This is a genomic window from Enterobacter cloacae, assembly GCF_011078175.1.
Classification (GTDB): Bacteria; Pseudomonadota; Gammaproteobacteria; order Enterobacterales; family Enterobacteriaceae; genus Enterobacter; species Enterobacter cloacae_Q.
In genome coordinates this window covers 57498-169443 of the sequence record NZ_JAALCJ010000001.1, presented here as the reverse complement: position 1 = coordinate 169443, position 111946 = coordinate 57498, and the positions used below count along the sequence as shown (strand labels likewise).

The window sequence follows — 111946 nt, the reverse complement described above, 5'->3', positions numbered from 1 at the left end:
TTACCGGGCCCAAAGAGTTGGCCTGAGCCGGTATCCACCAGAATTTTGTGGCCGGGGATGGCGATATAGAACGCGTTGATCGACGCTTCCACCGGGTTGGCCTGGAAATTTTTTGCCAGTAACGCATCGGTATTTTCCGCCGTCGTCCGGCGCAACAGGGCGTGCAGATCCTGCGGCACGCTGCCGTCCGTAAAGGCGGTGACAATCGTATCGCCAACCTGAACGCTATAGCCGCCAGCCTGCTGTTTCACCACGTGCTGGGGAACGCTGGCCACAGCATGGATCGCGGGAAAAAAAAGAACAGAACCGGTAAACAGGGTTGATATAGCAAGTTTTTTCACAGTAAACATGATGGGCTCCTCAATAGTAAGTTCATCATAGTTCAACTGCGATTATTGAGAACCGCCGGGGAGTGAATGTGACCTATCCACGAAATGGATAGGTCTGAGAAAAGCTTTTACAGAACGCCGGTACCGCCGTCGGAGCACCACACTTGTCCGGAGGCGTATGAGCAGGCATCGGACGCAAAGAGCACATACAGCGGTGCGATTTCAACCGGCTGGCCCGGTCTGCCCAAGGGAGTATCTTCCCCGAACTTCTGAACCTTGGACTGAGGCTGACCGCCGCTGGACTGAAGAGGCGTCCAGTACGGACCCGGCGCGACAGCGTTCACACGAATGCCGCGCGGCCCCAGCTGCTGCGCCAGAGACTTGGTAAAGGCCACGTTACAGGCTTTGGTCTGCGCATAGTCAACCAGGATCGCGCTAGGTTTAAAGGCCTGAACCGAGGTGGTGTTGATGATGACGGCGCCTTCCTGCAAATGGCGCAGCGCTGCTTTAGTGATCCAGAAGGGCGCATAGACGTTGGTCTTAAACGTCGCGTCAAAATCAGCGGTAGTGAGATCGTCGATCGATTCGCAGAACTGCTGGCGCCCGGCGTTATTCACCAGAATATCCAGACCACCCAGTTCGGCGACGGCTTTTTCCACTAGCGTATCGCAGAACGACTCCACGCGAATGTCGCCGGGAATGGCGACCGCTTTACGGCCTTCGGCCTGAATCAGCGCAATGACCGATGCGGCATCGGATTCTTCTTCCGGCAGATAGCCGATTGCGACATCTGCCCCTTCACGGGCATAGGCGATGGCGACCGCGCGACCAATACCGGAATCACCGCCGGTGATCAGCGCTTTTTTTCCTGCCAGTTTTCCCGACCCGATATAACTTGTTTCACCATGATCCGGTATTGGCTTCATTTCCGATGCCAGCCCGGGGGCCCTTTGCGGTTGTTCAGCAAACGGTGGACGAGGGTAATGCAGCGTGTGATTATTTCCTGTAGACATACCGGCCTCCTTAATAGTGAATTCCAAGATTAGTCGTTAATTAAACGTAAGCGCGCAAAATTGACAAATTCAGACAAATCTATCTTCCGGTAGCGGATATAAAATATTTTTTCAAGCCAGCATGTAATACCAGAAAAGCGCAACTTCATCTTTTTCCGGCAGTGCCTGGTAAAGATAGCGATCGTACCCACCCAGAATAAATCCATAGTGACGATAGAACAGACAGGCTGAGACATTGACGTTCTGCGTCTCCAGCCGTAATCCGGGCGCATTGAGGCTTCGCGCCCAGACGTGGGTGGCGGACATCAGCTTATGCGCCGCGCCCGTTCGGCGTTTTGAGCGCACTACGGCAATATAATCCACCGAAATAAATTTATTCCAGTTGCAGGACGCGGTAATAAAACCGGCGATTTCACCGTCATCCGTTTCGGCGATAAGAAATATTGAATCCGGATTAACGCAATGATTTTCCAGCGTCTGGAGATCCAGTTCATAGGTTTTAAGATAAGGCTCGCTCAGCGCCTCGATATGCAAATCGCCATTAAGAAATGGCTCTCTGGCAATCTCATCAACCGTGAAAGAAAAATCACAACATTCAAGACGGGCGAGGTCGCTGCTTAATCCTTTTCGAATATGCATAGTATTCCTTAAGTGGACGTTATAAATAGATAATAGACGAAGCGGCATACCCTGCTGGCATAACACTCTGTAGATCCTGGTCTAAGCTTGTATTTCGTTCCGCGTAAAATGTGGTCATTCGAGGACAATGAATGGAATTCAGAACATGTCGCTGGCACTGGGGTGCTGAGTTTATTTCCGATGACGTGGTACGTTTTCGCGTCTGGGCTGAAGGGCAGAAAGATCTCACGTTGCGTTTAACCGATACCGACATTCCCATGGCGGCGGTGGGCGACGGCTGGTTTCAAATTGACGTGCCCGGCGTCAGGCACGGTACGACATATCAGTTTGTTTTACAGGATGGGATGGCGGTGCCGGATCCGGCCTCGCGCGCGCAGCAGTCTGACGTCAACGGCCCGTCGGTGGTGATCGACCCGCGTCGTAGCCTGCCCACGCAGCGGAGATGGCAAGGACGACCGTGGGAAGAGACGGTGATCTACGAGCTGCATATCGGCACCTTCACGCAGGAAGGCACCTTCAGGGCGGCCATCGATAAGCTGCCTTATCTGGCCGAACTGGGTATTACGCAGCTGGAAGTGATGCCCGTGTCCCAGTTCGGGGGGGCGCGCGGATGGGGGTATGACGGCGTACTGCTGTATGCCCCGCACTCGGCTTATGGTACACCGGATGATTTTCATGCCTTCATCGATGCCGCTCACGCGCTCGGGCTTTCCGTGGTGCTGGATATTGTACTCAACCATTTTGGGCCGGAAGGCAACTACCTGCCGTTACTCTCGCCGGCGTTTTTCCATCAGGATCGTATGACCCCGTGGGGCAACGGTATCGCCTATGAGGTTGACGCGGTCCGGCAATACATTGCCGAGGCGCCGTTATTCTGGCTGTCTGAGTATCATCTTGACGGTCTGCGCTTCGACGCCATCGACCAGATCCATGACGACGCAGAGACCCACATTCTTCCCCACATTGCGGAACGGATCCGCGACGCGTTTCCGGATCGGCATATCCATCTCACCACCGAAGACAGTCGCAACGTCATTTTCCTGCATCCGCGCGACGAACATGGTCAGACGCCGCTTTTCACCGCCGAATGGAATGATGATTTTCACAACGCCGCGCATGTTTTCGCGACCGGTGAATCTCACGCCTATTATCAGGATTTTGCCTTTGAGCCGGAGAAAAAGCTTGCGCGGGCGCTGGCCGAAGGCTTTGTCTACCAGGGGGAAATCTCGCTTCAGACCGGAAAATCGCGCGGGGTAGAGTGTCGCGAGCAGCCGCCGCAGTTTTTTGTCGATTTTATTCAGAACCACGATCAGGTCGGCAATCGTGCCCAGGGTGAGAGGCTCATCTCTCTGGCTGGCGCGGATAAAACGCGGGTGCTGTTCGCGGCGCTGCTCCTGTCGCCCCATATTCCGCTGCTGTTTATGGGTGAAGAGTATGGCGAAACACATCCGTTCCTCTTTTTTACCGACTTCCACGGCGACCTGGCGAAAGCGGTGCGGGAAGGGCGCGCGAAAGAGTTTACCGGCCATGCCGGGCACGATGAAACCGTACCGGATCCCAATGACGTAAATACCTTTATGCGGTCGAAGCTTGACTGGAACAAGGCAGACACGGAGGAAGGCAGGGCGTGGCTGCACGATACGCGCGAACTGATTGCGCTGCGTCAGCGCTATGTCGTCCCGTTGCTGAAGCAGCACGGCGCGGTTGAGGGTAACGTCCTGCAAACGGCGCTCGGCATGGTTGCCGTGAGCTGGCGTTTTCCGTCCGGCACGCTGTCGCTGGCGCTGAATATCGGTAAAAAGCCGCTCACCTTGCCGGACCTGCCCGGAAAAACGATCTTTAGCTGGCCGGAGGCAGTCGAAAACCTGCCGCCGAACAGCATTGTTGTTCGCTTTGCTGATGGAGAAGCAGCGCTATGATCCCTTCCTCTACTTACCGAATTCAGTTTCGCAACGGCATGACCTTCGATCGCGTGGTGGACCTGATTCCGTATATGAAAGACCTCGGTATCAGCCATCTTTACGCGTCGCCTGTTTTCACCGCAACCACGGATTCCACCCACGGCTATGACGTGACCGACCCCAACGAAATTGACCCGGCGATTGGCGGGCGGGAAGGGTTTGACCGCATGGCGGCGGCGCTTAAACAGGCGGGGATGGGGCTGATTCTGGATATCGTTCCTAACCATATGTCGACCTCGCTGGAAAACCGCTGGTGGCGCGATGTTATCGAACACGGCCGGCAGAGCCGCTATGCGGCATATTTTGATATCGACTGGTCCCGACCGCTGACGTTGCCGTTTCTTGGCGACACCTTTGAAGCCGAGCTGGAGCGGGGGGCTATCACCTTAAAACGTGACAGTGTCACCAACGGCGCGGCGCTGGTTTACTATGATACCGCCTATCCGCTTAATCCCGGCACGTATGACGAAGGCAAGAGCATCACTGAGATCCACGAGGCGCAAAGCTGGCGGCTAATGTCCTGGCGGGAAGCGCCGAAACAGCTTTCATGGCGGCGCTTTTTTGAAATCACCGGGCTGGTGGGCGTGCGGGTAGAGGATGAGGCGGTATTCGCAGACACGCACCGCCTGATCCTTGAGCTTGTCCACGCCGGGATAGTCGACGGCCTGCGCATTGATCATGTGGACGGGCTTGCCGATCCGCTGGGCTATTTGCAGCGCCTGCGTGCGGCGACCGGGCCGGATTGCTACATCACGGTAGAGAAGATCCTCGCCAAAGGGGAACAGCTTCCTCCGGAATGGCCGGTCTCGGGTACCACGGGCTATGAGTTCATTGCCTCGCTGGCAGAAGTACTGGTTGATGATACCCACCTCTCGCGGCTGGAGACGCTCTACGACGAGACGCTGGGTACAACCGTGGACAGGCAGGCGGAACTTCGCAAAGCCAAAGGGCTGATGACCGATCGTAACTTTGAAGGTGAATTTACAACGCTGCTCAAAATAGCCAGCGAGCTGGCCGGGCATAACGGCGCAGAAGTGGAGCATGAAGATATCCGCCATGCCCTGCGCGAGCTGCTTATCGCGTTTCCGGTGTATCGCACCTACGGCACCGGGGAGGGACTGACGCCACCGGATGTGGCGCTGCTCAGCCGCGTGGTCGCCAGCGTCAACGCCTCTGAACCGGCCCTGAGCCTGATCGTGCGTATTCTTACCGGCGATCTGCCGGAGGATGACCGCGCGCTGGCCTCGCTTTTCCGCACCCGTTTTCAGCAGTTGACCGGGCCGCTGATGGCGAAATCGGTAGAGGATACGCTGTTCTTCCGCCATAACCTGGAGCTGGCCCTGAACGAAGTCGGTGCCGACCCGACGCCGCGCGCATTTTCACTCTCCCGTTTTCACCAGGAAATGCGCATTCGACTTGCCCGCCAGCCCGATGCGCTGCTGGGGACTTCCACCCACGACACCAAACGCGGCGAGGATGCGCGAGCACGTCTGTATACGCTGACGGAAGCGCCAGATCTGTGGGGAGAGAACCTGGCACGCTGGCGGCAGATGAACCAGACGCAGGTCCGATTCCTCAACGACGGCACCGCGCCGAACGCCGCCGATACCTGGATGATTTTCCAGGCGCTGGCGGGCGTCTGGCCAGCCACGCTGTCGCCTGACGATCGCGACGGGCTTACGTCACTGGAAGAACGTTTCCTCGGGTTTATTGAGAAAGCCCTACGCGAGGCCAAGCAGCGTACCGACTGGATCGACAGCAATGAAGGGTACGAGAGCGTGGTGCTGGACTACGTGCGCCATCTGCTTTCCCCGGATAACACCCTGTTCCTGCGTGATTTCAGCGCCGCACTCCAGCCGTTTATTCGGGCTGGGTTAATGAACAGCCTGAGCCAGACGGTGATCAAGCTGACTGCGCCAGGCGTACCGGACATCTACCAGGGCAGCGAAGGGCTTAACTTCAGCCTGGTCGACCCGGATAACCGCCGCGAACCGGATTTCACCGCGCTGGCGGAAAACCTCAGCGTAGCGGATGGCACCCTTTTTAACGATGCGCAACGCTGGCGTGACGGCAGCGTGAAGCAGTACGTCACCGCCACGCTGTTACGGCTTCGACCGCATTACCCTGCGCTTTTCCGCTACGGCGACTGGCTGCCGCTGAAGGTGACCGGCGAGCGGGAGGAGAATCTGATTGTTTATGCCCGCATAAAAGATGACGAGGCGCTGATCGTCGCCGTGCCGCGCCTGGTGTTTGACGTCACCGACAATGCAATGCTGTGGGCCAATACTACCGTGGCTATCCCCCAGGAGCTGGCCGGGAAGCACTACCGGGATCTGTTTACTGGTGAGCGTCGCCGTCTGCCAGAGACGCTGGATTTAACGTCTGAAAAGGGATGTTTGTTGGTTCTGCTTACCTGCGAATAATCGAGGAGAACAAAAATGCCAAAGGATACAACGTTTGAAATTCGGGCCGGTCATGGCCAGCAGTTGGGCGCAAATTATGACGGGAAAGGGGTGAACTTCGCCCTGTTTTCCGCCCACGCGGAGCGGGTGGAGCTGTGTCTGTTTGACCCTTCGGGAAAAACAGAAATCGCCCGCCTGGAACTGCCGGAATATACCCATGAGGTCTGGCATGGCTATGTGCCGGATCTGGAACCGGGGGCGCTGTATGGCTACCGTGTTTATGGCCCTTACGATCCGGAGAACGGTCACCGCTTTAATCCCAATAAGCTGCTTATCGATCCCTATGCCCGTGAACTGGTGGGTGACATTGAGTGGAACGATGCCCACTTCGGCTATGAGCTGGGACACGACGAGCTGGATCTCAGCTTTGATACGCGAGACAGCGCGCCGTTTACGCCCAAATGTAAGGTCATCGACCCCAATGCCGTTGACTGGCAAGACTCCCGCCGGCCCGATATCCCATGGCCGCATACCGTGGTCTATGAGAGCCACGTAAAAGGCTTTACCCAGCTTAACCCGGCTATTCCGCCTGAACTGCGCGGTACGTTTGAGGGGATGGGGCATAAAGCCTCGGTGGAGTACATCAAAAGCCTCGGCATTACCTCGGTCGAGCTGCTGCCGGTTCACTGGTTCCCGGACGATCAGCACCTGCTCGATCGCGGCCTGAAAAACTTCTGGGGCTATAATTCGCTCGGCTTCTTTGCGCCAGCGTCCCGCTATTACGGCCCGGCGGGGATCCAGGGTTTCCGCGACATGGTACGTGCCTATCATGACGCGGGCATCGAGGTGATCCTCGACGTGGTCTATAACCACACGGCGGAGGGCAACGAGCTAGGGCCAACCCTGTCGTTTAAGGGGATAGATAACTTCTGTTATTACCGCACCATGCCGGATCAGCATCGGTATTACATCAACGACACCGGCACCGGGAATACCGTTAACACGTCGCACCCGCGCGTGTTGCAGATGGTCATGGACTCCCTGCGCTACTGGGCAGAATCGATGCAGATTGACGGTTTCCGCTTTGACCTCGGGACCATTCTCGGACGTGAGCCGGAAGGATTCGATCCGCGCGGCGGCTTCTTTGATGCCGTAACCCAGGATCCGGTGCTGTCGAAGCTGAAGCTCATCGGTGAGCCGTGGGATATCGGGCCCGGCGGGTATCAGGTGGGCGGCTTCCCGCCAGGCTGGGGGGAGTGGAACGACAAATACCGCGACACGGTACGCGAATACTGGAAGGGGGATAACGTCTCTAACGATTTTGCCGCTCGTCTGTTAGGGTCCGGGGATTTGTACGATCTCCGCGGGCGTCGTCCGTGGGCCAGCGTCAATTTTATCACCGCGCATGACGGCTTTACGCTCAACGACCTGGTGTCGTACAACGAGAAACATAACGCCGATAACGGGGAAGATAATAACGACGGACATAACGATAACCGGTCGTATAACTACGGCGAAGAGGGGCCGACGGAGAACCCGGATATCATTGCCACCCGCGAGCGGCAAAAGCGCAACTTCCTCACCACGCTCTTTTTCTCCCACGGCACGCCGATGCTGCTGGCAGGTGATGAGTTTGGCCGGACGCAAAAGGGCAATAATAACGGCTATTGTCAGGACAGCGAGATCTCATGGGTAAACTGGGAAGGGCTCTCTGAAAACGACGAGAAGCTGCGCGACTTTACCCGTAGGTTGATTGCCCTGCGCGCGAAGCAACCGCTTCTGCGACGTGAAAACTGGCGCGACGGGCTTGAGATCCGCTGGTTTAACGCCGGCGGCGGACCGCAGCAGTCGGAACAGTGGGATGAGGGATCCACCCTTGGTCTCGCCATCAGCCGTTCCGATCTTGTGCAGGAAGAGGGCGTCTGGCACGACGTGCTGATGTTGTTTAATCCGTTTGAAGGCACGGTGCCATTCCAGATCCCGCAGTTTGGCGAAGGGGGCTGGGTGCTGGAACTCTCGACGGCGGATGATGCCCCCACAGGGGAGATCATCACAGAATCCATCGATTATGAACTGGCCGGGCGGAGTATGACACTTTTCCGCCGTCCTTAAAGCGAGGCCGCCGCGCGTGCGGCGGTATCATACAGGGAGGAGATCGCGCGGAGTAACTGCGCGGTCTCACCAATCGACGTTCCCGGAATGCCGCTTTCCGCGTGAATGTTGATCAGGCAGGCTTCCCGCACCTCACGGTACTTCATGCACAGCGCTTTTCCCTCCTCCGTGGTAGAGAAAAAGAGCTCCTTTCCGGCTTTCTCGCTGGTGACATATCCCGCCTTGACCAGCTTCTTCAACGCATACGTGACCACATGCGTATCTTCCACGTTCAGCACAAAACAGATGTCGGCCAGCTTTTTCTTGCGGTTGCGGTGGTTCACGTGGTGCAGAAGAGAAACGTCAAAGGCCCCCATGTCCGGTTCACCCGCTGCGGTCATGCAGCGCACCATCCATTTGTTAAACGCATTGCTGGTCATGATCAGCGCATATTCCAGCTCCGACAGTTCGGCACACCGCTCCGAGACGAGATGGCGGGAAGAGACGATACGCCCGTCCGCAATATCATCGTGGTTTAACGCGCTCGTCTTTTTCTTTTCCGTCATAACGATCTTCCCCCGAAATGTAAACCCGTCGATAAAATAAGAACATTTTATTGATAAATTGTTTACATGTTTTTGACGTTCAGATATAGCTTTTTAGTGCAGGTTCTGTGGAGCCTGACGCAAAACACAACATCGCGCGCCGTAATGCACCGGCTTCGCTCTGCTGCGAAGTATAAAAAATAGCCGTCGGCGCGCAACGCTCACTTTGGATAGGGTAACGTTTATGGACAGTTCTACACTGTTGCCACTTATCGGGATTCCGGTGGTGGTTATTGGTTTTGCACTGCGTTTCAACCCGCTGCTGGTTGTCGTGGTGGCGGGGCTGGCGACGGGCCTGCTGGTTGGCATGGATTTCGGTATGCTGCTGGAAACCTTTGGCGAAAAGTTCGTGAATAGCCGATCGCTTGCCACCTTCATTCTGATCCTGCCGGTGATTGGCCTGCTGGAATATTACGGGCTAAAAGAGCGCGCCCAGGCCTGGGTTGCGAAGATCGCCAGCGCCACCTCGGCGCGTATCCTGATGCTCTACTTTGTTGCCCGCGAAGGGACGGCTGCGCTGGGCCTGATGTCGCTTGGCGGCCATGCGCAAACGGTGCGTCCGCTGCTGGCGCCGATGGCGGAAGGGGCGGCCCTGAATGAATACGGCGAACTGCCGCAGACTATCCGCGACAAAATCAAAGCCCACGCCGCCGCGTGTGACAATATCGCGGTTTTCTTTGGGGAAGATATCTTTATCGCCTTTGGCGCGGTACTGCTGATTGATGCGTTCCTGAAAGAGAACGGGATCGAGGGGATCGAACCGCTGCATATCGGCCTGTGGGCTATTCCGACCGCCATTGCGGCACTGATCATCCATATGACGCGCCTGCTGCGCCTCGACGCCAGCATTCGTCGCGACGTGATGGCCTGGAAAGCAGAGCAGGGCACGCAGGAGATCGCACCATGATGACCCTCATTACCATTAACCGCGTGTACTACCTGATCGGCTTCGTCGTGATGCTGCTGGTTGTGATGACCCTTCGCGACCGCGCTAACCCGAAACGCTATACCACGGCGCTGTTCTGGTTTCTGTTCGGCGGGATCTTCCTGTTTGGCGATCTGATGGTGCAGGAGCTGGGTAAGTCGCTGGCGTATCGCATTATTGGCGGCGCCGTTATCGTGATTGCGCTGCTGGCCGGTTTCGGTCTGGTCGGGAAGGGGCATTATAAAATGTCCACCGACGAGGAACGTGTTGACTCGTCGAACCGGCTGAAAAACTGGCTGTTTTTACCGGCACTGATGATCCCCGTGGTCACGGTCATCGGGACGCTGTTTCTGAAAGGCGTGTCGATTGGCGGCGTTTATCTGCTCGACCAGAAACAGCTTACGCTGGCGGCGCTGTGCGTGGCCTGCGTGGCGGCTATCCTCACCGGCTGGTGGCTGACAAAAGGTACGCCGCTGCATGCGGTGCGTCAGTCGCGTCGGCTGGTCGATACCATTGGCTGGGCGGTGATCCTGCCGCAGATGCTCGCCATGCTCGGCGGGGTGTTTGTGGTGGCGAATACCGGCGAATCGGTACAAAAGGTGGTCAGCCTGTTTGTTAACCCGGACAGCCGCTTCATGCTGGTGGTCATTTACTGCGTGGGGATGGCGCTGTTTACCATGATCATGGGTAACGCCTTCGCAGCCTTCCCGGTGTTAAGCGCCGGTATCGCTCTGCCATTCCTGATTAACGTCCATCACGGTAACCCGGCGCCGCTGCTGGCTATCGGCATGTACGCTGGCTATTGCGGCACGCTGATGACGCCGATGGCCGCCAACTTCAACATTGTGCCCGCCGCGCTGCTGGAGCTAAAAGACAAATATCAGGTTATCAAGATCCAGATCCCGACCGCGTTAACCCTGCTGGTGGTGAACGTGTTCTTAATGTATTTCCTCGTGTTTCGCTAAGGAGCTGCAATGGAATTAACGCAACATCAGGCTGACGCCTTTGCAAGAATGCCGTTGACCTATTTACGTCAGGAATACCCGAACCACATTATGCATCTGCTCAACGATGACGGCGACGTTCTGCCGCCTCGCGAGCTGCACCCGATCTTTTACGGCTGTTTTGACTGGCACTCTGCGGTTCACGGCTACTGGCTGCTGCTGCGCTGTCTGCGTCTTTGGCCCGAACTGCCGTGCCGGGAAGAGATCATCACTCTGTTCGAAGAACACCTGACCGACGAGAAGGTGGCGAAGGAACTGGCCTATTTTACCGCGCCGTTCCGCGCGTCGTTTGAGCGGCCTTATGGCTACGGCTGGCTGCTGGCGTTGGCGCAGGAGCTGAAGCAATCGTCACTGCCGCAGGCGGAGCGCTGGTACCAGACGCTGCAACCGTTAACGCGGGATATTCGCCAGCGGCTGGTAGATTACCTCAGCAAGCTTACCTATCCCATTCGCGTCGGCACGCACTACAACACGGCGTTTGCGCTCGCGCTGGGGCTGGATTATGCCCGGGCGGTGACGGATGACGGGCTTGAACAGGCGATCCTGGACGCGGCGACGCGCTTTTATCATACGGACACGCAATATCCGGCGCATTATGAGCCGGGCGGCGACGAGTATATCTCCGGGGCGCTGACCGAGGCCCTGCTGATGAGTAAAGTGGTGGAGAATTTCCCGGCCTGGTTCGATGCGTTTCTGCCTGAGGTGGGTGCCGTTTCTGCGCTGATGAACCCGGCTGAGGTAAGCGACCGCACCGACCCGAAAATCGCGCACCTGGACGGGCTTAACCTCAGCCGCGCCTGGTGCATGAAGCACATAGCCCGCGCCTTGCCGGAAGATCATTCCGCCCGACAGGCATTGCGCGATGCCGTTGCGCGCCATCTTTCGGCAAGCGTGGAACATGTTGTCGGCAGCCACTACAGCGGCGGCCACTGGCTGGCGAGTTTTGCGCTGCTGGCGCTGGAGTAGCGCTTAGTTATATTTTCGCACTCATCCTGTTTCGGCAGGATGAGTGATTTTACGCAACCGGCTCGCGCTGACGGCGACCGCTACCGCAGAAGCTGCGGCGGCGATCCACAGCGCAACATGAATTGACCTGTCATCTGCGGCCAGCAGAACGCCCACGGCGGCGGCGCCCAGACACTGTCCGAACGTGCGCATAATGGATAAAACACCGGATGCATAGCTCGCATGCTCACGAATAACGTTTGAGAGCATTTCCCGGTTATTGGGACTCTGAAAGCAGCCAAACCCCATTCCGCACACCAGACTTCGCAGGCAGATATCCCACATTGCAGGGCGGGCGGGTAACGTCGCCAGCAGGATTAAACCGACGACAAAAATCACCAGCCCAAGGGTGGATATCGCCGGGGCTGAAATCGTGTCCGCCCACCGGCCTGCATGCGGCGCAATCAGTACGATCCCTAACGGCCACGGCGTAAACAGCAGGGCCGACACCACCGGACAGTAGCCGTATTCGCTCTGAAACAGGAAGGGCAGCGCAATAAAGGTGATCCCCTGGCTGACAAAAGCAATCATCGACGTGAAGGCTGCGAGGGTAAAACGTTCATTTTTAAACATCGTCGGCGGCAGTAAGGGGTTATCCGTGCGGCGGATCTGCCAGATAAAAGCCATGCCGCTCAGCGCAGCGAGCATTGTCCAGTAAAGGCTACCGAGATGATAAGTCGCGTCCTGGAGGCTGTTCGCCGCCATGATCGTCGAACCCAGCAGCAGCGCCGACAATATGGCGCCCGGGGTGTCGAAAGGCGCTGGCTTTCGAACCGCATCCCGCGGCAGCGCTTTGACAGCCAGCAGTAAGGCGAGGGTGCCGAGGGTGCCGGGAACAACGTTAATCGCAAACAGCCATTGCCAGCTCAGGGAATGAAGGATCGTCCCGCCCAAAACCGGCCCGATAGCGGAGCTGGAGGCAATGAGCAGGGCGTGCAACCCCAGAATGCGGCCAAGCAATCGCCCGGGAAATACGGACCGCAGGATTGCGGGGGCAATACTCAGCGTCGCCGCGCCGCCGATCCCCTGAAGCACGCGCATGCCAATAAGTACTTCGGACGTATTCGCCAGCGCGCAACCCAGCGATGTCAGGGTAAAGGTCGTCAGGCCTGCCAGAAATACGGGGCGGTAACCCAGGCGGGCCGCCAGCGCCGCGAATATCGCCAGCGACATCGCGGCCGACAGCAGGTACCCGTTGGCGAACCAGACGGCAATACTGGCAGGTACCTGCATCACCTGAGCCATAGAGGGCAGGGCAATGTTAATCATGGTGCCATCAAACACGCCCATTAAGGTGGTGGTCATTATTGCGGCCAATACCCGCGCGCGCGCCGGGCCAGGCAGTCCTTCGTCGTCGGGGTGACTGGAAAAGAGCGTCATCATGTTGTCCTCTGAAAAGAGTGTATGGATGACAGAACTATAAAGATGGCTTTTACAGGGCGGAAGGCGCACCATTTGCACTTTATCGTTGCATGAAACGCCTTATATGAAGGTGCAGGGAGGAAGGGTAATGTCCGATCCCGATTTTAATTTGCTGGTAGCACTCGACATATTACTGAGTGAAGCGAGTGTCGCAGGTGCCGCACGTCGGCTGAACCTCAGCACCTCGGCCATGAGCCGGACATTAAGCAGGTTACGCGACGTCACAGGCGACCCGATCCTGGTGCGCGCCGGGCGTAGCATGGTACTGACCCCGTGGGCCGAAGCGACTCGGGATCGCGCCAGGCGTGCAGTGCACGAGGCGAGGGCGGTATTGCAGCCCTCAACTGAAACATTCAGCGCGCGAAGTCTGGCGCGTCTTTTTACCATCAGGGCAAACGATGGTTTTGTGGTGGCGTTTGGGCCTGCGCTCATAGCGGCGGTTGCCGACGCCGCGCCGGACGTCTGTATACGCTTCGCGCCTAAGCCGGAAAAAACGTCGCGCTATCTTCGTGAAGGGCTGGTTGATCTGGAGATTGGCGTCCAGAGCAATATGGGGCCTGAAATACGGCTGCAACGACTGTTTGAGGATCGGTTTGTGGGCGTCGTGCGTAAGGGGCACCCGCTGGCTAAGCAGGCAAAAATAAGCGTGAAGGATTATGTCGCCTGGGGCCATGTGGTAGCGTCACCCGAGGGCGCGTTGCACGGTTCCGTTGACGATGCGCTGGCCGAACTGGGAACAAAACGTAAAATCGCGAGCGTCGTACCGGGATTTCCGACGGCGCTGTCCGTGGCGCTGGCATCGGAGCTTATCGCCATGATACCCGCGCTCTATATACTCAATCAGCAGGTAACGGACCAGGTACACGTTTTCGAGCTGCCGTTCAAAAGCCGTCGTATTACGGTATCACAGATGTGGCACCCAAGAATGGAACGCGACCCCGCTCACCGCTGGCTGAGAGAGCAAATTCTTACGATATGCGGTGTGGAGAGGTCAGACAGGATTAAGGGATCTGTATAGCGATTGCTATACGCACCGCGTATGCTATGATTGTAAAGCAATTGCTATACATGAGGTATTCCCATGAAATCAGATGTTCAACTCAATCTCAGAGCCAAAGAATCCCAGCGGGCGCTTATCGACGCCGCCGCAGAGATCCTCCATAAATCACGTACAGACTTCATTCTGGAGATGGCCTGTCAGGCAGCCGAGAATGTGATCCTCGATCGACGTGTATTCAATTTTAACGATGAGCAGTATGCAGAGTTCATTGACATGCTCGATGCCCCGATCGCGGGCGATCCTGCCATAGAAAAACTGCTGGCAAGGAAACCGCAGTGGGACGTGTAACAGCACCAGAGCCCTTATCCAGCGTCCATCAACTGGCGGAGTTCGTCAGTGGAGAGGCCGTGCTTGACGAATGGCTAAAACAAAGAGGTCTGAAAAACCAGGCGCTCGGCGCAGCCCGAACGTTTGTCGTTTGTAAAACGGGCACGAAGCAGGTCGCGGGATTTTACTCACTGGCTACCGGCAGCGTTAACCATACGCAAGCGACAGGTAATCTGCGGCGTAACATGCCGGATCCCATTCCCGTGATTATACTTGCCCGTCTGGCTGTGGATGTCTCGTTACGCGGAAACGGGCTGGGAGCCGATTTACTCCACGATGCGGTTTTACGCTGTTATCGGGTAGCTGAGAATATCGGGGTGCGGGCGATCATGGTTCATGCACTCACTGAGGAAGCCAAAGCGTTTTATATCCACCATGGTTTTAAAACATCGCAGACTCAGGAACGGACACTGTTTCTCAGGCTTCCTCAGTAGAAAGGGAAGGGATGAATGCGATGGGCTTATCTGATGAGGGATAGGCTTTATAATATCTCATTTAACATAATATACATTATGCGCACTAAGATTGATTATAAACAAAACCAGCCGTTTCGGGTTCATCCTTGTTCTGCTCATTAAGTGCATTATGCCCATCGGTTTTATGCCTTAACGCTCATAACTGTCGTTACAGTCTTGCGTGTTCTCTACGGCAGTCACCTGCACATCCTGAAAGCGCAGCCCATCCACACCGGAAATTTTCCCGAACTCTGACGCGTCTATCAAAATCCCCTCCAGCGTTAACCCGGCCACAGGACGTTCCGGATACCCCTCAATGAAAAATGCCCGCGAGAAGCATTTGTTATCTGAGCGACGCGCCGTCATATTTTTAATCGTCAGTCCGGTAACCGCAGTAAGACCGGCTTCGCCTTCAACACCTTTGGCCAGCTTGTGCCAGTGTTCTGGTTTATCAGATAAATTGCTCTGTTCGCCATAGCTATACTGCGGAAACCAGTTCAGCTGGATCAGCACCGGAAAACGTACGTCCGTAAGACGTAAATTTTGGACGGTGATATCGCGAATAAATCCGCCCCGGTTGCGGGCCGACTTAATGCGAAACCCGACGCCCGTACCGTTAAACGCATTATCTTCTATCAGGACGCGTTCAATGCCGCCTGAGGTTTCGCTCCCCAGCGTGATCCCGGACCCTTTATTCAGCGTACAACCGCGAATCACTATATCCCGGGCGGTACGTGCTTTTTGCGCCGCTTCGCGTCCTCGTCCTGATTTGATGCAGATATTGTCGTCATTGCAGGAAACAATGCAGCGTTCAACCCGCACCTGTTCACATGAATCGATATCAATCCCGTCGGTGCTCGGCCCCGCGGAATTGCTGATTTGCACGCCCTCAACCGCAATATGGCGCGAATAACAGAGGTGCATGTTCCAGAATCCGGACTCCCGACTGGTAAAATCACGCAGCAGAATGCTCTGGCTTTCAAAGACCAGGATATTGCGCGGGCGCTGACAGTCGTAATCAACCACCCAGCGCAATCCTCTGGCGCTATAATCGCCGACCATGCCGCTGCGCTCGTCATCTCCCCAAAAGCGTTGCCACCAAATGGCACCCTGCCCGTCTATCGTACCCGTACCGGTAATATTGACGTTTTCACACTCGATGATATTGATAATGCCTGCCGGCCAGCGCATATCAATGCCGGCTATCCGGGTGTTTATCAACGGATAATCAGCCAGATCCTGGCTTCCCACGAGATGTGCGCCAGCGTCCAGGCGAAGCGAAACATCGTTTTTCAGGAACAGTGCGCCGGTCAGAAAACGGCCGGGCGGAATAACAATGACATCGTTCTGTTGAGCGCTATTTATGGCCTGCTGAATGGCAGACGTTGACAGGCGTTGCGCGGTTGGGTCCGCGCCGTACGCCAGAATGGAGATCGCTTTCATGGCTTGTCCTTAAACAGATGAAAGCCTTAGTCTAGAAATCCGCGTGATGGATAACCTTTGTCTGTTTGACAGCCACGCGGTCAGGCTGGCAAAAAAGCGGATATTTACTGGCTTACGATCACCGCAACGCCCTTTTCTTTCATAGCGCTCACCCAGCGTTCATCCGTTGTATCTTCAACAACCAGCGTATTCATCAGCGACAGGTCTCCAATCACGAACGCCGAGGCCGTGTTGATCTTTTCCGGTGAGGCCAGTACCACCGTTTCCGCCGCTCTGCCGGAAAATGCGCGTTTGATGCACGCTTCTTCGTAATCTCCGGTGGTCAGCCCGGCCTCAGGATGAACGCCGGTGACACCCATGAAGAACAGATCTGCCTGAATATTGTTGATACCTTCAATAGCGGCCGCGCCTACCGTGACGATGGAGTGTTTATACAAACGACCACCAATCAGGATCACCTCTATACACGGATGGTCGACCAGACCCAATGCGATACCCGGACTGTGCGTCACCACGGTTATCCGTAAATCGGGTGGCAAGAAGGTAATCAGTTCGGAGGTAGTCGTCCCGCCATCGATGATCACCACCTGCCCCGGTGAAATGAGCTGCGCGCCTCGCCGTGCCACGCGTTTTTTTGCATCCATTTTAACGGACTGACGCTCGGCGAAAGGCGCAATCGCTGATGATGCTGGCAGTGCGCCGCCGTGAACACGCTGCAAACGCCCTTCTGCCGCCAGTTCACGTAAATCCCGGCGGATAGTGTCCTCAGACACCGAGAAAAAGAGGCTGAGCGCAGTAGACTGGACCTGGCCTTCCGCCTCCAGTTTTTCCAGAATCAACTGTTTGCGCTGACTTGTGAGCATTCTTCATTCCTGATATTGCACGATATTACTTGTATTTGCACGAAAGTGCTGTTTATGATGTTTACTCTACGAGAGGAGAGCCAAACGTGCAATTAAAACGTGCAGATATACGCATCATCAACAGCGAAACGTTGTCCGACAACTGGTATAACCTGAAAAAATACACTTTTGAACTCCAGCGCCGGGATGGCGACTGGCAGCGGCAAGAGCGTGAAGTATATGACCGCGGGAATGGCGCGACGATCCTGCTCTATAATCGCGACAGCAAAACCGTCATTCTGACGCGTCAGTTCCGTTTCCCGGTGTTTATCAATGGTCACGAGGAGGATCTTATTGAGGCGGCCGCCGGGTTGCTCGATAACCTTGACCCGGAAAGCCGGATTAAAGCCGAAGCGGAAGAAGAAACCGGGTTTAAGGTGACGCGCGTAGAGAAAATTTTTGAGGCCTATATGAGCCCGGGCTCGGTTACCGAGAAACTCTACTTCTATCTGGCGGAATATCAACCGCAGGATCGGACCAGCGCGGGCGGCGGCGTTAAAGCAGAGGGGGAAGATATCGACGTGCTGGAAATGACGCTGGACGACGCGCTTAGGGGCATTGAGAATGGCCAGATTGTCGACGGAAAAACTATTATGCTGCTGTATCACCTGGCCCTGAAAGGCATTTTATAATCCCACAATTAGCCAGATACCTGCTCCGGCGCAGGTATTTGCCTGTGCTATTCTTGCTGAACACCTCAACATGGAGATGCGAAAATGGCCGACTGGGATCCCTCACTTTATCTACAGTACAGCGCAGAACGCACACGTCCCGCCGCTGAGTTACTTGCCCGGGTGCCGCTTGCTGACATAACCTCTGCCGTGGATTTGGGCTGCGGGCCAGGCAATAGTACCGCGCTGCTGAAACAACGCTGGCCTTCAGCGCAGATCGCCGGCGTGGATAACTCCCCGGCCATGCTGGAGGAAGCCCGACAGGCCCTGCCAGACTGCCACTTTATTGAGGCGGATATCCGTCACTACAAACCTGACCAGCCTCTTAGCCTGATCTACGCTAACGCCTCACTGCAATGGATCCCGGACCATTACCACCTTCTGCCACACCTGATTTCATTGCTCCAGTTAAACGGCGTGCTGGCGGTGCAAATGCCTGACAACTGGCTTGAGCCGACGCACGCCCTTATGCGTGAAGTTGCCTGGGAACAGGGCTACCCCGATCGTGGCCGCGAGCCATTGCCGGGTATCCATGCCTACTACGATATTCTGACGGAAGCGGGATGCGACGTGGATATCTGGCGCACCACCTATTTCCATCAGATGAGCTCTCATCAGGCGATGATTGACTGGGTCAGCGCGACAGGGTTACGACCGTGGTTACAGGAACTTAGCGAGAGCGAGCAGAAAAACTATTTGAAACGCTATCTTGAGCTGCTGAAAGAGCAGTATCCGCTCCAGGAAAACGGGCAGATACTGCTGGCTTTTCCGCGCCTGTTTATGGTGGCTCAGCGGGTCCCGTAAGCCGGATCAGGAACGCGCTTCCTTGAGCAACTGCTGAATGACGGCCTCCTGCTTGTCGTAGTGACCTTCGCCAAACGCGGTGTATCGCAGTTGCCCTTTCGCATCGAAATAGTAATGTGCTGGCCAGTACTGATTTCCGAACGCGCTCCAGATTTTATAGTTATTATCCGTCACTACGCGGTACGGCAGCCGCCATTTGTTGACCGCGTTTTTCACCGATGATAACGGCTTTTCCCAGGGGTATTCCGGGGTGTGGACGCCAATCACCACCAGACCTTGTGACTCATATTTCTTCGCCCAGTCACGCACGTGCGGAAGCGTGTGCTGGCAGTTGATACAGTCCCAGGTCCAGAAATCGATAAGCACAACTTTACCGCGCAGGGACTCAGACGTGACAGGGTCACCGTTTACCCACCCCGTACCGCCGCTTAATGAGGGTAGCTGGCTGCTCGGCGCCGCGTCAGCGACCGGTTGCAGTTTCAACTGCGTGGAAGTTGGTTGCGTAAGACTCAACAGGGCCTTTTCCAGCTGGTCGGTAAGCCCGTTGGCACCTTTAAGTGCCGAGGTCATCCCGCTGGCGTTGAACGCAACGGCAGCTAACATCATCACTCCCGCTCCCTGACGCAAACGCGCCATCAATGCGGATTTGGCTCTCAGGGGGGTTATCAGCTTACGGCCCCCCGCGACAAGCAGCCCCAGCATCAACGCGCACCCACTGCCGTAAGCGGCTAACAGCGCTCCGGTTGCGATGGCCGAGTGGCCCGCAATATTAATGCTGAAGATCGCCCCGAGAATCGGTCCGGCACAGGGGGACCACAGAAGTCCAACGGCCAGCCCTGCCAGAAAAGCCGAAACCAGGCCGCGTCGATGCATGCTGTGGGTGTTGAGAACGTTTCCCGCGCTGACCGCCGGGCGGGCAATGCGCTGAGCGAACTGCGGAAATATCAGGGCCAGTGCAGCAATGCTCAGTACCAGCAGCGCAATCCAGCGACCTATAACGGTGGCGTCAGCGATCCACTCGCTGGCAACCGTTACTACCATCGCCACCAACGTGAACATCACAATCATTCCTGCCAGAAGCGCCAGAATGTGTTTGCGCTGCCCCTGAAAGCCGGCGAACAGCAGAGGAATGACGGGAAGCGTGCACGGACTGAGCAGGCTAATCATGCCGCCTAAAAAAGCGATTATCAGAAACATAACGACCTCACGATACGGTTGCTGCGAAGGTGCAGTGAGGTCATTTCACCTTACTAATGTGTTCAGGCCGTGTGTGAAAAGCTGAATTTTGTCTGCCTGCGTATCGGCACGGAGTGCAGATACACAGGCGTACAATTAACCGCGCGGAAGGGTCACGCTTACGGCCAGCCCGCCCTCCGCCCGGTTTGCAAGCTGCAATTTCCCGTCAAGCTGGGCGGTGAGCTGCGCGGCAATGGCGAGGCCTAACCCGGTGCCGCCCGTTTCCCGGTTGCGCGACGTTTCAACCCGGTAGAACGGCTGTAACACCGCCTCCAGTTCTGCCTCCGGGATGCCGGGGCCGTTATCCATAATGCGGATCGCTACCTGCCTTTCATCTTCATCAATCTCTATCACCGCGCTTTCGCCAAACTTCAGCGCATTATCAAGCAGATTAGTCATTACCCGCCGCAATGCCTGCGGGCGGGTGACGATCGGCAGACGCGTATGTCGTGCATGAAACTGCACGTTTTTACCAATGTCCTGATAATCACTGGCGATGCTGTTTACCCACGCGTTCAGCTCGAGCTTCAGCGTGGTCTCTTCCAGAGATTCTGATGACCGGGCATAGGCAATCCCCTCCCGTACCAGTCGCGACATATTATCCAGGTCGCTCAGCAGCTTCTCGCGGAGTTCGGGCTGACCCGCCATTTCGATCCGCAGCTTCATGCGCGTGATGGGGGTCTGGAGATCGTGAGAAATGGACGCCAGAATCTGCGCGCGTTCACGCAGATAGGTCTGTATCCGCGACTGCATCTCATTAAAAGCGTGGGCTGCCTGGCGCACCTCAACCGGACCATTTTCAGCCATCGGAGAATGGGCCGCAGGATCGAGGGAATCAACCGCGCGCGTGAATTGCAGGAAGGGCCGGACAACCTGGCGCACGGCAATCCAGGAGCAGAGCGCGACAAGTAACAGCTGAAGAACCAGCACAACGGGTAACCAGCTGGCGACAGGCGGCATGCGCGGGATCAGATCGATGGTGAGCGGAGCGCCGTCGCGGAGCGTCAGATGGGCCTGAATATGGGAAATCGGCCCTGGCACCGCCGTAAAGTGGAGCGGATATTGGGCTGAAAGCGTCTCTTTCAGGGTGCGAACCGCATCCCGCGAGCGCTTGTCCGTTGGCGCGGCGCCTGCCTCGCCGGGGCCAAGGATATAACGATAATTACCGCGACTGAGCCGTTCCAGCCACTCTGGGCGCTCTTTGGCCGGAAGCCGGTCGAGAATGGCCACGCTGGTCGCCACGTCATTCTCAAGATTGCCCAGCATAACCGTACGCGCGCTGTGCATTCGCTCAACCATGACCAACGTCAGGCTGAGCGCGTTAGCCAGCAAGAGTCCCAGCAGCACAATGATCAGCAGCCGGGCCAGTAAGGTGCGGGGCCACAGCGTCATTCATTGGCCTCGACGATGGTCACCGGCATGGTAAAGACGTAGCCCTCGCTGCGAACGGTTTTAATGTAGGCCGGCGTGCGGGCATCTTCATTCAGGCGCTGTCGCACGCGGCTCACCAGGAGATCAATCGAACGCTCAAACAGTTCGGCATCACGTCCCTGCGTCAGGTTCAGCAGCTGATCGCGGCTCAGCACCCGTTGAGGATGATCGAGGAATACGCGCAAAAGGCGATACTCCGCCCCGCTGAGCGCCACAACCATCCCCTCGTTATCAATCAGATGACGCGCCACGGTATCCAGCTGCCATTCACCGAACACCACCAGGCGCCCTGCCTCGGTCACCTGAAGATTAGGCGGCATAGTACGAAAACGACGCAGGATGGCTTTGATACGCGCCAGCAGTTCGCGGGCCACAAACGGTTTCACCACGTAATCGTCAGCGCCCATCTCCAGCCCCAGGATCCGGTCCGTGTCCTCGTTGCGTGCCGTGAGCATCAGGATCGGCAGATCCTTATGCCTGCTGCTGCGCAGCTGTCGACACAGCGTCAGGCCATCATCGCCGGGCATCATCACGTCCAGCACCACCAGGTCGATATGCTGTTTGTCGAGCGCTACGCGCATCTCTTTCCCGTTCGCCGCGCCAGAGGCGTGGTAGCCGGATTTCACGAGGTAATCGACAATCAGTTCTCGAATATCCCTGTCGTCATCGACGACAAGGATGTGATCAATATGCTCCACCGCAGGCTCCTGATTAAGAGGTAACGGATTGAAAATAGCACATATCAGAGCTTATCCGCGTCGACAACGGCTTTAACAAAGTCCTGCGGATCTTCCTGCGGCGGGTTGTGGCCAACCGTTGCGCCGAAAGTACGGTGCTCATATTTTCCGGTGAATTTCCCCGCATAGGCCGCGGGTGCAGGATGTGGTGCCCCGTTGTTACCGCCCTCGATGGTGATGGTCGGCACCGTAATGTTCGGCAGCGTAGCCAGCTTTTGTTCATAGGCGTCATATTTCTGCTCACCCTTCTCCAGCCCCAGACGCCAGCGGTAATTACTGAGCGTGACGGCAACGTGGTCCGGATTATCGAGGGATTTGGCGCTGGCATTGAAGGTGGCGTCGCTGAATTTCCAGTCAGGCGATGCCTGGGACCAGATCAACCGGGCAAAATCGTGCGTATTTTTAGCATAGCCTTCCGCCCCGCGCGGCGTGGCAAAATAGAACTGATACCACCACTGAACCTCTGCCTTCGGCGGCAAAGGCTGCTTGCCAATCGCCTGGCTGCTGATCAGGTAGCCACTTACCGAGACCAGCGATTTCACCCGTTCCGGCCAGAGCGCCGCAACGATATCCGCCGTGCGCGCTCCCCAGTCATAACCGGCAAACACCGCCTGTTTGATATTCAGGGCGTCCATCAGGTTGACAATGTCTTTTGCCATTGCCGAAGGCTGGCCGTTTCGCGGCGTTTTATCAGAAATAAAGCGCGTGGTGCCGTACCCGCGCAGGGACGGAACAATGACACGATACCCCTTCGCGGCCAGCGCGGGGGCCACCTCTGCATAACTGTGAATGTCGTACGGCCAGCCATGCAGCAGGATCACCGGTTGCCCCTCTTTTGGCCCGATATCGACGTAACCGACGTTCAAATCGCCAGCGTTAATCTGTTTAACCTGGTTAAAGGCCGACGCGTAATCCTTACCCGTCGCTTCTGCCTGACAGGACATTACGGTGCCAAGCGAAACGCTCAGGGCGACGGCTGAGTATGCGAGTTTATTAAACATGATGTTATCTCCGGGTAAGTTCAGTTGACGGAGATATAACACCATGCGTTTGTATAGGAGATGTGTGCGGATGCGGTTTTATTGCATACCTGTGTATGTATCACAGACGCAGATACAGTGTGATACAAACCCAGGTATTACACGACTAAAGCGAGATTCGGTACCGGACGTAATCGTCGGCTTCACCATAGTGGTCATACAGCTTACGCGCCGGATTGTTCATGCGGGTTACCCAGTAGAGTTTTGACCACCCTTCCCGCTTGCCTTCGTCGATCAGGGCGTCGATAAGCGCTTTACCTGCCCCTGCGCCACGTTCGCCAGCGTCAACAAACAGATCTTCCAGATAGCAAACGGGCGCGGTTGACCAGGTCCCTTCATGCAGGACACACATGGCGAAGCCGATGACGTTGCCGTCTTTCTCCACGACCCGGCAAAACAGGGATGATGAACCTGAGAGCGCTCTTTCCCAAGTGGCCGCGGTAACGGACTCGTCGAGGTAGCACTCATAACAATGGGTATAGCCATCCCACAGCGGTCGCCATTGTGGGTAATCTTCTGCCTGTAACGGGCGTACGATGAGTGTCATGTGTTCCTCACATTATCCTTACTGCTCTTCAGGCGCATGATGCGAGCCAGCGTGGCAAGACGCTTCGAACGACAATATAGCGTGAACAGCACAAAGCCTCGACTGTTTAACACCATACGGCTAATTACCAAAGCGATCGTTGCAATGATCAGCTGCCAGCTACTGCCGTCAGAAATGGTCAGATAGTGAAGCCATTGCAGTACCGTTAATGTCAGCAGGATGATGAAAAGCGCTAAAAACCCTGTTAGTCCTGAAGTGTATCCCCGGGCAAGGAAGGCACTCGCGAGCATCAGGAAGATAAGTATCGCTAGCGATGGGACAAAAAAACTGAGTGCATGTAGCGTTGGCGGCATACTGGATATTGTCTGGAGAAATGGCAGCAAATTAAACGCAAAAATCACCAGAAATAGCGGTAATAATATCGCTACCGGATAAGCATTTTGCCGTGGCAGCTCACTAAGCGGGCGTGAAAAATACCGCTCCAGTTCGGGTGTGGAATGGTTTAATAAATCATTGTCATGACGGGCAATAGCGTCCTCAATCCGTTTTCCGTGTTGCAGGAGCTCGTAAGAAACGTGTCCGGTTAACAAGTGCAGAATTTTCATCAGAAAACCGCCAGTGACTGGATAGTACCGATAATGTATTTACTGGTGCGAGGTATGTTCCCCGGAGCGGCAATAACTCCGCTTACAGCGCTTCCTGCAAGCGCCGCGGCATTCGTTACAACTTGACTTAATTGCCTGGTGAGCTCAACCTGAACAGGACCCGATGGGAATCGTTTTGGATAAAAGCCTGCTCGAATAAGCGCTTTGACTTCTTTATTGCTTATACCAGGGTTTTGAGCGCGAATAATTAATTCAGTCAGTCGAGCACGGTCCTGACGAGGATAACTTTTTAGCCACTCGGTTGCTTTCAAGGACGAAACGGATTTCATAGCGCGCCAGGTAGTAACAGCCTCTTTAAGTGCACCGCCTGCGCTTGCCAGAGAAATGACATCTAAGGAAGTGGATGTCGCGACATACCAGTCCTGAGTATCCAGCCAGGCGACATTGGCACCGTCATTTTCAACCAAATCATAAATTCGATAAAGGCCATTCACACATTGCAGACCGGTGGCAGCCGTTCCGGCGTAGCCAATAGCGACCAGTACGCTTCCCCCGCCTGCGGTAAGGGGAGTTGCTGCTGTTCCAGCGAGCATCACTCCGCCAGTTATGATCATCGCGCCACATGACAGAACGGTTGAGGCAATTTCAGTTCCCATGGAAGTAGATGAAACTGCATCACTCAATACTTTTCCTGCTGTGGAAGCAGACGGAAACGAGGAGGCTTTGGTCACGATAACATGCGTTACTATTCCACTTTGCCCTTGAGGATGTCTTTTGCCGGGTCGCACCAGGAAGCGTTGGGGGCCGTCAGAGTAAATGATACCCGCGTGAGCAAATTCACGATGACAGTCCATGGCGGCACCAAGCGCTTTAAAATCGAAATCCGCAGCCCCAACTCCCGACATTTTCGCAAAATCGTAGCCCGGTAAGTTTTTATCAAGGTTTATCCCAGGTAAAACCATACCCTTCTCCTTCTCAAGCAGGTTGATTACGTTAACTCAACATCGTTTTAGTACAGTACATCGCAACAGAATGTTATTAAGATGAAAATACCAGAACCCAAACAAAAGCATAACGCTTAATGATGGAGATCAGCGGATGACCATACCCACGCTTACCACCGAGCGCCTGATATTACGCCCCCTGATTGCAGAAGATGCCGTCCAGATCCAGCAACGCTATCCGCGCTGGGAGATTGTCCGCTATATGGTGGCTTCAGTCCCCTGGCCCTATCCGGACGACGGTGCTGAAAACTACGTCAACAACGTTGCCTTGCCCGATATGGCCAAAGACATTGCATGGTTCTGGACGATTCGCCGTCGCGAAGCGCCTGACGAGCTGATGGGGCTGATTTGCCTGTATGACGTTGAGGACAATAACAGGGGCTTCTGGCTCGCACCGGAATTTCAGGGCCAGGGATATATGCGCGAGGCGAGCGTTGCGGCAACGGATTTCTGGTTTAATACGCTCAATAAACCGGTGTTACGCGCGCCGAAAGCGGCTGCAAACAGCCGCTCCCGACGTATTTCAGACAGCAGCGGCATGCGGCTCATCAGGACGGAGAAGAAAGCCTATGTCAGCGGCCTGCTGGATTCGGAGCTGTGGGAAATCACCCGCGACGAGTGGAATGCCCGTCAGGTCAGCTGATAATGCTTATCCGGCATCAGTCTGTCAGGGATGTTCTCTTCATCGTTCATCTGCAACAGATCGCGCTCCATCATGTTGCAGATGGCGTCCAGCGGCAGATCGTTATCTTCCGTCCCAAACGGATCTTCCAGCTCTTCCGCCAGCGTGTCCAGCGAGATAAAGGTGTAAGAAATCAGCGCAGAGACAAAGGGCGTCATGTAATGCAGATCAACAACCAGCGCAAACGGCAGCATGATGCAGAACAGATACACCGTCCGGTGCAGGATCAGCGTATAGGCAAACGGGACTGGCGTATTGGCGATACGCTCACAGCCAGCCAGCACGATGGACATATCGTTCAGGCGGTTGTTGAGACTGTGAAACAGGATGTCTGAAAGGTGTCCGCTACGCCGCCGCACGGCCAGCCACTCCCCCATGATCAGCAGGATACGGTTCGCCGGCGAGTTGGCGTCCATCACTTTGCGCAAATCGTCAGGAGCCAGATAGCGGGACAGCTGATCGGCATTGGTTTCTCTGCGCAGGGTCATACGCAGACAGTTAGCAAACGCGATTTGCAGGCGGACAAACTCTCCGAGATGTTTATCATCCGGTAAGGTGTTTTTTACCTCGCGAAACAGCGAGCGCGCCGCTATCATCAACTGCCCCCAAAGCAGACGCGCCTCAACGTAGCGCGAATAACATGCGTTATTGCGAAACCCCAGGAAGATAGCGATAGCCACGCCCAGAATGCTGAACGGCGCGACGGTAAACCGGATACCCAGCGAGGTGTACCACGGCAGCATGACAATCACGGCGATAGAAAGCAGGAAGTTAAGCAGCAGTCGGGTATAAATTTTGGGAAGTACCGAACCATGCCAGACAAAAATCAGTTGCAGCCAGTGCTGTTGAGGACGAACAATCATAATCAGCTTCAGAAGAGTAAAGAGCGCGGCTATTAAACGTGATCCCCCTCACGGTTGCAAGCATGTTAATAGTTCATTGCATCATCTGACCTGTTAAGCATCAATCGCACGGTGCTGCATGAGTTTTTTTAAAAAAAAACGTATAGTATGTTGTAACTAAATGGGGTCTGTAAAAAACCCGGCAAACGCCGGGCATTAGGATTAGCAGAGCGGTTTCACCGCATCGCGCATGCCTTTGCTTAAAATCGCATCCAGATCCTGCGCAACCTGTTCTACCAGTCCGTTCACCAGCGTGAGATCCTGTTCCCAGTGTTCGCTCACGCTTAACACCGACGATACCAGTTCAGGTGTAGTGACCTGTTTGTCGCCATGTTGCGTCCACAGCTGCTGGTAACGTTCAAGCCAGTGCGCATCGTCCTGCACCGGATAGCGCTCACCGTTGCGCTCGGCACGGTAAAATGCAATCAGCGCCGCCAGAGCAAAAGTCAGACGTGCTGGCAGTTTGCCGGTCGCCTTCTGCCCTGCCAGCAGTTGCGGCAGAATGCGGGTACGGTACTTGGTCATCCCGTTCAGTGCAATCGACAGCAGCTGATGCTTAATGTACGGATTACGAAAACGCCCCGTTACGGCACTGGCGAAGGAGTGCAGCTCGTCGCGCGGCAGATCCAGGACCGGAATGATCTCCTCATAAATAGCCTTCTCTACGAACGCGCAAATTTCCGCGTCGTTCATGGCTTCCCCTACCGTATCCAGGCCGGCCTGAAAAGCGACCGGAACCAGCGCCGTGTGCGCGCCGTTGAGGATCGCCACCTTACGCTCTTTATACGGCTTGATATCGTCAACAATCAGGACGTTGAGCGGGTATTTATCCAGGCGCAGTTCAGCAGCAAGTGATTTTGGCCCCTGTATAACAAACAGATAGAAATGTTCTGCCGTGTCGAGGAAGCTGTCATGATACCCCAGCCCGGCTTCCAGCTCTGCCACCTCATCACGCGGATAGCCGGTAACAATGCGGTCAACCAGCGTCGAACAGAAGGTGTTAGCATCATTCAGCCAGGCAATGAATGCCGCCGGCAGCGCCCACTTCTGCGCATAGCGCAGCACCAGTTCACACAGGGCATCGCCGTTGTAGTCGATAAGCTCACAAGGAATGATGATCCAGCCTTTATCCGCAGCCCCGTTAAAGTGGGTAAAACGTTCGAACAGCAGACGCGTTAGTTTGGCCGGATAGCTGACAGCTGGCGCATCGTCAAACTTATCGCCCGCGTGATAGCAGATCCCCGCCTCCGTGGTATTGGAGAAGACAAACCGCATGTCCGGGTTATGGGCGAGCTTCAGAAATTCATCGTACTGGCTGTAGACGCTGATTTCACGATTCACGGAACGAATAAGACGCGCATCGCTTACCGCTTCTCCCTGTTCATTCAGACCACGAATAATCGTGGTATACAGACCCTCCTGGGTGTTCAGCGACGGCGGAAAATCGCTCTGGATCGGCCGCACAATCACCACACCTGCATTGAGATCGGTATGCTCGTTTAAGAGGTCGATTTGCCAGTCAACGAACGCGCGCAGAAAGTTACCTTCGCCAAACTGGATGATACGTTCAGGATAGCGCGCACCGGGGAATTCACGACGGTTGAGTGTGTTCACAATGGAGGTCCTTTATAATTAGTCATACAGCCCGTTAAGATTGGTGTAATAACTTATCAAAACTTCAGGACCATAACCCCTGTCTGGATCAACTCAGGACGCGATGGTGAAAAATAATCACAAAAATTTATAGAACACCGAGGTCGCCGTCATGTCCCCGTTCGGCAACAGGGCGTAGCGTGGGATCTCCCCTGCTTTTTGCCAGCCCGCTCGTTGGTAAAACGCCTCCGCGCCGCTGCCCGTCGAGGTATCAAGCACCAGCACCGTAAGCGCTTTCTCACGCGCAACCGCCTCCAGGGCTTCCATCAGCGCCATTGCCGCCCCTTTACGGCGCGCCTTCTCATGAACCAGCAGTTTCGCGACATCTGCGCGGTGCGGCTGGTTTTCAGGCTGATCGGTGATCAGCTGGACCGTGCCAACCAGCCCCTGGTCCGCATCAAAACAGCCCAGGACGGTACGCTCGTCGCGCCCGATGCTGTCTGCGACGCCGAGCCAGAAGGTTTGGGCTTTCCCGGCAGTAAATGGCAGCATAAAGCTGACGGAGGCGCCGCCGTTGACACAGTTGACGAGAATATCGTTCAGGGCATCGATGTGGGTGAGGATGTCCTGCCGGGAGAGAGGTTTAATCAGCATGGGAGAGTTCATTTCGCGTCCTTAGGTTGAATCTCTCCACTTTGCTATTAACATTTTTGTAACGCAATAGGCGATGACATAGGATTTCGTTATGTCATTTTTCGCCGTGGTGTTGCCGCTTCATGGCATACATTTGCGCATCCGCGTGTTTTAACCATGCCTGCATATCGTTGCGGTGATGATCGAACTCGCTCAGCCCCCAGGAGAACTGTAACGACCAGGGATGCAGCTGACGCGCGTTATACTTTTCCGTTTGTTCGACGAGATACTGCATGGCGATCCATGCGCCAGGCTCATCGGTATCCGCAAACAGCACCGCGAACTCGTCTCCCCCGAAACGTACCAGCAGGTCGGCCTCGCGGAACGAGGAACGCATCAGGGCGGCCATCGCTTTCAGAGCTTTGTCCCCCTCCTGATGTCCGAAGCGATCGTTAATGGTTTTGAAATGGTCCAGATCCAGCCAGCCAAGGGTTAACGGTTCTGCCCGACGCTGCGAAACCGACAGTGCAAACTGCGCAAACTGGTTAAACCCGCGACGGTTAAACAGCCCCGTGAGTTCATCGGTTGTGGCCGCGCTTACGGCTGCAAATTCATCCTCAGCCAGCGCGCTAAGATCGGCCAGTACGGCGGAATCCGCCGCCGAAAACTCACGCGGTGCATAATCAACGAGACACAACGAGCCTACGCACGCCCCGTCACGTAAACGCAGCGGAAAACCGGCATAAAAGCGCACGCCCGGGTCTCCCACCACCTGCGGATTGTCCGCAAAGCGTTCGTCCAGCAGCGTATCACCCACCACCAGCGGCGCGTCTCCCAGAATCGTATGACCACAAAAAGAGAATTCGCGAGGCTGGCTAACGGGTGCCCGGCCGTCGGCAGACTTCACGATCGTTGCGTGGTCATCCACCAGCGTAATCATTGCCAGCGGCACCCTGAAAAAGCGTGTTGCCAGCCGCGTGAGACGATCAAACGCGGGATAAGAGTCGATCTCAAGCAGACCGGACTCGCGCAGAGCATTCATGCGCTCCGTTTCATTAACGGGAATTTGAGGTGCTTTCATAACGTCTCCTGACGCTGAGCATTAGTAAAAGCGTAGCTTAAACAGAGACATTGTCAGTTCAGGAGGCACGATTTACCTCAATGACCAGCCAATGATGGATCACGTTGACAATATACTGCTGTTGCTGCGCACTCAGCGGCATGCCCTGCGGGATAGCATGCCACTTAGCCAGACAGCCCCGACAGCAGGTTGCCGTGGCATGCTGGGCGATAAAGACCGGATGGCCACGCATCGGCGTCTGCTTACCGTCATTCACCGGGTGTGCAGGCGCCAGCCGCGCGGCTACAAAATCAGCGGCATGCTTATCGATAGTCTCCGCGCCCTTATCCCAGCAGTATTGCCGCTCTTTCATCCCTAAATGAAATCGTGAACGAAACGTGGAGCGAGCCAGGCGCGCGAATAAAGGATCTAACGTGCACATCAGTATACGGACCGTCCGAGACGTTTGGTCAGTTGCTCCAGCGCTGCCACGCCCGCCAGTGAATTACCGGTCTCGTCCAGTTCCGGGCTCCAGACGGCAATCGCCATCTCGTGGGGGACAATCGCCACAACCCCACCGCCCACGCCGGATTTAGCCGGCAGCCCCACGCGCCAGGCAAACTCACCGGCGTTCTGATACATTCCGCTGGTGGCCATTAACGCGTTGATCTGCCGGGCCTGCATCGGGGAGACAACGTCCTCACCCAGATGCGGGGCATGGCCCTGATGCGCCAGAAACAGAAAAGTTTGCGCCAGTTCGACGCAGTTCATCTTCAGCGCGCAGTAATGAAAATAGTTTTGCAGCACCGTAGCGACATCATTATGAAAGTTGCCGAAGGACTTCATCAGCCAGGCGATGGCGGCATTACGTGCAGAGTGTTCAAACTCAGAGCGCGCGACCACCGGATCGTATGCGATGTCCTGCACGCCGGAAAGCTGTCGCACAATCTGGAGCATCCGCTGACGCGGCGCGCTCAGCCGGCTTTGCAGCATATCGCACACCACCAGCGCCCCGGCATTTATAAACGGGTTACGCGGCTTACCCTGTTCGATTTCCAGCTGGAGAAGGGAGTTAAACGGCTGGCCGGACGGATCTTTGCCCACCCGCTGCCAGATCTCCTGCTCGTCATACTGGCGCATGGCGGCAACGAGGCTTAGCACTTTGGAGATCGACTGAATCGAAAAGCGCTCAAGCGCGTCTCCCGCCTGAAAACATTGCCCGTCGATTGTACAAACGGCGATGCCGAGCTTTTTACCGCTGATTGAGGCTAACGCGGGAATGTAATCGGCAACCTTACCCTGCCCCAGTAGCGGACGAACCTGCGCCAGAATTTCGTCCAGCATCTCATTATGGATGACCGCAGCCACACTTTGCTCCTTGCCCTCAGGCTAAAACGGGCTGCGAGTATAACAGAGGCTAATACATCACGTCAGGCAGGGAGACGAAAACGCGAGACGGCCTGTAATAAAAGATCGGACTCCTGATGCAGAAGCTCAGAGGCATTTGACGCTTCGTTAACCAGCACATCCGTCTGACGCGATACGTGATTCAGCGCCTGAAGCTGACGGGTCATCTGATGAATACTTTCCCCCTGATTTAGGGTGGCAAGTGAAATATCATTCAGCAGGCTGCTCAGGGTCCCCACCAGTCCGGTGACCTGTTGCAGATTATCTTCCAGACGGTTTACCACCTGGGAACCTTCTTCTATGCCCTGTAGCGAGTGGTTAATCAGCGCCTGGATGGTTTGCGTCGAGTGACTGCTTTTTCGGGCCAGCAGCCCCACTTCCCGGGCGACCACTGCAAATCCGCGTCCCTGCTCCCCCGCATGGGCGGCTTCGATGGCCGCGTTAAGGGCCAGAATATTGGTCTGAAACGCCACGCTGTCGATCATCGCGACGATCCCGCGCATCTCTGAGGATCGGTCCACGATCGTCTGCATTGAGCCATTCACCGCGGACATCATTTGCTCCCCGTTGGCCGCAGCCTGTCGGGCCTCCTCGGCACGCGTGCGGGCGAGTTTCGCATAACCCGTGTTTCCCTCAACATGGGTTTCGAGATCGGCGATATGCGCCGTCACCTCCTCCAGCTCTTTGGCCTGCCGCGTGGACTGCTGATAGAGCTTCTGATTTCCCTGCGCAAGCGACCCGATATTTTCAACCATGGAGGTAGTGGCCTCGCTGACCTGAGTCACCAGCTGTTGTAACCCGCGCTGCATGGCGGTAATACTGCCGCTGAGCTGGCTGATTTCCCGATTAAAGTGCACAACGCCAGGCGGCGTGCCTGACAAATCTCCTGCCGCGAGCTGGTTAATATGAACAATCATTCGGCGTAGCGGGGTTATCACCCACTTCGCCATTCCGAACCAGACGGCAATGGCAATGCCCAGCAGCACCAACGGCGCAAACAGAAATAGCCGTTGCAGGTCTGACAGTTGGTCCATGAGCGACTGACGCCCCAGCAACGCCTGCTTTTCACTCCGTTGCTGATAGCGTGCGAAGTGGTCATTAAAATCGGTCTGAAACGCCTGGGCGGGTACGGCGAAAAAGAGGTCGATGCTGTTGGTTTTCACCAGCCCCTCCGCCTGCTCTCGGATGGCGTCAAAAAACAGCTGATAGCTGTTAACCAGCCCGTCGTCTTTCGGCGGATTAAGCGCGAGCCAGGCCTGCCATGCTCGCTGAGACGCCGCCAGGGAGTTTTGCGCTTCTTCCATCAGGCTATGCCAGCTCCCTTCCGAGCCGGTCTCTTTATCCTGCATAAAGTACACGCCGGAGCGGTTGAGCAGATCGCTTGCGGCCAGGAGGGAGACGCGCGCCTGATCCAGCCTGCTCTGTTGCTGCCAGGCCAGCTGATTGCGCTGTTCGTTACGCTGGGCTTGATTCAGGGAGGCAGTCAGCAGGAAGGAGGAAGAGAGTTGTAGAGCGGAGAAAAGGCCAATAATACAAAAGATGCCGGTCAGCAGGCCAAACTGACGAGGAATAAAGCGCGGCGCAAGACGACGAAAAATTTGCGTTAGGTTCATAATTTTCTTCTGTAACAATACGTTAGGCGCGAGCGAGTCTACGAAACGAAAATGACAGAACCATTGCAGAATAATGACAGGAAACGGGAATTGCCGGGTAGCGTCCTTGCCTTACCCGGCCATACTATTACACGCGATCCTTCCACACCGTCTGCACATTACAGAACTCATGCAGACCGAAATGAGAAAGCTCTCGCCCGAAGCCGCTCTTCTTCACCCCGCCGAACGCGACGCGCGCATCGCTCGCGCTGTAGCCGTTGATAAACACCCCGCCGCACTCCAGCTCGCGAGAGAAGGTTTCTGCCAGCGCATCGTTCGTGGTAAAGACCGTCGCCGATAGGCCAAAATCGCTGTCGTTAGCCAGCTGCAACGCATGCGCCGCATCGTTCGCGACGGTAATCGCGGCCACCGGGCCAAACAGTTCCTGACGAAAAGCCGTCATCTGTGGGGTGACGCCGCCGAGTACGGTTGGCGCATAATAGTTACCGCTCCCGGCAATTTTCTCTCCGCCGAGCAGCAGGGTCGCCCCTTCCGCCAGCGTAGCCTGCACCTGCTGATGCAGTTCATCGCGAAGATCAAATCGCGCCATCGGGCCAATATAGTTATCTTCTTCATCCGGTGCGCCCATCTTCAGCGCCTTGACCGCGTCAACAAAGCGTTGGGTAAAGGCGTCCGCTACGCCCGCTTCCACAATAAAGCGTTTCGCCGCCGCGCAAACCTGCCCGGTATTCTGATAACGTCCGGCCACGGCCGCGTTGACGGCCAGATCCAGATCGGCATCGTTCAGGACGATAAACGGATCGGAACCGCCCAGCTCCAGCACGCATTTCTTCAGCGCCGCGCCCGCCTGCGCACCAATTGCCGCACCAGCCCGAACGCTGCCGGTTACGGTCACCGCCGCGATACGACGATCGTTAATCGCCTGGCTGACGCCGTCATTCGTCGCGTTCACCCAGCCAAAGACCCCCTCAGGGAAACCGGCATCCGCAAAAACCTTCCCGATCAGCTCCGCCGAGCCGAGCACATTAGGCGCATGTTTAAGCAGATAGCTGTTCCCTGCCAGCAGGATCGGCACCGCACCGCGCAGCACCTGCCAGAGGGGGAAGTTCCACGGCATCACTGCCAGAATCGGGCCCAGCGGACGATATTCAATCACCGCATTTTCGACCTGGGTAGATTCCGGGCGCAGCATAGCCGGGCCGTGTTCAGCGTACCAGTCGCAAAGGCTGGCGGACTTAGCCACCTCCGCACGCGCCTGCACAATCGGCTTGCCCATCTCACGGGAGATCGTCTGCGCCATCTCTTCCGCACGGCTACGCAGCGCCGTCCCCAGATCGCGAAGTTTCTGCGCCCGGTGCGCTACGCTTTCGCGTCGCCACTTGTTAAAACCGGTATCCGCCTGCGCAATGGCACGTTCAACGTCCCGGGACGTTGCCCACGGATATGCAGCCACCGTTTCGCCGGTAGCCGGATTGACAGAAAGGGCATGGGTAGCAGATGAATAGGTCATGTTGTTCTCCACGTAATAACGGTTGATTGATTGTGGCCTACTCTGCTATTTCTTAAAAATGAATAATACTCACCACCTTATTCACGAATCGAGAATGGCATGGACTTAACACAGCTTGAGATGTTTAACGCGGTCGCACTGACCGGCAGTATTACCCAGGCGGCGCACAAGGTTCACCGTGTACCGTCAAACCTCACCACCCGCATCCGACAGCTTGAGGCGGATCTCGGCGTAGAGCTTTTTATTCGTGAGAATCAACGTCTGCGGCTTTCCCCCGCCGGACACAATTTTTTGCGCTACAGCAAGCAGATCCTGGCACTGGTTGACGAAGCGAGAATGGTCGTCGCCGGGGATGAACCGCAGGGATTATTCTCTCTCGGCGCGCTGGAAAGTACCGCCGCCGTACGCATTCCGGAAAGTCTGGCGCGGTTTAACCAGCGCTATCCGCGCATACAGTTTGCGTTGTCCACCGGGCCTTCCGGAACCATGATTGACGGCGTGCTTGAAGGGACGCTTAGCGCCGCCTTTGTCGACGGGCCGCTCTCGCACCCGGAACTGGAAGGGATGCCGGTTTACCGGGAAGAGATGATGCTGGTCACCCCTGCGGGTCATGCGGAAGTGTCAAAAGCCACGCAGGTGAGCGGAAGCGACGTGTACGCCTTTCGCGCCAACTGTTCTTACCGACGTCATCTGGAGAGCTGGTTTCATGCCGACCGCGTCACGCCGGGAAGGATCCATGAGATGGAGTCCTACCACGGGATGCTCGCCTGCGTGATTGCCGGGGCAGGCATTGCGCTGATGCCCCGCTCCATGCTGGAGAGCATGCCGGGGCATCATCAGGTGGCGGCGTGGCCGCTGGCGGAAAACTGGCGCTGGCTCACCACCTGGCTGGTGTGGCGACGCGGGGCGATGACCCGCCAGCTTGAGGCGTTTATCGCGCTGCTGAACGAGCGTCAGCCACCTGCGCCCGGTTGTTAATGTTGAACGTAGTCCTGGAGTCGAAGAAAAATTTTCCCCTTCATATACAGCGTGGCCTGCCCGCCAATCAGCACGCGGTCCCCCTTCAGCTCGCAGCGTAAATCCCCGCCGCGCAAGGAGACCTGGCGGGCCAACATCTGCGTTTTACCGAGCTTTTCGCTCCAGTACGGGATCAGCATGCTGTGAGCCGATCCCGTCACCGGATCCTCCGGCACCCCTTCCCCCGGGCAGAAGAAACGGCTGACGAAATCATACTCATCTCCCGGCGCCGTAACGCAGACCATTTTCCCCAGCGGGAGCATGGCTGCGATATCCGGCATCAGCGCCTCTACCTGCTGCTGGCAGTCGAGCACCACCATGTAATCGCGCCCCACGCGCACCTCTTTTGCCGCGTTAATGCCCAGCGCGCTGAAGAGCACTGCGGGTGGAGTAGCGACAACCTCGGTTGACCACGCCGGGAAATTGAGCGTCAGCCAGTCGCCGCTGCGTTTCACCGTCAGTTCGCCGACAAAGCGCGTGGTGAAGGTAATTTCCGTATGCGGGTAATCCAGATATTCAAAAATAACGTGAGAAGCCGCGAGGGTTGCATGGCCGCAGAGGTTGATTTCATCCTGCGTAGTAAACCAGCGCAGCTCAAACCCGTTGTCCGTTCGTACAAAGAACGCCGTCTCTGACTGATTATGCTGCTTCGCCATCTTCAGCAGCGTCTCATCAGGCAGCCACGCTTCCAGCGGACACACCGCCGCCGCATTGCCGCCGAACGCCCTGTCGCTGAAGGCATCTACCAGATAAAAATCAATTTCCTGCATCGTTGGTTCCTCTTAGATTTATTCAGCGCAGAAATACTGTGCCCTTCAGATACAGCGCCGCCTGTCCGCCCATGCGCACGCGGTCGCCCTTGAGTTCGCAGCGTACGTCGCCGCCACGGGCAGAAACCTGGCGGGCAAACATCTGTGTTTTGCCAAGCCGTTCACTCCAGTACGGGATCAGCATGGTGTGCGCGGAGCCGGTGACAGGATCTTCCGGCACGGCCACGCCCGGCGAGAAGAAACGGCTGACAAAGTCGTATTCCCCCTCGTCCCGGGCAGTGACGGCCACTTTATGCTCGCCCGGCGTCATGGCGGAGAAATCCGGATTAAGGGCTTCAACCTGCTCGCGACTCTCCAGCACCAGCACCCAGGCGCGGCCTTTTCGCGCCTCGACGTAGTGACTGATACCGAGAGCGGTGAGCATCTCCGGTGGCGGCGTCTGTGCCTGCGTCGGGCAGGCCGGGAAGTCCAGCGTCATCCAGTCACCTTCACGGCTGACGGTCAGGCGACCAGAGGCGGTGTCAAAATGAAGGCGTGAGTCCGGATAATCCAGTTCGTTAAACAGAACATACGCTGCGGCAAGCGTCGCGTGACCACAGAGATTGACCTCGGTGAGCGTGGTGAACCAGCGCAGCTCAATTCCTCCTTTGGTGCACACAAAAAACGCGGTTTCCGACTGGTTATGCTGTTGTGCCATCCGCAGTAACGTCTCATCCGGCAGCCACGCCTCGAGCGGGCAAACCGCCCCCGGGTTGCCGCCAAAGGAGGACGCGCTGAACGCATCTACCAGATAAAAATCAATCTCCTGCATCGTATTACCGCCTGTTTTTGCTGTGTTGTTCTTTATCTTCAATGAAAACAACCCTGTTCGCTACCGCTGCATGAAGGTAAATATTGTGATTCACATCACATAACGGTTGAGTTTTCGCCGTTTAAGGCTTTAAGATCGTCTCCTTATCTTTAATGCAACGAATCCCAGATATCCCTATGACAACACACACGGTTTCCCGCAGGGTCGCGTGGCTACGCGTGGTCACGCTCGCCATTGCAGCGTTTATTTTCAACACAACGGAATTTGTTCCGGTTGGGCTTCTGTCCGACATTGCAGCCAGCTTCCATATGGAAACGGCACAGGTTGGCATTATGCTGACCATCTATGCATGGGTGGTAGCGTTGATGTCGCTGCCGTTTATGCTGCTGACCAGCCAGATGGAACGACGTAAGTTACTCATTGGGCTGTTTGTGGTGTTCATTGCCAGCCATGTGCTGTCGTTTATGGCGTGGAACTTTACCGTGCTGGTCATCAGCCGCGTCGGCATCGCGTTTGCCCATGCCGTTTTCTGGTCGATCACCGCGTCGCTCGCCATTCGTCTGGCTCCGGCGGGAAAACGCGCCCAGGCGCTGAGCCTGATTGCCACCGGAACGGCGCTGGCGATGGTGTTAGGCCTGCCGATCGGGCGCATTGTGGGACAATACTTCGTCTGGCGCACCACCTTCTTTGCCATCGGCATGGGGGCGCTGGTCACCCTGGTGTGTCTGGTCAAACTGCTGCCAAAACTGCCCAGCGAACACTCCGGCTCGCTGAAAAGCCTGCCGCTGCTGGTGCGCCGTCCGGCGCTGATGAGCATCTATCTGCTGACCGTGATTGTGGTGACCGCCCATTACACGGCCTACAGCTATATTGAGCCGTTTGTTCAGGTTGTGGCAGGCTTTAGCGCTAACTTTGCCACCGTTCTGCTGCTGATCCTGGGCGGCGCGGGGATTATCGGCAGCATCCTGTTCGGAAAGCTGGGCAATCAGCACGCGTCTGCGCTGGTAAGCAGTGCGATTGGCCTGCTGCTGGCATGCCTGCTGTTACTGATGCCTGCGGCAGGCAGCGAGAGTCATCTGGCGATCCTCAGTCTGTTCTGGGGCGTGGCCATCATGATTATTGGTCTGGGAATGCAGGTCAAAGTGCTGGCGCTGGCCCCGGACGCCACGGACGTAGCGATGTCGCTCTTCTCCGGGATTTTTAATCTGGGGATTGGGGCCGGTGCGCTGGTGGGAAATCAGATCAGCCTGCATGTATCGATGTCGGCCATTGGCTATCTCGGGGCGATTCCGGCGCTGATCGCGCTGATCTGGTCGGTGCTTATCTTCCGTAAATGGCCGGTCGCGATGGAAGAACAGACCAGCCACGGTTGACGTTTGATATGCCGGGTGGCGGCTTCGCCTTACCCGGCCTACGAAGCATTAATATCCGTGTTCTTCATCACCGCCAAGATAACGGAATCTTTCATCTGTCATTTTGGTCTGACAATCATAAATACCGATTCTCGTTGCCAGAGGAGTGGTTGCAGAAGACGCATCGCTTATTTTTCCGCATTTTTTAGCTTTTTCATTGATCCACATGTTCTGCTCCTTTTTCATCGAAGCTTTGACGGAATCAGGAAGATACTTCCATAGTTCGTTTAACTGGCGATCGCTATCAGAATAATTACGCGCGGCAATATTTAATTTATTAGTGAGTTCAGCCTTTTGAAGTTCATCTTTATTCATGGCGAGGGTAGCCATCGCCGCTATTGATTCAGAGATATAATCTTTATTATTGTATTCATATGAAACTGAAATATCTTTTCCGTTATCCGCCATCGATAACGAGTAGGTAAACTTGTCCCATTGAACGCTGTTGTTAAGCACCTTTCCACCATCGTTAATTATACGTCTCAGTCTGTCAGGGTAGGATGCAATGTAACCCATGATTTCAGAAGGCACAGTGAGCGTGACAGTCGCGCTACAGCTCCGCGCCTGCGCTTCGTCATCAGACGATTTTGTTGTGACATTCGCCATTACAATTGCGATTTCATTAGCTTTTGCAATGTAGTCCTTCAGCGGTTTACCGTAGAAATCCGAGGGGGTAGCGAGATAAGCTACCTGTAACTTACTGACTGCATCATCTCTTATTTTTGACTGAGCAGCAGAGATGGCATCATCGCGACCGCATTTGAAATCTGGCGTGGAATCAAACAACCCAGCATAGGCATTTAATGAAAAAAGCAGTGTGCTCACTGCGATAAATGAATATTTTGCTCGCATGTCTATAACCCGAAAAGAAATGAGTGCTGAACGTTACTTTAAGCGGTAATACACAGCAAGGCAGTGGATTATATTAATGCAGAAAAAATTCGCTTTTCAGAATGCATTTATATTCATAAGAATAATATCCATTGCGGGTAGGCCGGGTAAGGCGAAGCCGTCACCCGGCAAGGTTCTCAATGATACGTCTTAACAATCTCCAGCACGCCGTTAATAATAAACTGCACGCCCATACAGACCAGCAGGAAGCCCATCAGACGGGAAATAGCCTCGATCCCTCCCTTGCCCACCCAGCGCATAATCGCCCCGGAGCTGCGCAATGAACCCCAGACGATAATAGCGATAAGCGCAAAAATGATCGGCGGCGCAACGGTGATCACCCAGTGCGGGAAAGTCGAACCATCCCGCACCGTTGAGGCGGAACTGATGATCATCGCTATCGTCCCCGGCCCCGCCGTGCTCGGCATGGCTAACGGTACAAAAGCAATGTTAGCGCTTGGTTCGCTTTCAAGCTCCTCCGATTTACTTTTGGCTTCTGGCGATTCGTGTGCCTTTTGCGCCGGGAACAGCATCCGGAAACCAATAAAGGCCACGATCAGCCCGCCGGCGATGCGCAGACCGGGAATTGAAATACCAAAGGTATTCATCACCAGCTGCCCGGCGTAATACGCCACCATCATAATGGCGAAGACATAGACGGCGGCCATCTTTGACTGCTGATTGCGCTCCGCGCTGTTCATATTCCCCGCAAGCCCCAGAAAGAGAGCCACCGTCGTTAAGGGGTTCGCCAGCGGCAGTAATACCACCAGCCCAAGTCCCACTGCTTTAATTAAATCCAACATGATGCACCGCAGCCCTTATCCTTATTCAACACCGCAATTATAGGGGGAAATCCTCGTCCGGAGCCATCCGCACAGCGTAACCCTAATTGTCTCGCGTAATTGATAACCCCAGATTATCTGTATGATTTAAAAGCGTACAGAATAAGTTCCTGAAGCGTTTTAGCATTTCGTGGCATCGGCCGATTCATTCAGTTGACTTATACTTGCCTGAGCAATAATATCTGCCGTGACTAAACTACTTGCCAGGGCAACCATTGTGAAAAGCACCAGTGACCTCTTTAACGACATAATCCCACTGGGTCGTCTTATTCATATGGTTAACCAGAAAAAAGATCGCCTGCTCAATGACTATCTGTCACCGCTGGATATCACCGCGACACAGTTCAAAGTGCTGTGTTCCATTCGCTGCGAAGTGTGTATCACGCCGGTTGAGCTGAAAAAGGTGCTCTCTGTCGATCTGGGTGCGTTAACCCGCATGCTGGATCGTCTCGTCTGTAAAGGATGGGTAGAACGAAGCCCTAACCCGAATGACAAACGTGGCGTACTGGTGAAACTGACCAGCGATGGCGCGGCCATGTGTGAGCAATGTCATCAATTAGTAGGACAAACACTGCACCAGGAACTGACAAAAAACTTATCGGCAGATGAAGTGGCAACGCTTGAGCTTTTACTCAAGAAAATCCTGCCGTAAACAGAAAAAGAGGTATGACGATGTCCAGACGCAATACTGACGCTATCACCATTCATAGCATTTTGGACTGGATCGAAGATAACCTGGAATCTCCACTATCCCTTGAGAAAGTGTCTGAGCGTTCAGGTTACTCAAAATGGCACCTGCAACGGATGTTTAAAAAAGAGACCGGCCATTCATTAGGGCAGTATATCCGCAGCCGTAAGCTGACGGAGATTGCGCAAAAACTGAAAGAAAGCAATGAGCCGATCCTCTATCTGGCGGAGCGTTACGGATTTGAATCGCAACAAACCCTGACGCGTACGTTCAAAAACTACTTTGACGTGCCGCCTCATAAGTACCGTATTACCAGTATGCCGGGTGAATCCCGTTATCTGTATCCGCTAAAACATTGCAGTTAATCATCGCCTGTTAAGACGTAACCGAGGAAATCATGAAAGTTATCGCCTCCGCCGCCCTCACCTTGCTGGTGCTGGTTTCCGGCCAGAGCTTTGCGGAGCAACCCCCCAGTGCGGGGCAGCAAAATAATCGTGGCACCATGATTATGCCGTCCACGCAAAACCAGTCGCCATGGGACTTCAATCACATGGGCGCTGGCAGCGACAAATCCGACGAATTAGGCGTGCCGTATTACAACCACGACCTGTAATTCGTTTTTGCCCCGCTAATGCGGGGCTTTTTTCTGCCTTAACCCCGCACCCGCGTTGCCCGACGCACCCGCAAGCCAAAAACGTTGATATACAGCCCGGCCATAATCAGCCCTGCGCCACACAGTTGCAGCACGCTGAGCGTTTCACCCAGCAACAGTGCGGCGCTGGCAAGCCCGACCACCGGTACCAGCAGCGATAAGGGCGCCACGCGCCAGGTTTCATAGCGCCCGAGCAGCGCTCCCCAGATGCCGTAGCCAATGATTGAGGCGACTAACGCCAGGTAGACCAGCGACAATATGGTCGTAAGGTCGATCTCCACCAGGCTTTTCAGCATCACCTGCGGGCCATCCAGAACAAACGACGCGGCCATAAACGGCACGATGGGGATCAATGCGCTCCAGACCACCAGCGACATCACCGCCGGACGCGCCTCGTGCTGCATTATCAGCTTGTTGAAGATGTTGCCGCACGCCCAGCTTAGCCCCGCCGCCAGGGTGAGCATAAAGCCCAGCAGCGCGACATGCTGACCGTTGAGGCTGCCTTCAATCAGCACCAGCACGCCAAAGACCGCAAGGCTAATGCCCGCCAGCTGCTTGCCCTGCAAGCGTTCGCCAAAGACAAACGCGCCGAGAATGATGGTAAAGAACGCCTGTACCTGAAGCACCAGCGAAGCCAGGCCCGCAGGCATACCGAATTTAATGGCGCAAAAAAGAAACGCAAACTGACCAAAGCTGATGGTGAGGCCGTAGCCCAGCAGCAGCTTCAGGGGAATTTTCGGGCGGGCAACGAACAGCAGCGCCGGAAACGCCACCAGCAGGAAGCGCAGACCCGCCAGCATCAGTGGAGGCATGTTGTGCAACCCCATTTTGATGACCACAAAATTGAGTCCCCACACCACGACAACCAGCAACGCTAATAGCCCGTCTTTCCGCGTCATTTTCCGCCTCTGAGTTATTAAAATTTTGTAAACACTTCAAGGTAACAGAAAAAATAGCCCCGCGAGAAGATCATTAATTCTGGTACTGAAGAGAAGCACCTGCGGATAAATTGGGTGCTATACAAGCTGCCGATCCCATGATAATCCTGTAATAACACAACAAAAAAAGCATAAGCATTTGTCGGGCAGGAAAATGAAACCATCAATCAGGCGCTCAACCGCAGCGCTGCTGGCATCGTCATTGTTATTAACAATTGGCCGCGGGGCAACGCTGCCCTTTATGACCATATATCTCACACGCGTGTACGATATGAGCGTGGAGAATATTGGCTATGCCCTTACCGTGGCGTTGACCATTGGCGTGGCGTTTAGCCTGGGGTTTGGTATCCTGGCGGATAAGTTCGACAAAAAACGCTATATGCTGATCGCCATCGTGGCCTTTATCGCCGGGTTTGTGGCCATTCCGCTGGTGAATAACGTGACGCTGGTGGTGCTGTTCTTTGCCCTGATTAACTGCGCCTATTCCGTCTTCTCAACGGTGCTGAAAGCGTGGTTTGCCGACGTGCTGACCTCCAGCGAAAAGGCGCGCGTTTTCTCACTCAACTACAGCTTCCTGAACATCGGCTGGACGATCGGGCCGCCGATCGGCACCCTGCTGGTGATGTACAGCCTGCAACTGCCGTTTTGGCTGGCGGCCTTCTGCGCCGCACTGCCGCTCGGGTTTATCCATTTCTTCGTGCAGAAAAGCATAGCCTCAGACAGCCCTGAGGAGAAAATGCCGTGGCAGCCTTCGGTGCTGCTGAAAGACCGGGCGCTATTCTGGTACACGCTCTCCGGCCTGCTGGCGTCCTATGTGGGAGGATCGTTCGCCACCTGCATTTCCCAGTATGTCCTCGCCGCACATGCGGACAGCGATTTTGCAGAAAAGGTGGTGGCCGTTGTGCTGCCCGTCAACGCGGCGGTAGTCGTCACCCTGCAATACGCGCTTGGACGTAAGATCACCGCCAGCAATATCCGTCCGTTAATGACCGCCGCGACGCTTTTTTTCATCCTCGGGCTGGCCGGGTTTATGCTTTCCGGCGAGAACCTGATCTACTGGGGGATCGCGGCGGCGATTTTCACTCTGGGTGAAATCATTTATGCACCAGGTGAATACATGCTAATCGACAATATCGCCCCGCCGGGCATGAAGGCGAGTTACTTCTCTGCGCAGGCGCTGGGCTGGCTTGGCGCGGCGGCGAACCCGATGATCACCGGCCTCATCCTGACCCATCTGCCGCACTGGTCATTATTCATCATTATGATGGGCGCCATCATTGCGGCGTGGCTGATGATATTGCGCGGGATGCGCGTGAAAGGTGAAGATAGCGTGTCGGGTGGCGCTGCGCTCACCCGACCTGGAAAACCCTAATTGTAGGCCGGGTAAGGCGAAGCCGCCACCCGGCAAAACCAACAGCCTAGTGGTGCAACATCTCCTCCACCACCTGCTCTTTGTACATCTCATTCGGGTAGTAGGTCGGCCAGTTATCCATCTCTTTCAGCAGCGCCTCGTGGGAGGTGTTGCCCATAAAAATATGGAAGTGTGAAGAGGCTTTCGGCCCGATGGTATGGTCGCTGAACTGCACAAACTTAGGCGCCTGGCTCGCTTTATCTTTGCACTCAAACAGGTAGCGCACGCCTTTTTTCCCCGACGCATAGGTCAGAATTTTGTAGCCGCTGTAGTCGTAGCGGCAGCTGCTCACCGTTTTGCCTCGGTGGAATTCCATCACGTTGTTTTCAATACCGATGGCGTCCACGTCCGTCGCGTACCCCTTGCGGTAGTAGGCCTTCACCTCAGCAGCGGATTTTCCTCCCTTCTGCGCTTTCTTTTCGAAAACCGGATCCAGCGAACCATCGAGCAGGAACGGATAAACGGACTGCCAGGTCCCGTCCCAGTCAGACAGCTTCCTGTCCCTGACGTCTTTATCCTCAAAGACGCCGTTTGCCGCCTTCTGTTCCGCCGCCGTCATTTGATGACCGTGCGAATGGGCAAAAAGCGAGCCGCTTACCAGCAGCGTTCCCAGAGTCAGCGCAATTTTTCCAATATGTGCAGCCAAAGCAAATTCCCTCATTCCGTTTTATAAGAAGAGGAATGTTATAATATAACATCTCAGATCGCAACCAGCCCGCGAACGCCCTCCTGCGCCATATTCTCTCCGCGACCCTGCTGGACGATGCTCCCGCGCGACATCACCAGATAGCTGTCAGCCAGCTCTGCCGCGAAATCATAAAACTGCTCCACCAGCAGGATCGCCATATCCCCCCGGTTCGCCAGGCTGCGGATCACTTGCCCGATTTCTTTGATCACCGACGGCTGAATACCTTCCGTGGGTTCATCCAGAATCAGTAGCTGCGGACGACTCGCCAGCGCCCGCCCAATCGCCAGCTGTTGCTGCTGACCACCGGAAAGATCGCCTCCGCGACGGTGCTTCATCTCTTTCAGCACCGGGAAAAGCTGCCAAATTTCCTCCGGCACGCTCCTCGCGTTTCGTGCGGAGAAGCGCGACAGTCCCATCAGCAGGTTTTCTTCTACGGTAAGACGCGGAAAAATCTCCCGTCCCTGCGGAACATACGCTACGCCTGACTGCACCCGCTGGTGCGGTTTACTGTGGGTGAGGGTTTTCCCCTGCCAGATCACCTCCCCGGTTTTCACCGGGATCAGCCCCATCAGACACCTCAGCAGCGTGGTTTTGCCCACCCCGTTGCGCCCCAGCAGGCAGGTAACTTCCCCGACGACCGCCTCAAAGCTCACCCCACGCAGAGTATGGCTACCGCCGTAGTACTGATTCAGTTCGTTAACCTGTAACATCACCTCTCCTTAGCGTCCCAGATAGACGTCAATCACCTGTTCATTGGCCTGTACCTCGCGTAGCGAGCCTTCCGCCAGCACGCGCCCCTGATGCAGCACCGTGACGTGGTCGGCGATGGTCTCGACGAAACCCATATCGTGCTCAACCACCATCAGCGAATGCTTGCCTGCCAGGGTGCGGAACAGCTCGGCAGTGTATTCCGTTTCTGCGTCGGTCATACCGGCGGCGGGTTCGTCCAGCAGTAACAGGTGCGGGTCCTGCACCAGCAGCATGCCGATCTCCAGAAACTGCTTCTGTCCGTGGGAAAGCAGCCCGGCACGGCGACCGCGTTCGCTGCCAAGCCGCAGTAAAACCAGCATCTCGTCGATGCGGTCACGCTGCTCGCCGCTGAGCGTGGCCCGCAGGCTCGCCCAGACGGACCTGTCGGCTTTCATGGCGATTTCAAGGTTTTCCCACACGCTCAGCGCTTCAAAGACCGTCGGCTTCTGAAACTTACGGCCAATGCCCTGACGGGCGATGGCCGCTGGCTCAAGGGCTGTCAGATCGATGGACTGATCGTAAATGGCTTTTCCGCTCGTTGGCCTGGTTTTGCCTGTGATGACGTCCATCAGCGTGGTTTTACCGGCGCCGTTAGGGCCAATGATGCAGCGCAATTCTCCGACGCCGATGTTCAGCGAGAGATCGGTCAACGCCTGAAAACCGTCAAAACTGACGTTAATGGCCTCGAGCTGCAATACCGGATCGGTCTGCTCGCGGTAACGGTCGCCCGGTAGCTGGCGGGTAAAGAGTCCTTCAGAGGGCTGCATTAATTCACTCCCTTACGAAACAGACCGAACACGCCGCGCGGTAAAAACAGCGTCACGGCGACGAAAATCAGGCCCAGAAACAGCTGCCAGTACTCCGGCATCGCCACGGTGAAAAAGCTCTTCGTACCGTTGACCAGTGCCGCACCAATCACCGGCCCCAACAGGGTGCCGCGCCCGCCCAGCGCCACCCAGATAGCCGCTTCAATCGAGTTAGTTGGCGACATTTCACCCGGGTTGATAATGCCCACCTGCGGAACGTACAGCGCCCCCGCCAGCCCACACAGCACGGCGGAAAGCGTCCAGACCAGCAGCTTGAAGCCGCGCGGATCGTAGCCGCAAAACGTCAGACGGTTTTCCGCATCGCGTACCGCCGTCAAAATGCGGCCAAATTTACTCTTCGCCAGCGCATAGCCTGTGCCCAGGGCCAGAAGCAGTAACATAACGGTCGCGAGGAACAGCGCCACCCGCGTGGTGGTCGCCGTGACGGAAAACCCCAGCAGCGTGGTGAAGCCGGTAAAACCGTTATTGCCACCAAAGCCGGTTTCGTTGCGAAAAAACAGCAGCATGCCTGCATAGGTCAGCGCCTGGGTCATAATGGAGAAGTACACCCCTTTGATCTTCGAGCGGAAAGCAAACCAGCCGAAGACCAGCGCCAGCAGGCCGGGGATCGTCACAATTAACACCAGAGCCCAGGCGAAATGCTGCGTTCCCCACCAGAACCAGGGCAGTTCGCTCCACGAGAGAAACGACATAAACGCGGGCAGCCCGTCCCCGGCCGCCTGGCGCATCAGGTACATGCCCATCGCATAGCCGCCCAGGGCGAAGAATATGCCGTGCCCCAGCGAGAGCATACCGGCATAGCCCCAGACCAGATCCAGGGCCACGGCGACAACCGCGTAGCAGAGGATCTTGCCGATGAGCGTCAACATCCACGTAGAAACGGCCAGCGGATGCGTTGCGGGTAACAGCGCGAGAAAAGGCAGCACCAGCAGCGCCGCAACCAGCAGACTGCCGAAGATTTGCGCGGTGCGCGGCGCCCTGCGCGCCAGTGTTAAGGTCAATGGCTGGCTCATCAGTCTGTCACCCTCCCTTTAAGTGCGAATAACCCCTGCGGACGTTTCTGGATAAACAGAATGATCGCCACCAGAATCAGGATTTTGCCCAGGACGGCGCCCATCTGCGGTTCAAGAATTTTATTGAAGATCCCCAGACCAAAGGCCGCCGCGACGCTACCGGCCAGCTGGCCGACGCCGCCGAGCACCACCACCAGGAACGAATCGATGATGTATCCCTGGCCCAGCTCCGGCCCCACGTTCCCCAGCTGGGACAACGCCACGCCGCCCAGCCCGGCAATGCCAGACCCGAGGCCAAACGCCAGCATATCCACCCGTCCGGTGGGGACGCCGCAGCAGGCCGCCATGCTGCGGTTTTGCGTCACCGCCCGCACGTTCAGACCCAGACGCGTTTTATTCAGAATGAGCCAGGTGAAGAACAGCACCAGCAGCACAAACCCGAGTACCACAATACGGTTCCACGGCAGCGTCAGGTTGGCAAAAACCTGCACCCCGCCGGACAGCCAGGCCGGATTCGCGACCTCAAGATTTTGTGCGCCAAAGGTCATGCGCACCAGTTGGATAATCATCAGACTGATCCCCCAGGTGGCGAGCAGGGTTTCCAGCGGACGGCCATAAAGATGGCGGATCACCGTGCGCTCCAGCGCCATCCCGATACCTGCCGTCAGGCAAAACGCCACCGGCAGCGCCACAACCGGATAAAGCGCCAGCCACTGTGGCATCCACTGCGCCATCATCTGCTGCACCATCCAGGTGGCATAGGCCCCGAGCATCAGCATCTCGCCGTGGGCCATGTTAATCACGCCCAGCAGACCATAGGTAATAGCCAGTCCGAGTGCGGCCAGTAAGAGTACCGACCCCAACGAGAGGCCCATGAAGGCCTGCCCCAGCAGTTCGCCCCACATCAGCCGGTACTGAATACGATCCAGACTCTCAGCGGCGGCGGCACGAACCCGTGCGTCCGGCTCGGTTTGTTCCCGGGTGAACGGGGTCAGCGTGGCCTGAACGTCCGGATCGTCAGACTGTCCCAGCAGCTCAACCGCGTTAAGGCGCGTTTCTGCCTGAGGACTCGCCAGCTGAAGGTTGGCCAGGGCCAGAATCAGCGAATGCCGGGTAACGTCGTCCGTTTCACTAGTGGCCCGCTGTTGCAGAAATCCCATCATATCCGGCTGAGCGTCTCGCTGAAGCTGTCGCGCGGCATTGCGCCTTTCTGTGACACTGTCACTGACCAGCTGATGCGTCGCCAGCGCCGTGACGGTTAATACGCGCAGCCGGTTGGTCATCCGTACGGCTTTGGTCGTTCCTTCGGCGCTCTTTGCCGCGCCCAGGGCAACCATTTCACCGTCGATGCGGGTAAAAGCCTTCTTCTGGCTGTCGGTGTAGAGGTTCTCCTGTTGCAGCGCTTTAAGCAGCGGCAAACGTGCAGGTTCTGGCGTGGCTGCCCAGCGGTTCAGCATGGCGGTTTGCTGGCTGCGGCTAGCGGCAACGAAATCATCGGCATCCGATGCCTGCGCCATCCCTGGCAGCAGTCCGGTAAGCCACACAATCGCAATCATCATGCGCATGGCGTTCATGACGTCTCTCCCTGGTGGTTGCTTAGTTGCTGGCGGTTTTCATCGGCTGGTCAGGCTTTTTGTCATTCCCGGCGATAAACGGGCTCCACGGCTGAGCGCGTACCGGCTGTTCGGTCTGCCAGACGACGTTGAACTGGCCGTTGCCTTCGATTTCACCAATCATGACGGGCTTATGCAGGTGGTGGTTGGTGGCATCCATTGTCAGCGTAAAGCCGGACGGCGCATTGAACGACTGACCCGCCATGGCCGCGCGCACCTTGTCCACGTCGGTCGTCCCCGCTTTTTCAACTGCCTGCGCCCACATATGAAGACCAACGTAGGTCGCTTCCATCGGATCGTTGGTCACGACGGTATCGGCATTCGGCAACTTATGGGCTTTCGCGTAGGCTCTGTAGGCCGCGACAAAGGTCTGGTTGGTCGGATTATCAACGGATTCAAAGTAGTTCCACGCCGCCAGGTTACCCACCAGCGGTTTGGTATCAATGCCGCGCAGTTCTTCCTCGCCCACCGAGAACGCCACCACCGGGACGTCCGTGGCTTTCAGCCCCTGGTTCGCCAGCTCTTTATAGAAAGGCACGTTGGAATCACCGTTGATGGTAGAGATCACCGCCGTTTTGCCGCCCGCGGAGAATTTCTTGATACTGGCGACAATGGTCTGGTAATCACTATGACCAAACGGGGTGTAGACCTCTTCAATATCTTTATCCTCCACGCCTTTCGAGTGCAGGAAGGCACGGAGGATCTTGTTCGTGGTGCGCGGGTAAACGTAGTCCGTTCCCAGCAGGAAGAAGCGTTTCGCGCTGCCGCCGTCCTCGCTCATCAGGTACTCCACCGCCGGAATCGCCTGCTGGTTAGGCGCCGCGCCGGTATAGAAGACGTTAGGTGACATCTCTTCACCCTCATACTGCACCGGATAGAACAGCAGACCATTCAGCTCCTCAAAGACCGGCAGAACCGATTTACGCGATACGGAGGTCCAGCAGCCAAACACCACGGCAACCTTATCCTGGCTAAGAAGCTGGCGCGCTTTTTCGGCAAACAGCGGCCAGTTGGAGGCCGGATCAACCACCACCGGCTCCAGCTTTTTCCCGAGCACGCCGCCTTTGGCATTGATTTCGTCGATGGTCATCAGGGCGACATCTTTCAGGGGGGTTTCTGAAATCGCCATCGTGCCGGAGAGAGAATGCATAATCCCGACTTTAATGGTCTCTGCGGCCTGAACGCCAAAGCTCATCCCCATGGCTACAACGGAGGCGGACAAGGCGAACGCTTTTATAAAGGTACGACGGTGCATATTTTCACTCCTGAAAAAGAAAGCTGTGCGAAGACGTCCGTTACCGCCCGGACGCAGAAAAAGAAACGTCAGTTTCAGGAGAGCAAAAAGGGTGCCAGGTTGGAAAGGCAGGATTTTAAAGGGATCGAGGGGAGGATTTACGGGAAACGACTCAGAATGGTACAGCGCTGCACTGTAATAATGCAGCGCTGTGAACGGCGTTACCAGACGTCGCTGGCGATTTGCGTCACCAGGCAAACTTTATCCCACTGCTGGTCTTCGCTCAGGCTGTTACCCTCTTCCGTGGAGGCAAATCCGCACTGAGGGCTGAGGCAAATCTGCTCTTTCGCCACGTAGCGCGCGGCCTCTTCCAGACGTGCTTTCACCCCTTCCGGGTTCTCCAGCTCACCGTGCTTGGTGGTGATCAGCCCCAGAACCACCTGCTGTTTACCCGGGCGCACAAAACGCAGTGGTGCGAAGTCGCCGCTACGGTCGTTGTCGTACTCCAGGAAGAACGCGTCGACGTTCACCGTGCCGAACAGCACTTCCGCCACCGGCTCATAGCCGCCTTCGGAAATCCAGGTTGAGCGGAAGTTGCCGCGGCAGACGTGCAGCCCGATGGTCAGGTCGTCCGGTTTGCCCTCCAGCGCCTTATTCAGCACCCGGGCATAGGTTCGGGCAAGTTCGTCTGCATCGTCACCGCGCTCGCGGATCTGGCGGCGCTGGTCTTCCGAACAAAGGTAGGCCCAGACGGTGTCATCCAGTTGCAGATAGCGGCAGCCTGCATCGTAAAAGGCCCGAATGGCATCGCGCCATGTGGTCGCCAGATCGTCAAAATAATCCTTCAGATCCGGGTAGACCGTGGCATCAATATCCTTGCGGCCACCGCGGAAGTGCAGCACGCTCGGGCTAGGAATGGTCATCTTCGGCTGTGCGTTACCGCTGATGCTTTTGAGGTAGCGGAAATCCTCCAGCATAGGATGATCGCCGAAGCCCAGTTTGCCCGTGACGCGCACGCCGTGGGCTTTGGTTTGCACCCCGTTAAACTGAATGCCCTGCTGCGAATCATAGCGCTCCACGCCCTGTAGCCCGTCAAAGAAGTCAAAGTGCCACCAGGCGCGGCGGAATTCGCCGTCCGTCACCACATGCAGACCGCAGGCGCACTGCTGCTCGACAACATGGCGAATGGCCTCGTCCTCAACCGCGCGAAGCTGCCCGGCATCGATCTCACCGCTGGCAAATTGCAGACGGGCCTGTTTAATGGAATCCGGGCGTAAAAAACTGCCGACTACATCGGCGCGGTACGGGGCGTGGTGTCGCTGCATGGAAATCTCCTCTGTCTGTCGGCGTTAATTGCCCACAGTGATAATTCATCTCTCGAATCTTTAGACTTCTGGATGTCTAAACGTCCTAAAAAGATGTCATACGGGCTCGCCGCCGACAAACGAGAAAATTTCATCTGTGTTGAAATAAATTCATGTTCACAGGTCGTTTGATGAAGTTCCTGCAAACGCGAACCGCTCATCTTCCCAGCCGGTCATGCCCCCGAGCATAATCTTGACCGGCAGACCCAGACGCGCCAGCTTCAGCGCTGCCCTGTCCGCTCCGTTGCAGTGCGGGCCGGCACAATAGACGACAAACAGCGTGCCCTCCGGCCACGCTGTCATCCGCTCTGCGGCGATCTCGCTCCAGGGTAAATGCAGCGCGCCGGGCAGATGCCGCCGTGCAAAATGTTCAGGCTTTCCGACAACGTGCAGCAGAACAAAGTCTTGCTCACCGCTGGATACCGCGTGATGGACATCGGCGCAGTCCGTCTCGACGCTCAGACGACGCAGAAAATGTCCCACGGCTTCCTGCGGCTCAGCAGCCGGAAATTCAGTAACATAGCTCATGAATCTTCCTCATTTGTGGTGTTTGTGTTAACACTACTCTATCCCTTAATTCAGCCCATGAATGCGTCCGCCTATGCCAGAAAACAGCAAAAAGATGACAAACTTAAGACATCCCTCTCCGCGCGCAGTCGTGCTGGCGTATGACGGTTTATGTACCTTTGAGTTTGGCGTGGCGGTAGAAATATTTGGCTTGCCGCGCCCGGAGATGGGCGAAACGTGGTATCAGTTCGCCGTGGCAAACGTGGATGAAGGCGAACTTCGGGCAACAGGCGGGATCCGTATTCTGACCGATGGCGATCTGTGTTTGCTGGAGACGGCGGACCTGGTTGTTATCCCCGGCTGGCGAGGGCTGGACGAACCCGTACCCGAGGCGCTCTGCCAGGCGTTACGCGCGGCGCATGCCCGTGGTTGCCAGCTACTCTCGATCTGTTCTGGCGTTTTCGTTCTGGCGGCATCAGGTCTGCTTAACGGCCGGAAGGCAACCACACACTGGCGCTACACGCAGGCCCTGAAAGCACGCTATCCCGCCATTACCGTCGTCGAAGATGTACTGTATCAGGACGAGGGCGATATTCTTACTTCAGCGGGCAGCGCAGCGGGGATTGACCTGTGCCTGCACGTGGTGCGACGAAATTTCGGTATGGAGGCGGCAAACCGCGTGGCGCGTCGGCTGGTGATCCCCCCCCATCGGGATGGCTCCCAAACCCAGCAGCTGAGCCAACCGGTGGCTCAGCTGCGGGAGAGCCAGCGCCTGGGCCAGCTGTTTGATTATCTTCACCAGCATCTGGTCGTTTCCCATACTGTCGAATCGCTGGCCCTGCGGGCAGGCATGAGTCAGCGTACCTTTCTGCGCCGTTTCCAGGACGCAACCGGCACCACGCCTGCGCGCTGGTTATTGACGGCGCGATTGCAGCGGGCAAAAGATTATCTCGAAAACAGTCGACTCAGCATCGACTCTATTGCGGAACAAACCGGATTTGGGCAAAGCGCCACGCTGCGCCACCATTTCCGGCAGCAATTTGCGCTTTCACCCACGCAATATCGTAAACAATTTTGGCAGACGGGACGATAAATGGACAAAAAAAACCGCCATAATATGGCGGTAAATGCTTGCATGGATAGATTTGTATTTTGGTATCTACGCTCCGGTATTCCATACCGGAATGCGGATCACCTGCAATCTATCACTGTGAGCCTCAACGAAGCATAAACGAATCGATTAACCCGCTTTGGTATTAATTTGCAGATAACGCATCAGCCCCTGCTCTGCGCTCTGGCGGGCATCATCATTAATCGCTTCGAGATAAAATGCGCGAGAGACACCATACGGCGCCTGCTCGGGAGGATAAACGGCGAACTGGAAGGTCTTACCCCTCGCCTTGTTGATGCACCCCAGCTCCCAGCGGTCTTCACTCACCTGTGTGCTATTACATTCGACACGTCCGTAATCGCTGGTTAAATATGAGCCGACACGGCTTTTTGCTGACTGAATATATTCTGGTTCTTCATTTAAATAGATGCTGGCCGCAGCACCCACCGCAACCACTACGCCCAGAAGTGATAGCACAATTATTTTTTTCATTTATCTAATCTAATCCTTAGCCAGAAAAGTCTTATTGTAAATGATTTCCCAATAAATCTAGTTGTTCTTTGCATACCAGAAATGGGAGTTTACAACGGCAATATGGATTTTAAGAATAGTCCTAAGCGCATTTAATTGCGACCAAAAATTTTGACAGTCCGTTTTCTCAAATTTAAAGAGTGTAATAGTTACTCTATGAAATTATCTCTACGATGACCGTAGCGTATTTTCAGGGGATAAAGGATGTTCAAAAAAGGGTTTTCGCTGCTGGTGCTGATCGGCGTCCTGTTCTCAGGGCAGATTATGGCAGAACACAAAGGGCATGAATTTCTGTATGTGAAAAACGCCGACCATCAGCTTCGACATGAAGCTGACAGCGACGAGTTGCGCTGCGAAGCAGAGGAATCTGCGGAGGGGTTGCGCGAGCACCATGCCTGGCAGAAATCGCGCAAACCAGATACCTACTTTCCGGGTTAGCTGCCTTTACGCTTAGGCAGGGTTTTCATCAAATCGTCCGGGCTGACGGAGGCCACAATGCTGCCCGGCGGCGGCATTTTGAAGATGTGATTCTTCATCTTGCCAATAACGTGCATTTCACACGGCCGGCAGTCAAATTTCAGCGTCAGCACTTCATCGCCATTCACCAGCTGCATCGGCGTCGCTTTCCAGCTTTTGATATTGCCTTTCGCCTGTTTCGGGCAAAGGTTAAAGGCAAAGCGCAGACAGTGTTTGGTGATCATCACCGGGACATCGCCCTTCTCTTCATGAGCTTCATACGCGGCGTCAATCAGCTGTACGCCGTGACGATGATAAAACGCGCGCGCCTTGTGGTTGTAAACGTTCGCCAGGAAGGAGAGATGCGTGTCCGGGTAGACCGGCGCTGGCACCGCTTCGGCCTTACGGCTGCCGCGCGGATAGTTTGCCAGACGTGCTTCATCCAGCATCTCGGCCGTCTCACGGCGGAACTGGTTCAGCAGACTGTTTGGCACGAACAGCGCATCTGGCAGGTTCACCTCAATATTGCGCGCATAATAAATGGTCTGCCCAAGCTTCGCCACGCCATCCTTGAGGCTGTTGAGCGCTTTCTCCGCATTGTTCGCCACCTCGAACATGCCGTCGAGGGTATGCGTCACGCTGATACCGTCTTCGCAGGTCATGGTCAGGATCAGCTGCTCTTCCCAGCCCCCCAGCGCGATATCCACCGCAATGCGGCGCTCGCTGGAAGTTTTGAGCAAGGCCTGCTGCCAGTTGTGGTCCAGGTTACGGTTCAGCGCCGCGTTGGGACGGACTTTGTAAAGATCGGCAGGCATGTCGTTCGGCCACACGCGATAGCGGTTTTCGCCGGTTTTCTCTACCGTATTAGCACGGAAACCCACCACTTCACGTTTGATCATCACGTTGAGACCATCGCCGTTCGCCAGCGGCTCTGTCACCTGAACGTCAAGATGATCTTTCGCCACTTTCAACACTTCACCCACCGGCAGGCCGATAAACTTCGGTGAATCAAACGCGCCGATATCCCCTTTGCGCGCATTGACGAAATAATCCGTGCTGCCGCGGTGGAAAGTTTTATCCGTAGACGGAATAAAGAAATGCTCTGTACGTCCGGCGGATGCGCGCGCCAGATCCCCACGATCGTCAATAATGGCATCCAGCATCTGGCGATAATGCGCGGTGATATTTTTCACGTAGCTCATGTCCTTGTAGCGCCCTTCAATTTTAAAGGAGCGAACCCCGGCATCGATCAGCGCGCCGAGGTTCGCCGTCTGATCGTTATCCTTCATGGACAAGAGGTGTTTTTCGAACGCGACCACGCGGCCCTGATCGTCTTTCAGGGTATACGGCAGACGGCAGGCCTGTGAGCAGTCGCCCCGGTTAGCGCTGCGCCCTGTCTGGGCGTGAGAGATGTTACACTGCCCGGAATAGGCTACGCACAGCGCCCCGTGGATAAAGAATTCAATGGTCGCGTCGGTTGCCTGGTGGATATCGCGGATCTGGTTCAGGTTCAGTTCGCGCGCCAGAACAATCTGCGTAAATCCGACGTCTGAGAGAAACTTCGCCTTCTCAACGGTGCGGATATCGCACTGGGTGCTGGCATGCAGCTCAATCGGCGGGATATCCAGCTCGAGAACACCCATATCCTGAACGATCAAGGCATCAACGCCGGTCTGATAGAGATCGGTAATCAGACGCTGCGCGGGCTCCAGCTCATCATCATGAAGAATGGTGTTCAGGGTCACGAACACCTTCGCCCCGAAACGGTGGGCAAACGGTACCAGCTCGGCAATGTCGCGCAGGCTGTTGCTGGCGTTATGACGGGCACCGAAGCCAGGGCCGCCAATGTAAACGGCATCCGCACCGTGAAGAATGGCTTCACGGGCAATGGCGGCGTCGCGGGCCGGGCTTAGCAGTTCAAGATGATGGGAGTGCAGGCGCATACTTCGTCGTTATCCGTTATGGTCAAAATGGCGGCTATTGTAGTCAGAAGTCTGGGTCAGTGAAACCGTTTTGCACCGCTTTAGCGGGGATAATGGATCAGAGAGTGAAAATGAACCGTCCGGGCGCTGCTGTTGCGGTAAGCGTGCAGTTTATCGCCGGCAAAACGCACGCCGGAATCAGCTTGAATCGTCCGCCAGCTACCGTCGATCTGCAAGTCCAGCTCCCCGCTTATCACCACCACGTGTTCAATCACCCCGGCTTCGTGCGGCGTGGACTCGCTCAACGCGCCGGGTGACAGCGTAATGGAGAAATGATCGAACTTCAGCTGGTCGTCCCAGGGGAAGAGCGGCTTTACCACCATCGCCTGCTGTTGCGGATCGAACACCGCCTGCGGGTCGCTCTCCGGGGTGATAAATGCCGAAAAAGGCACGTTCAGCCCGGTGGCGATTTTCCACAAGGTTGAGACCGTCGGGCTGGACTCGTTACGTTCGATCTGCCCGAGCATTGCTTTCGACACGCCCGTCTCTTCCGCCAGTTTCGACAAGCTCCAGCCCCGCGCCTGACGCAGCGTTTTCAGGGTAATTGAAAGGTGTTGAGTCATGTCCATGGTTCCTCCCGTTGCGGCAAAGCATACCACTTGTACGCTATAGCGCACAGTGATACCTTATCCCGGACGTTATAACGCACAACGGAGTTTCCATGCGATCGACTGCCTCTCTTTTTCCTGCCGTGCTGGCCGGTTTCGTTGCCGTGCTGGTGGGCTATGCCAGCTCTGCCGCCATTATCTGGCAGGCGGCTGCGGCGGCTGGCGCCAGTACACAGCAAATCGCCGGATGGATGACCGCGCTGGGGCTCGGAATGGGGATCAGCACGCTTGCATTGTCGTGGTGGTATAAAGCCCCGGTGCTGACCGCCTGGTCGACTCCCGGCGCGGCGCTGCTCGCCACCAGTCTGCAAGGCGTGACGCTGGCGGAAACCATAGGGGTATTTATATTTGCGAATGCGCTGATTCTGCTGTGCGGCGTCACCGGCCTGTTTGCCCGGTTGATGAAACTGATCCCGCACTCGCTTGCCGCCGCTATGCTGGCAGGCGTGCTGTTACAGTTTGGCCTGAAGGCATTCAGCAATCTTGAGGATCACATTTTTCTTTGTGGCAGTATGCTGGCAGCCTGGCTGGTGGCCAAAGCCATGGCCCCCCGGTACGCCATTGTCGCCACGCTGCTGGTGGGGATGGTTGTGGCCTGGAGCGGCGGTGACGTTGTCACAAATAAGATGACATTATCCGTCATTATGCCTGAATTCATCGCCCCTGCGTTCACGTTCACCAGCCTGATCAGCATCGGTTTACCTTTCTTCCTGGTGACCATGGCCTCGCAGAATGCGCCCGGCTTCGCCACTATGCAGGCATCGGGCTATCCGCTGGCGGTCTCACCGCTGATCGTTGCCACCGGCGGGCTGGCGCTGCTGTTGTCCCCCTTCGGCGTTTATTCTATCTGCATCGCCGCCATCACTGCCGCCATCTGCCAGAGCCCGGACGCCCATCCGGATGCCAGTAAACGCTGGCTGGCCGCAGCGGCCGCAGGCGGGTTTTACCTGCTGGCGGGGGTATTCGGCGGGTCCATTTCCGGGCTGATGGCCGCTCTGCCGCTGAGCGGGATCCAGACGCTGGCCGGGCTGGCCCTGCTCGGCACTATCAGCGGGAGTTTGTATCAGGCACTGAATCATGAAGCAGAACGTGACGCGGCAATCGTCACCTTTCTGATGACCGCCAGCGGCGTCACGATCCTGGGGATTGGTTCCGCCTTTTGGGGGCTGGTGCTGGGTGGTATCTGTTACGTCATCCTCTCACGCCTTCGCCGCGCGTAGCTGTGACGGCGTAATGCCTGTCATGCTGCGAAAACGATTACTGAAATGGCTGGCGGAGTTGAATCCGCAGGCCAGTGCGATATCGGTGAGCGGCGTGGTCGTGTGCTGCACCAGCGCTTTAGCCTTCTCCATGCGCCGCTGCATGACGTACTGATGCGGTGCCAGACCCATCGACTGGCGGAACATCCGCGCAAAGTGATACTCACTGAGTGCGGCCTGGCCCGCCAGTTCCGCCAGCGTTAAGGGTTGCGCCAGGTTTTCCTCAATAAAGGCCAGCACGTTGCGCAGCACAAACGGCGATAAACCGCCGGTCACAACTGGTAGCTTCCACTGTACGCTGGAATAATGCTGGACTAAATGCGTCAGCAATAAGGTCGACGCGGTGCTCAGGGTGAGCTGATTGGCGTTTTGCTGCCAGTCGCAGCCGAGCAAAAACTGGCGATAAAGGGCGGTAATTTTCGGATCGCTGCCGAAAATTTTTTCCTCCAGCGTTAGCGATAGCGGTCGTTTATCCCAGATTTTCTCCCCCACGTTCCGCAGATGTTCATCGGTACAGTAGAGGTGGACGAACGACAGGTCGTCACGAATATCCCACGTGGATTCGCTCTCTTCAGGCATCAGACAAAAACGGTCCGGCCCGCCGCCATTTTTCCAGCCACCCGGCGTTTTTTGATAGCTTTCATAGCCATCCGCCACGTACAGGCTAAGAGTGTGATGATTGCTTTTCACGGTGATCGTGTCGTGCTTGTTGTACCACGCCGCCAGTTGAATGCCAGTATTGAGCGCGACGGTTTCCCGCAGCACCGCATTTTGTTGGCGTAACGTTTCAAAGGTGTCGTAAACGAGAGACATGGCCGTAAACAGGTGATTAATCAGACTGTCAGTCTAAGAAGTGTTGCAGCCTGTTGCCAGCATTCGCGCGAGAAAAAAGCGCAAGAATTTGCAAGTCTGGCGCAAGGCGATGAAAGCCGTGGGCCCCTTCTTTCGCCACACTGTTGTTTTTCGCGGTATGAGAAGAGAGAAACCATGAACGCATTACTCTATGGGCTGGTCGTTGTTATCTGGGGCACGACCTGGATCGCCATTTTTTTGCAACAGGGGCCGGTTGCAGCGCCGGTCTCCATTTTCTGGCGCTTCGCCGTGGCCAGCGCCACGATGATAATCGTCCTGGTCGCCCTTCGCCGCCTGCGCAGGCTGGCGCTGCGGGATCATCTCTACTGCATGCTTCAGGGCTGCTGCGTTTTCTGTTTCAACTTCTGGTGCTTTTACACCGCCGCCGCCCATATCAATACCGGCCTTGAATCGGTGATTTTCTCGATGGCCGTGCTTTATAACGCCATCAACAGCTTTATCTTCTTTGGCCAGCGTCCTCCCGCCCGCTTCTGGACGGCGGCAGCGCTGGGGCTTATCGGGATCATTACCCTGTTCTGGAACGATTTGCTTGCCAGCGGCTGGAGTGCGTCGTTGCTCACGGGCATTGGGCTTTCCGCACTGGGCACCTACGGCTTCTCGCTGGGGAATATGATCAGCATGCGTCATCAGCGAAACGGGCTGGAAACCATGACCACCAACGCCTGGGCGATGCTGTATGGCACCGTCGTGATGGGTCTTATCGCCCTCTTCAGGGGCGATAGCTTTATGCCGGAATGGACGTTGAGCTATATGGGGGCGCTGCTCTATCTTGCTCTGTTTGGCTCGGTCATTGCCTTCGGCGCCTATTTTACGCTGGTGGGCCACATTGGCCCCGGTAAAGCCGCGTACAGTACTCTGCTGTTCCCGCTGGTGGCGCTGTCGATTTCAACGGTATACGAGGGCTACGTGTGGCATCTCAACGGGATCGTGGGCCTGCTGTTGATTCTGGGGGGAAATATGGTGATGTTTACAAAACCAGAAACCTGGTTCCGTCGCCTGCGGACGGCATAAAAAAACGGCCTGCGAAAATGCAGGCCGTAAGTGTTATTTTGCTGTCTGATGAACATCAAACATGGTGGCATCCGTCGCCATGTCATCCACAACCTGTTTCAGGGTGCCGAAGCCCATCGGCGTATTCTCGTTCGCCAGCTCTTTACCTTCACCTTTACGAACAACTTTAATTACCGGTTTGTTCGTGGCCGCGTCGATCAATTCACCTTCGAAGAACAGCTGCGTATCCATGGTGCGATGGCCCGTTACCATTTGCGTCCCCGCAACCAGCAGCGCGACAGGCACCACTTCATAGAACTGCAACCCTTCTTTCTCTGAGCTCACACCCGTGATGGCACCGCGGAAGATCAGGCTATGTTTGCCCGGCGTCGTCACAATCGGCTTACGTTGGCCAATCGCGGTTTTCAGTTTGGTATTGGTATAATTCAACAGCTCATCAAGCGTTTTTTGCCCAAGCTGAGTGGTCGGTTTTGGCGTCGGATAATAGGTTATCGGCGTCCAGATAATGCTGTCGTAATTCGCCTCATTATAGGAAGGGTCAACCCAGCGCAGGGTTGGCTTCCCGGTTGCAGATGTCATCTCCTGCAAGCCTGAGTAATCTTTCAAAAAGCCTGAATACTGATCGGGGGCTGCAACTTTTGACGCACAGCCTGAAAGGGCCAACAGACCAGAAAGCACTGCAACTTTAAAAAAAGTGTGAGTACGCATGATGGTATTCCATGTTATCTGCAAGTATGCACTTGAAGTTATAACAAAAAATGGGGGGATCTGTTGTGGCAAAAAATGACGATGACAGCACAAATAGCGAAAAAACTGCCCGGACGGAACCGGGCAGTGAAAAATTACTCTTTCAGGTCCACCTGCCAGAAGAGGTGTTTGCCGAAGGGATCGATTTCATAGCCCGTGACCTCTTTACGGACTGGCTCAAAAATGGTCGAGTGGGCAATCATTACCGCCGGCATTTGATCGTGCATCATCTGCTGCGCCTGCCTGTACAGCACCACGCGTTTTTCGCGATCGGTTATCGATTTTGCTTCAGTAATCAGGTTATCAAACGGCTTATAACACCATTTCGCCGAGTTGGACCCGCCGTTGGCGGAGGTACAGGTAAACAGCGGTCCGAAGAAATTATCCGGATCGCCTGTCGCCGTTGTCCAGCCCATCAGCGCGGCCTGATGCTCCCCGCCCTTCACGCGCTTCAGGTATTCGCCCCATTCGTAGGTCACGATTTTGGTCTGCACGCCAACTTTCGCCCAGTCCGCCTGGATCATCTCTGCCATACGCTTTGCGTTTGGGTTATACGGCCGTTGCACGGGCATAGCCCACAGATCGATGCTTACGCCGTTGGCGAATCCCGCCTCGTTTAACAATGCTTTCGCTTTTCCCGGATCGTAATCGTAGTCTTTCAGCTCGCTGTCGGCACTCCAGACGCCAGGCGGCAGCAGGTTTTTCGCCGCCGTGCCGGTGCCGTGGAAGACCGCCTCAATGATGGCCGGTTTGTTAATTGCCATCGCCAGCGCCTGGCGCACTTTTACATTATCCAGCGGCGGCTTTTGCGTGTTAAACGCCAGGAAACCGGTATTCAGACCGGCCTTGCTCATCAGGTTGATGTCTTTATTCGCCTTCATACGCGGCAGGTCCGCCGGGTTCGGGAACGGCATCACCTGGCACTCATTCTTCTCGACTTTGGCAAAGCGCACCGAGGCGTCCGGCGTGATAGTGAACACCAGACGATCCAGCTTCGATTTCCCCTGCCAGTAGTCCGGGAAGGCGGTAAAGAGTATTCGGGAATCCTTTTGATACTGTGCGAGCTTAAACGGCCCGGTGCCGATCGGCTGCATATCGACCTTTTCCGGTGTACCTGCTTTCAGCATGGCATCGGCATATTCCGCCGACAGGATGGAGGCAAAGTACCACGCCAGGTCAGCAACAAACGGCGCTTCCGGGTGTGCCAGGGTGAAGCGCACGGTGCGATCGTCAACTTTATCAATGGCGGTAATCAGGCTGCCGAACTCCAGACTTTCAAAGTTGGAATAACTGCCGTTGGAGACGTTATGATAAGGATGATTCACATCCTTCTGGCGCATAAACGAGAAAATCACGTCATCCGCATTGAAGTCGCGCGTCGGCGTGAACAGCTTATTACTGTGGAATTTCACCCCTTTGCGCAGGTGAAAGGTGTAGACCTTGCCATCTTCGCTTACCTCCCAGCTTTCCGCCAGGCTCGGCACCAGTTCGGTAGTGCCCGGTTTGAAATCGACCAGACGGTTATAAACCGGTACGGCGCTGGCGTCCACGCTGGTTCCCGACGTGTAGAGCTGGGGATTGAAGTTTTCCGGCGATCCTTCGGAGCAATACACCAGCGTTTTTGCCGCGACGGTGGAACTGACCGTCAGCGCAGCAAGCGCCAGCGTTATCATTGTGAATGTGCTTTTCATCATTAATTCCTGTCTTTTTAATTCGACGGCTAATTACTTCTTTTGCCGTTCCATAAATAACATTAAAGTGATGGCGCAAACACATGAAAAATAAATACAGAAGGAAACACTATGGGCTCAGAACTCTCCAGACAATTAACCCAACGCTTTTTCCGCTATCTCGCCATCACCAGCCAGAGCGACCCGAAGGTCAAAACCCTGCCCTCCACCCCGGGCCAGCACGACATGGCGAGGGAGCTGGCTAAAGAGCTGAAAACGCTGGGGTTAGACGATATTGTGATTGATGAGTTCGCCACCGTGACCGCCGTGAAAAAAGGCAATGTTCCCGGCGCGCCGCGTATTGGTTTTATTACCCATATCGACACCGTCGACGTTGGTTTATCCCCGGATATTCATCCACAAATATTAACCTTCACGGGGGATGATCTCTGTCTGAATAAAGAGAAAGGGATCTGGCTACGCGTCAAAGAGCACCCGGAAATTCTGGCTTATCCTGATGAAGAGATTATTTTCAGCGACGGAACCAGCGTATTAGGCGCAGATAATAAAGCGGCCGTCACCGTGGTCATGACGGTGCTGGAAAACCTCACCGCTGAGCACAAACATGGCGATATTGTGGTGGCGTTTGTGCCCGACGAAGAGATCGGCCTGTGTGGCGCGAAAGCGCTGGATTTGAAGCGCTTCGACGTCGATTTTGCCTGGACCATCGACTGCTGCGAGCTGGGGGAAATTGTATACGAGAACTTTAACGCGGCGGCGGCTGAAATTCGCTTTACCGGCGTCACGGCTCACCCGATGTCCGCCAAAGGGGTGCTGGTCAACCCGCTGCTGATGGCAACAGATTTCATCAGCCATTTCGATCGCCAGCAAACACCGGAATGCACCGAGGGGCGCGAGGGTTATATCTGGTTTAACGGCATCCAGGCCGGGCAGAACGAAGCGATACTGAAGGCCAATATTCGTGATTTTGACAAAGGCAGTTTCGCCGCCCGCAAGCAGCAAATTGCCGATGTGGCGGCGCAAATAGCCGCGCAGCATCCCACGGCAAACGTGGAATATCGCATTGAGGATACCTACAGCAATATCAGCAATGCGATTGGCGAAGACCGCCGCGCGATCGACCTGATGTTCGAGGCGATGGAATCGCTCGGCATCACCCCAAAACCGATCCCCATGCGCGGTGGCACGGACGGGGCGGCCCTGTCAGCCAAAGGCTTGCTCACCCCGAACTTCTTCACCGGCGCCCATAACTTCCACTCGAAGTTTGAGTTTTTACCGCTGTCGTCGTTCGAGGCCTCCTGTCGCACTGCCCTGCAACTCTGTCTGCTGGCCGCGCGTTAAGCGGGCTTGCGTGCGAGCATGGTAGCGAAGCGCAGCTTAATACGGTTTCCGTTGGCATCGGTACGGTGGAGTTCCCCTACCTCTTCGTTGTACTTGATCAGTTCCCAGCCTTCGTAGTACTTGCTCAGTTCACCGGTTTTGAAGGCAAACGGGAAGCCAACGGTGCACGGATAATCCTCCGTATCCATGGCGGCAACGATCAGGTTATAGCCGCCTGGTGTGGTGCAACGCTGCATATTGGCGATAAGACCAGGGATGGTTTTCGCTTCGAGGAACATCAACACGACGGTGGAAAGAATAAAGTCGTATTCGCCGTCAAAGGTCAGGTTGTTCAGATCCTTAATCGCCGTTTGCAGATTCGCGATCCCTTCCGCCGCCTTAATGCGCTCGATGTTATCGATGCTCATCGGGTTTTTATCCCACGCCGTCACGTCATAGCCGTTGGCGGCGAGGTAGAGGCTGTTACGGCCATTTCCGCAACCGAGATCGAGCGTTTTTCCCGGCTTCACGCTGTCCGTGCTGAGCAGCACTTCTGAGTGCGTGCGGGTCAGACCATATTTCTCAGTAAAGTAGTTTTCATCGACAGTCATTATTTTTCCTCAGATTGCATAAGCAGTGCCTTATCAGCGCGCACCAGAAGTTTGCCCTGCATCAGCAAGATAAAAGTACGGACCAGCAGCATCGCGATGATGACGTTGGTGAAAATAAACAGGGGAATCGCGAGGGCATGGAAAAACCCTGACGGACTGCTCTGCCCAAGATGTAAACCGGTGGTCGCCAGCGCCGACACCCCGAACGAGAAGCTCCAGAAAGACGCGTTGAACGGCTGAGACAGATACCACGGCATCAGACGCAGCATAAACAGGAGTTGCAGCAGGCCATAGCCGAAAAGCATTTTGGCGAAGGTGTCCGCTTCCCCGCCGTTGACGCTAAACCAGGCGCTACAGGCCACCAGGGCAGGCGCTAGCTGGATCCCGAGCGAGGTACGAAGTGCAGCGGGTAGTTCACCCGCGCTGCGCAGACGCTGCAAAATGACCGGCTCGAGGCTCAGCCAGGAAAAGACGCCGGCACCAAGGAACACCAGCCCCGCGTCGTGGAAACCCAGCGCACCGCAGGCCATCGCGCTGATAAAATTGTTCGCTACCGTCGGCAGATACAGTCCCGGCGTCGTGGCCTCTTCCGGATGCTTGCCGCGCCACAGCCCGGCGCTTTGCCAGGCGGCATATGCAAGCTGCATCACCACGCCCACGCTAAACAACCCCAGCGCAACCGGGCGGTACCACGGCACAAAGCCGATCGCCACCAGCAGCGTTGTGGCAGGAAACAGGCTGACAAAACTGCTCATTACCGGATGCCGCATCTCGGCCAGCACGCTATGTGGAAACCGTACCGCACGGGTAAGAAACGCCACGCTCAGAAGGAACCAGATCGCCACCGCAAGCGCCACCAGGATCTCGCCCGGCCAGCGCGTCACCGGCCAGATGGTACCGGCGTAACGCCAGGCGAACCCCATGCCTATGGTCCCGAGGACCATACCAAAATACCCGGCGGGCAAGTTAAGAACGCGTTGGTTTTGGTTATGCATTTTGTTTAAAGTTTAAAATGTATTTTAAATGCTATTTTAAGGGGTTTCCTGAGCGGACGCCAGCACTTCGGAAAACCAAAAGTTTGCTACGTTTAATGAAAGGCATTTCAGGAATATCACGATGATAAAATATCGGCTTAGCACTGAAACGCGTCTCTGGCGCTGGCAGGACGGAACAACGCCGTGCACCGCCTCCCTCAGACAAGTCATTGCCGTGAAGGATTTTAACGATGTGGCCAGCGGGACAAAAGGCGGTTGGGTTGAGGATGAATACGCGCTCGCCCAGGACGGGGATTGCTGGGTTTACGATGAAAACAGCGTGATGTTTGCCGGGGCCAGGATATCCGGTAACGCCCGCCTCACCCAACCCTGCATCGTAAGCCACCGCGCCCACGTTGGCGGCAACAGCTGGCTTGACGCGGCAGAGGTAAGCCACGGGGCGATAATAAGTGACAACGTCACGATACAACATTCCACCGTGCGCGGGGAGTGCCGTATCGCCGGTGATGCGCGGGTGCTGCATAACAGCATGGTAATTGCAGCCAAAGGGCTGACACCCGACCGTGAGCAGATCCTGCAAATTTATGACAGAGCCACGGTCAGCCAGTCGCGTATTGTGCATCAGGCGCAAATCTACGGCGATGCCATGGTGACCTGGGCCTTTGTCGAGCACCGTGCCGAGGTGTTCGATCGCGCGATTCTTGAGGGCAACGCGCTTAATAACGTCTGGGTGTGCGATTGCGCCAAAGTTTACGGGAACGCCCGCCTGCTGGCCGGTTTGGAGGAAGATGCCATCCCGACCCTTCGGTACAGTTCACAGGTTGCTGAAAACGCTCTCGTCGAAGGCAACTGCGTAATCAAACACCACGTGTTGATAGGCGGCGAGGCGTGGTTACGCGGCGGGCCGATCCTGATTGATGACAAGGTGGTTATTCAGGGGCGCGCACGTATTCATGGCGATGTGCTGATTGAGCATCAGGTGGAAATAACGGACGATGCGGTTATCGAGGCGCTGGAAGGTGAAAGTATTCACGTCCGGGGCGCCAAAGCGATCAACGGCAACACCCGGATCACACGAACCCCGCTGCTGGGGGCGCTATAGTGGGAAGATTCTGGCGTAGAGGTTCACGTCATCGTAACGACCGTTGAGCATTTCCGCTTCCCGCAAACACCCTTCCAGCGTGAAACCGTTGCGCTGCGCCACCCGGTTACTGCTCTGGTTATCCACGCGACACTTGATCACGAAGCGGCGTATCTCGCCGCGCTCAACGTAATAGCGCATAAACGCCTGGATCGCCGCAGAGAGTATGCCCTGCCCCTGATGCGCTTCGTCGAGCCAGTAGCCAATGTAACCGGCCTTATTCGCAGGCTCGATCGCGTTGAAGGACAGCACGCCCACCAGCTCGTCATTCATGAAAATCAGGAACATTTTGGCGTAACCGCGCTGGTGCAACATCTGGTTGCTCTGCACGTTACGGCGCGTGTCCTCTTCGCTGCCGACATGCTGCGCCCAGTCGAAGGTGGTTTGCAGCCAGGTTTTGTTTTTAATAACGAGGTTGTGCAGATCGGGGGTATAGCGATCTTCGACGGCGCGAAGCTCGATTTCCTGGTTAACGGGGATAATTTCTGAAGACATGGTGCCTCTTAATAGCCGGGTGGCGCCCACACTGGACGCCTTATTTAGGCCGGGTAAGCGTTAGCGCCACCCGGCACAATCCCAAAAGGACTAACGCATAATCCGGTCGTCAACGTAGTTACGTTTGTCCGGCGCGGGCGGGAAGTACTGGTACAGCCAGGTCTCGCTGATGGCATCGCCCTGACAGCGCAGGAACAGGCGCATATCAACCGGCTCGGTGGAGTCAGAGGTTGGATACCAGTCAAACAGAATGCGATACCCGTCGAACGGCTCAACGTAGAGGATCTCCACCTGCTTCGCTTCACCGCTGGACAGGGTGATCACCGGCTCAATGCCCTTCGGTGCGGCGGCCTTCAGATCGCCTCCGACGAAGTCAATGGCAAAGCGACGGGCCCACACTTTCGGGTAGTTTTCACCCGGCGCCCAGCCCTCCGGGAAGCCGCCCATACCGGTACGGGTGGCGTAGACGTTTGCCAGCGGGGAACGCACCGGTGGCTGCGCGCTCCAGTAGAGACGGTATTTGAAGTCCAGCTCATCCCCCGCCTGCACCGGTTTCTCCGGCTGCCAGAAGCAGACCACGTTATCGAGCGTCTCGCCGGTGGTCGGGATCTCCATCAGGGCAATGGAACCTTTCCCCCAGTTGTTGCGCGGCTCGACCCACAGGCTTGGTCGCTTGTTATACCAGCCCATGACGTCCTGGTAATGGGAGAAGTCACGATCAAGCTGCAACAACCCGAAGCCTTTCGGGTTTTTATCCAGGTAGGCGTTAAATTGCAGCTTTTGCGGGTTGTTCAGCGGCCGGCAGATCCACTCCCCGTTACCGCGCCACATCGCCAGGCGGTCTGAATCGTGGATCTGCGGATGAATAGTGTCACACATGCGGCGTTCGTTGTTACCGCAGCTAAACATGCTGGTCATTGGCGAGATGCCGAGCTGCTTGATGTCTTTGCGCGCATAGAGATGGTTTTCGACATCCATGATCACCTGGCTCTTCTCGCAGTGGATCACAAACTTATAGGCACCGGTAATGCTCGGGCTGTCCAGCAGCGCATAGACAGTAAAGGTGGTATCACCGGGCTTAACGGTTTCAAACCAGAAGGAGGTGAAATCCGGGAACTCTTCCGGGGTGTCGGTAAAGGTATCCACCGCCAGACCACGTGCGGAAAGGCCGTACTGGTAGGTATCATCCACCGCCCGGAAGTAGCTCGCGCCCAGGAACGAAACGATATCGCGCCGCGCCAGCTCCGGCGCTTTAAAGACGCGGAATCCGGCGAAGCCGAGGTCGCTCTGTCCTTCAAGCTGTTTGGTATCCACGCCCGTATCGCCGTAGCTGAACAGTTCAGGCCGAAAGTGAATTTCACGCGCCTGAGAGGTGGTTTTATCCAGCGAGAACATGCGCACGCGGCGGCGGAATCCCATCCCCATATGGAAGAACTGGGCGTCCAGCTGACGGCCTTCAATGTTATTCCACAGCGACTGCTTCTCATCGTACCGGATGGCGTTGTACGCCTGCGGCGTCATGGTGGCCAGCGTTTCCGGCAGCGGACGCGGCGCACCGCCCCACGGGGTTTTCGCCAGATCGTGCGCCATGGATTGCAGAACAGAGAAGTCAAAGCGACGGCTCTGACCGTCGGCAATGTCGGAGTCAGCAGCATACGCCGCCTGGGAAAACAGAGAAGCAAGGCCAGAAGTGCCGCTAAGGGCAGCCATTGCCAGGGAACCTTTGAGAAAACGTCTGCGATTCATGCCTGAGAAAACGTCCTTATGGTCGTGTGAATGCGTTTCGCCCGCAGCGAAATGACGGCAAGAAAGAACGCACAGCCTAAACAAAAACGGTTAAGAATCCAATTGTTGGCGGGTGAATATATGAACAAACCGAGAAATATTTTCTGTCGACCAGAACGGCCTGAAAGTGGTGTAAAAAACAGTAAATACACGAAATTTTTCATGCTGGATCAAGGCGGCAAGTCTGAGGATCCCCGGCAGCTTACTCAAGTAAGTGACTGGGGTGAACAGACGTACTCAACGCAGAGGCAGCCTGAAGGGTGAAGCGTATTTAAAAGAGTCCCGGCTGGACATCAACAGCCGGGACTAACGAGGCGGTTATTTTACGCTGACATCGATACCCGGGAAGTACTTATCAGCCAGTTTAGCGATCGTGCCGTCGGCACGTACTTTATCAATTGCGGCATCAAGCTGCTTTTTAGTGGCCTCATCCCCCTTACGCAGCCCGAAGCCGATCCCACTGCCGAGGATAGTGTCGTCTGACACCGGTTTGCCGATAAAGCCAAACCCTCTACCCTGCGGCTTGCTGAGGAAACCTGCCTGCCCGGCCGCTGACATGACCAGCGAGGCATCAATGCGGCCATTTAACAGATCCCCCCAGGCCATATTCTGATCTTTATAAGACACCACGGTGACACCGTGCTTTTCCCAGTGCTCTTTGGCGTAAGTTTCCTGAATTGAACCCTGAAGAACGCCGATGGTTTTTCCCTTCAGCCCCTCGGGGGTAGCCTCTACCGCAGAACCGGCTTTGCCCACCAGCTGGGAGGGAATGCGGTAGATGGGCTGAGTAAAATCAATGCTCTTGCGACGCTGTTCGGTGATGTTCATCGCCGAGTTTATGGCGTCGAACTTCTTCGCCACCAGACCGGGGATCAGCGCATCAAACGAGGTTTCTACCCAGCTGCACTTCAGCGCGGCGGCTTTACAGATGGCATTTCCCAGCTCTACGTCAAACCCTACCAGCTCTCCTGACGCATTGCGGCTTTCAAACGGCGGATATTCCGCTTCCAGCCCGTATCGCAACTCGGTAGCGGCAAACGACGAGAATGAACACAGCAGTCCCATGCCGACAGCTAACGCGCGTAATTTCATCTCAAATTCCTTAACGTGGTTTAATCCGACACAGGGCTTGTGCACCTGCCCGCAACGTCGCCTCATCTTTCGCAAAAGAGAGACGAATCAGTTTATTATCCGTGCCATCGGCATAAAACGCCGACAGCGGAATGGTGGCAACCCCGCATTCGACAATCAGCCTTTTCACCATCTCGCTGTCGCGCTCGTCGCTAAAGCCGCTGTAATCCGCCAGCAGGAAGAACGAACCGGCACTCGGAAGCAGCCTGAACGGTGAGTCGGCGAGCAAACTTTGCAGCAGATCGCGCTTGCGCTGATAAAACGCCGCCAGCGACAGCCAGGTCTGCGGATCGGTCATGTGTTCTGCAAACGCATACTGCATTGGCGTATCGGCAGAGAACATCAAAAATTGATGGACCTTACATATTTCATCCATCAGCTCCACAGGCGCCACACAATAACCCACGCGCCAGCCGGTCACGTGATAGGTTTTTCCGAAGGAAGAAATTATCACGCTGCGCTCCGCCAGCTGCGGGTGCGTCGCCATCCCGTGGTGCGGTTCGCCATCAAAAACAACGTGTTCGTACACTTCGTCAGACAAAATGATGATGTCGGTGTGGCGCGTCAGCGCTGCCAGCTGGTGCAGATCGGCGGCTGAAAACACCTGTCCGCTCGGGTTGTGCGGCGTATTGACGATGATCATCCGCGTGCGCGGGGTAATGGCCGCCCGGACTTCATCCCAGTTCACGGCAAAATCCGGTACCGTCAGCTTAATAGCAATCGGCGTCGCCCCTTGCAGACGGACAATCGGCGCATAGCTGTCAAAGGAGGGCTCGAAATAGATCACCTCATCGCCAGGATGAACCAGCCCGCTGATGGCTGAGTAAAGGCCTTCGCTGGCGCTGGCGGTCACCAGCACCTCACTCGCCGGGTCATAGCGTGTGCCATAGAGCGTGGCAATTTTGTCCGCGATGCGCTCCCTGAGCGGTTGCAGCCCGGTCATGGAGGCGTACTGGTTATGCCCTGCCTCCATGGCGCGGGTCACCCCGGAGATAAGCTTTGGGTCGCAGGAAAAATTCGGCGCACCCTGAGAAAGGTTGATGGCGTTATGCCGGGCTGAAAGCTGGCCGATAACGGTAAAAATGGTGGTTCCTACATCGGGCAATTTGGAGCGGGTCTGCACCGGCGTTTTCAAAGTCATCCTCTGTCCCTTCTCGTGGCGTATGCATAACTATTCAAACAACAACGCCATTGCCGGTACAATCGAATTGTTGTCATAATAGCCATGAAAAAAACGCATAGCTAAGGTGAGATATGTCGCGTCGTTCATTTCCGCTTAATGCCGTAGAGACGTTTATCGTGACCGCGCGTTACCTGAATCTTACCCATGCCGCGAAGGAGCTTTGTCTGACGCAGGGAGCGGTAAGCCGCAAAATCGCCTCGCTGGAAAGCTGGTTCGGCTTCCCGCTGTTCGAGCGCCATGCGCGCGGCCTGCGTCTCTCCTCACAGGGAAGCGCCCTGCTGCCGGAGCTGCAAGCTGCGTTTGAGCACCTGCTGAATGTTGCTGAACAGGCGCGAACGCACCAGACCGTAATTCGTCTTAAAGCGCCTACCTGCGCGATGCGCTGGCTGGTGCCGCGTCTGTTACAGGTGGAGCGTGAACAGCCGGAACTCCAGGTTGCGCTGACCACTACTACCGATCACTACGTCAATTTCAAAACCGAATCCTATGACGCGGCGATTGTGTTTGGAACACACATCAGCGCCGGCGATCTGCTGTTCGAAGAGGCCTTAACGCCGGTAATGAGCCCGCTGCGGATCGGGTCTGCGCTGGAAACACTTACCTTCCTTCACCCCACGCGGGACAAAACGGACTGGACGCTGTGGCTGGCGAAACAGCCGGGTCCGCCGCCAGCTATGCTCAAAAATCAACACTTCGAAACCATGGATCTGGCCATTACCGCCGCCATTCAAGGGCTGGGCATCGCCATCGTGGATGAAACGCTGGTCGAAGAGGACGTGCGCGCCGGACGGCTGATGCGGCCTTATGATACGAGCATAAGGACGGGGGCGAGCTACCGGCTGGTATTACGCGACGCACCCGGCCCGGAGAACGGGCTGGATGCGTTTCGCGCCTGTCTGCTCAGTCGAGGCTGACGTGGTGTTTCATCACCCGTTTGAAGAGGCTCATGCGTGCACGCATGAAGCGGTTTTCAAGCCGAAAACCTGCATGTTTATTCACACCAATACGTAACAACACGTCCCGCCCTTTCCGACAGGCGGGCCAGCGCATGGGCCCTGCCAGGCTATCGCGTGCCCCCGCATCCCTGGCGAAGCTCACCCAGTAGTCTGCCACCTGAGCGGCGAAGGCCAGATCGCGTTCGTTCACGTACTGGCGCGAGGGTTCCACCTGACCAAGGGTATCGAACACGTAGGGCACTTCGTTACCGTGCCAGGCGCCGTTGATGTACGTCGCGTGCTCCGCTTCGGCCACATAATCAAACCAGTATCGCCAGCACAGGCCGCCCACCCGCTGCTGCGCCTGCATCACTACGTATCCCATGGTGGTAAAGGCCATGTCTCGGCATACCTGCCTGCCAAGTTCCTCATCGCCCTTCACGCCCGGATAAAGCAGCTTTATCAGCCCCAGGCCAAAGCGCCGCTCCCGGCGGAGCTTCTGGATCTGCCCGGCAAGATCGACCCCGAACACCGACATCACGCTGGCTTCGTCGCTGTTCGACCCAATCATTACCGGTACAGGATGCTGACGGGCTGCGAAGAAGACGTCGAGCACGGCTTCAGGCAGGACGCAGTCGCCCACGATGGGCGCAGGGGCGATATTCAGCGGCGAGGTCAGCGGCCAGAACGCCTCAGGCGGGATCGCGCGAAGCTGTTCCGCGGTGGCATTGTGCAGGCCGAAATGGGCGGCAATCGCTTCGCCTTTATGCATGGCCAGCTCGCGCGGGGTGTCGGGAAGCGTGTACCCGCTTTGCACAATGGCTTTATGGAACAGTCCTCCGGCAAGCGGGGAGGTCATCAGCGACAGCACGCTGCGCGCACCGGCCGACTCGCCAAATACGGTGATATTCTCAGGATCCCCGCCGAACGCGGCAATGTTATCGCGCACCCATTCCAGGGCCTGGATCTGATCGAGCAGCGCAAAGTTATGTACCACGCGCTCTTCTTCTCCCTCCAGCGCCGGATGGGCAAAAAAGCCGAGGTGTCCTAGACGATAATTGATCGTCACCACCACCGTACCGCGCTTCGCCAGCGCCCTGCCGTTATACGGAGGCAGCCCGCCAGCGCCCAGGGTAAATCCTCCGCCGTGCAGCCAGACCATCACCGGAAGCGGATCGGCGCGAGCCACTGGCGACCAGACGTTAAGGTACAGGCAGTCTTCAGAGAACTGGCCGGGATCGCCGCCGCCCAGCGCCTGACAGCTTTCGCTGCTCTGCCAGCTGGAGGCGGAGAATGCCGTCGCCGGACGCACGCCGTTCCAGCGCGCGGGAGGACGCGGTGAACGCCAGCGCCACGGACCTACAGGCGGTGCCGCATAGGGAATGCCGCACCACACGTGGGTATCGTCTTGAGTTAAACCAATCAGTGCGCCCTGGCGCGTTTCAACCACAGGAGCAGAGGGATTTTCCATACCAACCTTCTTTTTCCATCACACCCTTGCAGAGTAACGGTTTCAGAGCAAACCGCAACGCTGTTTGCTGCGCGCTTCCGCCTCCTCGTAAAGTGAAAACTCGTCGTAAACCGTGCAGCCGAGCGCGGCTTCAAAAGCATTACGGCTGGCATTGCCATGGCTGCGCGCCTGCGTTTCATTGCCGAGATTCGACTGGAAGATCCCCGCCGCGCTGACGGGCAGAAAATCCTCGTAGGTGATGGGCTGTGCCACCACCCAGCCGCGTTCGATCAGCGGCTGCGGATCGTCACCGGGACGAAACGCGTGGCGATGCGCCTCACCTGTCGGGGTAAGACGGTAGCGGAAATAGGCCAGCCCCTGACGGCGCAGGAACATTTCACTGTCCGGGAAGGCGCTGAAGATCTCGCGCAGGTGAAGCTGGTGGGTCAGGTTGTCTTTGCCGGTCCCGGCCTGGTTTAACAGGCTGTCGTACAGCTCGCGCCCTTTCGGCGTAAGCGCCACGCCGCGCTGCTCAATCTCACCGAAACGCGCGGTATGGGTGCCCTTGTGTTCTCCCGCGAAAAGCACCGGCTCCTCCAGCGCCTTAAAGCTGGTCTGGCGCAGGAGGATCGGCACCTCGCGGCGCGGCGGGCCTTCAATCAGAATTTTCGGCTCGATGCCGTACTTCGGCATCAGTTCCTGCACCCGGTCGATATCCAGCGTGCGCGGCGTGAGATGGTTGATATGGCACCCCGGGAAACAGACCACGTCGGCAATCAGGCGATGTTCGTTACTCAACGCCAGATAGGTTTCCTGATCGACCGTCGCATGGCGATGCCAGCGAAAAGTTTCTAAGGCTTCCTGCACAAATTCGCGCGCCTGTGCCCCGGTAAAGTGTCCCTGCGCATCGTGCAGGTCGATCAGTTCCAGGCAGCGCGGGGTAAAGATGTTGCGCCGGGAGAGGATCTCCGCCGCCCTTTCGCGCAGCGCAACGTTTTCAATCAGCTCCAGCCGCAGCAGCGAAGTAAAAATGCGAAACGGATTACGGCAGAGCGCCGCATCGTCTGTCGGACGAAACGCCGTCGAGTGGACGGGAACACCCGCCTGGGAGAGATCGTAGTAGCTAACCGGGTACATGCCCATAATGGCGAAGATCCGGCGCAGGGTGGAAAGCTCCTGCGCGGTGCCAACGCGGATCGCACCGTGACGTTCAACGTTCAGGCGCGCCAGTTCGTCTGCGTTTGCCAGTTGTTCATGTAAAAGTGGGTTATTTTCCAGAACCGCCAGGTTAACGTCCGCCACCAGTTCCAGCAAGGTGCCGTACTGCGGAACTTCCTGCTGGTACATCGCCGACATAGCCTGCGAAAAGTGTTCCCGAATATCATCAGCCGTGATGGTGTTCGCCATGATGTCATGCCTCCAGTGAATACTACCTGGAGTGTAGAGAAGCCCGTTCCTTTCGTTGGGAAGAATTTACGAAGTGTGATCCAGGCAGACGAGTGATCAAAGCGTGGGCGTTTTCCAAAAACAGTTGTAACTCAAACAGATCAAATGTTAATAATATTTTGCTATCAGGTTATCAAATTCAAACATCTTAACTTGTCACCCGCGTCGCTCTGTTTTTAACATCGCCTATGGAAAAAAATGGTCTGTTCAGTCAGCGCATACGCTTGCGCCATTTGCATACTTTTGTGGCCGTCGCTCAACAGGGAACGCTGGGGCGAGCGGCTGAAACTCTTAACCTCAGTCAGCCTGCACTCTCCAAAACGCTGAACGAACTGGAACAGCTTACCGGAACCCGCCTTTTCGATCGCGGCCGTCTGGGCGCTCAGCTTACTCTCGTGGGTGAACAGTTCCTGACGCACGCCGTGAAAGTTCTCGATGCCCTCAATACCGCCGGTCAGGCGTTAAACCGTAAAGAGGAGTCTGCCAGCGACATCGTGCGCGTGGGTGCGCTGCCGACGGCGGCACTGGGCATATTGCCTGCGGCTATCGGCCAGTTCCACCGCCAGCAAAAACACGCCACGCTTCAGGTCGCGACCATGAATAACACCATGCTGCTGGCAGGCCTGAAGTCAGGGGAGCTGGATCTGGGCATTGGGCGGATGTCCGATCCGGAACTGATGAGCGGCCTTAACTACGAACTGTTGTTCCTGGAATCTCTGAAGCTGGTCGTGCGTCCGAATCATCCCCTGTTGCAGGATACCGTGACCCTGAGCCGCGTGATGGAGTGGCCGGTTGTCGTTTCACCGAAAGGAACCGTGCCGCGTCAGAATGCGGAAGCTTTACTGCACATGCAGGGCTGCACGCTGCCTTCAGGGTGTATTGAAACGCTTTCAGCGTCGCTTTCTCGCCAGCTTACGGTGGACTATGACTACGTGTGGTTTGTGCCATCCGGCGCGGTGAAGGACGATCTGCGACGCGGCGTGCTTACGGCGCTGCCGGTAACATCACCCGGCGCGGGAGAACCCATTGGGATCCTGACGCGGGTAGATGCCCCGCTCTCTGAAGGCGCCCAAACGCTGTTAAGCGCCATTCGTAAATCAATGCCTCTCTGATCCTAAACGCAGAACCCGCCGCGAGGGCGGGTCTGTCCTACTCAGAACGTTTCCCAGTTATCACCTGAAACGGCCGTCGCCGGGGTTAAAGGCGCAGGTTTCGCTGCGGTTGCAGCGGCTGTAGTCCGTCCTGCGCGCGCCCCGCTGAGACGAAACGCGCCAACGGCTTCCGTCAGACGAGCGCCCTGCTCTTCCAGCGAGGCCGCCGCCGCAGAAGCTTCTTCCACCAGCGAGGCATTTTGCTGCGTCACCTTATCCATCTCGGAGATCGCCTGGCTCACCTGAACAATGCCGCGGCTCTGCTCATCGGACGCTGCCGCAATCTCCAGCATGATATCGGTGACGCGCTTAACCGCCTCGACGATCTCATTCATGGTATTACCCGCGGCAACCACTTCCCCGGAGCCCTGATCGATAAGCGACACCGATTCGTTTATCAGGCCTTCAATCTCTTTCGCCGCGTTCGCGCTGCGGCTTGCCAGCGTGCGCACTTCGCTCGCCACAACCGCAAAGCCGCGCCCCTGTTCCCCCGCACGCGCCGCCTCAACCGCCGCGTTAAGCGCCAGAATATTGGTCTGGAACGCGATGCTGTTAATCACGGCGGTAATTTCGGAGATCTTCTTCGAACTGGTAGAAATATTCCCCATGGTTTTCACCACGCCAGAGACCATCTCCCCCCCGCGGCTTGCCTTACCGGAGGCATCTTCTGCGAGCTTACTCGCATGATGCGCATTATCGGCGTTCTGCTTCACCGTGGCGGTGAGCTGTTCCATGCTGGCCGCCGTCTGCTCGATTGCCGCCGCCTGCTGTTCGGTACGGGAAGAGAGATCGGTGTTACCCGCGGAGATCTCGCTGGTTCCACGGTAGATCTCCTCCGCCCCCTGTCGCACGGTGCCCACGGTGGTCACCAGCGCGTGCTGCATGGTTTGCAGGTCGCGCGTCAGGCGGCCAATTTCGCTGCGTCCGGTGGGTTCGTCCGACATGGTCAGATCGCCTTTTGCGATATTTTCGATACGCGTTGCGGCGCGCTGTAGCGGGTTAATCACCGTGCGGCGAAGCACCACAAAGGTGATCGCTGCCAGCGCCAGCGCCAGGCCAAACGCGCCGAACATGAACATCAGCCCCAGCCGGGTTCGGGTATGCGCCTGCGCCGTCAGCGCATTGGCGCGTTCGGTACGGATTTTTATCGCCTTCAGCAGCACCGCGTTATAGGCATCGTCCAGCGGACGCGCGGTCTCATTTTCGTGGTTAATAATGGCTTCAAACATGCCGTTTTTGGCATATTTCAGCATCGGCTGCATACCGGCGATGTAGGCGTCGTAGCGGGCTTTCAGATCGCCATCCAGCGCTTCATCAGCCGGGGTGCGAACGGTGCGCTTCATATAGGCGGCAAACCCATCCTGCGACTGCCTGATGCGGGTCTCAGCTTCAGCGATGTTTTGCTTCATCGCCTCCATCTCCGCGATACGGCTTGCCGCCCCCGCGTGGATCATGTTGATACGGGCAGTGCGTAAATGGTTGGAACTGTTTGACAGACCGGTGCGCACCTGGATTTCTGCCGTGACATCCTGCTGATCGGTATCGGCCTGAAGCAGGAAATACCCTGCCAGACCCGAGCTCAATGCAAACAGGAGAATAATGCCACCGAGAATGGAGGAAAACAGCGGAACCAGCCGGATGTGATGCAAGAAGCCCAGCTTATGCTGCGCCTGCATCGATGTTGTGTTGTCCATGACCGTCGACTCTCTTATAGGTAAGATGCGTAAAAACACGCCTGTAAATGAGTCATCGGCACGGCGGGGAATTTGATTATGCCTAAAAGCGCCGGACAGGTCACACTTTAGAAAATATCAGGGAAGAAATGCCAGCGGTAAAAACCGCTGGCAGAAGAATCAGTTGTCGCCGAAATGGATAACGGTACGAATGGATTTTCCTTCGTGCATCAAATCGAAAGCTTCGTTGATCTGCTCCAGCGGCAGGCGGTGCGTAATGAACGGGTCGAGTTGAATTTTGCCGACCATTGCGTCTTCAACCATGCCCGGCAGCTGAGTACGGCCTTTTACGCCGCCAAATGCCGACCCGCGCCATACGCGGCCTGTTACCAGCTGGAACGGACGGGTTTTGATCTCCTGACCCGCGCCAGCCACACCAATAATGATGCTCTCGCCCCAGCCCTTATGGCAGCACTCCAGCGCTGAACGCATCACGTTGACGTTGCCGATACATTCGAAGCTAAAGTCCACGCCGCCGTCGGTCAGCTCAACGATCACGTCCTGAACCGGTTTGTCATAGTCTTTCGGGTTGATGAAATCGGTCGCACCCATCTCACCTGCGAGCTTAAATTTCTCCGGATTGGTATCCACAGCAATGATACGACCGGCTTTCGCCTGTACCGCGCCCTGGATAACCGCCAGACCGATCCCGCCCAGGCCGAACACCGCCACGGTGTCACCCTCTTTCACTTTCGCCGTGTTATGCACCGCGCCGATACCGGTGGTGACACCGCAGCCGAGCAGACAGACTTTATCCAGTGGAGCCTGCGGATTAACCTTCGCCAGTGAGATCTCAGCGCACACCGTGTATTCGCTGAAGGTGCTGGTACCCATATAGTGATAAATGGGTTCACCGTTATAGGAGAAACGGGTGGTGCCGTCCGGCATAAGACCTTTGCCCTGCGTGGCACGCACGGCCTGACAGAGGTTGGTTTTACCGGATTTGCAGAACTTACACTCGCCGCACTCTGCGGTGTAGAGCGGGATCACATGGTCGCCGGGCTTCAGGCTGGTAACGCCTTCACCCACTTCGACCACCACGCCGCCCCCTTCGTGGCCGAGCACTGCCGGAAACACGCCTTCCGGATCGTCACCTGATAAGGTAAATGCATCAGTATGGCAGACGCCGGTGTGGGTAATTTTGATCAGCACTTCGCCTTTTTTTGGCGGAGCAACATCTATTTCAACGATTTTCAGCGGCTGGCCTGGGCCGAACGCGACAGCTGCGCGAGATTTCATGATGTTTTTCCCTTGTTGTGAGGTGTGTGGGTTTATTTTAGATAAGAGCGCAGTAAATGGCCGACTTCCGCCATCCGTACTGCTCGCTGATCCGGGGTGGTCTCCCCCGTCACCAGCTCATCTTTGAGGTGAATTTCAACCATTTCCCCCATCAGGCCATTGGCAGCGCCGCGCACGGCGGCGATTTGCTGCAAAATGGCGAGACAGGGATCGCCCGATTCCAGGGCGCGCTCAAGGGCATCAACCTGGCCCCGAATGCGGCGGACGCGGGTAAGAATACGTTTTTTATCTTCGGGTGAATGCGGCATACGCCCTCCTTATACTATAGGGGGGTATTGTATCGCTGGTGCGTGGTTAATGTAAACATTATGTTTTCCGTGGGTTCTGGAGAGCCATGGAAACTCATAAGATGCTATAGGGCATAAAGGGACCTGTTACTGCCCCGAAAAATCACGCTTGTGAGTGTCTCTTTCCTGCTTTATTAGAGTCAGTCTTCAATTTCAGGAACGGCGTCATCGTTCCGTGCGCTGACATCATATAATTTAAAGTGTGTATCTTTTGTTGCCCCGACCATCTGAACTCAACTATGTCACAATCCGTGAAAGCAATGTTGCAATAACTTCCGTCGGAGCGCATTTTCAAAATGCTTTTGCATACATCTAAATCCCCTTCCCCACTAAAGACTGTAGGTATGATAAGAATGAAACTTGGAATAAAATAATCTGCGAAATTTTATATTTTTTAATGCCAGGTGTTTTGTAAATAAAAAATTTTAGTGAGGACTTTTAATGAACATTTTCTTAAAATGCAGTCTGTGTGCATTATTCAAAGATAGTTTATTTTTCTGCATTCTTAGTGTTTTCGTATTAATACCTTTCAATTTTGTTAGCGATAAATACACTAAGGAGATAAGCACGATCGTTGCGGAACATATGGCCCCTCATTCTCTTGCAGCGATGCTTGTAATAGCAACATCGATTACATCTCTGGCGCTTCGATTTATCGGCAAGAAAAATCCCGCAAAAAAACTTAATAAAAATATATATACATTCATTATTTTCCCTGTTGTCAAAGCAGGGAAAGCGTATGCTTCAACAATGGTTGGCATGATGACAGGATTAGCATTAACGTTATTGTTTTCCGAAGGCATATCAAAAACACTAATGCCTTTGTTTTTCATTGCTTGTATTTCAATGTACTGGCTTATTTTGAAGCGATCATGTACGTTAGTATAAAAGGCCTGCCATCAAATGTTAGTGAAAAAGTAAAGAACGCAATATTGCTATTGATAGTATTTATAATTCCTTTAGTGTATTGGTGGATCATATAAATACGATATCAATGAATTAAAAATTCAGATGAACCTCTCTAAGAATTGCGCACAACGCTGAAACGCTAGTGCCTCGGTATGATGGGCCTTCGCGCATTTAACACTTCTCTATATGCTGGCACAAGGTGCTGGCTTAGCCGCTGTTTTTTCGCCAGCCAGAGTATAAAGATATGGAAGTGTTGTATCGCGTTTATTCGTTCTGCTTAAACGAGCGCTAAGGTGAGGAGGTGAAGTTGTATAACTGGCGGGCGGGGTTTACTCTCAACGCCCCTCCTGGCGTTGGCGAAGACCCTGTTTACGGTTTAATCCTCTCTCTACCAACCCTGTTTAGCTCGAAATGTTAAAAATCCGCACTTATATGGCACAATGTGAACAGAAATAACATTCTCGTCACCTAACATACTCGCTACAAACAATATGGTGGTGTTAATGATTGTACTCAAGAACTTTTTATTCTTCGTTGGCGCGGCGGCCGCTTGCGCACTTATCGTACTTTGTCTCTGGGTTGATATGCGGTTTGTCGGTCATGATATTCCGGAATTATCACTGACTGAAATTATGCAGGAAACGGTATTAGCGACTATCGTCTTTCTCCATTTTCGTCTGGCGAAAATGGACGAATCCATGCGTTACTGTAATATTCTGGTGGGCGGATTTTTCCTGACAATGCTAATTCGTGAACTGGACGCGCTTTTTGATCTCATTTCTCATGGGAGTTGGGTGTGGTTCGCGCTGATTACCGCTCTGCTGGCGTTAATTCGCCCCGTTATGCATTTTCGCGCGACACTGGAACAGCTGGCAAAATATACGCAATCACCCTGGTACGGCATTCTGTTGAGCGGCCTGCTGGCTATACTGGTTTTCTCCCGCCTCTTTGGGATGCAGGTACTGTGGCACGCCATCCTTGAGCATGGCTATATGCGTGTCGTGAAAAACGCCGTGGAGGAAGGTTCGGAATCGTTCGGCTATATGCTGTGCCTGGCCGCGTCACTCGGGTATTACGTTACATCTCGGGCTAACGCACGTGTGAAATAATCTCTTTGCACTGTGTAGAGAAAGACGGCGAGGGAAATATTTATCAACGACATCCTTCGAACGTCAGGGGGTCATGCCAGAAAGACATATCCTAAAAATGGGTTCCTGGATGCCGATTTCATCGAATCCACTCTCACTTCTGCAATCAGCGTCTATCCTTAGACTATCAACAAAAGGAGGCTGGAATGTCTGATCTCGACACTGATAAAAATGCACAATACGCTGGCGATAAAGCCAAAAACAAACTTGATGAATTATCCGGCTCTGCTCAGCAGCAGTTTGGTGAATTCGTTGACTCCCCTAAACACCAGGTAAAAGGTGCAGCGAAAAAATATGCTGCCCAGGCCAGCGATGCCGTCTCGGATGTTACTGAAGCCGTGAGAAACAACCCGTTAACGGGATTAATCGCAGCGGGTGCGGTAGGTATCGTTCTTGGATTACTGCTGGGCCGTAAATAATTTCAGGCCCTTCGGGGCCTTCTCTTCCTCCCTTTATAATCCACTCCCTCCCCCCCTAATTCTGATAGTTCTTATGACAAAAGCCCGATCTGTACGAAAAACTTGTACAATTTTGGTGTACAGATTTGACCTGATGGTATAAATTCACTGCCAGTGATGTTACAAAATTGTTTGTTAACGGTGGAATATTATGCGTCGTAACCATGCTCCCTCTACAGCTGAAAGCGCTATCACCTTGTATTTTAACAAGGATAACGTTCCTACACAGCAAGAAACCCTTGGTGCCATTGTCAGCGAGATCATCAAAGAGAATGTACAACTGAGCAGAATGACAATTTGTACAAAGCTGCTGCGCAGAATTGAAGAATCAACGTCTGATGCCGAGAAAGCGCACTATAACGGCCTGATAGCCCTCTTCTTCGAGCGTTAACCTGAACACTGTTTTTTACTTACTAAGTTAGTCATGCTGAGTGAGAATTGAGATCCTGGAAGCGATGACTAACCCCATGCTACAGCCTGCCGTGTGTAGCAGAGTGAGATTGAAGCTATGCATAGAACTAAATTTGAACGACTTAAGGATGACCTTATCGGTGAGGCCGTTTTATCCATATTGAAAGAGAACGGACCCATTACCTTTGCGTCTCTTGCTAACCGCCTGCGCGCGATGGCGAATGTTGAATCAAATGATGAACGTAAAAATGCATTGATTGCCGCAGAAGATGAAGTACGCCAGCGTGTTACCGGCGTATCGCACGACCGGGGAAGAGTGATAGGCGATTATGATATTGGTCGAATGCGCGCTCTCTTCACGAAAAACACGATTCTGGCTCCAGACAAGAAACACTAATTTTAACCGAAACGGTGACCACCATGAGTAAAGCGATTATGCAGCAGACGTATAATTTTGAAGCCCTGCACGATAAAGAACTGGCGGAACATTTTCTTAATGCCGGAAAGCATCTCAGTGGTGAGGTTGAAGTGTTGGGCTCGGCAATCCGCTGTATTATGCTGACCGGTGACAATCTCTCAAATAAAGAGATTATCCTGCAACTGATTCACGCCCTCGAAATTACCGAGGAGCCCGAAGCCTGCGATGTCATTCGAAACACGCTTGAAATTGTTGTCGGTTTTACTCGCGATGATATCTGAGCAATCATTAATTCAACGGTGAGTCATTGTTTTTCGCTGGTGGGCGTAAAGTTAACTCTGCGCCCACCAGCACAGTGAGGCTGTTAACTAAATAACCGTACCATCCGGTCCAACCCTTCTTCATTAACCGCTCGGGAAAGATAATATCCCGGGAAGCGCTTAACCCCTCACTGTCGCTGTATACCTGTATCGCTTTAAAAATGCCATCATCATTAAATTAATTATAGATTCCGGTCAAAGCTCATTTTCTGGCAGCTTAAGCCCACTTTTCTAAGTAAAACAAAGCGATAACAACATACCTAAAAGATACATACATGTACTCGATGACTGATTAATGCGTTAGCAATAATCACCTTACTACACTGTTGATAATTCATATCTCTCTCCTGTCCCAATTCACTTTCCTGCAAAATGCTGTAAACTGCGAGTTATTGCGACATTTTGCAGGATACGGCCCCATGCATAAAACCGCCAGACAGAAATATGTGCTTGATATCATTACTGAACAAGGCCAGGCCAGCATTACCGAGCTGGCAGAGCGATTGCAGGTTTCGGCAGACACCATCCGTCGCGATCTGACCGACCTGGAAAAACAAGGACTGGCACAAAAAAACCATGGCGGCGCCATCGCACTGAATCTCTTGACGATGACCCGTGTAAGCAGGAATAGCTTGCTCCCTGAAATTAAGCAGCGGCTGGGTAAACAGGTTGCGCAATGCGTGCCTGCGGGCTCGACGCTGTTTCTGGACGCCGGAAGCACACTGCTGGCCGTTGCCTCTTACCTTCAGGGGCCGCTGACCATCATCACCCCTTCTCTTGATATCGCCCAGCAGGTTAGCGATCGGGAAGATATTGACCTGATCCTACTCGGTGGAAAGTGGGATCAGAAACAGCGCCTGTTTGCCGGAAGCGCCACCCTTTCCCTGCTCTCTCGCTACCGGGCGGATATTGCCATCCTTGGCGCATGCGCCATCCATGCCGGGCTCGGATTGAGCGCCAGTCAGGAGGCGGATGCCGAGGTGAAGCGTGCCATGCTGGCCGCAAGCCAGGCGCACTGGGTCGTCGCCGACCATCTGAAACTCAACCAGTGCGAACCGTATCTGGTGTCAGGGTTATCCGGGATTCATCAACTGTTTTTAGATCGTCCCTGGGCAGAGCTTGGGGACCATAGCGCCTTGCAGGTTACCGTTTGCGCGCATTAACGTGGAGAAGGTCATGAATAAAGTAAAGACAATGAATATTGCGCTGATCGGGTATGGTTTTGTAGGTAAGACGTTCCATGCCCCGCTGATCCGGTCCGTCGAAGGCCTGAAGCTGGCGGTGGTCTCATCCCGGGATGAAGAGAAGGTGAAACGCGACCTGCCGGACGTCCTTGTTGTCGCCACGCCGGAAGAAGCCATTCAGCACCCGGATATCGACCTCGTGGTTATCGCCTCCCCTAACGCGACCCATGCCCCGCTGGCTACGATGGCCCTGAACGCTGGCAAGCACGTGGTGGTAGATAAGCCCTTTACGCTGGATATGCAGGAAGCGCGCGATCTGATTGCGCTTGCGCAAAAAAAACAGCTGCTGCTCTCAGTCTTTCATAACCGCCGCTGGGACAGCGATTTTCTCGGCATTAAGCACGTCATTGAGCAAGGCAGCATCGGCAAAGTAAAACACTTTGAGTCACATATCGATCGCTTCCGCCCTGAGGTTCGTGCGCGCTGGAGAGAGCAAAACGTTCCGGGCAGCGGCCTGTGGTTCGATTTAGGGCCGCACATGATTGACCAGACGTTACAGCTGTTTGGTCTGCCGCAGTCGGTACAGGGCAACATCGCCACCCTGCGTGAGGGTGCGGAGATTAACGACTGGGCGCACGTGGTGCTGAATTATCCGGAACATAAAGTGGTCCTCCATTGCAGCATGCTGGTGGCAGGTGGCGTTTCCCGCTTTACCGTTCACGGCGATAAAGCCAGCGTGCTGAAAGCGCGTATCGATCAGCAGGAAGCCCAGCTGCTGGCGGGCGTCATTCCGGGTAGCACAAGCTGGGGGGAAGACAGTGACAATATGGTGCTGTTTAATGCCCAGGGTGAAGCCAGCACTATCCCTGCGCCAAAAGGCGATCAGCGACAGTACTATATACATGTGCGCGATGCCCTGAACGGCAACATTAACAACCCGGTCCCTCCTGTGGAGGCCCTGGCGGTGATGGCGGTGCTGGAAGCGGCGGTAAAATCGTCGCAAACGGGTTCAACCCAGACGCTGGATTTAACGGCGCAGGAGCGGGCGCAACTGCAATAACTGGCGAAAAATGCCCTGCGGGTTTGCAGGGCATGGTGGGTTACTGACGCTTTTTCGGCATCATGCGCAGCAGCGTGTTGTCTTTCCAGAAATAATGGTGCATCAACGCGGCAAAGGCGTGCAAACCAATCACGAAATAACCCAGATTCGCCAGCGTCACGTGCCACTCTTTTAGGGTGTCCACCAGGTCAAAATTCCCCTCCGCGGCATGCGGCATCGTCAGGCCAAAGGCAAACCAGTCATTTCCACGGTTATACATCATCACCATGCCGATCAGCGGCAGCGCAATGAACAGCAGGTAAATGACCAGATGTCCGAGATGGGACAGCCCGGTGATCATCGCTTTTGGTTTCGGCTGAATTGGCGGAGCCGGAAATTTGAGGCGGATGAGCAGGCGCGCCACCATCAGCACCAGAATGCTAATCCCGCAGGAAACATGGATCATATTAATCAGCGGACGATCGGTTCGCGGAAACCACCCTCTGAACTCCATGGCGCAATAGGCCATAATGACTAAAAAAAAGACCAGCCAGTGAATGCAAATTTGCAGACCTGTATATTTTGTGCGCATGTAATTTCCTGATGACTGTTACGGATTGCGCCAACATACCCAGCTTCGGCAAAAAATTCATTAAAATTTTGCATGTTTCAAACGTAATGGAAAACGGCCTATTTATTAGGGCTGTACAGTAGTTTACGAGGATAGCGGGGTTATCATGCTAACTACAGATGAACTCACTTATTGCAATTCAATAAGTTACTCCTCTCTCTTCGCCTTGCATCCCCGGCGTTCGTTCCAGCAGAACGTTTGCACGCCCGCCTGCATGACTGATGAACCTTATTCAGAATATAAATAAGAGCAATAAAACAATTCAGTAAAAATTAAAAGCTGATTTTTTCTTAAAAGGTCTTTTATTTTTTATAAATTTTTTTAATGCGGGAAGTCGCTATTATGGCCACCGAACGGAAGAGGTCAGTTAAAACACTTAACCGTTCAATCGTTATGAATCTTTTTTTTACATTTAACTACATTATTCAAGGATCAAGGATGAAAAAGGCAATTCTTGCTACAGTAATCGCGTTGTGCACTACTTCCGCTTTCGCAGCTGAAACTGCTGTACTTAAAGTTAAAGGTACTCTGACAAACTCAGCTTGCACACCAGAAATCGGTAATGGTGGTGTGATTGACTATGGAAGAATTAATCTCGGTGGTTTATCTGCTACCACCAATAACGTTATTGGTGAAAAAGAAGTTCCCGTAACGATTACCTGCACAGCAGCAACGAAAGTTGGTTTTAAAGTTCAGGACGACCGTAAGGACAGCAATGCTCAGCTGCCAGTTGAAGTTCATGGTAATGCCGATATGACAGACGCTTACTACACCTATGGTGTAGGTACAACGACTGGCGGTGTTAAAATCGGTAACTATGGCCTGTGGATGAAGGATGTCACCGCAAATGGTGCAACCGTTGATGCCATCATCAAAAATGACGACTGGAGTGCTGACAAGTGGCAAAAATCTGTCGTTCCACGTAGCGACGCATTTACTACTTCAGCATTTGCGACCACTGGTACAACTGAACCACTGGCGATCACAACGGCAGGTTTTAATTTCGTTTCTAACCTGGTGATTCGTGATACCGCGACCCTGGCTATCACCGACGACACCCAGCTCGACGGTCAGGCTACTCTGTCTCTGGTATACCTGTAATCGCTGTATTTGATTCAAATCGGGCCCGTTAAGGCCCGATTTTTTTTACGCCTGTAAATACACCACCTGTGTCTGCAAATATTCATTCAGACCGTGCTTACCATCTGCCCCGCCAATACCGGATTTACGCCATCCCGCATGGAAGCCCTGCATCGCTTCAAAATTCTCGCGGTTAATATATGTTTCGCCAAATTTAAGCCCTTTAATGGCTTTCATGGCGATATTCAGATCCTGCGTATAAACGGACGAGGTTAAACCGTAGTCACTGTCATTGGCCATGTTCAGCGCCTCTTCCAGGGTGTCGAAAACCACCACGGGCAGCACCGGACCGAAGGTCTCTTCGTGCATGATGGCCATATCCTGACGAACGTCCAGCAGCAACGTTGGGGGATAAAAATATCCTTTGCCTTCTGCCGCCTTACCGCCAAGAGCCACTTTAGCCCCCTCCTGCACCGCGCGCGCCACCTTCTGCTCCACGCGCTCCAGCGCGGCGGCGTTAATCAGCGGCCCCATGGCAATATCCGTTCTTTCTGCCGGATTACCAAACTGAACGGCTTTCATTGCCTCACCCAGACGATTCACGAAACGGTCGTAGATCCCCTTCTGGACATAGACACGTTCAGCACAGTTGCATACCTGTCCGGTGTTGATAACGCGTGAATCCACAATAGCCTTCACGGCCAGCTCCAGGTCGGCATCGTCCATCACGATTGCCGGGGCTTTGCCACCCAGCTCCAGCCCCACTTTGGTGATATTTTTCGCAGCCGCAGTCATGATCTTTTCACCCGCCGCGACGCTGCCGGTCATGCTGACCATCGCCACTTTCGGGTTCCCGGCCAGCTCCTGTCCGACGGTTTCACCGCGGCCCAGCACCAGGTTAAAGACGCCTTTCGGCAGGCCAATCTCATCGACGATTTTGGCAAACGCAATGGCGTTGTTTGGGGTAAATTCGCTTGGCTTGATAACGATGGTGTTACCGGTGAGCAACGCGGGGGCGAGCTTGCGGGCAATCAGGAAGAAGGGAAAGTTCCACGGCAGAATGCCGGTGGTCACGCCGAGGGCGCGCTTAAACACCAGAATACATTCGCCCGGACGGTCGCTCTGAATGATTTCCCCCTCATAACGCCGGGCCCACTCGGCCATATAGTCGATATAGTCCGCGGTAAAGTTCACTTCTACTTCCGCCAGCTGCTGGATCTTGCCGCCTTCGGCCACGATCAGCGCGCTGATTTCACTGACGCGCTCGCGAATACCGGCGGAAATTTTGCGCAGCCAGTTGGCGCGTTCAATGGCAGGCAGCGCCTCCCAGCCAGCCTGCGCGCGCTCTGCCGCATCAATAGCTTTGCGGGCATCTGCGGCGGTACCGTCGGGAATACGGGAAATGACCTCTTCCGTGGACGGATTGATAACGTCAATCCATGTATCACCCTGCCAGGCAACAAACTGTCCATTGATATACATAGGATGTTGTACGGGTACTGTCATAGCCTGCTCCTGTAATTACACTGTTTTTAACAAGTTAAGTTATTGTTAAAAACTACAATTGCAGGAGCGATTGCCTACCCTGGGAGGCTGTTTTTGTGAGATACCTCATAAAAGAAAAGGAATATCCCGTTTTAAAAATCACATCTCGACAACATAAGATGCCCGTTTGCGAGAAAGATGGCGCAAACGGGCAGAGCATTACAGCAAAGAACGGCTAACCAGCGCGTCGGTGAGAATGACGTCGTTTCGCAGGATCTGCCATGCGGCGTCCACGTCGGCAGGGATATCGACATGAGCAATGAAATCACGTCCTGCCGGACCGTAGCCGTTGATGTCGTCCCTGAGTCGCGGAAATTCACCCAGCACCAGCGACAGGTAGCGTTCTACCGGCCATAACCCCTCGACCGGACCGCTAAACACCAGACCGTCGTCGCTGTTTTGCAGTACGGGCGTCAGGCCGGGATGACTCACCCATGCGGGCGATGCGGCCTCGTCACGGCATACACGGACGAACGTAGCCATTGTGCGACGCTGCATTGTCGGGTCCTGTACCACCAGCACCCGGGCGGCGTTCAGACCGGATTGTTTCATCAACGCCCGGCTGAAGCGGGCGTTTTCGCCGCAGTTGGTCGACTGATCCTCAACGTGAAGATGCTCAGCCGGAATGTTCCAGAATTCACGGGCGATGTCGGCAAGAATAGCCGCCTCAGCACGCCCGGTGGTGGGTATCCTGTTGTAGCGGGGGTGCTTCGCAATCGCGGCGTAGAGGAAGGTCGTCGAGTGACCGATCCCGCCGCTGATGATCAGAGGAACACCCTGTTCAGCCGCGATTTTACAGGCAGCATCAATCGCGGGGATCACCGCGTTACCCGCCAGAATCACCAGATCAACGGGCTGGTTGTCCTGATAGTCGTCCTGAGCAAGCCACGCCCCAACGGTATTCACGGCGTCGAGGGTTGTGCCAGGCAGACAGGGGAAAAGTGCCATTGTCATCGTTACCTTCTTACAGCATACAGAGCCTTCGATTATCCCCCTTTCTGGGCGTCATGCTATGGCATGAATGCTGAAAAAAACGGGCTGGGACGTTCTCAAAAAGCTCTCACATTTGATTAACATGCGAAAATCGCATTCACTTGAATTATGATTTGCGTCAGCCTTAGAATCATTAGCCCGCACACAATTCAACTTTTTGAAAGGTAAACCACGTTATGCGCCTGCCCCAACGCGACCCTTATGCTCCTCGCGAGTGGCAGCCACACGAGAAACCCGCCCTGCTGGGTTCCCCTTCCACCCCGGAACATCCAACCCCCAAACGGATCGCCTATGGCGTGGTCGGCCTGCTGGTATGTCTGACCGGGGCGCTGGGTAACGCGGTCGTCACCGCCAATCTGCAAAACCTGCAAGGCACCTTTGGCGCCTGGTCGACTGAAATCGCCTGGTTGCCTGCCGTCTATGTCATGACCAACGTCTCTATCAACCTGCTGCTGGTAAAGTTTCGCCAGCAGTACGGTTTGCGCGCCTTTACGGAAGGCTTCCTGGTGCTGTATGTGCTGGTCACCTTTTTCCACCTGTTTGTGAACGATCTCAGCTCTGCTCTGATGGTACGGGCGGCACACGGGATGGTCGCCGCCGCGCTCAGCTCGCTCGGCATTTATTACCAGATACAGGCCTGGCCCGCAAAGCACCGACTGAAGGCGCTGACCATCGGCATAACAGGCTCGTCGCTGGCGATCCCGCTGGCGCGGCTGTTCTCCACCGAGCTGTTACAGCTTGATGAGTGGCGCGGGCTGTACTTCTTCGAGCTGGGTCTGGCCCTGATCTCCCTGGCCTGCGTGATGGTGCTCAAGCTGCCGCCGGGCGATCGGCGCAAAGTCTTCGAGAAGAAAGATTTCATCACCTTCTTTTTGCTTGCGCCCGGCATGGCGCTGCTGTGCGCGGTTCTGTCGTTAGGGCGTCTGGACTGGTGGTTTGAAGCGCCGTGGATCGGCTGGGCGCTGGCCCTCTCGCTGGTGCTGATTGTCTCTGCGATCGTGTTTGAACATAACCGTAGCAACCCGCTGCTCAATACCCGTTGGCTGTCCAGCGGCAGCATCGTACGCCTGGGTCTGATTATGCTGCTGATCCGCATCGTACTGGCGGAGCAAAACACGGGCGTCATCGGCTGGCTGCAATATGTGGGCCTACAGAATGAACAGATGACCCATCTGGCGTGGGCTATTTTCGCCGGGATCGTCTGCGGTATCGTCACCAGCTGTCTGACGATTAAGCCCACTAAACTGGCCTGGCCGATAATCACCTCGCTGGCGCTGATGATCGTTGCCTCGCTGCTGGACAGCCAGTCCAACAACCTGACCCGGCCGGATCAGCTTATTTTTAGCCAGTTCCTGCTGGGCTTCGGCAGCGCTTTCTTCCTCGCGCCTGCGATGCTGGCCGCCATTGGTGGGGTGATCGCCGATCCGCGCAATCTGGTCAGCTTTTCCGTGATGTTTGGCATGAGTCAGAACCTTGGGGGCCTGCTGGGTTCCGCGATCCTCGGTACTTTCCAGACCTGGCGCGAGAAGTACCATTCCAGCCTGCTGGCTGACCAGCTCACCACCCTTAATCCGCTGGTGAACGAACGCATTCAGCTTTACACCCAGATGTATAAAAGCCTGATTGGCGACAGTTCCCTGCTGGGAACCCAGGCCATTACCCAGCTCCAGACGGTGACGGCGCTTGAGGCAAATATTCTGGCTTACAACGATACTTATCTCCTGACGGCGAGCATTGCCACTGCCACGCTGGTCTGGATTTTATGGCGCTTGCTGCGCCTGCGCATCACCGCCCGTATGGCCCTTAAGAACGCCACTGGCAACAAGCAATGACAATTTTTCAGGAGAGGTTATGAGTCAGCAGGATGCCGCCAAAGAGCAGGCCAACACCCGCAAAAATGTGCGCGTCGTTTCCATTTTCACCGCTGCGGCTATCGGCATTGTCGGGGTACTGGTGATCCTTTATGCCTGGCAGTTGCCCCCGTTCACGCGTCATGCCCAGTTTACCGATAACGCCTACGTGCGCGGCCAGACGACGTTCATCAGTCCGCAGGTAAACGGCTACATTACCGAGGTCCATGTTCAGGATTTCGAGCAGGTTAAAAAAGGCGAGCTGCTGTTGCAGATAGATGACCGCATCTATCGCCAGCGCGTCCATCAGGCCGAGGCGCAGCTGGCAATGAAAATTGCAGCCCTGAATAACAACCTGCAACAGCGCAAAAGCGCGGAAGCGGTGATTGCCAAAAACGAGGCGGCGCTGAAAAACGCCCGTGCCCAAAGTCTGAAAACCCAGGCGGATTTGAAACGCGTGAAAGAGCTGACCGCGGACGGCTCCCTTTCCATTCGCGAGCGCGATTCGGCGCTGGCCAGTGCCGCCCAGGGACGCGCCGATATCGACCAGGCGAAAGCAACGCTTGAGATGTCTCGTCAGGATTTACAAACGGTTATCGTCAATCGCGGTTCGCTGGAGGCCGACGTTGAGAATGCGAAGGCCGCGCTGGAGCTGGCGCAGATCGATCTGCAAAACACCCGCATTGTCGCGCCGCGTGACGGTCAGCTCGGGCAGATTGCGGTGCGTCTGGGGGCGTACGTCACCGCCGGGACGCACCTTACCACGCTGGTCCCGCCGCAGCACTGGGTGATCGCCAATATCAAAGAGACGCAGCTGGCGAATTTACGCGTCGGACAGCCGGTGAAATTCACCGTCGATGCCTTAAACGATAAAGCCTATCAGGGCCGCGTGGAGAGCATATCCCCGGCCACAGGCGTCGAGTTCAGCGCTATCACCCCGGATAACGCCACGGGCAACTTTGTTAAAATCGCCCAGCGCATCCCGGTACGCATTGAGGTACTCGGTGAGCCGGAGGCGTACCGGCTGCTGCGCCCTGGCATGTCGGTGCAGGTGACCATCGACACGCGGGAGACGAAACAATGACGCTTCGCCCGATAGCCGGCCTGCTGATGATGGCTATCCTGGCGGGATGCCAGTCGGTAGACGTTGAGCCCGCCAAATCGTCCCTGCACATACCGGCCCAGTGGCGCGCGACGTCGGGGCCGACCAGCCCGACAGAACAGCTCTGGTGGCGTAATTTCCACGACAGCAATCTGAACCGCTATGTGGATCAGGCGCTGAAGAATAACAGCGACGTGCTGATCGCCCGGGAGCGGATTAACGAGTACCAGGCCCGGGTGTACGCCGCCGACGGCAGCCTGTTCCCGTCGCTTGACGCGGGCGTGACCGGCACCCGCGCGCGCTCCCAGTCTGCCGCCACGGGTCTGCCGGTATACGGTTCGCTGTACAAAGGCAGCCTGACCGCCAGCTACGACGTGGATATCTGGGGCGTAAACCGCAGCACCTCCCGTGCCGCTGAAGCATCGCTTGAGGCACAAAAGGCGGCCGCCGCCGCGGCAGATCTTACCGTCGCTTCGTCGGTCGCATCCGGGTACGTCACCCTGCTGTCGCTGGATGAACAGCTTCGCGTTACGCGTTCCACGCTGAAATCACGTGAAGAGGCGTTCAACCTCGCTAAACGACAGTTTGAGACGGGATACAGCTCTCGCCTTGAACTGATGCAATCGGATTCTGAGCTTCGCGCTACCCGCGCCCAGGTTCCACTGCTTCAGCACCAGGTTGCGCAACAGGAGAATGCACTTAGCCTTCTGCTGGGCGGCAACCCGGGAGACGTTGCTCGCGGTGAAAGCTTTGATGCCCTGACGCCGCTTCAACTGCCCTCCCAGTTGCCGTCGACGTTACTGAACCGGCGTCCGGATATCGTCCAGGCTGAACGTCAGCTGATTGCGGCGGACGCGACGCTGGCGGCGTCGCGCGCCAGCCTGCTGCCGTCGATCAACCTCACGGCCACGGGATCGGTGCAGGATCGCACGCTGTCGGGATTGCTGGATAACCCGCTACAGCTCTGGAGCGTGGGCGGCAGTATTCTTGCGCCGCTGCTGAACCGTCAGGCGCTGAATGCGCAGGTAGATATCTCTCAGTCCCAGCGGAATCAGGCGCTGTATAGCTACGAAAAAACCGTGCGTAACGCGTTTGCTGAGGTGAATGACACTCTTGATGCCATCACCCGCTATCAGGAACAGCTTACCGAGCTGCTGGCACAGCAGACGGTCGCGCAGGAGACGCTGCGGATTGCGCAAAACCGCTACCGCAACGGATACTCTTCTTATCTGGATGAGCTCGATGCGCAGCGCACGCTGTTCTCGGTGCAGACCAGCGTGGTACAGGTGAAAAACAACCTGCTGCTGGCGCAAATTGATTTGTATAAAGCGCTGGGCGGCGGCTGGAGCAGTGCCTGAAGACATGCCCGGTGGCGCTGCGCTTACCGGGCCTACATTTCGCACCCGACGATACCCTCCAGGGAGTCAATCTATGCAACAACAGTGGTGTTCAGTAGATACTTACATGATTTCTTCGCTTATTCCTGAGGATGAGGTTCTCCAGAGCGTGCTTGAAAACAACAAACGCGCCGGTTTGCCCGAGCACGATGTTGCCGCTAATCAGGGGCAACTGCTGGCGCTGTTTGTCCGCATGACACAGGCGCGTCGAATACTGGAAATCGGTACGCTGGGTGCGTATAGCTCAATCTGGATGGCGCGCGCCCTGCCGCCGGATGGAAAGCTGATTACGCTTGAAGCGGACCCGAAACATGGCGCTGTTGCACGCCAGAACATTCACCTCGCGGGACTCAGCGATCGTATCGAATTGATTGAAGGCCCGGCGCTAAAGTCGCTCGAGAATTTCGGTGACGTCCCTCCCTTCGACCTGATCTTTATTGATGCCGATAAGCCTAACAATCCCGGTTACCTGGAGTGGTCGCTGCACTACTCCCGCCCCGGCACGGTCATTATCGGCGACAACGTGGTACGTGACGGCGAGGTGATTAACGGGCAAAGCGACGATGCACGCGTGCAGGGAGTACGGAAGTTTATCGAGATGACTGGAGATAACCCGCGCTTAACCGCCACTGCGCTGCAAACGGTGGGCATTAAGGGATGGGATGGGTTTACGCTGGCGATGGTGAACGGGTGAACAAAAGCCGGGTGGCGGCTACGCCTTACCCGGCCTACATGTTTTACCGTAGGCCCGGTAAGCGCAGCGCCACCGGGCAACGGTTTTAGCCGGAAATCTGCTCCATCGCCTGCAAGATACGCTTATCCGAAATGGGATACGGCGTACCCAGCTGCTGAGCAAAGAAGCTGACGCGCAGCTCCTCAATCATCCAGCGGATCTCGCGCACGTCGTCATCATCACGACGCGCCGGCGGCAGTTTGTTCAGCCACTGCTGCCACGCCTGCTGCACGTTTTCGACTTTCAGCATCTGCGCGCGGTCGCGATGCGGATCGACCGCCATTTTCTCCAGACGTTTTTCAATCGCCTGCAAATAACGCAGCGTATCGCCCAGACGCTTAAAGCCGTTGCCGGTGACAAAGCCCCGATACACCAGCCCCGCCATCTGCGCCTTCACGTCCGACAGACCCAGGGCCATGGTCATATCCACCCGCCCCTTCAGGCGCTTGTTGATATTGAACACGGCGGTGAGGATCTGCTCGACCTGTCTGGCAATCTCCACCACGGTGTCGTTCAGCTCCGCGCGCACCTTTTCATGAAGCTGAGCAAAGCCCTCTTCCGTCCAGACCGGGCCGCCCGCCTCGTGGATCAGCTTATCCACACCGCAGGAGATGCAGTCGTCGATCAGATCCAGCACCTTACCGTACGGGTTAAAGTAAAGCCCCAGCTTGGCTTTGTTCGGCAGCTTCTCGTGCAGATACTTAATCGGCGACGGGATGTTCAGCAGCAGCAGCCGACGCAGCCCGCGCCACATCATCTGCTGTTGCTCCTGCGGATTGTCAAACAGCTTGATCGCCACGCTGTCACGTTCGTCGACCAGCGCAGGCCAGGCTTTCACCTTATAATTCCCCCGCTTCTGCTCATAGCTTTCCGGAAGCTGACCAAAGCTCCAGATATGCAGCCCGCTCTGCTCGATACCGTCGTCCGCCACGGCAGACAGGGTTTCCTGTACTTTGCCCTTCAGGGCATCCTTCAGTTCAGAAAGCGAGCGGCCTTCCAGCAGCTTTTTATTTTTATCGTCCACCACGCGGAAGGTAATTTTCAGGTGATCGGGCACCTGATCCCAGTTCCAGTCGTCGCGGTCAATGGTGGTCCCTGTCATGCGTCGGAACTCGCGCTCCAGCGCGTCCAGCAGCGGCAGCTCCAGCGGCGTGACGCGGCCTAAAAACGCTTCGGCGTAGTTCGGCGCCGGCACAAAGTTACGCCGCACCGGTTTAGGCAGGGATTTGATTAATGCAATGACCAGCTCGCGGCGCAGGCCGGGAATTTGCCATTCAAACCCGCTCTCATCCACCTGGTTTAACAGCGGCAGCGGAATGTGCACCGTCACACCATCGGCATCCGCGCCCGGCTCAAACTGATAGGTCAGACGCAGCTTGAGGTTGCCCTGATGCCAGAAGTTCGGGTAATCGAGCTTGCTGACCGACTCCGCGCCCTCTTTGATCAGCATGCTCTTTTCAAAGTTGAGCAGGTCCGGCGTCTCTTTACTGGCCTTCTTCCACCAGCTGTCAAAGTGGCGGGCGGAAATCACGTCGTGACTGATGCGCTGATCGTAAAACTCGAACAGCGCCTCGTCGTCCACCAGAATGTCGCGACGGCGGGACTTGTGCTCAAGCTCTTCCACCTCGGCGCGCAGCTTCAGGTTTTCGCGGAAGAAGGCATGACGCGTCTGCCAGTCGCCTTCCACCAGCGCGTGGCGGATAAACAGCTCGCGACTTAGCGCCGGGTCAATCTGGCTGTAGTTAACCTTGCGCGCGGCAACCACCGGCAGGCCGTAGACGGTGACTTTTTCCGTCGCCATCACCGCGCCCTGCCCGCGCTCCCAGTGCGGCTCGCTGTACGAGCGTTTCAGCAGGTGCTGCGCCACCGGCTCAACCCACTCCGGATCGATACGCGCGGCAATTCGCCCCCACAGACGGCTGGTTTCCACCAGCTCGGCGACCATGGTCCACTTCGGCGGTTTCTTAAACAAACCGGAGCCCGGGAAGATGGAGAAACGCGCGTTGCGCGCGCCGGTATATTCCTGCTTATCCGCATCCTTCATCCCGATATGGGACAGCAGGCCGGTCAACAGGGCGATATGAATTTCGCGGTACTCCGCCGGTTCGCTGTTTACCGGGATGCCCAGCTCTTTTACCACCTGGCGCAGCTGGGTGTAGATATCCTGCCACTCGCGCACGCGCAGGTAGTTGAGGAAATCCACCCGGCACTGACGGCGGAACTGGTTCGACGAGAGCGCTTTTTGCTGCTCGCCAAGGTAGTTCCACAGGTTCACAAAGGCGAGGAAATCGGACTCTTTATCGTGGAAGCGACGGTGTTTTTCGTCCGACGCCTGCTGCTTGTCCATCGGACGCTCGCGCGGATCCTGAATGGAGAGCGCCGAGGTAATGATCATCGCCTCGCGCACGCAGCCGTGTTTTTGCGCCTCCAGCACCATGCGCGCCAGACGCGGGTCGACCGGCAACTGGCTAAGCTGGCGGCCCAATGGCGTTAGCTTGTAGGCCGTCGCCTGTTCGTCGGTGGTGATGGCCCCCAGCTCTTCCAGCAGCCGCACCCCGTCCTGAATATTGCGCTTATCCGGCGCTTCCACAAACGGGAAGGCGGCGATATCGCCCAGCCCCAGCGCGGTCATTTGCAGGATAACGGATGCCAGGTTGGTCCGCAGGATCTCCGGGTCGGTAAACGCCGGGCGCGACAGGAAATCGTCTTCCGAATAGAGACGAATACAGATCCCTTCCGAAACGCGGCCGCAGCGGCCCTTACGCTGATTAGCCGACGCCTGCGAAACCGGCTCAATCGGCAGGCGCTGAACTTTGGTGCGGTAGCTGTAGCGGCTGATGCGCGCCGTACCCGGGTCGATCACGTATTTAATGCCCGGTACGGTCAGCGAAGTTTCGGCCACGTTGGTCGCCAGCACGATGCGGCGCCCGCTGTGCGGCTGGAACACGCGGTTCTGCTCGCTGTTCGACAGGCGCGCGTACAGCGGCAGGATCTCAGTATGGCGCAGATCGCGCTTGCTGAGCGCATCGGCGGTATCGCGGATCTCGCGCTCGCCGCTCATGAAGATCAGAATGTCGCCAGAACTCTCGTTGCCCAGCTCGTCGACGGCATCAAAGATGGCCTGAAGCTGGTCGCGCTCGGTATCGTCCGCCTCTTCCACAATCGGGCGATAGCGCACTTCCACCGGATACGTGCGTCCTGACACCTCAATAATCGGCGCATTGTTGAAATGTTTTGAGAAGCGCTCCGGGTCGATGGTCGCGGAGGTGATGATGATTTTCAGATCCGGACGCCGGGGCAGCAGCTCTTTCAGGTAGCCGAGCAGGAAGTCGATGTTCAGGCTGCGCTCGTGCGCTTCATCGATGATGATGGTGTCGTACTGCATCAGCAGACGATCCTGCTGGATTTCCGCCAGCAGGATACCGTCGGTCATCAGCTTAACCATGGTGTTATCGCTGACGTGGTCGCTGAATCGCACCTTGTAGCCGATGCAGCCGCCCGGCTCCGTTTGCAGCTCTTCCGCAATACGGTTCGCCACGGTGCGCGCCGCCAGACGACGCGGCTGGGTGTGACCGATCAGCCCTTTCACCCCGCGGCCCAGCTCCATGCAGATTTTCGGCAGCTGAGTGGTTTTACCTGAACCGGTTTCCCCCGCGACGATCACCACCTGGTGGTCGCGTACGGCCTCAAGAATGTCCTGTTTCTTCTGGCTGACGGGCAGATTTTCCGGATAGGTAATCTCCGGACGTGCGGCTTCACGCAGCACAACTTTCCCTGCCGCCTGTTCAATCTCGTTGGCCATCTCCTGGTAAATGGCCTGTTGTGCATCAGGATTTTTAACCTTCTTAACGCCGTGCAGACGGCGCGCAAACCGCTGTTTATCGCGCAGCATCAGCGAATCAAGCTTTTGCATCAGCATCGGGAAGGTCAATTTTTGGTGTTCTGTCATAGCGTTAACGGGCAGTGCACTGCCGGATAAAATCTCTTTTTAATGATTGCTATAGAGTACCACATCAGCGCTTTTTGCGCCTTATTCAAAAAATTCGAACATAGGCTTCGATATATTGCGCTATCCCTGTGGCAGGATTGTGAATAAAGTGTCAACAAGCAACGGGGCAACCCCCTTCAATCAAATAAAAAACAGGAATTTCCCATGAGCAAAGTATTAGTATTGAAATCCAGTATTCTGGCAGGGTATTCACAGTCTGGTCAGCTGTCTGACTATTTCGTTGAACAGTGGCGTGAACAGCACAGCGCGGATGAAATCACCGTGCGTGACCTGGCGGCAAACCCGATTCCTGTGCTGGACGGCGAGCTGGTTGGCGCGCTGCGTCCGAGCGATGCACCGCTTACCCCGCGTCAGCAGGAAGCCCTGGCGCTCTCCGACGAGCTGATTGCTGAGTTGCAGGCGCACGACGTTATCGTGATCAACGCGCCAATGTACAACTTCAACATTCCTACTCAGCTGAAGAACTACTTCGACCTGGTGGCGCGCGCTGGCGTAACCTTCCGTTACACCGAGAACGGCCCGGAAGGCCTGGTGAAAGGTAAACGCGCTATCGTCCTGACCAGCCGCGGCGGTATTCATAAAGATACCCCTACCGACCTGGTCGCACCGTACCTGACGTTGTTCCTGGGCTTCATCGGCATTACCGACGTGAACTTCGTGTTCGCTGAAGGTATCGCTTACGGCCCGGAAGTGGCCACTAAAGCGCAGACCGACGCGAAAGCCGCTATCGACAGCCTGGTCGCTGCCTAAGTTTTCCCCCTCTCACCGCCCGGTGGGAGGGTTTTTCTTTTCCCCCGTATTTCGTTATCATCCGCACCCATTCTCCAGCCCGGCGGCCTGATGTCTGTCATTATCGATACGTTTATTGCACCACCCTGTCACGACGATATTGAGATCCTCTGGCAGGACGAGCATCTGCTGCTGATCAACAAACCTTCCGGTCTGCTCAGCCTGTCCGGGAAAAATCCGCAAAACCGCGATTCCGTCCACTATCGTCTGGTTCAAACCTTTCCCGGCTGCACGCTCGTGCATCGTCTTGATTTTGGCACTTCGGGTCTGATGGTCATTGCGCGCAACAAAGCGATCAACGCCGCGCTTTGCCACCAGTTCAGCCAGCGCGCCGTGAACAAGGTTTACACCGCTCTGCTGTGCGGGCATGTTGAACAGGACGAAGGGACCGTGGATGCGCCGATTGCCAAAGATCCGGCGCTGTTTCCGCTGATGACGATCTGTGCCCGCACCGGTAAGCCCGCTCGCTCCCGCTATCGGGTGATGGAACGTTTTTACAAGGATACGACAATGCCGTTGACGCGGGTTGAGCTTACTCCGGAGACCGGGCGCACCCACCAGCTGCGCATTCACTGCCAGCAGTTAGGCCACCCTATTCTGGGGTGCGATCTGTATGGTGGTCTGGAATGGCCGGGCGCGGAAGACACGTCCCGGCTGATGCTACATGCCAGCGTTCTGAATTTTATTCATCCGCTGAGCGGCGAGACGATGAACGCCCGTCACGCCGCGCCATTCTGAGTGGGCTTTACCACATTAAATCGTCAGGAATTTTGAAGTCTGCATACGGATCGTCTTCGTCCTGCTCATCCTGACTCAGCGCGCTGTTTAGCACAATGCTGTCCGCATCGCGCTGGGCAATTTTATCCGCCACTACCGCCGGGATAATCGCGTACTCGCAGTCGCCTTGCGCGTTAATCACCAGACGGGCAATTGCCAGACGACCGTTGATCAGCTGAGTCTGGGTCTGCTTATCGACCTCGATTTTTTTGATCAGGTTGCCGTCGGTAAAGTTAAAGGTGATGTTGCCTTTTGTTACGGTGATGCGGTTCATCTCGATCAGCTGCTTTACCTGCGCTTTAAACTCTTTCGCCAGTACCGCCTGCTTCTGCTGTTCGCTTAGCTGCCTGTCGCGCTCAAGCTGTGCCTTCTTGTTCTCTTCTACCGCTTCACGGGCCTCACGCGCCTGGACGCGCGATTTCTTTGCCGTACGCTGCACCTTTGCCGCTTTCTTGCTGCTGACTAAGCCCGCTTTGAGCATCTGCTCTTGTAGGGTGAGTTTTGTCATAATCGTTTTAAACCGGTTGGAAATTTCCGGGGATTATACCTGAATGGGCCGCGCATGAAGAACCCTCATGTTGCAGTGAAATTAAGTCACTTCCCCTGCGCCAGTGGCTCAGGCATAAATTATGCATTGATAACGTTCCGGCAACATGAACTTAGGATGCATAACCAAATGAGTCAGGCTTTCACATTTACCCTAAAGCGCAGTTGCTTTGATGAAAACTATAACCCGTCAGAAAACACGCGTACCACCACCAACTTCGCCAACCTGGCGCGTGGCGAGAAGCGTCAGGAGAACCTGCGCAACACGCTGGTGATGATCAATAACCGCTTTAACGCGCTGGCGAGCTGGGATAACCCGAAAGCCGACCGCTATGCCGTCGAGCTGGAGATTGTATCGGTCGATATGAATATTGGCGGGGAATTTACCTTCCCGGCCATCGAAATTCTGCAAACGACGATCGTGGATAAAATGACCAGCGAGCGCATTGAAGGCATCGTCGGGAATAACTTCTCATCCTATGTCCGTGACTATGATTTTAGCGTCCTGCTGCTGGAGCACAATAAAGAACAATCCCGCTTCACCCTCCCCGAGAATTTCGGTGAGCTGCACGGCAATATCTTTAAGAGTTTTATTCATTCTGCGGAATATCGGGAGAACTTCAAAAAAGCGCCGGTGATCTGCCTGAGCGTCTCCAGCAAAGACACCTACCGCCGTACCGGTAACCACCATCCGGTGCTGGGCTATGAGTACCAGCCGGATGGCGAGTCGCTGACGGAGCAGTATTTCGCCAAAATGGGCCTGAAGGTTCGCTACTTTATGCCAGAGAACAGCGTCGCGCCTTTTGCCTTCTTCTTCACCGGCGATTTACTGCGCGGCTACACCGATCTGGAACTGTTCGGCACCATCAGCACCATGGAAACGTTCCAGAAGATCTATCGACCGGAAATTTACAATGCCAATTCCGCTGCGGGACAGTGCTATCAGCCCGACCTGAATCAGCAGGATCACTCATTAACCAAAATCGTCTATGACCGTGAAGAGCGCAGCCGTCTGGCCATTGAGCAGGGGAAATATACCGAAGAGCGATTTATCAAACCCTATAAAACCCTTCTTGAGCAGTGGTCTCATCACTTCACGCTTTAATTTAATACGGATAAAAGGTTTCTACTTATGAAAACATTGCTCCCGACATCGACGGCTGGCAGCCTGCCGAAACCCACCTGGCTTGCGCAGCCAGAAACGCTCTGGTCGCCGTGGAAATTACAGGACGACGAATTACTTGCCGGTAAACAGGATGCGCTGCGTTTGTCTCTGGACGAGCAACTCCGTGCGGGGATTGATATCGTCAGCGATGGCGAACAAACCCGCCAGCATTTCGTCACCACCTTTATTGAACATCTCAGCGGCGTGGATTTTGAGAACCGTCAGACGGTGCGGATCCGTAACCGCTACGATGCGAGCGTGCCAACCGTGGTGGACGCGGTGGCGCGTCAGAAGCCGGTGTTCGTGGACGACGCGAAATACCTGCGCCAGCTTACGGATAAGCCGATCAAGTGGGCGCTGCCCGGCCCGATGACCATGATCGACACGCTATACGATGCCCACTATAAAAGCCGTGAAAAGCTGGCCTGGGAGTTCGCAAAGATTCTCAATCAGGAAGCCCGCGAGCTGGAAGCGGCTGGCGTCGACATTATTCAGTTCGATGAACCTGCCTTTAACGTTTTTTTCGACGAGGTGAATGACTGGGGGATCGCCGCGCTGGAGCGTGCCATTGAGGGGCTGAAATGCGAAACCGCAGTACATATCTGTTACGGGTATGGCATTAAAGCCAACACGGACTGGAAAAAGACGCTCGGCTCCGAGTGGCGCCAGTATGAAGAGGCATTTCCAAAGTTACAGACCTCGAAGATCGATATCATCTCGCTGGAGTGCCACAACTCGCGCGTGCCGATGGATCTGCTGGAGCTTATCCGCGGTAAAAAAGTGATGGTCGGGGCAATTGACGTCGCCACCCAGACCATCGAAACGCCGGAAGAGGTCGCCGATACGCTGCGCAAGGCGTTGCAGTTTGTTGATGCGGACAAGCTCTATCCGTCCACCAACTGCGGTATGGCTCCCCTTTCCCGCCAGGTCGCCAGCGGTAAGCTGAAGGCGTTAAGCGCCGGGGCTGACATTATCCGTCGCGAGCTTGCGCGTTAATCCTCAGGTTTGCCAGTACAGCGGCGTACCAAATCGCTCAATATAGTAATCAATCACCGCCCTGACGTTCAGGGGCGGATGACGCGCGTTCGGGTAAATCGCCGCAATCGTCAGCGGCTCCGTATTAATTGAACACTCCATTTCCGGCAGCAGCGCCACCAGCTCACCGCTTTTGAGCCGTTCGCTCACCATCCAGTCCGGGAAAAGCACAACGCCCATGCCGCCCAGCGCCGCAATCAGGAGCGTTTCAGCGTTATTGGAAGTCATCAGCGGTACGATGGGATAGTGGATCCACGCCTCGCCCGGCTGCCGGATCAGCCAGCGGTTAGGCCCGGACGAGCCGCGGTAAACCAGACAGTGATGACGGCTGAGATCGTCCGGCCCCTCGGGCGCGCCATGTTTTTGCAGATAGTCCGGCGAGGCCGCCAGATGGTAGAACTGCTGACCGAACACCCGGGCGTGAAACGAGGAGTCCGTCAGCGCGCCGATGCGGAAGATAACGTCCGCGGCGTCACGGTGCGGATCGATAAAATCGTCGGTCAGGGTCAGTTCAATGGAAAGACGAGGATAACGCGCCACAAGCCCCGGCAGGCCCGGCGCGATGTGCCTTTGTCCGAAAAAGACCGGGCCATTGATACGCAGCGTGCCCGACGGCTCGCGGGCGCGTTCATCCAGTTCGCGTCGCGCATCCTCCATATTCCCTGCCATCGCCCGGGCATAGCGCACAAAAAGATGACCGCTCTCTGTGGGCATAATCGCCCGCGTGTTGCGGTAGAACAGCTGTTGCCCGAGGGCGTCTTCAAGCTGGTGGATTACGCGGGAAACCTGCGACGCAGAAATCCCTTCCCGCCGCGCAACCACGGAAAAATTTTGCGTTTCGTATACGTCGATGAAGATCAGCAGCGCGCGAATGCTGATATGTCCGGCATCTATCATTAATGCATTTCCTGCACAGGTGTTTCCTGCATTATGGCATTTTTCTCAATGATGTTGAGACGTAATCTTCTCCGCCTGGAAAAAGGAGAAAAGGCATTATGCACATTATTTTAATTTTACTGGTGATTGCCGGCGGCATGGGGCTGTCCGTGGAAGCCGGGCTGCTGGGGCCGCTGGGCGCGGAGGTGGGCGACCTGTGGGCGGCGTTCAGCATATTCAGCGTGGGAACGGGGCTGACGTTTTTGCTGATGCTGTTTTTCAGCCCCCGCAACAGTCCCTCTTTTTTTGCTCAGCCTTCATGGCACCTGTTGGGCGGCGTGCTCGGCCCGGTTTACGTCATCATTCTCACCATTGCCACGCCAGCGATTGGCATTGCCATGACGATGATCGGCATTCTGGCAGGCCAGGTCTTTAAAAGCCTGATTATTGATCACTATGGCCTGCTGGGTACGCCGCACCGCAGGATCGATACAAAACGCATTATTGCGCTGGGATTTATCATCGCCGCGCTCATTCTCGTGGCGCAGGGGTAACGTTATGACAGTGATTATGATTATTCTGGCGGTGATTGGCGGCGCGACGCTGAGCATTCAGGCTGCCATCAACGGGCAATTAGGCAGCAGCGTGGGGGTATTTAAAAGTGCCTTTCTGACCTTTTCCGTCGGCGCGCTGGTGACCGCCCTGCTCATCTTCTTTTTTGAGCCGAAACAGGCGGTCAGCCTGATGGATGTGCCCAAATGGCAGCTTCTGGGCGCCCTGTGCGGCGTGCCCTATATCGTGATTATGGTGCTCGCGGTGCAGCGCATCGGGACCGCCGTTGCCACGGTAGCGGTTATCCTGGGCCAGCTGGCCATGAGCATGCTGATTGATAACTTCGGCTGGCTGAACAATGAAGCCATTCCGTTTTCAGTGAGCCGTTTCGGGGCCGTCGTCTGCCTGAGCATTGCGCTCTTCTTCATCTACTCAAGCAGTAAACCTCAGCCCGAAGAGGATTAACCGCCCTCTTTGCGGGTAAAGAACAGCGTCACCGTGGCGACGGTGACGCCAAATTTCTTCATCTCGGTTTTATTAAACAGACGGGTGCTGTCCTGCAAATACATCCAGTCATCAAAGTGCAGCAGCCAGGTTTTGCCGTCCGCCTTCACGTTCATGCTGTAGCGCCAGTTAAGGGCATTGCCCGCCGCCTGGCCCGTCGCGACACCTTCTATGTCACCCGCCGTGCCTTCGTAGCGATCGTGACCGACGCGGCGGATATGCCAGACGCGCTGCTGCTTCTCGCCGTCGTCGTAGACAAAATGCTCGTTCAGGGTCAGCGTATCGCCGATAACATCCCCGGCGATCTCAACGTGAAAACGGCGGATCTGCTTACCGCTTCGATCCTGCACCATCCCCCACGCCTCGGTTTTGCCCTGGAAGTAAGTAAAAATATCAAGCCGTGGCTGCTGCTGCTGATACTCTGTCACCTCGGTGCTACATCCGGCCAGAAGCATCGTCAGGGCAAGCGCCATTAACAGAAAACGTTTCATTTTGGTCCTCCGGTTAACCGCTCACGCAGTTCAGGATACGTGGTGCGGGGACCGAGCCAGATCGCCAGAAAGCGTGCGCTAAACGCTGCCGTCTGGCGTGGCCCGAGTGGCGTAAATTTTAGTTGCGTTGCCGCGGGGCGATACCAGAACTGCCCCTGACCGTCATTAACCACAAACGCGAGCTGCGTGCCGGGCGTGACGTCGGGCCAGAGCGCTTTTAGCATCCGCAGCCAGGCTTCACTCTGCGGCTCCTGCTGCAAAATGCCCTGCGTCTGCCACTGGTCACGGGTCGCCTCGACCAGCTCGTCACGATCGATGTCGCGGGCGTAGGTAATAATCAGCGCATTATCGTGGTCTGAGCCCCTATAACGTCCATCCGGCGTCAGCAGCTGCGAGGTATAGACGGTAAACGGTCCCCAGGTGAGCGTGGCCTCGCCCACCTTGCGCCAGCTCAGCCAGTCTGCGGCCTGCACGGTACCGGTGAAGACGGACAACGCGAGCATCAGTACCAGATTTCTCATTGTTGTCTCCCCATCAACAGGTGGAAAAACAGCATCAGCACCAGCCAGCCGGGTAACATCCAACTGACGACGATAAAGGTGGGCTGCTGAAACGTAATGGCCCCCAGACGCTCGCCGATCAGGTAGGCTACCGGCCCGCCCAGGGTCGCCATCACCGTCAGCAACCATCCTGGCAAGGTGGTCGTGCGGGTCAACTGCGTCCAGACGGTGGCAAACATCAGCCACAGCGCCACCATCCATAGCGGCATCAGGGACGCGCCCGTGAACGCAATCAGCCCTGTCAGCGCCCAGAGGGCGTCCAGCAGCGCGCCCGACGCCGCCAGCACAAGGGCGTATACCCGGTGTGATGGCGGTAAAAACAGCCAGGCAAGCACCGCCAGCGCGATCCAGATGACCAGCCCCTGCTCGCGAAACAGCACCACCAGCGTCCAGTAGAGATCAAACCCGATGGCCAGCAGAAATACCTGCCCGTAGCGCTTCATACGCGTTCCGCAGTCAGCTGTACCACGCTGATGGTGCGGGCGTTGAACCCGGCTTCACAGTAGCCGAGGTAGTAAAGCCACATCCGGCGGAAACGTTCATCAAACCCGAGCTGTTCAATCTCCTGCCATGCGTGAACGAAACGCTGACGCCAGTGCGCCAGCGTGCGGGCATAGTCCGGCCCCATATCGAAGAGGTTGCGCACCACAAAATCGGTATGGCGCGTCATGAGTTCATTCATGGCGGTGATGCTGGGCAAAAAGCCGCCGGGAAAGATGTAGCGCTGAATAAAATCCACGCTTTTGCTGTACTCGCGATAGCGCTGATCCCGAATGGTGATGGCCTGAATCGCCATCCGCCCGCCCGGACGCAGACGCGCCATGCAGGTGCGGAAAAAGATTGGCAGGTAACGTTGTCCGACGGCTTCAATCATCTCAACCGACACCAGCTTGTCGTAGACTCCGGTCAGATCGCGGTAGTCGCAGAGCAGCACCTGAACGCGATCCTGCAACCCCGCCCGGGCGATCCGCGCGGTGGCCCAATGATACTGTTCCTGCGACAGCGTAGTGGTGGTCACCCGGCAGCCGTAGTGACGGGCAGCATATTCCGCCATCGCCCCCCAGCCGGTACCAATCTCCAGCAGATGATCGTTTGCAGTGAGCGCCAGCTGGTCACACAGTCTCGCCATTTTTGCCTGCTGAGCCGCGGTCAAATCCTGCTCCTCCCCGTTAAACAGCGCGCTGGAGTACAAGAGCTGTTCATCAAGGAAATGAGCGTAAAAGGTGTTGCCCAGATCGTAATGGGCGGCAATATTTTCCCGCGCCTGCGCGCGGGAGTTACGTCGCATCCAGTGCCGTAGCCGCTCCATCGGTTTCCCTAGCAGGCGAAACCCTTTTTCCAGCTGCCCGAGAATCTGACTATTGCGCGCAATCAGCTCCAGCAGCGGCGTCAGGTGGTTTGTCTCCCATTCGCCATCCATCCACGCTTCCGCCGCGGCGAGGCTGCCGCCCGTTAAAATCCGCCAGTAGACGCCCGCAGAGCGCACCTGGACGTCGGCGTGAAGCGAGGCGGAGGCGTCGCCGAAATGGAACGTCTGCGCCCCTTCACGTAGGGTCAACGAGCCACCGCGCAGGCCATTCAGCAGGCGGAAGAGCACCCATCTCGCGACGCGGACGTTGCGCGGGATATCGGGTTCAAGCGCAAAGACGGGATCGGTCATGATCGTTCACTCCTGCTGAGGGGATGGTTATGCAGCGGCACGCGCTTCAGCCACAGCCTGAGCGCCTGCCAGTAAATGGCGAAAGCGGTTTTGAGGGTCATCAACGGTATCCGCGCCAGCCGCGAACGCAGCGCTGCGCGCGTCAGCGGTTCCCGGCGCAGCATCAGGGTGGCATCAAACACCTTCGTCTCCTGATGGTTTTCAATATGCATACGCAGCGTGCTATCCGGGCTGTTGAAGCGCCAGTGGTAGACCATGTCCATCGGGTTAAACGGCGAAACATGAAACGCTTTCGCCGTCGGCTGGGCGTTCTGGCCCGCCACCGCGTAGTAATGCCGTTCATTCCACGGCGTGTTACGCACTTCGGCAAGCACCCAACGCAGAGAGCCTTCGCCGTCATAGCAGTAGTAAAAATTCACCGGATTAAAATGAAAGCCGAAATAACGCAGTTGGGTCAGAAGCATAACCCGCCCCGCCGGGCGTTCACCGGTCAGGTCTTCCAGCCGCTTCAGGGCATTCTCTTTAAGCGGTGTGCCCAGCGGGTGATCCGCATCATAAAATGCCGCTGGCGCGACGCGATTGCGACGCACGCCGACGGAGGGCAGCGCGTCAAGCTCATCCAGATCGAGCCAGACCATGAACACGCTGTAGGTAAAGTCGTGCGCTTTCGGCGCAAGCCGACGGTGGCGCAATGAACCGTGGTAAAGGCAGCTGTTCATCTCAGTTGCCCTCCCCGGCCGCGATGGCATTCACCACATCCAGCGCACTGCGTACGCCATCTTCATGAAAGCCGTTGTACCAGTACGCGCCGCAGAACCAGCTCCGCTGGCGACCGTTTATTTCGCCGCGCCGGGCCTGGGCATGCCAGCTTTTGGGATTAAAAAGCGGATGCTCATAGACAAAGCTGCGCAGCACAAACCGTTCCTCCACCGGCGTTTCCGGGTTGAGGGTGACGCAAAACAGCGGGCTCCCCGGCGGCAGTCCCTGCAAAATATTCATGTTGTAGGTAACGCAGGCGTTGGCCTGATCCTGCCTGCTGAGGCGATAATTCCAGCTCGCCCACGCGCGTTCGCGCACCGGCAGCCAGCGCGGATCGCTGTGAAGCACCACCTCGTTACGCTGCCAGCCGATATCCCCCAGCACCTCGCGTTCAGCCTGCGTTGGGCTGGCGAGCATCGCCAGCGCCTGATTAGAGTGACAGGCGAAGATTACCTGTTCGAAGGTATGAGTGACGCCTTCCCGCTCGATGTCCACGCCACGATCGTGGCGAACAACCTTCTGAACCGGCGCGTTGAGGTGCAGCGTCAGGCGATCGCCGAGCGTGTCCAGCATCGCGCGGATATACGCCCGGGAGCCGCCCGGCACCACGTACCACTGCGGACGATGGGTAATGTCCAGCAGACCGTGGTTTTCAAAAAAGCGTAAAAAGAGCGGCAGCGGAAAGCGTTTCATCTCCTGTAGCGACGACGACCAGATAGCCGCCCCCATCGGCAGGATGTAGTGACGCGCAAAGAAGGGCGTAAAGCGATGCTGGTGCAAAAACGATTCCAGCGTGGCAGATTCATCGACTTCGCCCCGGAGCGTCTGTTTCGCCAGCCGGTTAAAGCGCACGACCTCCTTCAGAAGCGTCCAGAAAGCCGGGTTCAGCAGATTACGACGCTGGGCGAAGAGTGACGTCAGCGTATGACCGTTATACTCCAGCCCACTCTGCGGGTTATGCACCGAAAAGCTCATCTGCGTTTTTTGCCCGCTGATGCCCAGTTCGCTGAGCAGCCCCATGAAGCGCGGATAGGTGCGGTCGTTATAGACGATAAAACCGGTGTCGATGGCAAAGGTGCCCTGGGGCGTGTCGACATCCACCGTTGCGGTATGGCCGCCCGGGGTGGCATGCGCCTCAAAAAGCGTGACCTGATGATGTCCGGCGAGCCGCCAGGCACAGGTTAACCCGGCGATGCCGCTGCCGATAATCGCGATCTTCATGGTCGCACCATCCTGCGCAGCACTGCGCGCTGAAGTACGTCGGGCAGGCCGGAAAGCAGGCGCAGCGCCAGGCTTAACCCGGTGGGAAATGCGATGTGATCCTTCCCTTTTGTCAGACCGCGACGAATGGCGTGGACGGCATCCTCCACGCTGACCCGGCCCGGCATCGGGAAATCGTTCTTACGGGTCAGCGGCGTGTCGACAAAACCGGGTGAAACGACCGTGACGGCAATCCCTTTCGGTTCCCAGTCCAGGCGCAGCGTCTCGGCAAACCAGGTTAACGCCGCCTTGGAGGCGCCATACGCTTCGGCTCGCGGGAAGTGAAGCCAGTGCGCCATCGAACTGACCAGCACCACGCGGTTGCCGGACACCAGCTGCGGCTGCAACGCCGCGAGGCAGTTTACCGGGCCAATGAAATTGGTGGTCATGACCCGCGCCACCAGCGCCGCATCCACCTCGCCGCGGTCGAGATACTCGCAGGTTCCGGCGCAGAGGATCACCGTGTCGGCAGCACAGTCCGCCAGCGCCTGGCGACAGGCGTCCCTGTCTGTCATATCGAACAGGCGCACCGTGATGTGGGGGCTGTGCTGATGCAGGGCTGCCAGACGTTGCGCGTCGCGCCCGCAGGCAATCACCCGATAGCCATCGTCGGCAAAAGATTTCGCCAGCCCCGCACCTATGCCCGAGCTTGCGCCGGTAATCAGAACCGTCTTCACGATTGCACCCTCCGCTTAACGCCGCGCACGGCCCAGCCGAGAACCGGAAGATGTTCATAAATCATCTCTCCGGCATCGTAGTAGTCCCGCTGGCGAACAATGCGATCGTCCCGCATGTCCACTACGGAACAGCCCGGCAGTTGTCGCATTGCTCCCCGGGCAACACGCGGGTGCGACCAGTGCATCATCCAGGTGACCACAAAGCGATCGCCCTGCTGCAACGGTGCATCGACGGTAAAGCGACAGTGCTGGACGTTAGCCAGGAGGTGGGTGAAATAGCGTTGGATCGCGAACACCCCGCTGTGTTCGCCAAAGGGATCGATAAGCGTGGCATCGGCGCGATAAATCTCCACCAGCGCCGAAGGTGGCTGGGTATCCAGCGTGGCGTAGTAATCAACGAACCGACTGATAACGGACGGCAACGTGCTCATGGGTCACATCCTGGGTGTAAACAACGTAGCGAAATCGCATAATTTAAACTTAGACAATTAACGTTATTTGTCCAAGTTTGCGCAGATATATTTTTTATTCTTATTATTTTTCAAAGGGATGAAATATCACCTCGCGCAACTATTTTGTGCATAAAGTTGATTTTCGCCGCCAGGCTGCCGTTTTTTTAGGGATAACCTTAAGGCAAAGGTGCCATTTATCTTCCAGACTTATCCTTTTAATTCATAAGGATGTCACGCGATGAAAAATTTACTGATGGCGCTCTTTTCCAGCCCGGAATCCTTGTTACAGGTTATGAGTCACCAGGAGATTATCGAAGCCGTAGAGGATGGCGACCGCATCATCATCGACCAGGATGGAAACGCTTCGGTTAACTACAAAAGTAACGAGGTACGGCAGGACTTTCTGCGCCATGTCAACGCGCTAAAGAGGGCCTGAAATGGGAACGGCAATATTCATGGTATTGATGGTATGCGGCTACTGGTACACCAGCCGCGACCTCTCAACACGGTTCAAAATTAAGCGCTCCTTCGGCTGGGACGTCTATTTTCTCGTGGCGCTGTATGGCTGTATTTTTGTTCTTCAGGGCGTGATCGCCACCGGCCTGCTGTGGCTGCTGTTGTTCGCCCTCTCCGCCGCCGATAACACGTTCCATTTCACCTCAGCAAAATATGCCGACTGGCAAATTGATTTTATGAACTGGAGCTTCCTGGGTATTCAGGCTCCGGTGGTGGTGATGCTGGCCTTTGCGATCCTGTTTTGTCTCTACCGCTCGAACTGGGCCGGAAGCGCGCGGCTGGACGGTGAAGGCCGGAAAAAATTGTACAAGCGGCTGGCGCAATCGAGCGGTATTGAGCAGCTGCTATATCAGTGCATGGAAGAAGGCGAACTGGCGCACGTC

General features: G+C 55.8%; 114 protein-coding genes (2 of these 114 only partly in view). 47 read left to right on the top strand and 67 right to left on the bottom strand.

Annotated elements, in window-relative coordinates; all coding sequences use genetic code 11:
* From G6Q29_RS00840 to G6Q29_RS00830, 3 genes are all read right to left on the bottom strand, one after another.
* A protein-coding gene (locus tag G6Q29_RS00840; protein WP_165464163.1) for an MBL fold metallo-hydrolase crosses the window boundary here: on the bottom strand, positions 1 to 350 show its 5' portion. The gene continues 628 nt to the left of window position 1, outside the view; the window shows 350 of its 978 coding nt (coding positions 1-350); its start codon is at positions 348 to 350; its stop codon lies off the left edge, out of view.
* A 107-nt stretch (positions 351 to 457) separates the two neighbouring features.
* Positions 458 to 1342 carry an SDR family oxidoreductase gene (locus G6Q29_RS00835; protein WP_165464162.1) on the bottom strand — a complete coding sequence of 295 codons (885 nt, stop codon included), beginning with the start codon at positions 1340 to 1342 and terminating at the stop codon, positions 458 to 460.
* Between the two features lie 111 nt (positions 1343 to 1453).
* Positions 1454 to 1981, bottom strand: a complete 528-nt coding sequence (locus G6Q29_RS00830) for a GNAT family N-acetyltransferase (RefSeq protein ID WP_165464161.1) — start codon at positions 1979 to 1981, stop codon at positions 1454 to 1456.
* Between the two features lie 131 nt (positions 1982 to 2112).
* Here G6Q29_RS00830 and treZ point away from each other — a divergent pair, with 131 nt between their 5' ends.
* Genes treZ through glgX form a run of 3 tightly spaced genes read left to right on the top strand, consistent with a single transcriptional unit; the run spans position 2113 to position 8456 of the window.
* Positions 2113 to 3900, top strand: coding sequence for a malto-oligosyltrehalose trehalohydrolase (gene treZ / locus G6Q29_RS00825; protein ID WP_165464160.1), 1788 nt, complete (start codon positions 2113 to 2115; stop codon positions 3898 to 3900).
* Positions 3897 to 6365 carry a malto-oligosyltrehalose synthase gene (gene treY / locus G6Q29_RS00820; protein WP_165464159.1) on the top strand — a complete coding sequence of 823 codons (2469 nt, stop codon included), beginning with the start codon at positions 3897 to 3899 and terminating at the stop codon, positions 6363 to 6365. Before treZ ends, treY begins: the two co-directional genes overlap by 4 nt.
* 15 nt (positions 6366 to 6380) lie before the next feature.
* Entirely contained in the window at positions 6381 to 8456 is a 2076-nt protein-coding gene (gene glgX / locus G6Q29_RS00815) for a glycogen debranching protein GlgX (protein ID WP_165464158.1), read from the top strand.
* Here glgX and G6Q29_RS00810 read toward each other — a convergent pair.
* Positions 8453 to 9001 carry a winged helix DNA-binding protein gene (locus G6Q29_RS00810; RefSeq protein WP_165464157.1) on the bottom strand — a complete coding sequence of 183 codons (549 nt, stop codon included), beginning with the start codon at positions 8999 to 9001 and terminating at the stop codon, positions 8453 to 8455. The genes glgX and G6Q29_RS00810 overlap by 4 nt on opposite strands.
* Before the next feature lie 223 nt (positions 9002 to 9224).
* Between G6Q29_RS00810 and G6Q29_RS00805 the strand changes: the two genes are divergently transcribed.
* Genes G6Q29_RS00805 through G6Q29_RS00795 form a run of 3 tightly spaced genes read left to right on the top strand, consistent with a single transcriptional unit; the run spans position 9225 to position 11935 of the window.
* Positions 9225 to 9947: a DUF969 domain-containing protein gene (locus tag G6Q29_RS00805; protein WP_003857121.1), complete on the top strand. Its 723-nt coding sequence runs from the start codon at positions 9225 to 9227 to the stop codon at positions 9945 to 9947.
* Positions 9944 to 10930 (top strand): DUF979 domain-containing protein, encoded by a 987-nt coding sequence (locus G6Q29_RS00800; RefSeq protein ID WP_165464156.1) that lies wholly within the window; start codon positions 9944 to 9946, stop codon positions 10928 to 10930. Before G6Q29_RS00805 ends, G6Q29_RS00800 begins: the two co-directional genes overlap by 4 nt.
* A 9-nt stretch (positions 10931 to 10939) precedes the next feature.
* Positions 10940 to 11935, top strand: coding sequence for a DUF2891 domain-containing protein (locus G6Q29_RS00795; RefSeq protein WP_165464155.1), 996 nt, complete (start codon positions 10940 to 10942; stop codon positions 11933 to 11935).
* 21 nt (positions 11936 to 11956) lie between these two features.
* Here the strand turns inward: G6Q29_RS00795 and G6Q29_RS00790 are convergent, their stop codons facing one another.
* On the bottom strand, positions 11957 to 13354 hold the full coding sequence (locus G6Q29_RS00790; RefSeq protein ID WP_165464628.1) for an MFS transporter: 1398 nt from the start codon (positions 13352 to 13354) through the stop codon (positions 11957 to 11959).
* 130 nt (positions 13355 to 13484) lie between these two features.
* Here G6Q29_RS00790 and G6Q29_RS00785 point away from each other — a divergent pair, with 130 nt between their 5' ends.
* From G6Q29_RS00785 to G6Q29_RS00775, 3 genes are all read left to right on the top strand, one after another.
* A complete protein-coding gene (locus tag G6Q29_RS00785; RefSeq protein ID WP_165464154.1) occupies positions 13485 to 14414 on the top strand; it encodes a LysR family transcriptional regulator in 930 nt (309 codons plus the stop codon).
* A gap of 63 nt (positions 14415 to 14477) precedes the next feature.
* Entirely contained in the window at positions 14478 to 14744 is a 267-nt protein-coding gene (locus G6Q29_RS00780; protein WP_165464153.1) for a DUF1778 domain-containing protein, read from the top strand.
* Positions 14732 to 15217, top strand: coding sequence for a GNAT family N-acetyltransferase (locus G6Q29_RS00775; protein ID WP_165464152.1), 486 nt, complete (start codon positions 14732 to 14734; stop codon positions 15215 to 15217). The genes G6Q29_RS00780 and G6Q29_RS00775 overlap by 13 nt, the downstream gene beginning before the upstream one ends.
* 171 nt (positions 15218 to 15388) lie before the next feature.
* Here G6Q29_RS00775 and G6Q29_RS00770 read toward each other — a convergent pair whose 3' ends face one another.
* A complete protein-coding gene (locus G6Q29_RS00770) occupies positions 15389 to 16681 on the bottom strand; it encodes a glycoside hydrolase family 28 protein (protein WP_165464151.1) in 1293 nt (430 codons plus the stop codon).
* 104 nt (positions 16682 to 16785) lie between these two features.
* Positions 16786 to 17544 (bottom strand): DeoR/GlpR family DNA-binding transcription regulator, encoded by a 759-nt coding sequence (locus G6Q29_RS00765; protein WP_165464150.1) that lies wholly within the window; start codon positions 17542 to 17544, stop codon positions 16786 to 16788.
* An 86-nt stretch (positions 17545 to 17630) separates the two neighbouring features.
* Between G6Q29_RS00765 and G6Q29_RS00760 the strand changes: the two genes are divergently transcribed.
* On the top strand, positions 17631 to 18215 hold the full coding sequence (locus tag G6Q29_RS00760) for an NUDIX domain-containing protein (RefSeq protein WP_165464149.1): 585 nt from the start codon (positions 17631 to 17633) through the stop codon (positions 18213 to 18215).
* 84 nt (positions 18216 to 18299) lie between these two features.
* Positions 18300 to 19058 (top strand): trans-aconitate 2-methyltransferase, encoded by a 759-nt coding sequence (gene tam / locus G6Q29_RS00755; RefSeq protein ID WP_165464148.1) that lies wholly within the window; start codon positions 18300 to 18302, stop codon positions 19056 to 19058.
* A gap of 6 nt (positions 19059 to 19064) precedes the next feature.
* Here the strand turns inward: tam and G6Q29_RS00750 are convergent, their stop codons facing one another.
* From G6Q29_RS00750 to G6Q29_RS00720, 7 genes are all read right to left on the bottom strand, one after another.
* Entirely contained in the window at positions 19065 to 20255 is a 1191-nt protein-coding gene (locus tag G6Q29_RS00750) for a cytochrome c biogenesis protein/redoxin (protein ID WP_165464147.1), read from the bottom strand.
* Positions 20256 to 20390: 135 nt separating this feature from the next.
* Entirely contained in the window at positions 20391 to 21686 is a 1296-nt protein-coding gene (locus G6Q29_RS00745; RefSeq protein WP_165464146.1) for an ATP-binding protein, read from the bottom strand.
* Positions 21683 to 22423, bottom strand: a complete 741-nt coding sequence (locus tag G6Q29_RS00740; protein WP_165464145.1) for a response regulator — start codon at positions 22421 to 22423, stop codon at positions 21683 to 21685. The genes G6Q29_RS00745 and G6Q29_RS00740 overlap by 4 nt, the downstream gene beginning before the upstream one ends.
* A 44-nt stretch (positions 22424 to 22467) precedes the next feature.
* A complete protein-coding gene (locus G6Q29_RS00735) occupies positions 22468 to 23463 on the bottom strand; it encodes an alpha/beta fold hydrolase (RefSeq protein ID WP_165464144.1) in 996 nt (331 codons plus the stop codon).
* Positions 23464 to 23608: 145 nt separating this feature from the next.
* Positions 23609 to 24049, bottom strand: a complete 441-nt coding sequence (locus G6Q29_RS00730) for a GNAT family N-acetyltransferase (RefSeq protein ID WP_165464143.1) — start codon at positions 24047 to 24049, stop codon at positions 23609 to 23611.
* A complete protein-coding gene (locus tag G6Q29_RS00725) occupies positions 24046 to 24654 on the bottom strand; it encodes a hypothetical protein (protein WP_033487946.1) in 609 nt (202 codons plus the stop codon). The genes G6Q29_RS00730 and G6Q29_RS00725 overlap by 4 nt, the downstream gene beginning before the upstream one ends.
* Positions 24654 to 25616: a hypothetical protein gene (locus tag G6Q29_RS00720; RefSeq protein WP_165464142.1), complete on the bottom strand. Its 963-nt coding sequence runs from the start codon at positions 25614 to 25616 to the stop codon at positions 24654 to 24656. Before G6Q29_RS00720 ends, G6Q29_RS00725 begins: the two co-directional genes overlap by 1 nt.
* Before the next feature lie 136 nt (positions 25617 to 25752).
* On the opposite strand from G6Q29_RS00720, the gene G6Q29_RS00715 reads away from it, so the two are divergent.
* Positions 25753 to 26301, top strand: coding sequence for a GNAT family N-acetyltransferase (locus tag G6Q29_RS00715; protein WP_165464141.1), 549 nt, complete (start codon positions 25753 to 25755; stop codon positions 26299 to 26301).
* Here the strand turns inward: G6Q29_RS00715 and G6Q29_RS00710 are convergent.
* The 8 genes from G6Q29_RS00710 to sad all read right to left on the bottom strand — a co-directional run bounded on the left by G6Q29_RS00710 (position 26289) and on the right by sad (position 35058).
* Positions 26289 to 27203, bottom strand: coding sequence for a bestrophin family protein (locus G6Q29_RS00710; protein ID WP_165464140.1), 915 nt, complete (start codon positions 27201 to 27203; stop codon positions 26289 to 26291). The two genes, G6Q29_RS00715 and G6Q29_RS00710, sit on opposite strands and share 13 nt — an antisense overlap.
* A gap of 201 nt (positions 27204 to 27404) precedes the next feature.
* Positions 27405 to 28856: a tagaturonate reductase gene (locus G6Q29_RS00705; protein ID WP_165464139.1), complete on the bottom strand. Its 1452-nt coding sequence runs from the start codon at positions 28854 to 28856 to the stop codon at positions 27405 to 27407.
* 117 nt (positions 28857 to 28973) lie between these two features.
* On the bottom strand, positions 28974 to 29501 hold the full coding sequence (locus G6Q29_RS00700; RefSeq protein WP_165464138.1) for a GNAT family N-acetyltransferase: 528 nt from the start codon (positions 29499 to 29501) through the stop codon (positions 28974 to 28976).
* Positions 29502 to 29583: 82 nt separating this feature from the next.
* Positions 29584 to 30549 (bottom strand): sensor domain-containing diguanylate cyclase, encoded by a 966-nt coding sequence (locus tag G6Q29_RS00695; protein WP_165464137.1) that lies wholly within the window; start codon positions 30547 to 30549, stop codon positions 29584 to 29586.
* 58 nt (positions 30550 to 30607) lie between these two features.
* On the bottom strand, positions 30608 to 30970 hold the full coding sequence (locus G6Q29_RS00690; RefSeq protein WP_165464136.1) for a DUF4186 domain-containing protein: 363 nt from the start codon (positions 30968 to 30970) through the stop codon (positions 30608 to 30610).
* Complete coding sequence (glsB, locus tag G6Q29_RS00685; protein WP_165464135.1) at positions 30970 to 31896, bottom strand: glutaminase B; 927 nt, start codon at positions 31894 to 31896, stop codon at positions 30970 to 30972. The genes G6Q29_RS00690 and glsB overlap by 1 nt, the downstream gene beginning before the upstream one ends.
* A gap of 62 nt (positions 31897 to 31958) precedes the next feature.
* Positions 31959 to 33548: a methyl-accepting chemotaxis protein gene (locus tag G6Q29_RS00680; protein WP_165464134.1), complete on the bottom strand. Its 1590-nt coding sequence runs from the start codon at positions 33546 to 33548 to the stop codon at positions 31959 to 31961.
* Between the two features lie 127 nt (positions 33549 to 33675).
* Complete coding sequence (gene sad / locus G6Q29_RS00675; RefSeq protein ID WP_165464133.1) at positions 33676 to 35058, bottom strand: succinate-semialdehyde dehydrogenase; 1383 nt, start codon at positions 35056 to 35058, stop codon at positions 33676 to 33678.
* Positions 35059 to 35157: 99 nt separating this feature from the next.
* On the opposite strand from sad, the gene ptrR reads away from it, so the two are divergent.
* Positions 35158 to 36036: a putrescine utilization regulator PtrR gene (gene ptrR, locus G6Q29_RS00670; protein ID WP_165464132.1), complete on the top strand. Its 879-nt coding sequence runs from the start codon at positions 35158 to 35160 to the stop codon at positions 36034 to 36036.
* On the opposite strand, the gene G6Q29_RS00665 is transcribed toward ptrR, so the two are convergent.
* Positions 36033 to 36845, bottom strand: coding sequence for a PhzF family phenazine biosynthesis protein (locus G6Q29_RS00665; protein WP_165464131.1), 813 nt, complete (start codon positions 36843 to 36845; stop codon positions 36033 to 36035). The two genes, ptrR and G6Q29_RS00665, sit on opposite strands and share 4 nt — an antisense overlap.
* A gap of 22 nt (positions 36846 to 36867) precedes the next feature.
* On the bottom strand, positions 36868 to 37656 hold the full coding sequence (locus G6Q29_RS00660; protein ID WP_165464130.1) for a PhzF family phenazine biosynthesis protein: 789 nt from the start codon (positions 37654 to 37656) through the stop codon (positions 36868 to 36870).
* 176 nt (positions 37657 to 37832) lie between these two features.
* Between G6Q29_RS00660 and G6Q29_RS00655 the strand changes: the two genes are divergently transcribed.
* Complete coding sequence (locus tag G6Q29_RS00655) at positions 37833 to 39029, top strand: sugar transporter (RefSeq protein ID WP_165464129.1); 1197 nt, start codon at positions 37833 to 37835, stop codon at positions 39027 to 39029.
* Positions 39030 to 39077: 48 nt separating this feature from the next.
* Here the strand turns inward: G6Q29_RS00655 and G6Q29_RS00650 are convergent, their stop codons facing one another.
* Together G6Q29_RS00650 and G6Q29_RS00645 are read right to left on the bottom strand one after the other, a co-directional pair.
* A complete protein-coding gene (locus tag G6Q29_RS00650) occupies positions 39078 to 39920 on the bottom strand; it encodes a lysozyme inhibitor LprI family protein (protein ID WP_165464128.1) in 843 nt (280 codons plus the stop codon).
* Positions 39921 to 40096: 176 nt separating this feature from the next.
* The gene (locus G6Q29_RS00645; protein WP_165464127.1) at positions 40097 to 40762 is read right to left on the bottom strand and encodes a MarC family NAAT transporter; all 666 of its coding nucleotides are present in this window, start codon (positions 40760 to 40762) and stop codon (positions 40097 to 40099) included.
* Between the two features lie 256 nt (positions 40763 to 41018).
* Between G6Q29_RS00645 and marR the strand changes: the two genes are divergently transcribed.
* From marR to marB, 3 genes are read left to right on the top strand one after another with little or no spacing between them, the layout of a single operon-like run.
* Positions 41019 to 41453 (top strand): multiple antibiotic resistance transcriptional regulator MarR, encoded by a 435-nt coding sequence (marR, locus tag G6Q29_RS00640; RefSeq protein ID WP_023314145.1) that lies wholly within the window; start codon positions 41019 to 41021, stop codon positions 41451 to 41453.
* 20 nt (positions 41454 to 41473) lie between these two features.
* Positions 41474 to 41854, top strand: a complete 381-nt coding sequence (marA, locus tag G6Q29_RS00635; protein WP_001303241.1) for an MDR efflux pump AcrAB transcriptional activator MarA — start codon at positions 41474 to 41476, stop codon at positions 41852 to 41854.
* A gap of 32 nt (positions 41855 to 41886) precedes the next feature.
* Positions 41887 to 42102, top strand: a complete 216-nt coding sequence (marB, locus tag G6Q29_RS00630; protein ID WP_165464126.1) for a multiple antibiotic resistance protein MarB — start codon at positions 41887 to 41889, stop codon at positions 42100 to 42102.
* Positions 42103 to 42140: 38 nt separating this feature from the next.
* On the opposite strand, the gene eamA is transcribed toward marB, so the two are convergent.
* A complete protein-coding gene (gene eamA / locus G6Q29_RS00625) occupies positions 42141 to 43040 on the bottom strand; it encodes an O-acetylserine/cysteine exporter (protein WP_165464125.1) in 900 nt (299 codons plus the stop codon).
* Positions 43041 to 43233: 193 nt separating this feature from the next.
* Here eamA and ydeE point away from each other — a divergent pair, with 193 nt between their 5' ends.
* The gene (ydeE, locus tag G6Q29_RS00620) at positions 43234 to 44451 is read left to right on the top strand and encodes an efflux MFS transporter YdeE (RefSeq protein ID WP_165464124.1); all 1218 of its coding nucleotides are present in this window, start codon (positions 43234 to 43236) and stop codon (positions 44449 to 44451) included.
* A 46-nt stretch (positions 44452 to 44497) separates the two neighbouring features.
* Here ydeE and zinT read toward each other — a convergent pair whose 3' ends face one another.
* The 8 genes from zinT to G6Q29_RS00580 all read right to left on the bottom strand — a co-directional run bounded on the left by zinT (position 44498) and on the right by G6Q29_RS00580 (position 52507).
* Positions 44498 to 45136, bottom strand: a complete 639-nt coding sequence (gene zinT, locus G6Q29_RS00615) for a metal-binding protein ZinT (protein ID WP_165464123.1) — start codon at positions 45134 to 45136, stop codon at positions 44498 to 44500.
* Between the two features lie 53 nt (positions 45137 to 45189).
* Positions 45190 to 45888, bottom strand: a complete 699-nt coding sequence (urtE, locus tag G6Q29_RS00610; protein ID WP_165464122.1) for an urea ABC transporter ATP-binding subunit UrtE — start codon at positions 45886 to 45888, stop codon at positions 45190 to 45192.
* Positions 45889 to 45897: 9 nt separating this feature from the next.
* A complete protein-coding gene (gene urtD, locus G6Q29_RS00605; protein WP_165464121.1) occupies positions 45898 to 46695 on the bottom strand; it encodes an urea ABC transporter ATP-binding protein UrtD in 798 nt (265 codons plus the stop codon).
* The gene (gene urtC / locus G6Q29_RS00600) at positions 46695 to 47768 is read right to left on the bottom strand and encodes an urea ABC transporter permease subunit UrtC (RefSeq protein ID WP_165464120.1); all 1074 of its coding nucleotides are present in this window, start codon (positions 47766 to 47768) and stop codon (positions 46695 to 46697) included. Before urtC ends, urtD begins: the two co-directional genes overlap by 1 nt.
* Positions 47768 to 49342, bottom strand: a complete 1575-nt coding sequence (gene urtB / locus G6Q29_RS00595; protein ID WP_165464119.1) for an urea ABC transporter permease subunit UrtB — start codon at positions 49340 to 49342, stop codon at positions 47768 to 47770. Before urtB ends, urtC begins: the two co-directional genes overlap by 1 nt.
* A gap of 22 nt (positions 49343 to 49364) precedes the next feature.
* Complete coding sequence (gene urtA / locus G6Q29_RS00590) at positions 49365 to 50636, bottom strand: urea ABC transporter substrate-binding protein (RefSeq protein ID WP_165464118.1); 1272 nt, start codon at positions 50634 to 50636, stop codon at positions 49365 to 49367.
* A 200-nt stretch (positions 50637 to 50836) separates the two neighbouring features.
* Entirely contained in the window at positions 50837 to 51940 is a 1104-nt protein-coding gene (locus G6Q29_RS00585) for a cobalamin-independent methionine synthase II family protein (protein ID WP_165464117.1), read from the bottom strand.
* 156 nt (positions 51941 to 52096) lie between these two features.
* Positions 52097 to 52507 (bottom strand): rhodanese-like domain-containing protein, encoded by a 411-nt coding sequence (locus tag G6Q29_RS00580; RefSeq protein ID WP_165464116.1) that lies wholly within the window; start codon positions 52505 to 52507, stop codon positions 52097 to 52099.
* Positions 52508 to 52580: 73 nt separating this feature from the next.
* On the opposite strand from G6Q29_RS00580, the gene ftrA reads away from it, so the two are divergent.
* Positions 52581 to 53579 (top strand): transcriptional regulator FtrA, encoded by a 999-nt coding sequence (ftrA, locus tag G6Q29_RS00575; RefSeq protein WP_165464115.1) that lies wholly within the window; start codon positions 52581 to 52583, stop codon positions 53577 to 53579.
* 147 nt (positions 53580 to 53726) lie between these two features.
* Here the strand turns inward: ftrA and G6Q29_RS00570 are convergent, their stop codons facing one another.
* Positions 53727 to 54089: a hypothetical protein gene (locus tag G6Q29_RS00570; protein ID WP_165464114.1), complete on the bottom strand. Its 363-nt coding sequence runs from the start codon at positions 54087 to 54089 to the stop codon at positions 53727 to 53729.
* Positions 54090 to 54332: 243 nt separating this feature from the next.
* Here G6Q29_RS00570 and G6Q29_RS00565 point away from each other — a divergent pair, with 243 nt between their 5' ends.
* Entirely contained in the window at positions 54333 to 54566 is a 234-nt protein-coding gene (locus tag G6Q29_RS00565) for a DUF2554 family protein (RefSeq protein ID WP_165464113.1), read from the top strand.
* On the opposite strand, the gene G6Q29_RS00560 is transcribed toward G6Q29_RS00565, so the two are convergent.
* A complete protein-coding gene (locus G6Q29_RS00560; protein WP_165464112.1) occupies positions 54563 to 56527 on the bottom strand; it encodes a peptidase U32 family protein in 1965 nt (654 codons plus the stop codon). The two genes, G6Q29_RS00565 and G6Q29_RS00560, sit on opposite strands and share 4 nt — an antisense overlap.
* A gap of 80 nt (positions 56528 to 56607) precedes the next feature.
* Positions 56608 to 57135 (bottom strand): helix-turn-helix domain-containing protein, encoded by a 528-nt coding sequence (locus G6Q29_RS00555; protein WP_165464111.1) that lies wholly within the window; start codon positions 57133 to 57135, stop codon positions 56608 to 56610.
* Between the two features lie 92 nt (positions 57136 to 57227).
* On the opposite strand from G6Q29_RS00555, the gene G6Q29_RS00550 reads away from it, so the two are divergent.
* On the top strand, positions 57228 to 58394 hold the full coding sequence (locus G6Q29_RS00550) for a benzoate/H(+) symporter BenE family transporter (RefSeq protein ID WP_165464110.1): 1167 nt from the start codon (positions 57228 to 57230) through the stop codon (positions 58392 to 58394).
* Here G6Q29_RS00550 and G6Q29_RS00545 read toward each other — a convergent pair.
* Positions 58374 to 59246: a helix-turn-helix domain-containing protein gene (locus tag G6Q29_RS00545; protein WP_165464109.1), complete on the bottom strand. Its 873-nt coding sequence runs from the start codon at positions 59244 to 59246 to the stop codon at positions 58374 to 58376. The genes G6Q29_RS00550 and G6Q29_RS00545 overlap by 21 nt on opposite strands.
* A 174-nt stretch (positions 59247 to 59420) precedes the next feature.
* Here G6Q29_RS00545 and G6Q29_RS00540 point away from each other — a divergent pair, with 174 nt between their 5' ends.
* Complete coding sequence (locus G6Q29_RS00540; protein WP_165464108.1) at positions 59421 to 60317, top strand: DMT family transporter; 897 nt, start codon at positions 59421 to 59423, stop codon at positions 60315 to 60317.
* Positions 60318 to 60350: 33 nt separating this feature from the next.
* Here G6Q29_RS00540 and G6Q29_RS00535 read toward each other — a convergent pair whose 3' ends face one another.
* Both G6Q29_RS00535 and G6Q29_RS00530 read right to left on the bottom strand, forming a co-directional pair.
* Entirely contained in the window at positions 60351 to 61025 is a 675-nt protein-coding gene (locus G6Q29_RS00535) for a DUF3313 domain-containing protein (RefSeq protein WP_165464107.1), read from the bottom strand.
* 134 nt (positions 61026 to 61159) lie between these two features.
* Entirely contained in the window at positions 61160 to 62755 is a 1596-nt protein-coding gene (locus G6Q29_RS00530) for an ABC transporter substrate-binding protein (RefSeq protein ID WP_165464106.1), read from the bottom strand.
* Between the two features lie 111 nt (positions 62756 to 62866).
* Between G6Q29_RS00530 and pepT the strand changes: the two genes are divergently transcribed.
* Complete coding sequence (pepT, locus tag G6Q29_RS00525; RefSeq protein ID WP_165464105.1) at positions 62867 to 64096, top strand: peptidase T; 1230 nt, start codon at positions 62867 to 62869, stop codon at positions 64094 to 64096.
* On the opposite strand, the gene tehB is transcribed toward pepT, so the two are convergent.
* Positions 64093 to 64686: a tellurite resistance methyltransferase TehB gene (tehB, locus tag G6Q29_RS00520; protein WP_165464104.1), complete on the bottom strand. Its 594-nt coding sequence runs from the start codon at positions 64684 to 64686 to the stop codon at positions 64093 to 64095. The genes pepT and tehB overlap by 4 nt on opposite strands.
* Positions 64686 to 65681, bottom strand: a complete 996-nt coding sequence (tehA, locus tag G6Q29_RS00515) for a dicarboxylate transporter/tellurite-resistance protein TehA (RefSeq protein ID WP_165464103.1) — start codon at positions 65679 to 65681, stop codon at positions 64686 to 64688. Before tehA ends, tehB begins: the two co-directional genes overlap by 1 nt.
* A gap of 121 nt (positions 65682 to 65802) precedes the next feature.
* Here tehA and ydcK point away from each other — a divergent pair, with 121 nt between their 5' ends.
* On the top strand, positions 65803 to 66783 hold the full coding sequence (gene ydcK / locus G6Q29_RS00510; protein ID WP_165464102.1) for a YdcK family protein: 981 nt from the start codon (positions 65803 to 65805) through the stop codon (positions 66781 to 66783).
* Here the strand turns inward: ydcK and rimL are convergent.
* Positions 66778 to 67317 carry a 50S ribosomal protein L7/L12-serine acetyltransferase gene (rimL, locus tag G6Q29_RS00505; RefSeq protein WP_165464101.1) on the bottom strand — a complete coding sequence of 180 codons (540 nt, stop codon included), beginning with the start codon at positions 67315 to 67317 and terminating at the stop codon, positions 66778 to 66780. The two genes, ydcK and rimL, sit on opposite strands and share 6 nt — an antisense overlap.
* A gap of 90 nt (positions 67318 to 67407) precedes the next feature.
* Positions 67408 to 69063 carry a glucan biosynthesis protein D gene (locus G6Q29_RS00500; RefSeq protein WP_165464100.1) on the bottom strand — a complete coding sequence of 552 codons (1656 nt, stop codon included), beginning with the start codon at positions 69061 to 69063 and terminating at the stop codon, positions 67408 to 67410.
* 30 nt (positions 69064 to 69093) lie between these two features.
* Here G6Q29_RS00500 and G6Q29_RS00495 point away from each other — a divergent pair, with 30 nt between their 5' ends.
* The gene (locus G6Q29_RS00495; protein WP_165464099.1) at positions 69094 to 69366 is read left to right on the top strand and encodes a hypothetical protein; all 273 of its coding nucleotides are present in this window, start codon (positions 69094 to 69096) and stop codon (positions 69364 to 69366) included.
* Between the two features lie 54 nt (positions 69367 to 69420).
* On the opposite strand, the gene G6Q29_RS00490 is transcribed toward G6Q29_RS00495, so the two are convergent.
* A complete protein-coding gene (locus G6Q29_RS00490; RefSeq protein ID WP_165464098.1) occupies positions 69421 to 70194 on the bottom strand; it encodes an ABC transporter substrate-binding protein in 774 nt (257 codons plus the stop codon).
* Positions 70195 to 70204: 10 nt separating this feature from the next.
* On the bottom strand, positions 70205 to 71374 hold the full coding sequence (locus G6Q29_RS00485; protein ID WP_165464097.1) for a pyridoxal phosphate-dependent aminotransferase: 1170 nt from the start codon (positions 71372 to 71374) through the stop codon (positions 70205 to 70207).
* A gap of 113 nt (positions 71375 to 71487) precedes the next feature.
* On the opposite strand from G6Q29_RS00485, the gene G6Q29_RS00480 reads away from it, so the two are divergent.
* The gene (locus G6Q29_RS00480) at positions 71488 to 72330 is read left to right on the top strand and encodes a LysR family transcriptional regulator (protein WP_165464096.1); all 843 of its coding nucleotides are present in this window, start codon (positions 71488 to 71490) and stop codon (positions 72328 to 72330) included.
* Here the strand turns inward: G6Q29_RS00480 and G6Q29_RS00475 are convergent.
* Both G6Q29_RS00475 and hglS read right to left on the bottom strand, forming a co-directional pair.
* A complete protein-coding gene (locus tag G6Q29_RS00475; protein WP_165464095.1) occupies positions 72317 to 73822 on the bottom strand; it encodes a carboxylesterase/lipase family protein in 1506 nt (501 codons plus the stop codon). The genes G6Q29_RS00480 and G6Q29_RS00475 overlap by 14 nt on opposite strands.
* A gap of 42 nt (positions 73823 to 73864) precedes the next feature.
* Positions 73865 to 75208 carry a 2-oxoadipate dioxygenase/decarboxylase HglS gene (hglS, locus tag G6Q29_RS00470; RefSeq protein ID WP_165464094.1) on the bottom strand — a complete coding sequence of 448 codons (1344 nt, stop codon included), beginning with the start codon at positions 75206 to 75208 and terminating at the stop codon, positions 73865 to 73867.
* Between the two features lie 227 nt (positions 75209 to 75435).
* On the opposite strand from hglS, the gene G6Q29_RS00465 reads away from it, so the two are divergent.
* The gene (locus G6Q29_RS00465) at positions 75436 to 76359 is read left to right on the top strand and encodes a LysR substrate-binding domain-containing protein (RefSeq protein ID WP_165464093.1); all 924 of its coding nucleotides are present in this window, start codon (positions 75436 to 75438) and stop codon (positions 76357 to 76359) included.
* Positions 76360 to 76400: 41 nt separating this feature from the next.
* On the opposite strand, the gene G6Q29_RS00460 is transcribed toward G6Q29_RS00465, so the two are convergent.
* The 4 genes from G6Q29_RS00460 to G6Q29_RS00445 all read right to left on the bottom strand — a co-directional run bounded on the left by G6Q29_RS00460 (position 76401) and on the right by G6Q29_RS00445 (position 80550).
* Positions 76401 to 78092, bottom strand: a complete 1692-nt coding sequence (locus G6Q29_RS00460) for a methyl-accepting chemotaxis protein (RefSeq protein ID WP_165464092.1) — start codon at positions 78090 to 78092, stop codon at positions 76401 to 76403.
* Positions 78093 to 78251: 159 nt separating this feature from the next.
* Positions 78252 to 79370, bottom strand: a complete 1119-nt coding sequence (locus G6Q29_RS00455; RefSeq protein WP_017693450.1) for an S-(hydroxymethyl)glutathione dehydrogenase/class III alcohol dehydrogenase — start codon at positions 79368 to 79370, stop codon at positions 78252 to 78254.
* 32 nt (positions 79371 to 79402) lie between these two features.
* Positions 79403 to 79678 carry a metal/formaldehyde-sensitive transcriptional repressor gene (locus tag G6Q29_RS00450; RefSeq protein ID WP_003857256.1) on the bottom strand — a complete coding sequence of 92 codons (276 nt, stop codon included), beginning with the start codon at positions 79676 to 79678 and terminating at the stop codon, positions 79403 to 79405.
* A 632-nt stretch (positions 79679 to 80310) separates the two neighbouring features.
* Positions 80311 to 80550, bottom strand: a complete 240-nt coding sequence (locus G6Q29_RS00445; protein ID WP_165464091.1) for a hypothetical protein — start codon at positions 80548 to 80550, stop codon at positions 80311 to 80313.
* A 579-nt stretch (positions 80551 to 81129) separates the two neighbouring features.
* On the opposite strand from G6Q29_RS00445, the gene G6Q29_RS00440 reads away from it, so the two are divergent.
* The 7 genes from G6Q29_RS00440 (at position 81130) to G6Q29_RS00410 (ending at position 85625) form a co-directional block, all read left to right on the top strand.
* Positions 81130 to 81735, top strand: coding sequence for a transporter (locus G6Q29_RS00440; RefSeq protein ID WP_165464090.1), 606 nt, complete (start codon positions 81130 to 81132; stop codon positions 81733 to 81735).
* A 185-nt stretch (positions 81736 to 81920) separates the two neighbouring features.
* Positions 81921 to 82193: a DUF883 family protein gene (locus tag G6Q29_RS00435; RefSeq protein WP_165464089.1), complete on the top strand. Its 273-nt coding sequence runs from the start codon at positions 81921 to 81923 to the stop codon at positions 82191 to 82193.
* Positions 82194 to 82383: 190 nt separating this feature from the next.
* Complete coding sequence (gene ycgZ, locus G6Q29_RS00430; protein WP_006810581.1) at positions 82384 to 82623, top strand: regulatory protein YcgZ; 240 nt, start codon at positions 82384 to 82386, stop codon at positions 82621 to 82623.
* Positions 82624 to 82740: 117 nt separating this feature from the next.
* Positions 82741 to 83040: a hypothetical protein gene (locus tag G6Q29_RS00425; protein WP_165464088.1), complete on the top strand. Its 300-nt coding sequence runs from the start codon at positions 82741 to 82743 to the stop codon at positions 83038 to 83040.
* A gap of 23 nt (positions 83041 to 83063) precedes the next feature.
* A complete protein-coding gene (locus tag G6Q29_RS00420; protein WP_017384011.1) occupies positions 83064 to 83342 on the top strand; it encodes a biofilm development regulator YmgB/AriR family protein in 279 nt (92 codons plus the stop codon).
* A gap of 458 nt (positions 83343 to 83800) precedes the next feature.
* On the top strand, positions 83801 to 84544 hold the full coding sequence (locus G6Q29_RS00415; RefSeq protein ID WP_165464087.1) for a DeoR/GlpR family DNA-binding transcription regulator: 744 nt from the start codon (positions 83801 to 83803) through the stop codon (positions 84542 to 84544).
* A 13-nt stretch (positions 84545 to 84557) separates the two neighbouring features.
* Positions 84558 to 85625: an oxidoreductase gene (locus G6Q29_RS00410; protein WP_165464086.1), complete on the top strand. Its 1068-nt coding sequence runs from the start codon at positions 84558 to 84560 to the stop codon at positions 85623 to 85625.
* A 40-nt stretch (positions 85626 to 85665) separates the two neighbouring features.
* Here G6Q29_RS00410 and cybB read toward each other — a convergent pair whose 3' ends face one another.
* Positions 85666 to 86196, bottom strand: a complete 531-nt coding sequence (gene cybB / locus G6Q29_RS00405; RefSeq protein WP_165464085.1) for a cytochrome b561 — start codon at positions 86194 to 86196, stop codon at positions 85666 to 85668.
* A gap of 477 nt (positions 86197 to 86673) precedes the next feature.
* Here cybB and G6Q29_RS00400 point away from each other — a divergent pair, with 477 nt between their 5' ends.
* On the top strand, positions 86674 to 87336 hold the full coding sequence (locus G6Q29_RS00400) for a DUF1120 domain-containing protein (protein ID WP_165464084.1): 663 nt from the start codon (positions 86674 to 86676) through the stop codon (positions 87334 to 87336).
* Between the two features lie 45 nt (positions 87337 to 87381).
* On the opposite strand, the gene aldA is transcribed toward G6Q29_RS00400, so the two are convergent.
* Both aldA and G6Q29_RS00390 read right to left on the bottom strand, forming a co-directional pair.
* On the bottom strand, positions 87382 to 88821 hold the full coding sequence (gene aldA, locus G6Q29_RS00395; protein ID WP_165464083.1) for an aldehyde dehydrogenase: 1440 nt from the start codon (positions 88819 to 88821) through the stop codon (positions 87382 to 87384).
* Between the two features lie 198 nt (positions 88822 to 89019).
* Positions 89020 to 89814 (bottom strand): YdcF family protein, encoded by a 795-nt coding sequence (locus G6Q29_RS00390; protein ID WP_165464082.1) that lies wholly within the window; start codon positions 89812 to 89814, stop codon positions 89020 to 89022.
* Between the two features lie 215 nt (positions 89815 to 90029).
* Between G6Q29_RS00390 and G6Q29_RS00385 the strand changes: the two genes are divergently transcribed.
* From G6Q29_RS00385 to G6Q29_RS00370, 4 genes are all read left to right on the top strand, one after another.
* Entirely contained in the window at positions 90030 to 91685 is a 1656-nt protein-coding gene (locus tag G6Q29_RS00385; RefSeq protein WP_165464081.1) for an MFS transporter, read from the top strand.
* Between the two features lie 19 nt (positions 91686 to 91704).
* On the top strand, positions 91705 to 92787 hold the full coding sequence (locus tag G6Q29_RS00380) for an HlyD family secretion protein (RefSeq protein ID WP_165464080.1): 1083 nt from the start codon (positions 91705 to 91707) through the stop codon (positions 92785 to 92787).
* Positions 92784 to 94163 carry an efflux transporter outer membrane subunit gene (locus G6Q29_RS00375; RefSeq protein ID WP_165464079.1) on the top strand — a complete coding sequence of 460 codons (1380 nt, stop codon included), beginning with the start codon at positions 92784 to 92786 and terminating at the stop codon, positions 94161 to 94163. The genes G6Q29_RS00380 and G6Q29_RS00375 overlap by 4 nt, the downstream gene beginning before the upstream one ends.
* 73 nt (positions 94164 to 94236) lie before the next feature.
* Entirely contained in the window at positions 94237 to 94896 is a 660-nt protein-coding gene (locus tag G6Q29_RS00370) for an O-methyltransferase (protein ID WP_045345243.1), read from the top strand.
* Positions 94897 to 94981: 85 nt separating this feature from the next.
* On the opposite strand, the gene hrpA is transcribed toward G6Q29_RS00370, so the two are convergent.
* On the bottom strand, positions 94982 to 98884 hold the full coding sequence (gene hrpA, locus G6Q29_RS00365) for an ATP-dependent RNA helicase HrpA (protein WP_165464078.1): 3903 nt from the start codon (positions 98882 to 98884) through the stop codon (positions 94982 to 94984).
* Between the two features lie 204 nt (positions 98885 to 99088).
* Between hrpA and azoR the strand changes: the two genes are divergently transcribed.
* Together azoR and G6Q29_RS00355 are read left to right on the top strand one after the other, a co-directional pair.
* A complete protein-coding gene (azoR, locus tag G6Q29_RS00360) occupies positions 99089 to 99694 on the top strand; it encodes an FMN-dependent NADH-azoreductase (protein ID WP_017693462.1) in 606 nt (201 codons plus the stop codon).
* A 90-nt stretch (positions 99695 to 99784) separates the two neighbouring features.
* On the top strand, positions 99785 to 100471 hold the full coding sequence (locus G6Q29_RS00355) for an RluA family pseudouridine synthase (RefSeq protein ID WP_165464077.1): 687 nt from the start codon (positions 99785 to 99787) through the stop codon (positions 100469 to 100471).
* 7 nt (positions 100472 to 100478) lie between these two features.
* Here the strand turns inward: G6Q29_RS00355 and G6Q29_RS00350 are convergent, their stop codons facing one another.
* Complete coding sequence (locus G6Q29_RS00350; protein WP_165464076.1) at positions 100479 to 101018, bottom strand: DUF2058 domain-containing protein; 540 nt, start codon at positions 101016 to 101018, stop codon at positions 100479 to 100481.
* Positions 101019 to 101186: 168 nt separating this feature from the next.
* On the opposite strand from G6Q29_RS00350, the gene G6Q29_RS00345 reads away from it, so the two are divergent.
* Both G6Q29_RS00345 and G6Q29_RS00340 read left to right on the top strand, forming a co-directional pair.
* A complete protein-coding gene (locus G6Q29_RS00345; RefSeq protein ID WP_165464075.1) occupies positions 101187 to 102161 on the top strand; it encodes a DUF1852 domain-containing protein in 975 nt (324 codons plus the stop codon).
* Positions 102162 to 102188: 27 nt separating this feature from the next.
* Complete coding sequence (locus tag G6Q29_RS00340) at positions 102189 to 103217, top strand: methionine synthase (RefSeq protein WP_165464074.1); 1029 nt, start codon at positions 102189 to 102191, stop codon at positions 103215 to 103217.
* 3 nt (positions 103218 to 103220) lie between these two features.
* Here the strand turns inward: G6Q29_RS00340 and G6Q29_RS00335 are convergent, their stop codons facing one another.
* Positions 103221 to 104153 carry a LysR family transcriptional regulator gene (locus G6Q29_RS00335; RefSeq protein ID WP_165464073.1) on the bottom strand — a complete coding sequence of 311 codons (933 nt, stop codon included), beginning with the start codon at positions 104151 to 104153 and terminating at the stop codon, positions 103221 to 103223.
* Positions 104154 to 104251: 98 nt separating this feature from the next.
* On the opposite strand from G6Q29_RS00335, the gene G6Q29_RS00330 reads away from it, so the two are divergent.
* Positions 104252 to 104686 carry a DMT family transporter gene (locus G6Q29_RS00330; protein WP_003857304.1) on the top strand — a complete coding sequence of 145 codons (435 nt, stop codon included), beginning with the start codon at positions 104252 to 104254 and terminating at the stop codon, positions 104684 to 104686.
* 4 nt (positions 104687 to 104690) lie between these two features.
* Entirely contained in the window at positions 104691 to 105149 is a 459-nt protein-coding gene (locus tag G6Q29_RS00325; RefSeq protein ID WP_003857305.1) for a DMT family transporter, read from the top strand.
* On the opposite strand, the gene G6Q29_RS00320 is transcribed toward G6Q29_RS00325, so the two are convergent.
* Genes G6Q29_RS00320 through G6Q29_RS00285 form a run of 8 tightly spaced genes read right to left on the bottom strand, consistent with a single transcriptional unit; the run spans position 105146 to position 111026 of the window.
* Positions 105146 to 105679 (bottom strand): DUF3833 domain-containing protein, encoded by a 534-nt coding sequence (locus tag G6Q29_RS00320; protein ID WP_165464072.1) that lies wholly within the window; start codon positions 105677 to 105679, stop codon positions 105146 to 105148. The genes G6Q29_RS00325 and G6Q29_RS00320 overlap by 4 nt on opposite strands.
* Positions 105676 to 106200, bottom strand: a complete 525-nt coding sequence (locus tag G6Q29_RS00315) for a hypothetical protein (RefSeq protein ID WP_165464071.1) — start codon at positions 106198 to 106200, stop codon at positions 105676 to 105678. Before G6Q29_RS00315 ends, G6Q29_RS00320 begins: the two co-directional genes overlap by 4 nt.
* Positions 106197 to 106682: a DUF2878 domain-containing protein gene (locus G6Q29_RS00310; protein ID WP_165464070.1), complete on the bottom strand. Its 486-nt coding sequence runs from the start codon at positions 106680 to 106682 to the stop codon at positions 106197 to 106199. Before G6Q29_RS00310 ends, G6Q29_RS00315 begins: the two co-directional genes overlap by 4 nt.
* Entirely contained in the window at positions 106679 to 107899 is a 1221-nt protein-coding gene (locus G6Q29_RS00305) for a class I SAM-dependent methyltransferase (RefSeq protein WP_165464069.1), read from the bottom strand. Before G6Q29_RS00305 ends, G6Q29_RS00310 begins: the two co-directional genes overlap by 4 nt.
* Positions 107896 to 108618, bottom strand: a complete 723-nt coding sequence (locus G6Q29_RS00300; RefSeq protein ID WP_165464068.1) for a DUF1365 domain-containing protein — start codon at positions 108616 to 108618, stop codon at positions 107896 to 107898. The genes G6Q29_RS00305 and G6Q29_RS00300 overlap by 4 nt, the downstream gene beginning before the upstream one ends.
* Position 108619: 1 nt before the next feature.
* Entirely contained in the window at positions 108620 to 109879 is a 1260-nt protein-coding gene (locus tag G6Q29_RS00295) for an NAD(P)/FAD-dependent oxidoreductase (protein ID WP_165464067.1), read from the bottom strand.
* Positions 109876 to 110595 (bottom strand): SDR family NAD(P)-dependent oxidoreductase, encoded by a 720-nt coding sequence (locus tag G6Q29_RS00290; RefSeq protein WP_165464066.1) that lies wholly within the window; start codon positions 110593 to 110595, stop codon positions 109876 to 109878. Before G6Q29_RS00290 ends, G6Q29_RS00295 begins: the two co-directional genes overlap by 4 nt.
* Positions 110592 to 111026, bottom strand: coding sequence for a nuclear transport factor 2 family protein (locus G6Q29_RS00285; protein WP_165464065.1), 435 nt, complete (start codon positions 111024 to 111026; stop codon positions 110592 to 110594). Before G6Q29_RS00285 ends, G6Q29_RS00290 begins: the two co-directional genes overlap by 4 nt.
* 259 nt (positions 111027 to 111285) lie before the next feature.
* Here G6Q29_RS00285 and G6Q29_RS00280 point away from each other — a divergent pair, with 259 nt between their 5' ends.
* Together G6Q29_RS00280 and G6Q29_RS00275 are read left to right on the top strand one after the other, a co-directional pair.
* Positions 111286 to 111483 carry a hypothetical protein gene (locus G6Q29_RS00280; protein ID WP_022648035.1) on the top strand — a complete coding sequence of 66 codons (198 nt, stop codon included), beginning with the start codon at positions 111286 to 111288 and terminating at the stop codon, positions 111481 to 111483.
* 1 nt (position 111484) lies between these two features.
* A protein-coding gene (locus tag G6Q29_RS00275) for a hypothetical protein (protein WP_047050851.1) crosses the window boundary here: on the top strand, positions 111485 to 111946 show its 5' portion. The gene runs 291 nt beyond the window's last position; only the first 462 of its 753 coding nucleotides appear in the window; the start codon lies at positions 111485 to 111487; its stop codon lies beyond the right edge, outside the window.

Excerpts from the sequence above, each read along its gene's own strand:
- cybB (WP_165464085.1), bottom strand. The coding sequence starts at position 86,196 with ATGCGCACAAAATATACAGGTCTGCAAATTTGCATTCACTGGCTGGTC.
- tehA (WP_165464103.1), bottom strand. The coding sequence starts at position 65,681 with ATGCATAACCAAAACCAACGCGTTCTTAACTTGCCCGCCGGGTATTTT.
- G6Q29_RS00460 (WP_165464092.1), bottom strand. The coding sequence starts at position 78,092 with ATGGACAACACAACATCGATGCAGGCGCAGCATAAGCTGGGCTTCTTG.
- G6Q29_RS00730 (WP_165464143.1), bottom strand. The coding sequence starts at position 24,049 with ATGACACTCATCGTACGCCCGTTACAGGCAGAAGATTACCCACAATGG.
- G6Q29_RS00385 (WP_165464081.1), top strand. The coding sequence starts at position 90,030 with ATGCGCCTGCCCCAACGCGACCCTTATGCTCCTCGCGAGTGGCAGCCA.
- G6Q29_RS00720 (WP_165464142.1), bottom strand. The coding sequence starts at position 25,616 with ATGGTTTTACCTGGGATAAACCTTGATAAAAACTTACCGGGCTACGAT.
- urtA (WP_165464118.1), bottom strand. The coding sequence starts at position 50,636 with ATGCACCGTCGTACCTTTATAAAAGCGTTCGCCTTGTCCGCCTCCGTT.
- G6Q29_RS00735 (WP_165464144.1), bottom strand. The coding sequence starts at position 23,463 with ATGTTTAATAAACTCGCATACTCAGCCGTCGCCCTGAGCGTTTCGCTT.
- G6Q29_RS00350 (WP_165464076.1), bottom strand. The coding sequence starts at position 101,018 with ATGACAAAACTCACCCTACAAGAGCAGATGCTCAAAGCGGGCTTAGTC.
- G6Q29_RS00545 (WP_165464109.1), bottom strand. The coding sequence starts at position 59,246 with ATGTCTCTCGTTTACGACACCTTTGAAACGTTACGCCAACAAAATGCG.
- G6Q29_RS00780 (WP_165464153.1), top strand. The coding sequence starts at position 14,478 with ATGAAATCAGATGTTCAACTCAATCTCAGAGCCAAAGAATCCCAGCGG.
- treZ (WP_165464160.1), top strand. The coding sequence starts at position 2,113 with ATGGAATTCAGAACATGTCGCTGGCACTGGGGTGCTGAGTTTATTTCC.
- urtD (WP_165464121.1), bottom strand. The coding sequence starts at position 46,695 with ATGCAGCCCTCTGAAGGACTCTTTACCCGCCAGCTACCGGGCGACCGT.
- G6Q29_RS00305 (WP_165464069.1), bottom strand. The coding sequence starts at position 107,899 with ATGACCGATCCCGTCTTTGCGCTTGAACCCGATATCCCGCGCAACGTC.
- hrpA (WP_165464078.1), bottom strand. The coding sequence starts at position 98,884 with ATGACAGAACACCAAAAATTGACCTTCCCGATGCTGATGCAAAAGCTT.
- G6Q29_RS00325 (WP_003857305.1), top strand. The coding sequence starts at position 104,691 with ATGACAGTGATTATGATTATTCTGGCGGTGATTGGCGGCGCGACGCTG.
- sad (WP_165464133.1), bottom strand. The coding sequence starts at position 35,058 with ATGACCTATTCATCTGCTACCCATGCCCTTTCTGTCAATCCGGCTACC.
- marB (WP_165464126.1), top strand. The coding sequence starts at position 41,887 with ATGAAAGTTATCGCCTCCGCCGCCCTCACCTTGCTGGTGCTGGTTTCC.
- urtC (WP_165464120.1), bottom strand. The coding sequence starts at position 47,768 with ATGAGCCAGCCATTGACCTTAACACTGGCGCGCAGGGCGCCGCGCACC.
- G6Q29_RS00410 (WP_165464086.1), top strand. The coding sequence starts at position 84,558 with ATGAATAAAGTAAAGACAATGAATATTGCGCTGATCGGGTATGGTTTT.
- G6Q29_RS00550 (WP_165464110.1), top strand. The coding sequence starts at position 57,228 with ATGCGATCGACTGCCTCTCTTTTTCCTGCCGTGCTGGCCGGTTTCGTT.
- G6Q29_RS00400 (WP_165464084.1), top strand. The coding sequence starts at position 86,674 with ATGAAAAAGGCAATTCTTGCTACAGTAATCGCGTTGTGCACTACTTCC.
- G6Q29_RS00475 (WP_165464095.1), bottom strand. The coding sequence starts at position 73,822 with ATGGAAAATCCCTCTGCTCCTGTGGTTGAAACGCGCCAGGGCGCACTG.
- G6Q29_RS00480 (WP_165464096.1), top strand. The coding sequence starts at position 71,488 with ATGTCGCGTCGTTCATTTCCGCTTAATGCCGTAGAGACGTTTATCGTG.
- aldA (WP_165464083.1), bottom strand. The coding sequence starts at position 88,821 with ATGACAGTACCCGTACAACATCCTATGTATATCAATGGACAGTTTGTT.
- G6Q29_RS00490 (WP_165464098.1), bottom strand. The coding sequence starts at position 70,194 with ATGAAATTACGCGCGTTAGCTGTCGGCATGGGACTGCTGTGTTCATTC.
- G6Q29_RS00830 (WP_165464161.1), bottom strand. The coding sequence starts at position 1,981 with ATGCATATTCGAAAAGGATTAAGCAGCGACCTCGCCCGTCTTGAATGT.
- G6Q29_RS00660 (WP_165464130.1), bottom strand. The coding sequence starts at position 37,656 with ATGCAGGAGATTGATTTTTATCTGGTAGATGCGTTCAGCGCGTCCTCC.
- G6Q29_RS00835 (WP_165464162.1), bottom strand. The coding sequence starts at position 1,342 with ATGTCTACAGGAAATAATCACACGCTGCATTACCCTCGTCCACCGTTT.
- ycgZ (WP_006810581.1), top strand. The coding sequence starts at position 82,384 with ATGCGTCGTAACCATGCTCCCTCTACAGCTGAAAGCGCTATCACCTTG.
- G6Q29_RS00500 (WP_165464100.1), bottom strand. The coding sequence starts at position 69,063 with ATGAATCGCAGACGTTTTCTCAAAGGTTCCCTGGCAATGGCTGCCCTT.
- G6Q29_RS00535 (WP_165464107.1), bottom strand. The coding sequence starts at position 61,025 with ATGCGTACTCACACTTTTTTTAAAGTTGCAGTGCTTTCTGGTCTGTTG.
- G6Q29_RS00495 (WP_165464099.1), top strand. The coding sequence starts at position 69,094 with ATGCGTTTCGCCCGCAGCGAAATGACGGCAAGAAAGAACGCACAGCCT.
- pepT (WP_165464105.1), top strand. The coding sequence starts at position 62,867 with ATGGGCTCAGAACTCTCCAGACAATTAACCCAACGCTTTTTCCGCTAT.
- G6Q29_RS00335 (WP_165464073.1), bottom strand. The coding sequence starts at position 104,153 with ATGATAGATGCCGGACATATCAGCATTCGCGCGCTGCTGATCTTCATC.
- G6Q29_RS00665 (WP_165464131.1), bottom strand. The coding sequence starts at position 36,845 with ATGCAGGAAATTGATTTTTATCTGGTAGATGCCTTCAGCGACAGGGCG.
- G6Q29_RS00650 (WP_165464128.1), bottom strand. The coding sequence starts at position 39,920 with ATGCGAGCAAAATATTCATTTATCGCAGTGAGCACACTGCTTTTTTCA.
- marA (WP_001303241.1), top strand. The coding sequence starts at position 41,474 with ATGTCCAGACGCAATACTGACGCTATCACCATTCATAGCATTTTGGAC.
- tehB (WP_165464104.1), bottom strand. The coding sequence starts at position 64,686 with ATGACTGTCGATGAAAACTACTTTACTGAGAAATATGGTCTGACCCGC.
- azoR (WP_017693462.1), top strand. The coding sequence starts at position 99,089 with ATGAGCAAAGTATTAGTATTGAAATCCAGTATTCTGGCAGGGTATTCA.
- urtE (WP_165464122.1), bottom strand. The coding sequence starts at position 45,888 with ATGTTACAGGTTAACGAACTGAATCAGTACTACGGCGGTAGCCATACT.
- G6Q29_RS00555 (WP_165464111.1), bottom strand. The coding sequence starts at position 57,135 with ATGGACATGACTCAACACCTTTCAATTACCCTGAAAACGCTGCGTCAG.
- G6Q29_RS00355 (WP_165464077.1), top strand. The coding sequence starts at position 99,785 with ATGTCTGTCATTATCGATACGTTTATTGCACCACCCTGTCACGACGAT.
- G6Q29_RS00390 (WP_165464082.1), bottom strand. The coding sequence starts at position 89,814 with ATGACAATGGCACTTTTCCCCTGTCTGCCTGGCACAACCCTCGACGCC.
- G6Q29_RS00420 (WP_017384011.1), top strand. The coding sequence starts at position 83,064 with ATGAGTAAAGCGATTATGCAGCAGACGTATAATTTTGAAGCCCTGCAC.
- G6Q29_RS00330 (WP_003857304.1), top strand. The coding sequence starts at position 104,252 with ATGCACATTATTTTAATTTTACTGGTGATTGCCGGCGGCATGGGGCTG.
- G6Q29_RS00370 (WP_045345243.1), top strand. The coding sequence starts at position 94,237 with ATGCAACAACAGTGGTGTTCAGTAGATACTTACATGATTTCTTCGCTT.
- ydcK (WP_165464102.1), top strand. The coding sequence starts at position 65,803 with ATGATAAAATATCGGCTTAGCACTGAAACGCGTCTCTGGCGCTGGCAG.
- G6Q29_RS00455 (WP_017693450.1), bottom strand. The coding sequence starts at position 79,370 with ATGAAATCTCGCGCAGCTGTCGCGTTCGGCCCAGGCCAGCCGCTGAAA.
- treY (WP_165464159.1), top strand. The coding sequence starts at position 3,897 with ATGATCCCTTCCTCTACTTACCGAATTCAGTTTCGCAACGGCATGACC.
- G6Q29_RS00415 (WP_165464087.1), top strand. The coding sequence starts at position 83,801 with ATGCATAAAACCGCCAGACAGAAATATGTGCTTGATATCATTACTGAA.
- G6Q29_RS00285 (WP_165464065.1), bottom strand. The coding sequence starts at position 111,026 with ATGAGCACGTTGCCGTCCGTTATCAGTCGGTTCGTTGATTACTACGCC.
- tam (WP_165464148.1), top strand. The coding sequence starts at position 18,300 with ATGGCCGACTGGGATCCCTCACTTTATCTACAGTACAGCGCAGAACGC.
- G6Q29_RS00445 (WP_165464091.1), bottom strand. The coding sequence starts at position 80,550 with ATGAAAAACAAAGGCATTAGTGTTTTTGATATGCCTTCGGAAAACAAT.
- rimL (WP_165464101.1), bottom strand. The coding sequence starts at position 67,317 with ATGTCTTCAGAAATTATCCCCGTTAACCAGGAAATCGAGCTTCGCGCC.
- G6Q29_RS00690 (WP_165464136.1), bottom strand. The coding sequence starts at position 30,970 with ATGTGCACGTTAGATCCTTTATTCGCGCGCCTGGCTCGCTCCACGTTT.
- G6Q29_RS00310 (WP_165464070.1), bottom strand. The coding sequence starts at position 106,682 with ATGAAGCGCTACGGGCAGGTATTTCTGCTGGCCATCGGGTTTGATCTC.
- G6Q29_RS00280 (WP_022648035.1), top strand. The coding sequence starts at position 111,286 with ATGAAAAATTTACTGATGGCGCTCTTTTCCAGCCCGGAATCCTTGTTA.
- G6Q29_RS00380 (WP_165464080.1), top strand. The coding sequence starts at position 91,705 with ATGAGTCAGCAGGATGCCGCCAAAGAGCAGGCCAACACCCGCAAAAAT.
- G6Q29_RS00700 (WP_165464138.1), bottom strand. The coding sequence starts at position 29,501 with ATGAACTCTCCCATGCTGATTAAACCTCTCTCCCGGCAGGACATCCTC.
- G6Q29_RS00765 (WP_165464150.1), bottom strand. The coding sequence starts at position 17,544 with ATGCTCACAAGTCAGCGCAAACAGTTGATTCTGGAAAAACTGGAGGCG.
- ftrA (WP_165464115.1), top strand. The coding sequence starts at position 52,581 with ATGCCAGAAAACAGCAAAAAGATGACAAACTTAAGACATCCCTCTCCG.
- G6Q29_RS00450 (WP_003857256.1), bottom strand. The coding sequence starts at position 79,678 with ATGCCGCATTCACCCGAAGATAAAAAACGTATTCTTACCCGCGTCCGC.
- G6Q29_RS00315 (WP_165464071.1), bottom strand. The coding sequence starts at position 106,200 with ATGAGAAATCTGGTACTGATGCTCGCGTTGTCCGTCTTCACCGGTACC.
- G6Q29_RS00795 (WP_165464155.1), top strand. The coding sequence starts at position 10,940 with ATGGAATTAACGCAACATCAGGCTGACGCCTTTGCAAGAATGCCGTTG.
- G6Q29_RS00770 (WP_165464151.1), bottom strand. The coding sequence starts at position 16,681 with ATGAAAGCGATCTCCATTCTGGCGTACGGCGCGGACCCAACCGCGCAA.
- G6Q29_RS00375 (WP_165464079.1), top strand. The coding sequence starts at position 92,784 with ATGACGCTTCGCCCGATAGCCGGCCTGCTGATGATGGCTATCCTGGCG.
- G6Q29_RS00300 (WP_165464068.1), bottom strand. The coding sequence starts at position 108,618 with ATGAACAGCTGCCTTTACCACGGTTCATTGCGCCACCGTCGGCTTGCG.
- eamA (WP_165464125.1), bottom strand. The coding sequence starts at position 43,040 with ATGACGCGGAAAGACGGGCTATTAGCGTTGCTGGTTGTCGTGGTGTGG.
- G6Q29_RS00465 (WP_165464093.1), top strand. The coding sequence starts at position 75,436 with ATGGAAAAAAATGGTCTGTTCAGTCAGCGCATACGCTTGCGCCATTTG.
- ptrR (WP_165464132.1), top strand. The coding sequence starts at position 35,158 with ATGGACTTAACACAGCTTGAGATGTTTAACGCGGTCGCACTGACCGGC.
- G6Q29_RS00540 (WP_165464108.1), top strand. The coding sequence starts at position 59,421 with ATGAACGCATTACTCTATGGGCTGGTCGTTGTTATCTGGGGCACGACC.
- G6Q29_RS00790 (WP_165464628.1), bottom strand. The coding sequence starts at position 13,354 with ATGACGCTCTTTTCCAGTCACCCCGACGACGAAGGACTGCCTGGCCCG.
- G6Q29_RS00680 (WP_165464134.1), bottom strand. The coding sequence starts at position 33,548 with ATGAACCTAACGCAAATTTTTCGTCGTCTTGCGCCGCGCTTTATTCCT.
- G6Q29_RS00585 (WP_165464117.1), bottom strand. The coding sequence starts at position 51,940 with ATGCAGCGACACCACGCCCCGTACCGCGCCGATGTAGTCGGCAGTTTT.
- G6Q29_RS00645 (WP_165464127.1), bottom strand. The coding sequence starts at position 40,762 with ATGTTGGATTTAATTAAAGCAGTGGGACTTGGGCTGGTGGTATTACTG.
- G6Q29_RS00295 (WP_165464067.1), bottom strand. The coding sequence starts at position 109,879 with ATGAAGATCGCGATTATCGGCAGCGGCATCGCCGGGTTAACCTGTGCC.
- G6Q29_RS00530 (WP_165464106.1), bottom strand. The coding sequence starts at position 62,755 with ATGAAAAGCACATTCACAATGATAACGCTGGCGCTTGCTGCGCTGACG.
- G6Q29_RS00800 (WP_165464156.1), top strand. The coding sequence starts at position 9,944 with ATGATGACCCTCATTACCATTAACCGCGTGTACTACCTGATCGGCTTC.
- G6Q29_RS00560 (WP_165464112.1), bottom strand. The coding sequence starts at position 56,527 with ATGCGCCTGCACTCCCATCATCTTGAACTGCTAAGCCCGGCCCGCGAC.
- ydeE (WP_165464124.1), top strand. The coding sequence starts at position 43,234 with ATGAAACCATCAATCAGGCGCTCAACCGCAGCGCTGCTGGCATCGTCA.
- G6Q29_RS00320 (WP_165464072.1), bottom strand. The coding sequence starts at position 105,679 with ATGAAACGTTTTCTGTTAATGGCGCTTGCCCTGACGATGCTTCTGGCC.
- G6Q29_RS00655 (WP_165464129.1), top strand. The coding sequence starts at position 37,833 with ATGACAACACACACGGTTTCCCGCAGGGTCGCGTGGCTACGCGTGGTC.
- G6Q29_RS00565 (WP_165464113.1), top strand. The coding sequence starts at position 54,333 with ATGTTCAAAAAAGGGTTTTCGCTGCTGGTGCTGATCGGCGTCCTGTTC.
- G6Q29_RS00745 (WP_165464146.1), bottom strand. The coding sequence starts at position 21,686 with ATGACGCTGTGGCCCCGCACCTTACTGGCCCGGCTGCTGATCATTGTG.
- G6Q29_RS00785 (WP_165464154.1), top strand. The coding sequence starts at position 13,485 with ATGTCCGATCCCGATTTTAATTTGCTGGTAGCACTCGACATATTACTG.
- G6Q29_RS00695 (WP_165464137.1), bottom strand. The coding sequence starts at position 30,549 with ATGAAAGCACCTCAAATTCCCGTTAATGAAACGGAGCGCATGAATGCT.
- G6Q29_RS00435 (WP_165464089.1), top strand. The coding sequence starts at position 81,921 with ATGTCTGATCTCGACACTGATAAAAATGCACAATACGCTGGCGATAAA.
- hglS (WP_165464094.1), bottom strand. The coding sequence starts at position 75,208 with ATGGCGAACACCATCACGGCTGATGATATTCGGGAACACTTTTCGCAG.
- G6Q29_RS00570 (WP_165464114.1), bottom strand. The coding sequence starts at position 54,089 with ATGAAAAAAATAATTGTGCTATCACTTCTGGGCGTAGTGGTTGCGGTG.
- glgX (WP_165464158.1), top strand. The coding sequence starts at position 6,381 with ATGCCAAAGGATACAACGTTTGAAATTCGGGCCGGTCATGGCCAGCAG.
- G6Q29_RS00340 (WP_165464074.1), top strand. The coding sequence starts at position 102,189 with ATGAAAACATTGCTCCCGACATCGACGGCTGGCAGCCTGCCGAAACCC.
- G6Q29_RS00810 (WP_165464157.1), bottom strand. The coding sequence starts at position 9,001 with ATGACGGAAAAGAAAAAGACGAGCGCGTTAAACCACGATGATATTGCG.
- G6Q29_RS00725 (WP_033487946.1), bottom strand. The coding sequence starts at position 24,654 with ATGAAAATTCTGCACTTGTTAACCGGACACGTTTCTTACGAGCTCCTG.
- G6Q29_RS00805 (WP_003857121.1), top strand. The coding sequence starts at position 9,225 with ATGGACAGTTCTACACTGTTGCCACTTATCGGGATTCCGGTGGTGGTT.
- G6Q29_RS00710 (WP_165464140.1), bottom strand. The coding sequence starts at position 27,203 with ATGATTGTTCGTCCTCAACAGCACTGGCTGCAACTGATTTTTGTCTGG.
- G6Q29_RS00440 (WP_165464090.1), top strand. The coding sequence starts at position 81,130 with ATGATTGTACTCAAGAACTTTTTATTCTTCGTTGGCGCGGCGGCCGCT.
- urtB (WP_165464119.1), bottom strand. The coding sequence starts at position 49,342 with ATGAACGCCATGCGCATGATGATTGCGATTGTGTGGCTTACCGGACTG.
- G6Q29_RS00580 (WP_165464116.1), bottom strand. The coding sequence starts at position 52,507 with ATGAGCTATGTTACTGAATTTCCGGCTGCTGAGCCGCAGGAAGCCGTG.
- G6Q29_RS00345 (WP_165464075.1), top strand. The coding sequence starts at position 101,187 with ATGAGTCAGGCTTTCACATTTACCCTAAAGCGCAGTTGCTTTGATGAA.
- G6Q29_RS00715 (WP_165464141.1), top strand. The coding sequence starts at position 25,753 with ATGACCATACCCACGCTTACCACCGAGCGCCTGATATTACGCCCCCTG.
- G6Q29_RS00750 (WP_165464147.1), bottom strand. The coding sequence starts at position 20,255 with ATGTTTCTGATAATCGCTTTTTTAGGCGGCATGATTAGCCTGCTCAGT.
- G6Q29_RS00485 (WP_165464097.1), bottom strand. The coding sequence starts at position 71,374 with ATGACTTTGAAAACGCCGGTGCAGACCCGCTCCAAATTGCCCGATGTA.
- G6Q29_RS00425 (WP_165464088.1), top strand. The coding sequence starts at position 82,741 with ATGCATAGAACTAAATTTGAACGACTTAAGGATGACCTTATCGGTGAG.